This window comes from Tildeniella sp. (assembly GCF_059505325.1).
Map to the genome: position 1 here is coordinate 1 of NZ_JCACKI010000013.1, position 102,130 is coordinate 102,130.

Annotated in this window: 98 protein-coding genes, 1 tRNA gene and 3 pseudogenes; 48 read left to right on the forward strand and 54 right to left on the reverse strand. The window is 51.6% G+C overall.

Annotation, left to right across the window (positions count from 1 at the left end; all coding sequences use genetic code 11):
• Positions 1-223: 223 nt before the first annotated feature.
• Positions 224-493: a GlsB/YeaQ/YmgE family stress response membrane protein gene (locus AC5JO6_RS05610; RefSeq protein WP_496080067.1), complete on the forward strand. Its 270-nt coding sequence runs from the start codon at positions 224-226 to the stop codon at positions 491-493.
• 353 nt (positions 494-846) lie between these two features.
• On the opposite strand, the gene AC5JO6_RS05615 is transcribed toward AC5JO6_RS05610, so the two are convergent.
• A complete protein-coding gene (locus tag AC5JO6_RS05615) occupies positions 847-1,041 on the reverse strand; it encodes a hypothetical protein (protein WP_496080068.1) in 195 nt (64 codons plus the stop codon).
• 488 nt (positions 1,042-1,529) lie between these two features.
• Between AC5JO6_RS05615 and AC5JO6_RS05620 the strand changes: the two genes are divergently transcribed.
• The 8 genes and pseudogenes from AC5JO6_RS05620 to AC5JO6_RS05655 form a co-directional block, all read left to right on the forward strand.
• On the forward strand, positions 1,530-2,477 hold the full coding sequence (locus AC5JO6_RS05620) for a GDSL-type esterase/lipase family protein (RefSeq protein WP_496080069.1): 948 nt from the start codon (positions 1,530-1,532) through the stop codon (positions 2,475-2,477).
• 101 nt (positions 2,478-2,578) lie between these two features.
• Positions 2,579-3,241, forward strand: coding sequence for a chromophore lyase CpcT/CpeT (locus AC5JO6_RS05625; protein ID WP_496080157.1), 663 nt, complete (start codon positions 2,579-2,581; stop codon positions 3,239-3,241).
• Between the two features lie 195 nt (positions 3,242-3,436).
• On the forward strand, positions 3,437-5,146 hold the full coding sequence (locus tag AC5JO6_RS05630; protein WP_496080070.1) for a SpoIIE family protein phosphatase: 1,710 nt from the start codon (positions 3,437-3,439) through the stop codon (positions 5,144-5,146).
• A gap of 3 nt (positions 5,147-5,149) precedes the next feature.
• Positions 5,150-5,593, forward strand: a complete 444-nt coding sequence (locus AC5JO6_RS05635; RefSeq protein ID WP_496080071.1) for an ATP-binding protein — start codon at positions 5,150-5,152, stop codon at positions 5,591-5,593.
• A 708-nt stretch (positions 5,594-6,301) separates the two neighbouring features.
• A complete protein-coding gene (dnaA, locus tag AC5JO6_RS05640) occupies positions 6,302-7,702 on the forward strand; it encodes a chromosomal replication initiator protein DnaA (RefSeq protein ID WP_496080072.1) in 1,401 nt (466 codons plus the stop codon).
• A gap of 160 nt (positions 7,703-7,862) precedes the next feature.
• Positions 7,863-8,678: an ATP-dependent sacrificial sulfur transferase LarE gene (gene larE / locus AC5JO6_RS05645; protein WP_496080073.1), complete on the forward strand. Its 816-nt coding sequence runs from the start codon at positions 7,863-7,865 to the stop codon at positions 8,676-8,678.
• A gap of 12 nt (positions 8,679-8,690) precedes the next feature.
• A pseudogene (locus AC5JO6_RS05650) lies at positions 8,691-8,984 on the forward strand (Uma2 family endonuclease); the annotation flags it as partial.
• A gap of 155 nt (positions 8,985-9,139) precedes the next feature.
• A pseudogene (locus AC5JO6_RS05655) lies at positions 9,140-9,532 on the forward strand (Uma2 family endonuclease); the annotation flags it as partial.
• Positions 9,533-9,558: 26 nt separating this feature from the next.
• Here AC5JO6_RS05655 and AC5JO6_RS05660 read toward each other — a convergent pair.
• Positions 9,559-9,885, reverse strand: a complete 327-nt coding sequence (locus AC5JO6_RS05660) for a TMEM14 family protein (RefSeq protein ID WP_496080074.1) — start codon at positions 9,883-9,885, stop codon at positions 9,559-9,561.
• A 70-nt stretch (positions 9,886-9,955) separates the two neighbouring features.
• On the opposite strand from AC5JO6_RS05660, the gene AC5JO6_RS05665 reads away from it, so the two are divergent.
• The 4 genes from AC5JO6_RS05665 to AC5JO6_RS05680 all read left to right on the forward strand — a co-directional run bounded on the left by AC5JO6_RS05665 (position 9,956) and on the right by AC5JO6_RS05680 (position 15,138).
• The gene (locus AC5JO6_RS05665; protein ID WP_496080075.1) at positions 9,956-10,915 is read left to right on the forward strand and encodes an isopenicillin N synthase family dioxygenase; all 960 of its coding nucleotides are present in this window, start codon (positions 9,956-9,958) and stop codon (positions 10,913-10,915) included.
• A 523-nt stretch (positions 10,916-11,438) separates the two neighbouring features.
• On the forward strand, positions 11,439-11,792 hold the full coding sequence (locus AC5JO6_RS05670) for a hypothetical protein (protein ID WP_496080076.1): 354 nt from the start codon (positions 11,439-11,441) through the stop codon (positions 11,790-11,792).
• An 83-nt stretch (positions 11,793-11,875) separates the two neighbouring features.
• On the forward strand, positions 11,876-12,475 hold the full coding sequence (locus AC5JO6_RS05675; protein ID WP_496080077.1) for a DUF1802 family protein: 600 nt from the start codon (positions 11,876-11,878) through the stop codon (positions 12,473-12,475).
• A gap of 335 nt (positions 12,476-12,810) precedes the next feature.
• A complete protein-coding gene (locus tag AC5JO6_RS05680; RefSeq protein ID WP_496080078.1) occupies positions 12,811-15,138 on the forward strand; it encodes an AMIN domain-containing protein in 2,328 nt (775 codons plus the stop codon).
• Between the two features lie 74 nt (positions 15,139-15,212).
• Here the strand turns inward: AC5JO6_RS05680 and AC5JO6_RS05685 are convergent, their stop codons facing one another.
• Together AC5JO6_RS05685 and AC5JO6_RS05690 are read right to left on the reverse strand one after the other, a co-directional pair.
• Positions 15,213-15,818 (reverse strand): DUF3172 domain-containing protein, encoded by a 606-nt coding sequence (locus AC5JO6_RS05685; RefSeq protein WP_496080079.1) that lies wholly within the window; start codon positions 15,816-15,818, stop codon positions 15,213-15,215.
• Between the two features lie 107 nt (positions 15,819-15,925).
• Positions 15,926-16,054: a hypothetical protein gene (locus AC5JO6_RS05690; protein ID WP_496080080.1), complete on the reverse strand. Its 129-nt coding sequence runs from the start codon at positions 16,052-16,054 to the stop codon at positions 15,926-15,928.
• Between the two features lie 63 nt (positions 16,055-16,117).
• Here AC5JO6_RS05690 and AC5JO6_RS05695 point away from each other — a divergent pair, with 63 nt between their 5' ends.
• The gene (locus AC5JO6_RS05695; protein WP_496080081.1) at positions 16,118-16,897 is read left to right on the forward strand and encodes an ABC transporter permease; all 780 of its coding nucleotides are present in this window, start codon (positions 16,118-16,120) and stop codon (positions 16,895-16,897) included.
• A 90-nt stretch (positions 16,898-16,987) separates the two neighbouring features.
• Here the strand turns inward: AC5JO6_RS05695 and sat are convergent, their stop codons facing one another.
• The 5 genes from sat to AC5JO6_RS05720 all read right to left on the reverse strand — a co-directional run bounded on the left by sat (position 16,988) and on the right by AC5JO6_RS05720 (position 20,390).
• On the reverse strand, positions 16,988-18,172 hold the full coding sequence (gene sat / locus AC5JO6_RS05700) for a sulfate adenylyltransferase (protein ID WP_496080158.1): 1,185 nt from the start codon (positions 18,170-18,172) through the stop codon (positions 16,988-16,990).
• Positions 18,173-18,260: 88 nt separating this feature from the next.
• Positions 18,261-19,343, reverse strand: a complete 1,083-nt coding sequence (locus tag AC5JO6_RS05705; protein ID WP_496080082.1) for a DUF6745 domain-containing protein — start codon at positions 19,341-19,343, stop codon at positions 18,261-18,263.
• 21 nt (positions 19,344-19,364) lie between these two features.
• On the reverse strand, positions 19,365-19,751 hold the full coding sequence (locus tag AC5JO6_RS05710) for a type II toxin-antitoxin system VapC family toxin (protein WP_496080083.1): 387 nt from the start codon (positions 19,749-19,751) through the stop codon (positions 19,365-19,367).
• A complete protein-coding gene (locus AC5JO6_RS05715; protein WP_496080084.1) occupies positions 19,748-19,972 on the reverse strand; it encodes a hypothetical protein in 225 nt (74 codons plus the stop codon). Before AC5JO6_RS05715 ends, AC5JO6_RS05710 begins: the two co-directional genes overlap by 4 nt.
• A 124-nt stretch (positions 19,973-20,096) precedes the next feature.
• Positions 20,097-20,390, reverse strand: coding sequence for a DUF8820 family protein (locus tag AC5JO6_RS05720; RefSeq protein ID WP_496080085.1), 294 nt, complete (start codon positions 20,388-20,390; stop codon positions 20,097-20,099).
• A gap of 237 nt (positions 20,391-20,627) precedes the next feature.
• Here AC5JO6_RS05720 and AC5JO6_RS05725 point away from each other — a divergent pair, with 237 nt between their 5' ends.
• Positions 20,628-22,049, forward strand: coding sequence for an amidohydrolase (locus AC5JO6_RS05725; protein ID WP_496080086.1), 1,422 nt, complete (start codon positions 20,628-20,630; stop codon positions 22,047-22,049).
• A gap of 122 nt (positions 22,050-22,171) precedes the next feature.
• Complete coding sequence (locus AC5JO6_RS05730; protein WP_496080087.1) at positions 22,172-23,032, forward strand: alpha/beta fold hydrolase; 861 nt, start codon at positions 22,172-22,174, stop codon at positions 23,030-23,032.
• Between the two features lie 132 nt (positions 23,033-23,164).
• On the opposite strand, the gene AC5JO6_RS05735 is transcribed toward AC5JO6_RS05730, so the two are convergent.
• Both AC5JO6_RS05735 and AC5JO6_RS05740 read right to left on the reverse strand, forming a co-directional pair.
• A complete protein-coding gene (locus tag AC5JO6_RS05735; protein ID WP_496080088.1) occupies positions 23,165-23,587 on the reverse strand; it encodes a hypothetical protein in 423 nt (140 codons plus the stop codon).
• A gap of 178 nt (positions 23,588-23,765) precedes the next feature.
• Positions 23,766-26,309: an EAL domain-containing protein gene (locus AC5JO6_RS05740; protein ID WP_496080089.1), complete on the reverse strand. Its 2,544-nt coding sequence runs from the start codon at positions 26,307-26,309 to the stop codon at positions 23,766-23,768.
• 986 nt (positions 26,310-27,295) lie between these two features.
• Between AC5JO6_RS05740 and AC5JO6_RS05745 the strand changes: the two genes are divergently transcribed.
• Positions 27,296-27,835, forward strand: a complete 540-nt coding sequence (locus AC5JO6_RS05745) for a hypothetical protein (protein ID WP_496080090.1) — start codon at positions 27,296-27,298, stop codon at positions 27,833-27,835.
• 76 nt (positions 27,836-27,911) lie between these two features.
• Here AC5JO6_RS05745 and AC5JO6_RS05750 read toward each other — a convergent pair whose 3' ends face one another.
• A complete protein-coding gene (locus AC5JO6_RS05750; RefSeq protein WP_496080091.1) occupies positions 27,912-30,671 on the reverse strand; it encodes an AAA family ATPase in 2,760 nt (919 codons plus the stop codon).
• Positions 30,672-31,253: 582 nt separating this feature from the next.
• Positions 31,254-31,335, reverse strand: a tRNA-Leu gene (locus AC5JO6_RS05755).
• 478 nt (positions 31,336-31,813) lie between these two features.
• Between AC5JO6_RS05755 and ahcY the strand changes: the two genes are divergently transcribed.
• Positions 31,814-33,100, forward strand: a complete 1,287-nt coding sequence (ahcY, locus tag AC5JO6_RS05760; RefSeq protein ID WP_496080092.1) for an adenosylhomocysteinase — start codon at positions 31,814-31,816, stop codon at positions 33,098-33,100.
• A gap of 256 nt (positions 33,101-33,356) precedes the next feature.
• On the opposite strand, the gene AC5JO6_RS05765 is transcribed toward ahcY, so the two are convergent.
• The 4 genes from AC5JO6_RS05765 to AC5JO6_RS05780 form a co-directional block, all read right to left on the reverse strand.
• Complete coding sequence (locus AC5JO6_RS05765; protein WP_496080093.1) at positions 33,357-34,022, reverse strand: FHA domain-containing protein; 666 nt, start codon at positions 34,020-34,022, stop codon at positions 33,357-33,359.
• A 190-nt stretch (positions 34,023-34,212) separates the two neighbouring features.
• Complete coding sequence (mltA, locus tag AC5JO6_RS05770) at positions 34,213-35,433, reverse strand: murein transglycosylase A (RefSeq protein ID WP_496080094.1); 1,221 nt, start codon at positions 35,431-35,433, stop codon at positions 34,213-34,215.
• 22 nt (positions 35,434-35,455) lie between these two features.
• Entirely contained in the window at positions 35,456-35,674 is a 219-nt protein-coding gene (locus tag AC5JO6_RS05775; RefSeq protein ID WP_496080159.1) for a hypothetical protein, read from the reverse strand.
• 431 nt (positions 35,675-36,105) lie between these two features.
• The gene (locus AC5JO6_RS05780; RefSeq protein ID WP_496080095.1) at positions 36,106-36,873 is read right to left on the reverse strand and encodes a hypothetical protein; all 768 of its coding nucleotides are present in this window, start codon (positions 36,871-36,873) and stop codon (positions 36,106-36,108) included.
• Positions 36,874-37,162: 289 nt separating this feature from the next.
• Here AC5JO6_RS05780 and AC5JO6_RS05785 point away from each other — a divergent pair, with 289 nt between their 5' ends.
• On the forward strand, positions 37,163-38,137 hold the full coding sequence (locus tag AC5JO6_RS05785) for an extracellular catalytic domain type 1 short-chain-length polyhydroxyalkanoate depolymerase (protein WP_496080096.1): 975 nt from the start codon (positions 37,163-37,165) through the stop codon (positions 38,135-38,137).
• Between the two features lie 175 nt (positions 38,138-38,312).
• Here AC5JO6_RS05785 and AC5JO6_RS05790 read toward each other — a convergent pair whose 3' ends face one another.
• The 6 genes from AC5JO6_RS05790 to AC5JO6_RS05815 form a co-directional block, all read right to left on the reverse strand.
• Complete coding sequence (locus AC5JO6_RS05790) at positions 38,313-39,095, reverse strand: SDR family NAD(P)-dependent oxidoreductase (protein ID WP_496080097.1); 783 nt, start codon at positions 39,093-39,095, stop codon at positions 38,313-38,315.
• Positions 39,096-39,181: 86 nt separating this feature from the next.
• On the reverse strand, positions 39,182-39,631 hold the full coding sequence (locus AC5JO6_RS05795; RefSeq protein WP_496080098.1) for a MarR family winged helix-turn-helix transcriptional regulator: 450 nt from the start codon (positions 39,629-39,631) through the stop codon (positions 39,182-39,184).
• 153 nt (positions 39,632-39,784) lie between these two features.
• Positions 39,785-40,627 carry a prephenate/arogenate dehydrogenase gene (locus tag AC5JO6_RS05800; protein ID WP_496080099.1) on the reverse strand — a complete coding sequence of 281 codons (843 nt, stop codon included), beginning with the start codon at positions 40,625-40,627 and terminating at the stop codon, positions 39,785-39,787.
• A 478-nt stretch (positions 40,628-41,105) separates the two neighbouring features.
• On the reverse strand, positions 41,106-42,251 hold the full coding sequence (locus tag AC5JO6_RS05805) for a CO2 hydration protein (RefSeq protein WP_496080100.1): 1,146 nt from the start codon (positions 42,249-42,251) through the stop codon (positions 41,106-41,108).
• A 47-nt stretch (positions 42,252-42,298) separates the two neighbouring features.
• Complete coding sequence (locus AC5JO6_RS05810; RefSeq protein WP_496080101.1) at positions 42,299-43,813, reverse strand: NADH-quinone oxidoreductase subunit M; 1,515 nt, start codon at positions 43,811-43,813, stop codon at positions 42,299-42,301.
• A gap of 16 nt (positions 43,814-43,829) precedes the next feature.
• Positions 43,830-45,665 carry an NAD(P)H-quinone oxidoreductase subunit F gene (locus AC5JO6_RS05815; protein ID WP_496080102.1) on the reverse strand — a complete coding sequence of 612 codons (1,836 nt, stop codon included), beginning with the start codon at positions 45,663-45,665 and terminating at the stop codon, positions 43,830-43,832.
• A gap of 396 nt (positions 45,666-46,061) precedes the next feature.
• On the opposite strand from AC5JO6_RS05815, the gene AC5JO6_RS05820 reads away from it, so the two are divergent.
• The 7 genes from AC5JO6_RS05820 (at position 46,062) to ccmO (ending at position 51,846) form a co-directional block, all read left to right on the forward strand.
• Entirely contained in the window at positions 46,062-46,220 is a 159-nt protein-coding gene (locus AC5JO6_RS05820; protein ID WP_496080103.1) for a hypothetical protein, read from the forward strand.
• Between the two features lie 220 nt (positions 46,221-46,440).
• A complete protein-coding gene (locus AC5JO6_RS05825) occupies positions 46,441-46,749 on the forward strand; it encodes a carbon dioxide-concentrating mechanism protein CcmK (RefSeq protein WP_106256502.1) in 309 nt (102 codons plus the stop codon).
• Positions 46,750-46,936: 187 nt separating this feature from the next.
• Positions 46,937-47,290 (forward strand): carbon dioxide-concentrating mechanism protein CcmK, encoded by a 354-nt coding sequence (locus AC5JO6_RS05830; RefSeq protein WP_106256501.1) that lies wholly within the window; start codon positions 46,937-46,939, stop codon positions 47,288-47,290.
• Positions 47,291-47,296: 6 nt separating this feature from the next.
• Positions 47,297-47,599: a beta-carboxysome shell vertex protein CcmL gene (gene ccmL / locus AC5JO6_RS05835; RefSeq protein WP_496080104.1), complete on the forward strand. Its 303-nt coding sequence runs from the start codon at positions 47,297-47,299 to the stop codon at positions 47,597-47,599.
• 264 nt (positions 47,600-47,863) lie between these two features.
• A complete protein-coding gene (ccmM, locus tag AC5JO6_RS05840; RefSeq protein WP_496080105.1) occupies positions 47,864-50,218 on the forward strand; it encodes a beta-carboxysome scaffolding protein CcmM in 2,355 nt (784 codons plus the stop codon).
• A 153-nt stretch (positions 50,219-50,371) separates the two neighbouring features.
• Positions 50,372-50,962: a beta-carboxysome scaffolding protein CcmN gene (ccmN, locus tag AC5JO6_RS05845; RefSeq protein ID WP_496080106.1), complete on the forward strand. Its 591-nt coding sequence runs from the start codon at positions 50,372-50,374 to the stop codon at positions 50,960-50,962.
• Positions 50,963-51,090: 128 nt separating this feature from the next.
• Complete coding sequence (ccmO, locus tag AC5JO6_RS05850; RefSeq protein ID WP_496080107.1) at positions 51,091-51,846, forward strand: beta-carboxysome assembly protein CcmO; 756 nt, start codon at positions 51,091-51,093, stop codon at positions 51,844-51,846.
• Between the two features lie 330 nt (positions 51,847-52,176).
• On the opposite strand, the gene AC5JO6_RS05855 is transcribed toward ccmO, so the two are convergent.
• Positions 52,177-53,088 (reverse strand): GlcNAc-transferase family protein, encoded by a 912-nt coding sequence (locus AC5JO6_RS05855; protein ID WP_496080108.1) that lies wholly within the window; start codon positions 53,086-53,088, stop codon positions 52,177-52,179.
• A 392-nt stretch (positions 53,089-53,480) separates the two neighbouring features.
• Positions 53,481-53,774: a hypothetical protein gene (locus tag AC5JO6_RS05860; RefSeq protein ID WP_496080109.1), complete on the reverse strand. Its 294-nt coding sequence runs from the start codon at positions 53,772-53,774 to the stop codon at positions 53,481-53,483.
• A 231-nt stretch (positions 53,775-54,005) separates the two neighbouring features.
• Between AC5JO6_RS05860 and AC5JO6_RS05865 the strand changes: the two genes are divergently transcribed.
• The 4 genes from AC5JO6_RS05865 (at position 54,006) to AC5JO6_RS05880 (ending at position 57,720) form a co-directional block, all read left to right on the forward strand.
• Positions 54,006-55,112 (forward strand): glycosyltransferase, encoded by a 1,107-nt coding sequence (locus AC5JO6_RS05865; RefSeq protein ID WP_496080110.1) that lies wholly within the window; start codon positions 54,006-54,008, stop codon positions 55,110-55,112.
• 430 nt (positions 55,113-55,542) lie between these two features.
• Positions 55,543-55,779 (forward strand): hypothetical protein, encoded by a 237-nt coding sequence (locus tag AC5JO6_RS05870; RefSeq protein WP_496080111.1) that lies wholly within the window; start codon positions 55,543-55,545, stop codon positions 55,777-55,779.
• Between the two features lie 470 nt (positions 55,780-56,249).
• Entirely contained in the window at positions 56,250-56,936 is a 687-nt protein-coding gene (locus AC5JO6_RS05875; protein ID WP_496080112.1) for a pentapeptide repeat-containing protein, read from the forward strand.
• A 160-nt stretch (positions 56,937-57,096) separates the two neighbouring features.
• Positions 57,097-57,720, forward strand: a complete 624-nt coding sequence (locus AC5JO6_RS05880) for a zinc ribbon domain-containing protein (protein ID WP_496080113.1) — start codon at positions 57,097-57,099, stop codon at positions 57,718-57,720.
• A 28-nt stretch (positions 57,721-57,748) separates the two neighbouring features.
• On the opposite strand, the gene AC5JO6_RS05885 is transcribed toward AC5JO6_RS05880, so the two are convergent.
• Positions 57,749-60,046 (reverse strand): MASE1 domain-containing protein, encoded by a 2,298-nt coding sequence (locus AC5JO6_RS05885; protein ID WP_496080114.1) that lies wholly within the window; start codon positions 60,044-60,046, stop codon positions 57,749-57,751.
• Positions 60,047-60,106: 60 nt separating this feature from the next.
• Between AC5JO6_RS05885 and AC5JO6_RS05890 the strand changes: the two genes are divergently transcribed.
• The 3 genes from AC5JO6_RS05890 to AC5JO6_RS05900 all read left to right on the forward strand — a co-directional run bounded on the left by AC5JO6_RS05890 (position 60,107) and on the right by AC5JO6_RS05900 (position 61,984).
• Positions 60,107-60,307 (forward strand): hypothetical protein, encoded by a 201-nt coding sequence (locus AC5JO6_RS05890; protein ID WP_496080115.1) that lies wholly within the window; start codon positions 60,107-60,109, stop codon positions 60,305-60,307.
• Between the two features lie 231 nt (positions 60,308-60,538).
• On the forward strand, positions 60,539-61,330 hold the full coding sequence (locus tag AC5JO6_RS05895; RefSeq protein WP_496080116.1) for a glutathione S-transferase family protein: 792 nt from the start codon (positions 60,539-60,541) through the stop codon (positions 61,328-61,330).
• A gap of 105 nt (positions 61,331-61,435) precedes the next feature.
• A complete protein-coding gene (locus AC5JO6_RS05900) occupies positions 61,436-61,984 on the forward strand; it encodes a peroxiredoxin (protein ID WP_496080117.1) in 549 nt (182 codons plus the stop codon).
• Between the two features lie 24 nt (positions 61,985-62,008).
• Here AC5JO6_RS05900 and metH read toward each other — a convergent pair whose 3' ends face one another.
• Together metH and AC5JO6_RS05910 are read right to left on the reverse strand one after the other, a co-directional pair.
• On the reverse strand, positions 62,009-65,716 hold the full coding sequence (metH, locus tag AC5JO6_RS05905) for a methionine synthase (RefSeq protein ID WP_496080118.1): 3,708 nt from the start codon (positions 65,714-65,716) through the stop codon (positions 62,009-62,011).
• A 371-nt stretch (positions 65,717-66,087) separates the two neighbouring features.
• On the reverse strand, positions 66,088-67,812 hold the full coding sequence (locus tag AC5JO6_RS05910; protein ID WP_496080119.1) for a hypothetical protein: 1,725 nt from the start codon (positions 67,810-67,812) through the stop codon (positions 66,088-66,090).
• 409 nt (positions 67,813-68,221) lie between these two features.
• Here AC5JO6_RS05910 and lysS point away from each other — a divergent pair, with 409 nt between their 5' ends.
• Positions 68,222-69,772, forward strand: a complete 1,551-nt coding sequence (lysS, locus tag AC5JO6_RS05915) for a lysine--tRNA ligase (RefSeq protein ID WP_496080120.1) — start codon at positions 68,222-68,224, stop codon at positions 69,770-69,772.
• Between the two features lie 106 nt (positions 69,773-69,878).
• Positions 69,879-70,109, forward strand: coding sequence for a hypothetical protein (locus AC5JO6_RS05920; RefSeq protein WP_496080121.1), 231 nt, complete (start codon positions 69,879-69,881; stop codon positions 70,107-70,109).
• 1 nt (position 70,110) lies between these two features.
• Here the strand turns inward: AC5JO6_RS05920 and AC5JO6_RS05925 are convergent, their stop codons facing one another.
• From AC5JO6_RS05925 to AC5JO6_RS05940, 4 genes are all read right to left on the reverse strand, one after another.
• Entirely contained in the window at positions 70,111-70,773 is a 663-nt protein-coding gene (locus AC5JO6_RS05925) for an NADPH-dependent F420 reductase (RefSeq protein ID WP_496080160.1), read from the reverse strand.
• A gap of 15 nt (positions 70,774-70,788) precedes the next feature.
• The gene (locus AC5JO6_RS05930; protein ID WP_496080122.1) at positions 70,789-71,247 is read right to left on the reverse strand and encodes a hypothetical protein; all 459 of its coding nucleotides are present in this window, start codon (positions 71,245-71,247) and stop codon (positions 70,789-70,791) included.
• Positions 71,248-71,448: 201 nt separating this feature from the next.
• Positions 71,449-72,300, reverse strand: coding sequence for a helix-turn-helix domain-containing protein (locus tag AC5JO6_RS05935; RefSeq protein ID WP_496080123.1), 852 nt, complete (start codon positions 72,298-72,300; stop codon positions 71,449-71,451).
• Between the two features lie 110 nt (positions 72,301-72,410).
• Positions 72,411-73,232: a tetratricopeptide repeat protein gene (locus AC5JO6_RS05940; protein WP_496080124.1), complete on the reverse strand. Its 822-nt coding sequence runs from the start codon at positions 73,230-73,232 to the stop codon at positions 72,411-72,413.
• A gap of 301 nt (positions 73,233-73,533) precedes the next feature.
• On the opposite strand from AC5JO6_RS05940, the gene AC5JO6_RS05945 reads away from it, so the two are divergent.
• The gene (locus AC5JO6_RS05945) at positions 73,534-73,719 is read left to right on the forward strand and encodes a hypothetical protein (RefSeq protein ID WP_496080125.1); all 186 of its coding nucleotides are present in this window, start codon (positions 73,534-73,536) and stop codon (positions 73,717-73,719) included.
• Between the two features lie 4 nt (positions 73,720-73,723).
• On the opposite strand, the gene AC5JO6_RS05950 is transcribed toward AC5JO6_RS05945, so the two are convergent.
• Both AC5JO6_RS05950 and AC5JO6_RS05955 read right to left on the reverse strand, forming a co-directional pair.
• The gene (locus tag AC5JO6_RS05950; RefSeq protein ID WP_496080126.1) at positions 73,724-74,152 is read right to left on the reverse strand and encodes a hypothetical protein; all 429 of its coding nucleotides are present in this window, start codon (positions 74,150-74,152) and stop codon (positions 73,724-73,726) included.
• Between the two features lie 29 nt (positions 74,153-74,181).
• Positions 74,182-75,321 carry a tetratricopeptide repeat protein gene (locus AC5JO6_RS05955; RefSeq protein WP_496080127.1) on the reverse strand — a complete coding sequence of 380 codons (1,140 nt, stop codon included), beginning with the start codon at positions 75,319-75,321 and terminating at the stop codon, positions 74,182-74,184.
• Positions 75,322-75,422: 101 nt separating this feature from the next.
• Between AC5JO6_RS05955 and AC5JO6_RS05960 the strand changes: the two genes are divergently transcribed.
• Positions 75,423-75,596, forward strand: a complete 174-nt coding sequence (locus AC5JO6_RS05960; RefSeq protein WP_496080128.1) for a hypothetical protein — start codon at positions 75,423-75,425, stop codon at positions 75,594-75,596.
• A 68-nt stretch (positions 75,597-75,664) separates the two neighbouring features.
• The gene (locus AC5JO6_RS05965; protein ID WP_496080129.1) at positions 75,665-76,690 is read left to right on the forward strand and encodes a class I SAM-dependent methyltransferase; all 1,026 of its coding nucleotides are present in this window, start codon (positions 75,665-75,667) and stop codon (positions 76,688-76,690) included.
• Here AC5JO6_RS05965 and AC5JO6_RS05970 read toward each other — a convergent pair whose 3' ends face one another.
• The 9 genes from AC5JO6_RS05970 to AC5JO6_RS06010 form a co-directional block, all read right to left on the reverse strand.
• Positions 76,691-78,670 carry an FAD-dependent oxidoreductase gene (locus AC5JO6_RS05970; RefSeq protein WP_496080161.1) on the reverse strand — a complete coding sequence of 660 codons (1,980 nt, stop codon included), beginning with the start codon at positions 78,668-78,670 and terminating at the stop codon, positions 76,691-76,693. It abuts the gene before it with no gap.
• A 266-nt stretch (positions 78,671-78,936) separates the two neighbouring features.
• Positions 78,937-79,158, reverse strand: coding sequence for an acetyltransferase (locus tag AC5JO6_RS05975; protein WP_496080130.1), 222 nt, complete (start codon positions 79,156-79,158; stop codon positions 78,937-78,939).
• A gap of 202 nt (positions 79,159-79,360) precedes the next feature.
• Entirely contained in the window at positions 79,361-79,744 is a 384-nt protein-coding gene (locus AC5JO6_RS05980; protein WP_496080131.1) for a VanZ family protein, read from the reverse strand.
• 64 nt (positions 79,745-79,808) lie between these two features.
• Positions 79,809-80,171, reverse strand: a complete 363-nt coding sequence (locus AC5JO6_RS05985; protein ID WP_496080132.1) for a hypothetical protein — start codon at positions 80,169-80,171, stop codon at positions 79,809-79,811.
• On the reverse strand, positions 80,123-80,647 hold the full coding sequence (locus tag AC5JO6_RS05990) for an REP-associated tyrosine transposase (protein WP_496080162.1): 525 nt from the start codon (positions 80,645-80,647) through the stop codon (positions 80,123-80,125). The genes AC5JO6_RS05985 and AC5JO6_RS05990 overlap by 49 nt, the downstream gene beginning before the upstream one ends.
• A 411-nt stretch (positions 80,648-81,058) precedes the next feature.
• Entirely contained in the window at positions 81,059-82,348 is a 1,290-nt protein-coding gene (locus AC5JO6_RS05995) for a hypothetical protein (RefSeq protein ID WP_496080133.1), read from the reverse strand.
• The gene (locus AC5JO6_RS06000) at positions 82,336-83,085 is read right to left on the reverse strand and encodes a FlgD immunoglobulin-like domain containing protein (protein ID WP_496080134.1); all 750 of its coding nucleotides are present in this window, start codon (positions 83,083-83,085) and stop codon (positions 82,336-82,338) included. The genes AC5JO6_RS05995 and AC5JO6_RS06000 overlap by 13 nt, the downstream gene beginning before the upstream one ends.
• A complete protein-coding gene (locus tag AC5JO6_RS06005) occupies positions 83,082-85,283 on the reverse strand; it encodes a tetratricopeptide repeat protein (protein ID WP_496080135.1) in 2,202 nt (733 codons plus the stop codon). The genes AC5JO6_RS06000 and AC5JO6_RS06005 overlap by 4 nt, the downstream gene beginning before the upstream one ends.
• A 74-nt stretch (positions 85,284-85,357) precedes the next feature.
• A complete protein-coding gene (locus AC5JO6_RS06010; RefSeq protein WP_496080136.1) occupies positions 85,358-85,573 on the reverse strand; it encodes a hypothetical protein in 216 nt (71 codons plus the stop codon).
• 322 nt (positions 85,574-85,895) lie between these two features.
• Here AC5JO6_RS06010 and AC5JO6_RS06015 point away from each other — a divergent pair, with 322 nt between their 5' ends.
• The 4 genes from AC5JO6_RS06015 (at position 85,896) to AC5JO6_RS06030 (ending at position 87,337) form a co-directional block, all read left to right on the forward strand.
• Positions 85,896-86,222 (forward strand): hypothetical protein, encoded by a 327-nt coding sequence (locus AC5JO6_RS06015; RefSeq protein WP_496080137.1) that lies wholly within the window; start codon positions 85,896-85,898, stop codon positions 86,220-86,222.
• Positions 86,215-86,439 carry a hypothetical protein gene (locus AC5JO6_RS06020; protein WP_496080138.1) on the forward strand — a complete coding sequence of 75 codons (225 nt, stop codon included), beginning with the start codon at positions 86,215-86,217 and terminating at the stop codon, positions 86,437-86,439. Before AC5JO6_RS06015 ends, AC5JO6_RS06020 begins: the two co-directional genes overlap by 8 nt.
• A 190-nt stretch (positions 86,440-86,629) precedes the next feature.
• A complete protein-coding gene (locus AC5JO6_RS06025; RefSeq protein ID WP_496080139.1) occupies positions 86,630-87,085 on the forward strand; it encodes a hypothetical protein in 456 nt (151 codons plus the stop codon).
• Between the two features lie 93 nt (positions 87,086-87,178).
• Positions 87,179-87,337 carry a hypothetical protein gene (locus AC5JO6_RS06030; RefSeq protein WP_496080140.1) on the forward strand — a complete coding sequence of 53 codons (159 nt, stop codon included), beginning with the start codon at positions 87,179-87,181 and terminating at the stop codon, positions 87,335-87,337.
• 57 nt (positions 87,338-87,394) lie between these two features.
• Here the strand turns inward: AC5JO6_RS06030 and gltB are convergent, their stop codons facing one another.
• Together gltB and AC5JO6_RS06040 are read right to left on the reverse strand one after the other, a co-directional pair.
• On the reverse strand, positions 87,395-92,059 hold the full coding sequence (gltB, locus tag AC5JO6_RS06035) for a glutamate synthase large subunit (protein WP_496080141.1): 4,665 nt from the start codon (positions 92,057-92,059) through the stop codon (positions 87,395-87,397).
• A gap of 264 nt (positions 92,060-92,323) precedes the next feature.
• Entirely contained in the window at positions 92,324-92,461 is a 138-nt protein-coding gene (locus tag AC5JO6_RS06040; RefSeq protein ID WP_496080142.1) for a hypothetical protein, read from the reverse strand.
• Positions 92,462-92,699: 238 nt separating this feature from the next.
• Here AC5JO6_RS06040 and AC5JO6_RS06045 point away from each other — a divergent pair.
• Positions 92,700-93,044 (forward strand): annotated as a pseudogene (locus AC5JO6_RS06045) (type II toxin-antitoxin system VapC family toxin); the annotation flags it as partial.
• A gap of 75 nt (positions 93,045-93,119) precedes the next feature.
• On the opposite strand, the gene AC5JO6_RS06050 reads toward AC5JO6_RS06045, so the two are convergent.
• From AC5JO6_RS06050 to AC5JO6_RS06065, 4 genes are all read right to left on the reverse strand, one after another.
• The gene (locus tag AC5JO6_RS06050; protein ID WP_496080143.1) at positions 93,120-93,356 is read right to left on the reverse strand and encodes a hypothetical protein; all 237 of its coding nucleotides are present in this window, start codon (positions 93,354-93,356) and stop codon (positions 93,120-93,122) included.
• Between the two features lie 5 nt (positions 93,357-93,361).
• Positions 93,362-93,601 (reverse strand): hypothetical protein, encoded by a 240-nt coding sequence (locus tag AC5JO6_RS06055; RefSeq protein ID WP_496080144.1) that lies wholly within the window; start codon positions 93,599-93,601, stop codon positions 93,362-93,364.
• A gap of 167 nt (positions 93,602-93,768) precedes the next feature.
• A complete protein-coding gene (locus tag AC5JO6_RS06060) occupies positions 93,769-93,978 on the reverse strand; it encodes a type II toxin-antitoxin system HicA family toxin (protein ID WP_496080145.1) in 210 nt (69 codons plus the stop codon).
• Complete coding sequence (locus AC5JO6_RS06065) at positions 93,975-94,175, reverse strand: type II toxin-antitoxin system HicB family antitoxin (RefSeq protein WP_496080146.1); 201 nt, start codon at positions 94,173-94,175, stop codon at positions 93,975-93,977. Before AC5JO6_RS06065 ends, AC5JO6_RS06060 begins: the two co-directional genes overlap by 4 nt.
• A 69-nt stretch (positions 94,176-94,244) precedes the next feature.
• Here AC5JO6_RS06065 and AC5JO6_RS06070 point away from each other — a divergent pair, with 69 nt between their 5' ends.
• Positions 94,245-94,373: a hypothetical protein gene (locus AC5JO6_RS06070; protein ID WP_496080147.1), complete on the forward strand. Its 129-nt coding sequence runs from the start codon at positions 94,245-94,247 to the stop codon at positions 94,371-94,373.
• A gap of 49 nt (positions 94,374-94,422) precedes the next feature.
• Here the strand turns inward: AC5JO6_RS06070 and AC5JO6_RS06075 are convergent, their stop codons facing one another.
• The 3 genes from AC5JO6_RS06075 to AC5JO6_RS06085 form a co-directional block, all read right to left on the reverse strand.
• Entirely contained in the window at positions 94,423-94,653 is a 231-nt protein-coding gene (locus AC5JO6_RS06075; protein ID WP_496080148.1) for a type II toxin-antitoxin system Phd/YefM family antitoxin, read from the reverse strand.
• A 138-nt stretch (positions 94,654-94,791) separates the two neighbouring features.
• The gene (locus AC5JO6_RS06080) at positions 94,792-95,118 is read right to left on the reverse strand and encodes a PIN-like domain-containing protein (protein WP_496080149.1); all 327 of its coding nucleotides are present in this window, start codon (positions 95,116-95,118) and stop codon (positions 94,792-94,794) included.
• Positions 95,102-95,326, reverse strand: coding sequence for a DUF433 domain-containing protein (locus tag AC5JO6_RS06085; protein WP_496080150.1), 225 nt, complete (start codon positions 95,324-95,326; stop codon positions 95,102-95,104). The genes AC5JO6_RS06080 and AC5JO6_RS06085 overlap by 17 nt, the downstream gene beginning before the upstream one ends.
• Positions 95,327-95,441: 115 nt before the next feature.
• Here AC5JO6_RS06085 and AC5JO6_RS06090 point away from each other — a divergent pair, with 115 nt between their 5' ends.
• A complete protein-coding gene (locus AC5JO6_RS06090; RefSeq protein ID WP_496080151.1) occupies positions 95,442-95,588 on the forward strand; it encodes a hypothetical protein in 147 nt (48 codons plus the stop codon).
• A 4-nt stretch (positions 95,589-95,592) separates the two neighbouring features.
• Here the strand turns inward: AC5JO6_RS06090 and AC5JO6_RS06095 are convergent, their stop codons facing one another.
• On the reverse strand, positions 95,593-96,069 hold the full coding sequence (locus AC5JO6_RS06095) for a GNAT family N-acetyltransferase (protein WP_496080152.1): 477 nt from the start codon (positions 96,067-96,069) through the stop codon (positions 95,593-95,595).
• A gap of 326 nt (positions 96,070-96,395) precedes the next feature.
• On the opposite strand from AC5JO6_RS06095, the gene AC5JO6_RS06100 reads away from it, so the two are divergent.
• A complete protein-coding gene (locus AC5JO6_RS06100; RefSeq protein WP_496080153.1) occupies positions 96,396-96,587 on the forward strand; it encodes a hypothetical protein in 192 nt (63 codons plus the stop codon).
• A 66-nt stretch (positions 96,588-96,653) separates the two neighbouring features.
• Complete coding sequence (locus AC5JO6_RS06105; RefSeq protein ID WP_496080154.1) at positions 96,654-97,097, forward strand: ATP-binding protein; 444 nt, start codon at positions 96,654-96,656, stop codon at positions 97,095-97,097.
• Between the two features lie 151 nt (positions 97,098-97,248).
• On the opposite strand, the gene AC5JO6_RS06110 is transcribed toward AC5JO6_RS06105, so the two are convergent.
• Entirely contained in the window at positions 97,249-101,484 is a 4,236-nt protein-coding gene (locus AC5JO6_RS06110) for a response regulator (protein ID WP_496080155.1), read from the reverse strand.
• 353 nt (positions 101,485-101,837) lie between these two features.
• Here AC5JO6_RS06110 and AC5JO6_RS06115 point away from each other — a divergent pair, with 353 nt between their 5' ends.
• Positions 101,838-102,077: a hypothetical protein gene (locus AC5JO6_RS06115; protein ID WP_496080156.1), complete on the forward strand. Its 240-nt coding sequence runs from the start codon at positions 101,838-101,840 to the stop codon at positions 102,075-102,077.
• Positions 102,078-102,130 lie beyond the last annotated feature (53 nt).

The following is a 102,130-nucleotide window of genomic DNA, read 5'->3' on the forward strand; positions in this document are numbered from 1 at the left end:
TTTGTCTACGTAGTCGCGGTTTTAACCGCCAGACACTTTTAAAACATCCTCTAAGAGCTTGTACCGTACTAAAACGAGAAGCGCTATACAGAGCGGGGGGCTTTCGTATCCATGCCAGTCTCTACCTTGTGGATACCAGGAGTTATCTCCTTCGGCAGATTAGTCAAGGCTGAACCACCTGATAGATTGGTTATGTCAACATTAGAGGCTTAGGTAAGAGATTATGAATATCATTGCTTGGATTGTTTTGGGCTTAATCGCGGGTGCGATCGCTAAGGCGATTTATCCAGGTCCTCAGGGCGGCGGCATCCTTGGCACGATCGTCTTAGGTATCATCGGTGCTTTTGTGGGTGGTTCATTGTTTAGCTTGATCAATACTGGTACGCTTCAGTTGGCAGCTACAAGCTTGAGTATTCCTGGCGTTTTGGTTGCTGTGCTAGGCGCGATCGTTGCCATCTTTCTTTGGGGTCTTCTCACTCGCCGCACTGTCTAAGAGCTTGCCTTTTGAATGATGGTGCAGTTTAATTCGGTGCTAGGGACTGAGAATCAAATAACGCCGATTTTCGTAGGTTGGGTTGAGACGCGAAACCTAATATCGTCGGGGCGTTGGGTTCGCAAAGCTCAACCCAACCTACACAGATTATTTAATCCACGCTCCTAAGCAACTTTGTCACATTGACTGTCTTGTTCAAGCTTGGTTGATTAGTCCGTTTCAAATTTGAATGGCTCTTAGCCATCTATTTGCATACTCTCGTCCATTAATAGCGCCGCAAAATTTCAGGTTCGGTAAGAATGCTATGCGCTCTTACCGAACTTTTCAATCTGAAAATTTGCCTATCTTTGCTGCTATTGATCTTCGGGCAAAATCCACTGGGGCGGCTCCATACGCTTTTTCCTCACAGCGTTTTCTGCCATCTCCAGCATTTGATCTAATGAGGTTTCGCTAATAAACTTAGCTGCTTTAGCTTTATATTCCAGGTTTGGGCATTGGTCTCCCAATACACACCCTTTTACACAGGCTTCAGCACAATTAATCGTCATTTTTCGCTCCAGTATCGAAATAAAACGTCATTAAGCGACAACTATTGGGTTAAGAAAGATTGACAAGGCAGCTTTTGTGCCAATTGTTGTGGACAAACTTTTCTAACTTTTATTTTACCTCTGCGGCTTGCAGCAATAGTTGAGACGTAAAAAAGTGGTGCAGCAGTCTCTAAACAAGTGAAGAGGGCAGAGGGCAGAGGGCAGAGGGCAGTTTTCCTTTTGCCTTAAGACTTAAAGGCTTTCACCACACTCAAGCAAGAATCGCTGTAGTTGCCAAGGACGGCTTCTGGATGAGCAACAGCTTCTTGTGAAGAAAGTCTCTCTGCGTCGGCTCTCAATCTGAGACAGTTTCCCCGAAGCGCTCGATCGTTCCACAAAAGTGGCGTTATGGAAGCAGAAAGTGCCTTGGCGATGCAAATCTTGCCAAAAACTTTCCTGATTCGGTCGGACGATCGTGACTAGGAAAGCATAAGTTTCTTGCAGCGACAATGACTGATCTTTCTCTGTTGGCGACCGTGTTGGCTAAAGGCTTAGCCCAGCCAACTTCGATCAATGCACCACCATCAGCAGCGTTCGTAGCGTTTGACCGCAAGTCGACACGCTCTCGTCGGAAGCATTCGTCAAAGAACGCATCTCAGCCTAAAGCACTCTTGCAGCCAAATGTGCAACCGGACTCCAGACAGGATGCCACCGAATTTTCTCAGCCCAAGTTTGGCTTGCCCAGTTCGTGTAGTCAGTTTTACTGGCAGCGCTTTGCCGCTCTGCGATCGGGCAGGCTTTACACGCGCTTACCGATCGACAGTTTCCGCGATATCTGGCTGCGGGCAACTGGAGAGCCAACCTATAACCAGTGGCGAACCCTGCTTGCGTTAGAGGCGAAAGCGGCAACTGGCGGACAAGGCAACCGTCGCCTGTCGGTGATGGTAGGCGATTCGCTGAGCCTGTGGTTTCCAAGCGATCGTCTCCCAACGGGGCAACTCTGGCTCAACCAGGCGATTTCTGGCGAAAACACCAGCGCGATCCTTCAGCGGTTACCTGCGTTTGCCAATGCTCGTCCTCAAGCAATTTACGTGATGGCTGGTATTAATGACCTGAAGCAAGGCGCAACCGATAACGACATTTTGTGGAATCTCCGCCAGATTGTGCGCCGCTTACAGCAGTCACATCCACATGCCCGTATTGTTGTGCAATCCATTCTACCCACTCGAACAGCGATTGTTCCTGGTAACCGCATTGGCTGGCTTAATGAACAACTCGCCGCGATCGCCAAACAGGATGGTGCAATCTTCCTGGATCTCTACTCCCAATTTACTGATGCAGACGGTAGCTTGCGTCGTGAGCTAACCACAGATGGGTTGCATTTGAATGCAAACGGCTATGCCACCTGGCAAGCGCAATTAGCGCAAGCAGATACGTGGCTTGCCAGAGGAGGCTGAAGGAAAAAGCGTTGCGTGATGCAGAAACCGGGTTTTTACCTTGGAGCGCGATACCATCTTGAAAAGAACAAACATTTTTGATGATGCGGTAGTGTGCTGTGATGTATCGATCCACGATCGCGCTGACAACTTTTTGCCTCATGACAACGGTTCAGCTTGCGTGTGCCGATGCTCCGATGCCATTGGAGCAGCAGGTCAAAGTGGTTGCTGCTCGGTTGGAAGGTGTCATGTCTACTGCGGCACAGGCGAGTGTCAATCCCAAAATCTCCGATGTTCGCATGACAACGTGCCAGGTCACTTTGACAGGCAGAGACGGAGTGCAGCGTCAGGCGATCGTGCTCTATCAGGAGCAAGCGCTTGCTAACGCTTTAGCCAAACCATATCGACAGCGTTTTTTGCAGCTTAGCGCCAGTCCTGTCAGTCAGAGCGTGCAATCGCGTTCCTTCAAACCTGCTCAGGCTACGGCATGGATTAATTTCTGCAACAAAGCTGCGGTCGATCGCGTAGTAAAACCTGAAGCGATGGGTACCGCTATTTGCAGTGTCTTTCTCCGCCGCTCCGGTGACAACTATGTGGGCAATACACCAGTTGATGGTTGTCCTGCTAACGTCAGAGGCGCGGTGAGAATCAAGAACCATATTGTGCTGCGCTCCATTGGTATGGATACCTGGGATCGCGGTTTCGACGCGACAGGTAAGCAAGTTTGGGGCGCAAAAGCAGAATCGTATCAATTTCGCCGCACACAAGAGAGGAGTGAGGAGTGAGGAGTGTTATGTTCGGAATTGCTTTCCGACTCTTTTTTGAGTACCGCCTCCTACCTTCGCGTACGGTTGGTAACGCTCGCATTGATCAAGCTCAAACTAAACAGGGTACTTTATGCTAGTGAATCGGTATCGCTAGTAGCGTGTTGGTGAGGCTTTGCGGCAGGGTACCCTTGTGCTTAATAGTGGAGTATTGGCATGACTCACGGAACGAGGACGAAGCTTAAGCTGCTGGTGGTTGATGATGAGCCAGACAACCTGGATCTGCTTTATCGCACGTTTCGGCGTGACTTTGAGGTGATTGCTGCCGAGAGCGCGATCGCGGCACTGCAAATCTTGGAGCAGCAGGGAGAAATGGCGATCATCATTTCAGACCAGCGGATGCCCGAAATGCTGGGGACAGAATTTCTCAGCAAAACGGTCGATCGCTATCCCGATACGATTCGGATCGTGCTCACTGGCTATACCGATGTTGAAGATCTCGTAGAAGCCATCAACTCTGGCAAAGTCTTCAAGTACATCACCAAGCCATGGAACCCTGAGCAACTGAAAAGTATTGTCCAGCAAGCGGCTGAAACGTATCAGGTGCTTAAGCAGCGTACGAATGAACTCAGACGGGCACTCCGACGCGAATCGCTGTTTAACGCCATGACTACTGCGATTCGAGAATCCCTTGACTATGATAGTATCCTGCATACTGTAGCCAGGACAGTGGGACAAACATTTGGGGCAAGCCGTTGTGTGCTGCGTCCCGTTGAGGACGATTGCCTGGTACCAGAAGCCTTTATCTACCAGGAAGGTGCTCAGGAATGTCAGGATAGGCAGCAAACTCTAAGTGACACAACTGACGATCCCCTTATGCAAATGACGTTGCAAACGCGTCAGATTCAAACAGCGCAAGGGCACGCCGGAAAGGGCTTTCAGTTCGTTGTACCCTTCATCTATCAACAAGAGTTTCTGGCGGTGCTGTCGCTCGATCGGGGGGCGATCGAGCCACCCTGGTCAACTGAAGACATTGAACTCATTCAGGGTGTTGCCGACCAGGCAGCATTAGCTCTATCGCAAGCAAAGCTCTATCAGCGTACCCAAGAGCAAGCAGAACAGATGCGGGCAGAACTCGCGGTTGCCCGTCAGATTCAAGGCAATCTGTTACGCCAAAGCCTGCCTGACCTGGATGGCATGAAAGTTCAGGCGTGCTGCTTCCCAGCGCGTGAAGTGGGTGGCGACTTTTTTGAGGTGTACGCCCATCCTCAAGGCGACATTTGGTTAGCCGTCGGCGATGTCTCTGGCAAGGGGGTGCCTGCCGCCCTGTTTATGGCAAGTGCCATTTCAGTTTTGCGGCGAGAGCTTTCTCAGGAAGTACCACCCGAACCGCATCTGGTCATGCAAAACTTAAACCGCAGCCTTTCTGAGGACTTGGTGAGCACCAATTGCTTTATTACCATGGTACTGGCGCGCTACAGCCCGTCTACTCGCCAGCTCGTTTATGCCAATGCTGGACACATCTACCCTCTGGTATGGTCAAGCCGCAACGTCGCCGCGCAGGTTGCCGCGCAAGGATCATCCCTCGTCGAGCCGCATTATCTGAAAGTGCGCGGCGTACCGTTGGGCATTCTACCCATCTGGAAAGCTGCGGCTGGCAGTATGGAGCTGAATTCAGGTGAAGTACTGCTGCTGACCAGTGACGGTATTACGGAAGCGACCGTTGCAACCGCTGGTAATGGCGCTGGTAATGGTGGTACAGGCACCCTTCCAACAGTGACTGCCATGCTGCAACAGGCTGGTTTATGGCAAATGCTGATGCAAGAACATGCACCGCTTGACTTGAGCCACTTACTTTCGCGGATTCGATCGCACAATACAATCCAAGAAGACGACCAGACCATACTCTCTCTGGAGGTTCTGTAGTTAATGAGAACTGAGCTTCACGTACCCAGCGATCTAAAGTTTTTGGCAGTGGTCGAAAATTGGCTCTTGGACAGCTTAGAGGTTGAACTGGGCGATCGCGTTGACTGGACTCGACAATCCAATCGTCTGCGGCTGGTGCTGGTTGAGGCATACTCCAACGTCGTCCGTCATGCTCACAAAGACCAACCTGCCTTACCTGTGCTCATTCGACTCGAATTGCAAGAGCGGGATATCGCCCTCGAAATTTGGGATCACGGCACTGGCTATGATGTGGCTACCTACGCGGAGCCGACCCCGGAATTAATGCAAGAAGGTGGCTACGGCTGGCTCATCTTGAATCGCCTGATGGATCGCGTCGAGTATCAACTTCAAGTCGATGGCTTAAACTGCCTCAAAATGGAAGCCAACCTGCCAGAAGCAGCACAGCCTGCAGAAGCGGGGAAGTAAGTGAGTAGGAGAGGCAGAAGGCAGGAGGCAGGAGGCAGGAGGCAGGAGGCAGGAGGCAGAAGCTAATACTCCTCACACCTCACTTCCGCGAAGAGGCAGGAGGCAGGAGGCAGCAATCTCAAGGCTTAAAAGCTGCTGTTGAATGCTGACCCTGAACTCAAACCTTCCCTTCTGCCCTCTGCCCTCTGCCCTTTGCCCTCTGCCCTTTGCCCTCTGCCTTCTATCCCCTCAAATTCTAAAGATGGTCTAAGTGCAGTCGTTTGCCTGTGGAAAATCAGGTAGACTGCTCTTCTGCAAATCTATTGAGGGACTGGTTTCGTCTTCGCTCCTTTTGTCCACGATCGCGCTGCCCTAACGCGTTGAGTGCTGAACCACAGCGCCTCTACGTCTCTTGACGTAGACAGAACTCAATTAGGGTAAAGCTGCTTGGCAGTAAAGCCCAACTGCTAAACCGAGCACGATCGTCCCCAGCAGGATCTGATACGCTACTACTAAACTAACTAAGCAAATCGAACGCTATATATGGAGCCAGATGTTTAGCGTTGCTTACCTAAGCTGATTGTCAATTTGCTCACTCTAGACTTGCAATTAAGCTAATTTCGGTGCATCTTTTGAGGGCAGTGCCATGATGGCAGCCCCAGTAGGGGAGTCGGGTTTTCCGGTTCACTCGGTTTCAAGTCGCCATTTATTGGTAAGGGGTAACGGTTCGTGGTCGAAATTACGCTCGAAAATCTTTGGACGCAGGTGCTGGAACGGTTACAGATCCAGCTCAGTCGCCCCACCTTTGAAACCTGGATTAAAACGGCAGTGGCAGAACAGCTAGACGATAACTGTCTGGTCATTCGTACGCCCAATCCCTTTGCCCGTAACTGGCTCCAAAAGTACTACATCAAGACGATCGCCGAAGTCGTCCAGGAAGTGATGGGGCACCCGATCGACATCCACATCACGATCGCTCAAGGGGATGATGCCACAACCGATAACGCCGATATGTTTTGGCCCCTCCCATCTCAGGCAAACCTGTCTGATGCACCGCCAGCCAGCCCCACGGCAGCTACCTCCAATGGCAACGGTGCGCGGAGTGATTTAAATTCTAAATATGTGTTCTCGCGCCTGGTCGTTGGCTCTAACAACCGCATGGCGCACGCAGCTTCGTTAGCAGTTGCCGAGTCGCCCGGACGCGAGTTTAATCCCCTCTTTTTATGTGGCGGAGTCGGACTGGGCAAAACGCATCTGATGCAGGCGATCGGGCACTATCGGCTCGAAATTTGCTCGACCTCACGCATTGTTTATGTTTCTACCGAACAGTTCACCAATGATCTGATTACCGCGATTCGCAAGGACAGTCGGCAGAGCTTTCAGGAACGGTATCGCGCGGTGGATGTGCTGCTGGTCGATGATATTCAGTTTATTGAAGGCAAGGAATACACTCAAGAAGAGTTTTTTCACACCTTCAACACGCTACATGAGACGGGTAAACAGGTCGTACTGGCATCCGATCGCCCCCCTAACCAGATCCCACGCCTCCAGGAACGACTGTGTTCGCGCTTCTCAATGGGCTTAATTGCGGACATTCAGCCCCCTGACCTGGAAACACGCATGGCAATTCTGCAAAAGAAAGCCGAATACGAAAACATGCGCCTGCCCCGCGAGGTAATTGAATACATCGCCTCTAGCTACACCAACAACATTCGTGAACTGGAAGGGGCTTTGATTCGAGCGGTTGCCTACATCTCCATCTCAGGGCTGCCGATGACGGTAGAGAATATTGCTCCAGTTCTCAATCCACCTGTGGAGAAAGTCGAAGCATCGCCAGAAGCGGTCATCTTAGCGATCGCCGAAGTCTTTGATGTGTCGGTCGATGACCTGAAAGGAAGTTCCCGCCGCCGCGAAATCAGCGTTGCCCGTCAAATTGGCATGTACCTGATGCGGCACCACACTGATCTGAGCTTGCCCAAAATCGGCGAAGAGTTTGGTGGCAAAGACCACACCACTGTCATGTATAGCTGCGACAAAATCGCTCAGCTCAAAGAGAACGATCCCAGCATGGCGCAAACCTTACGGCAATTGGGCGATCGCATCAACCTTGCCTGCCAAACGCGTAAGTAAGAACGGTTGGAGTCACCAGTCCATTCAGGAACGTTGTCTATGGCGTGGCACAACGTTTCTATCGAGCACCCACTGCTGTTAGCCACTAGCACACCAACAGAAACGTTAAGGTTGTAAGGGAGGGACTTTCCTTTTGACGATCGCTGGGGGCGTTTGAGCAATGCTGACAAAAAAGCTGACACAACTAAAAACACTGTTTGCCGAGATGGAACGGGCGCTAATTGCCTATTCTGGTGGCATTGATAGCACCTTGGTTGCCAAAGTTGCCTACGATGTGTTGGGCGATCGTGCCCTTGCTGTCACCGCCGTTTCACCCTCTCTCTTGCCAGAAGATTTGGAAGAGGCGGGCATTCAGGCAGTAGACATTGGTATTGCTCACGAGTTGGTACGCACCCACGAAATGGACAATCCCAACTACACGGCAAACCCGGTGAATCGCTGCTATTTTTGCAAAAGTGAACTGCACGATACGCTGAAACCGCTGGCGCTAGAGCGCGGCTACCCCTACGTGGTGGATGGCGTGAACGCAGATGATCTATCCGACTACCGACCGGGCATTCAGGCAGCAAAAGAACGCGGTGCCCGATCGCCGCTTGCAGAACTTGGCATTACCAAAGCAGAAGTCCGCGAACTTGCAAGGCACTTAGGGCTTGACTGCTGGGATAAGCCTGCTCAACCATGCCTTAGTTCGCGGTTTCCCTACGGCGAGGAAATTACGATCGCCAAATTGCAGCGCGTTGGTAGAGCCGAAGCCTCGCTCCGGCGGATGGGGATGAGAACCTTTCGAGTCCGTTCTGAAGGTGATACCGCTCGGATTGAACTTCCCGCTGAGGAGCTTAAAGAATTCGTCTTAACGACAGATTTGCCCGCTCTGGTCGAGACCTTTCAATCCTTCGGCTTTCTCTACGTCACCCTCGACCTGGAAGGATTTCGTAGTGGTAAGTTGAATCAGGTGCTTCAGTTTGCTGCTAAGTGAGGATAAGCTGACATGACGCGATCGCCTGCTTTGGACCAGGTCACTTATCCTGACAGCGATGGACAACCGCTGTCTGATCATACGAAGCAGTTTAACTGGATTGTCACCGTCAAGCTGGGCTGCGAAGCGCTGTTTAAGTATGATCCCAACGTTTTTGTCGCTGGCGATTTGCTCTGGTATCCCGTCGAGGGCAGCAACACGATGAAAGCCGCTCCCGATACGATGGTGATTTTTGGTCGTCCAAAAGGCGATCGTGGCTCTTACCAGCAATGGCAAGAAGATCACATTCCACCTCAAGTCGCTTTTGAAATTCTGGCGTTGCTGAATGCAAGTATGATTTTCCCTCATCCCCAGCCCTTCTCCCTGGGGAGAAGGGAGCTAGAATTCTTGTCCCCTCGCCCTTTGGGAGAGGGTTAGGGTGAGGGCGGATTTTGCGGTTCATACCTCGATTCAGCAACGCCGAAATTCTCTCTCCTGGAAACACGCTCGTAAAAATGGCGAAGAAGTTCCGCTTCTATGAACGTTATGGAGTCGAGGAATATTATCTCTACGATCCAGACAAAGGAGACTTCAGCGGTTGGCTGCGCTCTGGCGATTTCTTGGAGGTGATTGAAAACCCGATCGGATGGGTTAGTCCCCGTTTAACCGTTCGCTTTGAGCTGGTCAATGGAGAGTTAGAAATCTATCGCTCTGATGGCGAGAAGTTTGCAACCTATCTAGAACTGATAGAGCAGAACTTAGAATTGGCAGAGCAGAATCAGCAAGCCCAACAGCAGTTAGAACAGGAACGGCAGCGATCGGATAAACTGGCAGCCAAACTCAGAGAACTGGGCATCAATCCAGAGGCATTGTGAAATGAAACCACTGACTGGGTCGCGCCTTAAGCCTGCTGAAACATCGACCACCCGATCGCAAACAAAACCGTAGCTGCCAAACTCAAAAGCGCCAATAAACCAGCAGGCATAAATTTGCTTGTTGACCGAAAGCGAAGGGCAAAAACAACTAGCAAGGCTAAGGCAATCAGGGCAGCTAGTGCCAATCCAAGCATAGGATTTTGTATACTAACATACCAGGCGATCGCCAATGCAGCCCCGCTGCCCAAACCTGAAATGAGCGATTGGTTGCTCTTCGCTTTGACGTAGCCGATAATGCCGCCGATCGTGACAAGCAGTGCATAGACTAAGATCAACCAGATAATAGTTGCCAAGGTGTGCCTCCTTTTTTCCTACGTTTCACACCCTACACCCAATTCTGGTCGTTCGTTTCTTGTCGTCACAATGCTTCTTACACAGACTATTCCCGTGCTGGATTTGCGCGATTTTCAGGCAAGCGATCAGGCAAGCGATCGTCGCCAAGCCTTTGTCACTCAACTGGGCAAAGCGCTAGAAGACATTGGCTTCTTTGCCGTAACGCATCATGGGGTTGACTTAACGCTGATTCAGTCTGCCTACGAGGTAGCTGAAGCGTTTTTTACGCTACCAGAAGCTGTGAAACGGCGCTACGAGGAGCCAACACTAAACGGTCAGCGCGGCTTTACAGCGTTTGGGCGTGAACACGCGAAAGATCATCCTGTCTCTGATCTCAAGGAGTTTTGGCACGTCGGTCGAGAACTTTCACCTGAACAGACTCTCGCTGCTCCCTATCTGCCAAACGTCTCGCCCGTAGAAGTGCCTGCGTTTGCCACAGTGATGAATCAGCTATACGCACAACTAGATGCGTGTGCAACCGAGCTGCTGAGAGCCTGCGCCCTTTATTTAGGCGAACCAGAAAATTTGCTCAGTGACATGACGCACGATAGCGATACGATTCTTCGAGTGCTGCACTACCCACCGATCGCGCCTGATGCCCATCCCGCGAGTCTTCGTGCTGCCGCCCATGAAGACATTAACTTACTCACACTTTTATGCGAAGCCACAGATGATGGGCTGGAATTGCTGCAACGGGATGGCACCTGGCGATCGATTCGAGCGCTACCCGGTCAGATCATCGTCGATAGTGGCGATATGCTCCAACAACTCACGAATGGGCTACTCAAAAGCACTACTCATCGTGTAATCAACCCTGCTGATAGTAGAGCACGACGGTTTTCGATACCGTTCTTTGTACACCCTCGTGCTGAAGTCGATCTCACGCCTCTCCTAAACTGCATCGCCAGAAGCGAGGCACAAAAGTTTCCCAGCATCACCGCTGGTGAGTATCTTCAACAACGCCTGCGAGAGATTGGCTTAGCGGTGTAGGAACAGAAGGCTAAGGGATGAGTGCTAAAGGCTAAAAGAGGAGGGCTGAAGGAAGCGGTAGCAGGAACTCAGAAATCTAACTCAAAACCTTCTCGATCGCTACGTTCCCACGCTCTACCTTTAGCCGCCTGCGGCAAAGGTTGCCATAATTGCGACTGAAAGGACGATGCCAGGAGATAGCATCAGCACTAGCATCAGGAGATCGTGGGTTGTCATCGTTGCCTCTTAAGATGAGAATGCTGCGGTGTTCAGCGTTGTGTACTGGCGCGAGTTCGATCGTAGCTTGTTTTCATCCTAGTCAACGATGCTCATCGCTTAGCTCTAAAAGCATTGAGAAATGCTGAAGATTGCGTCGATCGCTAGACGGCTTTTGGACGTAAGGTAATGAGAGCAGCGGCATTGGATAATGCACACATAGCCAGTCTGCACAATGCTGTCCTAAAGACGGCACACTGAGCATCAGGAGTCGTATTAACGCTGAAAGTATTTTGCTTCAGCGATTGAGTCTAACCTTAAGTCAACTATGAGCAACTTTTCTTTCGACGACCTCTGGCGAAAAGATTTTCTCAAGGGAATACTCTTGTGGATCGTCATTGAGATCGTCAGTTTTTTGGTGCTGCCAGGTTTAGGAGCGATTCGACCGAGTGATCGCCTGAAGTTTTGGTTTGGTCTTAGCATTCCACTAGGGATCGGTGGAGCACTGATTTTAGGCGGCAGTTCTCGCTTTATTGCCATGACGAATGAGCGGGCGGCGAGTGGTAGCAAAACGTTACTGAGTTTGCTAGGACAGTTTAGCGGCTCGATCGGTCTTGCAGGGATTCTTTTTCCTTTTGTGATGGTGGTGGGAGAGTTCTTTGCCAAGATTTTTGATCGGTGAGGGATAGGGAGTAGGGAGTAGGGAGTGGGGATAGGCAGCACTGAATTTGCACGTTAGGTAGGGAGATTGTTGAGGGTAGCGAAATGGCAATCGAACCGACGCAGACGCTAATTCATGCCTTGAAAGAGTGGCAGGTGGCGGTCAAGGCGCTGGAGCAGGGTGAGACGATCGTACTGCTGCGGAAGGGCGGTATTCGTGAAACTGGCGGTAGGTTCACGATCGCGCACGATCGTGTCTTGCTGTATCCCACATATGAGCATCAGCGATCGCATCTGGTTAAACCGTACTATGCCGCTACCATCACACCTGTAGAGTCGGGTTGGCACCCTGAAACGGTTCGCATTGGCTCATGGGCAACGATCGGCGATCGGTTTCAGATCAGCGATGCAGCAGCGTTGGCGGCACTACTCCCTTTTCACATCTGGAATGAAGCGTTTGTGTCAGAACGGCTACAGTGGAAGCCGACTAAACCAATCGATGTGTTGCTGCTGCGAGTCTACACGCTGCCTCAACCGCAGATTATTGCTTATGACCAGTCGTATGGTGGCTGCACGTCGTGGCTTGAATTAACGCACACGATCGCGCTGGATGACAGTCAGCCAGTGCTAGAAGACGCGGACTATCGTGAGCGACGTGAACAGATTGAGGCGATCGCATCACAGGAGCGCCTCAATTTTTTGTGAACCAAGATAAAGCGCAATAAAATTTAACGAACAAAGCATTCAAACTCCACATCTGGTGCCATTATGGGATGGAGTAGGGGTGCTGTCCCTAAATAGGGTGAAGGTCAGTCGTGTGTTCCCGGTCAGTCGTGTTAACAACAGCCATCACAGTCAGCCATCAGCACAACGCAGTTTGAGCGCGTTTAGTTGAGCCTTGGACACGTTTTAGAAAGGCTTAAAGGCTGATGGCTTTGACTGGCGTTCCAAAGGGGTGCAGTAATGGCTAAATGTTCCAGTTGCGACTATCCTTAAAGCCAGCTCAAAACGCCAGATTTGTTGGACGCGGTTAGCACAAGATGATGCAAAGTCAGAAATTTGAATCAAGATCTCATCCCGAACGGCGATCGCTACCAATACAGTCAGCTTTTATAAGACGGCTGCTTGCGGCATCGATCGCGGCTCTCAATGCAGTGGCGACAGAAGCAACGGTTCTTTCTGTGCAGGCAGCGTCCTTAACCAATTGGAATTTTGATCCAGCGGTAAATCAGCTCGAAATTACCGTTAAGGATGGCACCACTCCACGCTATTTTTTGATGGCTCAACCTGCCCGCATTGTGGTTGACCTCCCTGATACCGCTGTCGGTGCTGTCAGCGCTCAGAAAACGTATGCTGGTGCCGTGCGCCAGATTCGAGTTTCTCAGTTTGAGCCAGGGCTGACCCGCATTGTCATGGAGATTTCACCGGGCGTTTCGCTCGCGCCCGGTCAAGTCAAGCTCCAAAAGATAGGAAATGATGCGGCTCGATCGGGCAATTCCCGCTGGCTGCTGCAACCCCTGATCACCAAGTCATTCTCTGCTAATGCGGTAGCAGTCAAACCGTTAGCACCTAATCAATCGCGTACACGTGCCATTGTTCCGATCGTGCCAGCAACTAAACCGCTGACAACGCCATCGGCTACCAGTGCATCAACCGCTGCGGCAGCCGCTAACACAAAGACACCGATCGCGCAGCCCCAGCCGCTAAAACCAACAAGCAATGTACCTTCGCCACCCGTAGCGAGCAGTAGTCAAACACCCGCCTCAGCCATCCCTGCGACAGAAGCTAGAAACGATGAAAAGCCCTCTGTTGTCGTTCCTAGCGCCACTGCAGCTCCGTCTGTAGCACTTGCGCCTGTTCTGCCCTCCGCGCCGAATCCTAATACGCCGACGGTTACACCTCTACCCCCTGTAGGAGCGCCTCCGGTTGATCCAAACGTCGCGGTAGATACTCGCAGTGGAGTGGCGATCGCGGTACCAACGCCCACCGCGCTTTCTTCTAGTAGAGCATCGCTTCAGCCGACCTTAGCTTCTCCGCCTCAGTCTGCCGAGCCAACACCACGATCGGTTGCTAATCCAACGCCACGATCAACAACCAAGCCAACGCCACAAGCAACCGTTAGCCTCAATAGTGCGCCTGCAACTGCCAAACCAACCCCGGCTACAGTTGCCAGCCGTGCGACACAGGCTTCTGTCGCACCAAACCTGCCAGCGTTGGACATTCCAACAACATTAGCAGCCGCGTCCTTAGCACCGACACCAAGCGTTACGGTGCCTCCATTAAGTACTCCTGGTTCGTCGCTCAATACGGCTCCAGCCAAACCTGGGCAACCCGACGCTGCTTTAGACGCTCCACCGGATGGAATCTCTACCAGTTCCACTTCCCAGCCAAGCGTCAGTGTGCCGCCGCCCATTCGGGTTGGTACGCCTAGCTTAGCGCCAACGATCGCACCACCAGTTATTGAAGCGGCACCGCCAACCTCTATCTTCTCTCCCAGTGGGACGGTGGTTCCACCTGTTGACGTACCGCCTCTGCAACAGACTCCTGCACCGACAACCGTACAGCCAGGAGCCGCACAAACGTTTTACGATGCCAACACGGTGAAACAGCCCTCCTCGAACGTAAACCTTGCTCCACCGCTAAATAGCGTGCCATTGCAAGCACCGCTACAGCCCGCAGCGACTGCGGTGCCATTGACCACTCCAGGCTATGATGCCACGACCATCAAACAGCCTCCAAGAAGCCCTGCCTCTGTGTCGAGCGTAGAGTTTGGTCAACCGCTGCCTGCAGGATCTCTTGCCGCTGGAGTTGGTCAACCGTTCAATGGTTTGCCAAAGGCGACCGATGGCGTTCGCCAAGCCTTTAAGCCTGCTGCTCCCAATGTTTTGTTGCCTGCTGGTACAACGCTTAACCTGCGTTATCCCGGCAACTCTACCTTGATGCTGAGCGCCGATCGCCCGCAGCAAGAAATACTCGTGCTACTGACAGAGCTGCGTGATGGCTCTGGAAACCTGCTGGCACCCGCAGGCAGTACGGTTACGGGACGGTTTGAGACCACAGCGGCAGGCAGTCAGTTTGTCACGCAGGCGATCGTCGTCGCAGGGCGTACCGTGCCGTTAGTGGCACAGTCTGAGACGATCGATGGTTCTCGCAAGGTTGAAGGTAATAATCTGGCACTCAATTCTGGCATTGGCGTACTGGCAGGTGGTGTGCTGGGTGCGATCGGCGGTTCGGTCGGCTTGGGTGCACTTGGCGGAGCCGCTGCTGGCGCTGCAACTACGCTTCTGACTGCACCTAAACCTGCCACGATCCAACCAGATCAGGTAGTTCAGGTTCGGTTGACGCAGGATCTTCGTGGTGCAGAATAGCTAACCGTGCGGCATCAAAAAGCACAGAGGCAGAATTCGTGTGAACCCTGCCTCTGTGTTGAGTCGATTTGAATTTAATACTTCTCGTTCTCTGGCTTTGGCGCTCCGCCTGTACCGGGATCAGTGAGAAAGAAGTTCTTGGCAGCGTCGTTCTGGTAGATGCAGTCGATTTTGGGCGATCGCTCCAGAGCATCCGTAAAGCCGAAGGTGTTCATGCGGTTTTTACAGTCGCGTACTTGCTCAGACTTGACCAAACCTTTTTGCTCCAGTATTGACCAGTTGTTGGTACGGAGAACGCATCCGGGCTGAGTGCTGGGTTGAGAGACGTAGACGTTCAGCGGGTTCAGGGTGACAAAAACACGCGTATCCATCGTAATGGCGGCAGAACCAAACTGAGCGCAGAGTTCGGCGTTGGGCGCTCGCTGGCTCAGGTCAAAGTCGGTCACAATCTTACCCGCGCCAGAGCTGGAAACAGAGCTAAAGCCCAGACCAACCCCAATCCCTAAGATGAAAATACCAGCGAGTACCGCTAGAGCCGTGGCGTTGAACAGAGACGCGATCGAGCCTTTCGCTGGTTTTTGCTTTGAAGCATCTGAAGCGGGGTAGCTGTCGTAATCACGCTCATCGCGATCGATATCACGGTCATAGCTGGAGCCTGAGTTCCTGGATTTACGTTTCATAGTCATCTGACCCGGTTTGGAAAGCGTTAGAAGGTGCCCTTCTGTTCTCAGTATGCCGCGAATGGGGAGCAGCCTGCACAGGAAGAATGGCTATTGTCATCTGCGAGTCACCTTAGCGTATTCTCATCCTCAGCAGCAACAAAAAGTTCATGGGTGTGCCATCCCAAGCCAAATTTACCATCCAGGGTCGAAGTCGTTGCAGGAGCAGGCAAGATGTCACAATAGTCGAGCGCCATCAATTGGTTAAGCCTGTGAGCCTTCAAACACGACTGCCGTTCAGTAAACCTGCTTCAAGCTCTATGCTTCAGACCCTTTGGAGCGATTGTCTCACTGTCTTTTGGGGCGATTGGCTTGATCTCCGCGTCCGACTCGTGCAGGTCATCGCTTCTGGGTTGGTGTCGCCATTGATCTACATTGTGGGTTTTGGTTTGGGGCTGGGGAGTGCGCTCGACTCTGCGATGAAGCCCTCGGCTGGGGATAATTATTTGCAGTTTATTTTGCCCGGTATGGTGGCGCTGTCATCAATGGTGATTAGCTTTGGCGGCACGACCTTTTCAATCTGCGGCGATCGTCTTTTCACCAAAACCTTTGAAGAAATGCTGTTGATGCCCGTGCACCCTCTGGCGCTGCATATTGGCAAGATGATGGCAGGCATTGTGCGTGGGATGCTAACCGCAGCATCGGTGATTTTGGTCGCCATTCTCTGTACTGGCAAAGTATGGAGCTTTCTGAATCCGCTGTTTCTGCTGGTGCTGCTGCTGAACTGTGCTGTCTTTTCAGCTCTGGGTGTGATCGTGGGGCTGAATGTCAAATCACTGGAAAGTGTGGGCATTTACAACAACTTCGTCATTGTGCCCATGTCGTTCCTGGGTGCAACCTTTTTTGATCCGGTGACGCTGCCGATCGCGCTCAAAGTTATTGTGTATCTTTTGCCCCTTACTTACACCAGTTTGGGGCTACGAGCGGCTGCCTACCTATCGCTCTCGCAGTTTCCCTGGTATGTCATTCCAGTGCTGCTCTTAGCCGCGATCGTGCTTTCAGCGATCGGAGCGCGTCAGTTTTCTCATCAGCAGGATTAAGTGAGGAGTGAGGAGGGAAGGATAAAGGATGAAGGATAAAGTATAAAAACTTAGCCTTTAGCCTTTAGCCTTCTGCCCTCTGCCTTCTACCTAAATCTCATACGAAATTTCTGGAGCCTGCATCGCTCTCAATAGCTCAGCCGCAACTTCGGGGCGAGAAAATTCTGGTGGCGGCAGTTCCCCTTTACGGAGGAGTTCGCGCACTTTGGTTCCCGACAGGTGAATGCGCTCTTCGCGGGTGCTGGGGCTGGTTTTCGTGGTTGCCATTGACTGCGTTCGCAGGCAGTAGAAGGCGTGCTCAAACTTCATCGGCGTGATGCCCAGTTCGCCGGGTTCAAATTCATCAAAGATGTACTGCGCGTCGTAAGTGCCGTAGTAGTCGCCTACGCCAGCATGATCGCGCCCAACGATGAAATGAGTACAGCCGTAGTTTTTGCGGACGAGGGCGTGGAAAATTGCCTCACGCGGTCCGGCATAGCGCATGGCAGCGGGATTAATCGCTAGAATGACCCGCTCTCTAGGAAAGTAGTGCTCCAGCATGATTTCGTAGCAGCGCATCCGCACATCGGCGGGAATGTCGTCTTCCTTCGTGGCACCGACCAATGGGTGCAAAAACAGCCCATCAACCGTTTCGAGCGCACACTTGATGATGTATTCGTGAGCGCGATGGATGGGATTGCGCGTTTGGAAACCCACGATCGACCTCCACCCTTTGCCCCGAAAGAGCGATCGCGACTCCAGCGGATCGATTTGATACGTGGGAAAGAGCGTATGAGGATTGCGCTGAAGCAGCCAGATATCGCCTGCCAGATTCACCGCACCCTGCTTGTAAACAACCGACACGCCGGGATGCTTCTCTTCGTTCGTGCGGTAGACCAGTAATGCTTCGTGTCGCTTGTCGTAGCGATATTTTTGGGTCAACTGCAAAACGCCAACAAACGTACCGTAGGGATTGTCTAAGCGGATCAGGCTCCCTTCCTTAAGCGGTGCCGCCTCTTCTTCTGACACAGGTAGCGTGATGGGGATCGACCAGGGCAAGCCGTTTGCCAGGTGCATATCGTTGACGACCCCGTTATAGTCCGCCTCATTCATAAAGCCCGTGAGGGGACTAAAGCCACCGATCGCAATCATTTCCAGATCTGAAACCGCCCGCGCTGCCAGCGTCACTCTAGGCAAAAAGTCGGCTTTATCGAGCAATTCGGCGCGCTGGTCTGGTGTGGCGATGCGGTTAATGAGTTGCCCACCGTGAGGCGCAATGCTGTCTGGCTGAGTCATGAGGATTGTAGATGGCAGGGTGTCGATCGCAGTTTTGCTCACCCATCCATCCTACTAGGCTGTGCGATCGTTTCATAAGCAATATTGCTCAGGTCTGCACCGCAAACGCTTCTGGATCGATATCCCAATTAACCCACCGGATGGCTTCTCTAGCAGTCGTCATGGCAGGCGGCACTCTCAGCGCATGAATGTGCCCCGTACTCGGACAGGTCATTTTGAGCAAATAAATCGGCTCGACATCAGCCTCCGCATCAATTTTGAGCAGCGCGTATTCTTGCCAGTCATCTAACTCAATCGCCTGTAATTCCTGACAGATTCTCGCGTAACCAATGCCTTGAATCAACACTCGCCTGAGTTCGGCATTACCTTCGGTTAACAACCATTCTGATTGCCACTGATGCGGATGCACAGTGCCATATTTTTCGGGCAACGTCACACCATGATGGGAATACAAGCTGTAGCCATCCGCAAATTGAATGGCAGGTTCGCCTTCAGCGTGGAGTCGGGTTTCAGAATCAAAGCGAAGAATGCGGGGGCGATCGCATATAATTGCTGTGCCTGAAAACGGAAATATCCAGGCACATTCCTGAATCAAAGGCAGAATAATTTCCCATCCTTTACGATCTGAATATCGATTCAACGCAGAAATGCAAAAATCTAACTCACTGGACTGTCGATAGTACACTTCCGGTTTGAAAAGCCCAGCCAACAAATTAGTTCGCTCTATAAGTTCTCTGTTTCGCAGAGAAGTTTGATCATCATTCTTGAAGATTTTTCCTGTTAAATTGTTCACTAGATGGCTTGATATTTCTTCTCCAATATTGTTCCCTAACGAATTAATTAATTTTTCACTCAATAAATTAGTTAAGTTATAGAAAATATTTTTGCTGATTTGAGATGCAAGATCTATTTGTTCTTGCCATGCTCCAAAAAGATTCTTATTTCCTTCTGCGATTGATATAGCAACCCTAAAAGCGGTGAAAGGGCTTTCAGAGAAAATAATTTTAGGTTTTGGTCTGTTAATGAACTTGTAAGCAGCTTCAACTGCTCTCGCCGCTTTCTCTCGATCGATCAGCTCCGTTGAAAGTGCAATCTTTCGCCACTTCTCCCGATACACCGGAATCAGCGCCTCTTGTTCCGGCGTGAGTTGAGTAATTTCTGGCTGTGTCATTTTAGCGATCGAAGCGTTAACTCACCAAATCAATTGCACAGAATATCTTGATAGAGTTTCATCCTGGCTAACTAAAGTAGCACTTTCAATATTCGCTTGGGCAACCATTAGACGATCGAACGGATCTTTGTGATGCAATGGCAAGTGATCGAGTGCAAGGACATGAGGTAGAGAAATGGGCAAAATCTCAATCATGTTTGCTTGTCTTTGGCTTTCTACCAATTCTGCCAAAGAGAGGCTGATTTGTAGTTTTTCTATCTGAATTTTGATTTGCATTTCCCAAATGCTGACGACGCTAAGAAGTAGAGTATTGTTTGGATCTTGAAGCAGCGATCGCACTCGTTCAGACAGTCGAGAGGGGTTACTATCTAGCCAAATAAAGGCATGAGTATCCAGTAATAGTTTCACTTGTCACCCAACCAAAACTCATCCGGCAGCGGTTCATCAAAATCATCACTCATTTGAATCGAACCAGCATGTAATCCCAGCACTCGCGGTTTTTGCAATGATTGAGTTGGCACCATTACCAGACAGCCATTTTCCTGGTGCACCTCAACTTCTTCGACACCTGCAAAAAACTCTTTTGGAATCGTTACACCTTGCTCAGTCACCTTGAGTTTCATAGACATCCTTTAAGAAAGGGACGATCGCACACCTCAAATCTACACAATCGATTGCTTAGAAACCGGGTTTCTTGACGAAGAACATAAGCAAACTAGAACTGTCTATAGAAACCCGGTTTCTTTCCACGCCTCAATCCGCCACAGACCGCCATCCCTCTGGTTCATATTCGCGCTGAATGCGGATTATCCAGATGCCTTGGGGAATGGCGATCGCGTTGTGTTCTTCGTGCGTTAGCGTTGCCATTTCTGAAAGCACTCGCAGATACAATGTGCCGTCCTTTTCGTACAGTTCTGCCTGCCCATCACTGATGCGGTGTTTGTGTCCCGTGACTTCGCCTTCTGCCAGCGTCAGGTGTGGCAATAGCTGTCCTTCTAATGTTGGAGTTGGGAGCAAAATGACATCTCCCTGTCGTAGAGGCTGCATGGTGCTCTCCGTTTTTAGTAGGATTACCCGTTGCGATCGCGCAAGCGCTGACTGGTCAGTTCGCGCAATATAACTCTAACCGCTGCAAAGACCTCAACCGCTTGACTTAGAGTTAATAAACACAATATCTACCGCTAAGATGGATGAATAGGCAAAAAGGCTGCCATCGGTAGTGTTTTTCTCATTGTTAGGAAAGATTCAGGTTAGGAAGGATTCAGGTTAGGAAGGCTTAGGGTTGTGAATTTCACTATTCAGAGTGCGTTGGTTCCGGTTGAGCAGGGGTATGAGACGGTTGATGTGCAAATTGTGGAGGGGCGCATTGCGGCGATCGCACCCAGCCTGGAACTTGTAGGAACCGCTGTGGATGGACGCGATAAGCTGCTGCTGCCCGGATTTGTAAATGCTCACACCCATTCGCCAGAAATGTGGCAACGGGGCATCATTCCGCCAGTCCCGCTGGAGTTGTGGATTGCCGAACTATATGAATTTGAGCCGCTTGACCCAGAGCAGTTATACCTGAGTGCGTTGCAAACAGCAGTCGAAACCTTGTTCTCAGGCGGCACCAGCGTTGTCGATCATCTGGTGATGATTCCGGGACGTGAACTGGAGTCGATCGCCGCTGTCGTGCGTGCCTATCGCGAAGTGGGCATCCGTGCGTTTGTGGGTCCGTTAATGCAGGATGAACCACTGACAGCCAGCATTCCATCGGGTGGAGTTGAGCGCGAACATGTGCCGTATCAACGATCGACGCAGGAATCGATCGCGGTGCTGCAAGAAGCCATTCTCCAGTTTCACAAGCCAGACGAAGGGGTTACGATTCTGCCTGCACCAACGGGATTGCAGTTGAGTTCCGATGCGCTGTTTGAGGGATTCATTGAGTTGAGCGATCGCTACATGCTGCCCCTTCATACCCATTTGCTGGAAACGAAAGCCCAACAAATGTTGGCGCACGAAAAGTATGGCTGTAGCGCGGTTGAGCATTTGAAGCAGTTGGGCTTTTTGAGCGATCGTACCTCTTTGGCACACTGCGTCTGGCTGGATGACGCAGACATTGCCATCCTTGCAGAAACTCAAGCGACCGTTGTGCACAATCCGCTGAGTAATCTGCGCCTCGGTAGTGGGATTGCGCCCATGCTCAAATATCTGCGGGCAGGCGTGAATGTTGCCTTTGGCTGCGATGGGTCTGCCAGCAACGATTCGCAAGACCTGCTGGAAGCGATCAAGATCGGCTCAATTTTGCACAACGTCACCGATTTTGACTATCGCCATTGGATGACACCCCGCGAAGCCGTTGAGGTAGCCGCGATCGGGGGTGCTACGGGGTTAGGCATGGCAGACGAGTTTGGCTCCCTCACCGTCGGCAAACAGGCAGATCTGGTGCTGTACGACCTGAAAAATCTGTCCCTGCTGCCGCGTACCGATCCGATCGGACTTCTAGTACTGGGTCGTCCCACGCAAGCAGTCGATAGCGTCTGGGTGCGGGGCGATCGCATTGTCGCCAACGGCAATGTCACCACCATCAATGTCGATGATCTGCGGCAAAATCTGTTCGATCGCAGCCAGTGGATCACAAACCGCCAATCGACCAAGATTGCTGAAGTGGAGGCACATTATCGATCGGTGATGAACCTGCCAGCGCAAATCATCGGCTACTCATAAGGGAGGCAGAAGGCAAGGGATGAAGGCTAAAGGCTAAAGGCTAAAAAGCTGACTGCTGATAGCTGATAGCTGACTGCTAATCACTGACCGCTAATCACTGCATCTTCAGGATTTATATCGCTATGCGAGCCAAGTTACGCGATACAGAGCTTTATTTTGATATTGAGGGCGCGGGACTGATACCGGATGGCAACCGAATGCGAGAGAAGCCTGTTGCTTTTCTGGTTCATGGTGGACCTGGAGCCGATCACACGTCTTTTAAGCCGACGCTCTCACCGCTGAGCAAGAAAATGCAACTGGTTTACTTTGACCATCGCGGGCAGGGGCGATCGGCACGGGGCGCAAAAGAAACCTACACGCTCGATAACAACGTCGAGGATATGGAGGCACTCCGCCAACATCTTGGCTTAGACGAGATTGTTGTAATTGGCGCGTCTTACGGTGGCATGGTGGCATTGACGTATGCGAGTCGCTATCCAGAGAATGTGTCCCATCTGATTGCGATCGTCACCGTCCCCGATTACCGCTTTCTGGCACGAGCAAAGGAACTTTTGGCAGAGCGAGGCACTGAGGAACAAAAAGCGATCGCCCAACGCCTCTGGGATGGCAACTTTGAGAATGAAGCGCAGTTGCAGGAGTACTTCACCGTCATGCGATCGCTCTACTCCATCACCTACGACCCAGACTCGCCCCAGAAAGCCTGGGATCGCGCGATCGTCTCACCTGATGCGATTAACGTGGCGTTTGGTGGCTTTCTACGCACCTACGATATTCGCAGCGAGTTACCCAAAATTACCGCTCCAACGTTAGTGATTGGTGCACGCCACGACTGGATTTGTGCGCCCGAATTTTCTGAAGAAATCGCCAGCGCTATCCCCAACGCCGATTTACGAATTTTTGAACACAGCGGTCATTCCATCCGCGCTGACGAACCGGAGGCACTGCTGGATGCGATCGCGGGCTTCATTGTCTATAAACGGTAGCAGGCGGTCAGCGGTCAGCAGATAGTATCTTCGTCGAAAGCTGATAGCTGATAGCTGATAGCTGATAGCTGATAGCTGATAGCTGATAGCTGATAGCTTTTCCAAAGATTTGTGGTCACCTTCAACAAGCCCTTACCGAAGGCGCTGTGTCACCCAAATTGGCTCACCATTTTCATCCGATTCTAAGTGCGCCAAGCGCCAGGTTTTGCCTTCTTTCTGACGTTGCAGATACACCTCAAACGGATTTTGCTGCTCTGTGATTTGCCGTGTCGGTAGCTTTGTAGTGACGTTGTAAGTGCCGCGCACCCGAAAGGCGTTCAAGTTTTCAATGATTAAAGGTTCTTGTTTCGCAATGACAACCCGCTTAATATTTAGATCAGTCGGTTGCATATTGAGCCGGAGCTGTTGATTGAGGTCTGCCTGCGTCTGGCGCATTTGTTGCTCGATCGCCCGTTCCACTAATTTGTGGCTAGGGGCGGCGATCGGCAAACCACAGGCAGTCAACAATACAACCAGAAGCATCGCTCCAACGCTCGTCCAAATTCTCTGCATCATCAACGTTCCTGCCGCAAAATCCCTCTCAGCGCTAGTATACGCCTGGAAGGGAATTGCTTTTGAGAAGAGAGGCAGGAGAGGAGGCGGAGGGGCAGAGGAGGCAAGGGGAGCAGAGGGAGCAAGAAGAACTCAAACCTTTAGCCTTTAGCCTTCATCCTTAGCTTTTCTCTCTTTCTCCTTACCACTGCGGATCAGTGTTCAGCAACGCTTCTGCTGCTTCTGCTACCAGGGGTTTGGAGAAGAAAAAGCCCTGACCATATTCGCATTTGAGTTCGCGTAGACTGGCGAGCTGTTCGGCGGTTTCTACGCCTTCTGCCACAATATCCATGCCTAAGTTGTGTCCCAGAATGATAATGGTCTGGACAATTTGGGCATCTTCGCTTTCATCACCCATGCGGCTGACAAAGGAGCGATCGACCTTAATCGTATTGGTTGGGAACCGATGCAGGTAGCTTAAGGATGAATAGCCTGTGCCAAAGTCATCAATGCTGAGTTGCAGATGGAGTGCTTTGAGGCGATGGAGGAGGGCGATCGTAGACTCCACATCCGTCATTGCCATGCTTTCGGTAATTTCTAGCTTCAGGCTGTGCCCGTCCAAGCCAGTCTCTTCCAATGCTTGCTCAATGCTTTCCACCAAATCTGGCTGTGAAAACTGCTTGCCTGAAAGGTTAACGCTTACTATTAGCGGTTGCTCTCTAGGGAACTTTTCTTGCCACAGTCGCAGTTGGCGGCACGCTTCGTGAGTAATCCACTGTCCCATTGGGATAATCAGATCGGTCTCTTCTGCCACTGGAATGAAATCGTTGGGAGGCACTAAACCCCTTTGAGGATGCTGCCAGCGCACCAATGCTTCAAAGCCAACGATTTTCCCTGTTTGCAGCGCAATGAGCGGTTGGTAGTGCAGCCGAAATTCCTGCCGTTCGATCGCGTGACGCAAATCGGTTTCAAGCTGGAGACGCGTCATCACCTGTACGCGCATGCCTGTGACAAACACCTCATGGCGTGCTTTACCCGATGCTTTTGCCCGATGCATAGCGGTGTGAGCATCGCGCAGAATATCTTCAGGTTCGTAGTCTGAGTTTGAGCGACCCAGCACAATGCCAATGCTGGCAGTACTAAACACCTCTTGCCCATTGAGCTTAATGGGTAGTGTCATCTGTCGCTGAAGCTGATCGGCTAGATAGGTGACTTCATCAGGATCTTGCACATTGTGTCGTAGAATAGCAAATTCGTCACCGCCCACTCGTGCCAGTTGATCGGTCGGATGCAGGCAGGTTTTGAGCCGATCGGTTGTAGCCACCAACAACTGATCACCCAGACGATGCCCAAAGCTGTCGTTGATCGCCTTGAAGCTATCCAAGCCCAGAAAGAGAACCGCGATCGTGGGTGCCTCCGATCGCTTTCTCCATGTACTAAACCGCTCATTGTGCTTGATGATCCACTCAAGCTGTTTCATAAACAGCGCGCGATTAGGAAGCCCCGTCAGCGCATCGTGAAAGGCATCGTGCAGCAGACGATAAACCACAACTCCAGCAGTAGCGGCGATGAGGGCGATCGCAGCGGGTACAACAGGTACCCAACCCGCCTGTAGCAAAATGCCAAAGCAGATGCAAAGGAGACCGCCTGCGGCGGCAGTAATCATGAACACCAGTGAGGCAGGGTGACGAAACCGCCATGCCAACACGCTGCCCAGCATCGCCCACAGCCATAGCCACAAAATTTCACCCGGTTCAGACCAATACCACAGCAAGGAGTTACCGTCCAGAACGTGACCGAGAATTTGGCTCGCCATCTGAGCATGAATCAAAACGCCGGGTGTTTTGGGGTCTTGCTGTCTGGCAGACAAATTGTAAGGCGTTAAAAATAAATCTTTGCCGCTGGGGGCAGTGGTGCCAATCAGCACTAGCTTGTCTTTCACCCACTCTGGCTGTAGCTCCCCTTGCAGCACCTGTGTGAGCGTCACTTGTCGTGCGACGTTGTTGGAAGAGCGGTAGTTGAGCAGCACCTGGTAGCCTCGATCGTCGAGCGCTTGATAGCTGCCAGCATGGGGATTGAGTGCTGGAAAAACCGCTTTACCAATTTGCAGAGCGTTTTGGTTCGCGCGAAACGGTCGCTTTTGGTCAGCCAGGTATTGCAGACTTAAGCGGAGCGCAAACGAATAGTATTGATCGCTCTCCGTGGTGGCAAACAGGAGATTTCGGCGCACAACCGCATCAGGGTCAACCACAAAATCGCTGAAACCAACGCGATCGCTGGCAATTCCGGGTGGTGGCGGCACACTGCCATTATCAGCATCACCCAGCAGCATTACAGTGGTCACATTGCTAGACTGCAATTGCTTGAGCAAGGTTTCATGTCCCGGTTGCTGCGGCACGTCACGATAAAGGTCTAGCCCGATGACTTTTGGTTTGTACTGGTTGAGCTTTGCCAGCAGTTGAGCAACGACTTGGTCGGAAATGGGCCAGCGGTTTTGCGATCGAATATCGTCCTCGGTAATAGCGACGACCAGCAAGCGAGAATCAACGCCAGCATCGGGGCGCAGCCGCACCATCTGGTCAAATGCCAGTAGCTCTAGTGATTGGAGACCACCTGCTTGACGAACGCCGAGCACTAAGCCAGTAGCCAGGACGCTAGAGAGTAAGGCAGGATGCTTGAGAGCCAGTGTCAGCCAACGGCGACCGTTTCTGACCATCCGTTGAGGATTAACGCGGAAATCCGTCATGTAGGCTACAAGAACTGGGTTGGGGCAGGAAGAGACGGTAGAGCAACGTAACGAAACTGACCACTGCCTAAGATGTCTTCTTGAGCATCCTTGCTATGAGACTAACAGGAGGACTTTCAGGGCTGGAGGCTTGCCTGATTGCAGTGGCGATCGTCCTGAGAGCAGCAATGACGCTTAGAAGCTGGGCAAATCAACTAGCTCCGTGGAGACGCGAAGCGTCTCTTAGATGTCAAGGGCTTGACGCAGCTAAAAAAGCGAAGTCTACCTGTACGGATTAACAGACAGTCGAGGCTTTGAGAATCTGCGCTGGCAGAGCCAGTCCTTTGGACTCAAGCAGCTTATAGCCCCTTGGGCATGGCTACGCTAGTGTCTCTGTAGCTGCAACATTCAGTCGCCAGGAGAAGAAGTCATGCCTTACAGACATTCGCTTCACCGCTAGCTGTGGCTTCATCCTAATCTATCTGAATGGTACCCACCTCAGACAAAGACTGCACAGTCAATTGCTGTCATTAAATGTAACTATAGAAGCCCGTCATCAATGATTTGATAGTTATACAGAGGTAAACGGCAGGTGCAGCCGTCTCTATCGTTCCCGTATCCCCTCTACTTGTTGAGCGATCGACCATCAGACTCTAGGCAGAACGCTTATGACTGATGATCAGCAACCGCACCCCTACCCATCAAGTTGCTGCAAGTAGACTATTCTGGGTTGTCTTGCAGCTCGCTTAAGCCTGCAACGCTCTAAACCTACCAAGCTTCAATCTGTCCACCTAAATCTGCCAAAAGTAGCGCTGACTCACCTAACTGGGTGAGTCACAGGGATGATGCTGAGTCTTTGAGTTCAGCGTAATCTGTTCATATCCTCCGGAATCGATGCAACGGCATTTGTATCTATTCTCGTTATTGCTTCTGGCGCTTACAGCCGCAGGAGTGCAAGGCAAAAAAGCCTTTTTAGTTCATCGTTTCAAATCCACAGGAGAAATACGATGCGAAACTTAATTTTCAACGCTATCTCACCGTGGTTCTCTCAGGTCGAACGCTCCCGCAGTCTCTTGGCAGGTCTCTCCTTGACCGTCGGTTTGCTTGGTGCAGGCTTGCTGCCTGCGATCGCCACTAGCGCCCAGTCAGCGCCCAGGGCACAAGCCACCAAGCAAGTATTGCCTGATGGTGTCTATTTGTATGGGCAATCTACGCAGCCCGATCAGGTGGGGCAGGGATATTTCGTGTTTGAAGCGAAGCAAGGCAATGTCGTTGGCGCACTCTACATGCCGCGATCGTCCTTTGATTGCACCTCTGGTAAGTTTCAAAATGAGCAATTGGCGCTGACGGTGGTCAATAGCTACGATCGCACTGCTAATCCGTTTGAAATCGCGCTAGAACGCACCTCCAATGTTGCGGCTGAGGGTAACCCAGCCTTTCAAAATATCGGACTACAAGGCTTTCAGCGTTTGAGTAAAGTGAGTGAAAACGACTACCGCATTCTGAACGTCTGCAAGGCGGATTTTCAGAAGCAAGCGAAAAAGTAACTGGGGCGATGCAACCCATTACAGCCATTGATAGAGGCGTTTCACCAAAGCGTCTCTTTTTTTGTGTAGTCGATGTCTACGTTTCGCGTTCGACCAGAATGATGTTTTCAGTCACTTTCTCAAACGTATCATCGTGACTGATGACGAAAAGTTGACGGAACGTTTTGATATTGGCGATCGCTTCTGCCAGATGATCTCGTCGCGGTTTGTCCATATTGGTTGTTGGCTCGTCAAAGAACGCCACATCAATATCTGCCAGCACTTTGAGCAATGCCAGCCGTACCGCTAACGCGGCACACATTTGCTCCCCACCAGAAAGATTGATAAAACGACGGGTGTGTGCGCCTTCCTGCACCATAATTTCGTACTCTCGTGTCCATTCCAGCCCCACATTCGGACGGTTCAGCAATTCGCGGAAGAGCCGATCTGCCTCGCGGGAAATGTTTTGGACATAGCGCTCGGTGATGCGCGGTCCAGCCTTTTTGTAAGCATCACGAGCAAACTTGACAAAGCGCTGTGTTTTCCGTTTTTGCTCCAGTGCGACTTGAGCCTGCGATCGCTTTGTCTGAACCGTTTCCAAACGAGTCAACTGCTGGTTTAATGCATCCAGGTATTTCAACTTATCAGGCAGGCTAGCATTCAGCCCAATGCCACGTTCTTTCATTTGCTGATACGACAGTTGCACAGTTTGAAAATGGGCTGCGTCAAAGGTTTCACCCAGGCGATCGCGCGCTTCACTGACAGTTTTTGCGTCTTGCTCTAGCGTGTGGAGTTGCGCGATCGCGTCTTGCAATTGTTGATGTCGCTCTTTGCGGCTATTTGCCAGTTTTTGATGCTCTAGATACTCCTGATGCGCCTCCCGGTGCTGTTCGCGTAACGACTGCTGTGTCTGCAACGCCTCTGATAGCTCGGCAAACGCAAGCAACTGTTGATCGAGTGCGGCGATCGCCTGCTGATCGGTTGCCAGTGATGCCTGCAATGCCTGCAATGCAGCTCGAACGGTTGGCTCTTGCTGAAGTTCCTGCTGCTGCAAGCGACTGCGACCGCGAGGATCACCCAGGGCAGCGAGATCCTGAAGTAATCGCGTCTGCTGTTTTTGCAAAAATGGTTCGGCGGTTAGTTGGGTGTGCAGCTCTTTTAAACTGGCTTGGAGCGCGATCGCCTCTTCGTGACGCTCATCGCGATCGCTCAACAGTCGTTCCAAACTAGAGCATTCAAGCTGATGCTGGCGGGCGATTTTCAAATCTGCTTGCAGTTGCTGAAGTTGGTGTTCTAACCGGGCTTCTGACGTTTGCTCTGCTAGATCCTTGAGCATGTCTTGAAGCGCAGCCATTAACTGCTGTTGCCAATGAACGCCTTTTTGCAGGGTTGTTAGCGCCAACTCTAACGGCTCTGCCCAGAGCGGCACGGTTTGCTGCAAGTCTTTCAACGTCGCTTCGGCTGCCGCGACCTGTGTGAGATGGCGATCGCCCGTTGCCTCTGACTGTTCTAACAATTGCCGCAAGTCCGCTTCAAACTGAGCCGCCACTGCGACCCGGCTAAGCTGCTGCTGGTAGCGCTGCTGCTGCTGCTCCAGCAGCGGTATCTGCTGCACCAATGGTTCCAGCGATCGAACGCGGATGATATCCTGCTCGATTTGAGCGCTACGGGTTTGCACCTGGGCAAGTCGTTTTTCCTGTTCTTTTGCAGTGTGCTGCCAGTTCACACAGTTCTGAAGCTGCTGATTGAGAGCCTGTAGAGATTGGTCAAACTGCTGCTGCTGCTCGATTAACGGCTTCAGGTGCTCAATATCTGTTTTTGCCTGCTGGAGGCGATCGAGTTGATGGTTGAGCGTTGCCAGTTTGGTTTGGCGATCGCGCAACTGTTCCTGACTGTACTGGCGCGTTTGCTGGAGTTCTCGTTCCGATCGCTGCTGCTGTTCCAATTCTTTCAGCGTTTTTTCTGCGAGTCCAAAGGTCTGAAACGCCTCCCGCCTCGCCGTGCAGATTGTCACTGCCTGTTCGGCTTCTTGCAAGTCAACACGCAACCGTTCGACCAATGCTGTTTGCGATTGGCTGCGGACTGTCAACGTTTCTAACTGACTGTCAAGCTGTTGCATCTGCGTTGCCTGAGCGTTGAGTTGTTCCTGCTCATGCTGCAAGTGTGCCAGTGCCGTTTGTGTCTGCTCTAGCTCTGTTTGGACGCGCTCAATTTCCTCGCTCTGCTCCTGACGTTTTTGCAATAACGGTGTCAGTTCTGTTAAATCGTTGTCGTAGTGAGCAATTTCCTGCTCCAGGCTTTCTACCTGATTCTTCGCGTACTTTTCCAGGTCGCCCAATTTTTTCCAGCTTTGCTGATATTCTTCAACCTTGAGAATTTTGTCGAAAATCGGCTTGCGTTTCTCCTTCGTCAGCAGAAAATCGACGGTGAAGGTACCCTGTGGTACGCCGATCGTGCTGGAAAATAACTGACTCAGATCAGTCCCAGGTGCTACACCCAAATGCTCTCGCAGCCAGGGCATGACCTCTTCTTTGATGCGACTGTAGGGCAGGCGCTCGTCAAGCTGAGGATCGTAAAGGGTATAGCTTTTGCTGGTGCAACGCTGGACTTCGTAGGTACGTCCGTCGCGGCTGGAGATAAACGCAACCCGTACTTGAGCGCTGGCAGCACCGTTGCGGATCAAATCCTCTTTGTTGTAATCGCCAGCGTAGTCAAACAGTGTCCACGCGATCGCTTCCAAAAGGCTCGTCTTCCCCGCACCATTTTCGCCACAAATAGCGTTGGTTCCCGGTTGAAAGGTGAAATGGCGATCGCTATGCGACTTGAAGTTCTTGAGGCTAACCGAGAGAATTTCCATAGTGAAGGCGTTCAGTTAGCAGGAAGATTTTTAGAGACGATCGTGCCACATTTCTTCTATAGCCACAGCCATGTCTGTTAGGACGGGGTGCAGGGGTAAAACCCCTGACTGGGGGCAAAACCCCCACACCCCTTTTGATCCCAACATCCTAAGCGTCTTGGCGACAGCTATAAGCACAGCCTCTCTGAAGGAGAATCGCGCTCGAACAATTGTACTAACTATCCTGTAAAAGGAAAAGCAAGTTGCCCGTTCAGAAGCTGATCGTTGTCGTTTCACACTTCCAGGGTTTGCGCGATCGTCAGGGCAAGTTCGGGAGATGTTTTGGCAAACGCGATCGCTTCTCAACGACGTGTACTGATACTTCCCCGATTTATGTAGCAAGAAAACACGGACTGCTGTCTCTTTGCAATTGCCCAAGTTATTGCGGTTTGCCAAGCCTATGTCATTCACACGCTAGAACTCAGGCAGATCTAACCGCTCGTACTCGTCTAGTTGATCGATGTATGGCAGTCCTAAATCCTTCATGAATTGAAGTCATAGTTACAGTCGCGTTACGGACGACTACCGTGAGTGACAACACGATGCGGATGAAAGGACTTGAACCTTCACTTCTTACGAAACTAGAACCTAAATCTAGCGCGTCTACCAATTCCGCCACATCCGCTTATCTGGCTTAACTACTATAGCAAAGCTGTGTCGCACAATCGCTAATCACCTTCAGTATCAGAGCGATCGATGGTTGTCACTCACACTGCGATCGCTCAAGTAACCTTCCCTTAACCTTAGCCCGTGACAATTTTGGAGATGAATAGCCATAAAACTACTACAGGAGTACTGCATTTATGCTAAACGCCGCAGACACCGTGAAGGTGCTTCAAAGACAGACAGAGCCAGAATCGTTTGCTGACAGGACATCTAAGATCGCGTTATGCCCACCGCCACGCTGCGCCTCTGCTTACAAATTTGATGAATTCCAAATCATCGCTTAAGGTTGTAGTGTCCCTCTCTAATGGGATGCAGCGATGCTTGAGGCTCTGCAATCGCAGCGATCGCTTGCCCTATTGCATGAGCGATCATCCTGGTTGGAATGTTAGTCTTCGAGTAATCTCATCTGCTTTATTCAGTTTCAAGGAAATTCATCTATGACTGCTACTCCCGTTCGTCCGACAGAACAAAAATACGAAGTTAAAGACCTGTCCCTCGCGCCTCTGGGACGGCAGCGGATTGAATGGGCAGGGCGAGAGATGCCAGTGTTGCGGCAAATTCAGGAGCGCTTTGCAAAGGAAACGCCCCTCAAAGGAATTCGTCTGGTCGCATGCTGCCACATCACAACTGAAACGGCACATCTGGCGATCGCCCTCAAAAATGGCGGCGCGGATGCGGTCTTGATTGCCAGTAACCCGCTTTCCACTCAAGATGACGTAGCAGCGAGTCTGGTGGCAGATTATGGTATTCCTGTGTTTGCCCAACGCGGCGAAGATAGTGAAACCTACCTCCGTCATGTGCAAATTGCTCTCGATCATCGACCCAACATTATTGTGGATGATGGCTGCGATGTCGTAGCAACAATGGTGCAAGAGCGCCAGCAGCAGCTCTCTGAACTGATCGGCACCACTGAAGAAACGACCACCGGGATTGTCCGACTACGCGCCATGTTCAAAGCGGGTGTGCTGACCTTTCCAGCCGTGAATGTGAACGATGCTGACACCAAGCATTTCTTTGACAACCGTTACGGCACTGGGCAATCCACCTTAGATGGCATCATTCGAGCCACGAATATCTTGCTGGCAGGCAAGACGATCGTCGTCGCTGGCTATGGCTGGTGCGGTAAAGGGACAGCCCTACGAGCACGCGGCATGGGTGGCAACGTCATTGTCACTGAAATTGATCCAGTACGGGCGATCGAAGCCGTCATGGATGGTTTCCGCGTGGTGCCGATGGCAGAAGCGGCAAAATATGGCGATATCTTCATCACCGTCACAGGCAACAAGCATGTCATTCGCGGTGAACACTTCGAGTCCATGAAAGACGGCGCGATCGTCTGCAATTCGGGTCACTTCGACATCGAAATTGACCTCAAGGCGTTAGGCGCACAGGCAACGGAAGTCAAAGATGTGCGTAACTTTACCCAAGAGTATCGTCTGAAAAACGGTAAGTCGGTAGTCGTTTTGGGCGAAGGTCGCCTGATCAACCTGGCAGCCGCTGAAGGACATCCCAGCGCGGTCATGGATATGAGCTTTGCGAACCAGGCACTTGCCTGTGAGTATCTCGTCACCAACAAAGGCAAGCTAGAACCCGGCATCCACTCGATCCCAGTCGAAGCCGATAAAGAAATCGCTCGTCTCAAGCTTCAGGCAATGGGCATCGCGATCGACTCCCTCACCCCAGAGCAAATCGAGTACGGCAACTCCTGGACATCAGGCACCTGATTGTATTGAGACGCTGCACAAAGCGATTTGTAGGTCTCATCGAAGCGAATGTTAGTGTTCTGCTCTAGCGCTGTCTAGGGCAGGATTTATTTTTAGGGGGAGTGAGGAGCCGAGGAGCCAAGAGGGTTAGGAGGAAGAATTTTGAGTTGCTAGAGCCTTTTGCGTCAGATCTGACCGCTGACCGCTAATCGCTGACCGCTAATCGCTGACCGCTGACCGCTGACCGCTGACCGCTAATCGGCTGACCGCTCAACAGCTATTTCCGCGTCTTAAACAACACCTCTGGGTCTTCCAGTTCGGCGTAGTCGATGAACGATGCCGAGCGAGGTTCCGTCGTGTTGAAGCGGGCGAGTACTTCAGGATGAATTGGCTCGAGGGCACGCGATCGATGGCTCACGTAGAAGGTAAAGTTGATGCTGCCGACCCGGATACGATCGCCATCCTTCAGTACACGTCGCTGCTGGATCCGTTCGCCATTAACAAACGAGCCGTTCATGCTGTTCAGGTCAATCAACTGAAAGCCCACGTTTTGCATGTACAAAATCACCGCATGTCGGCGAGACATCGCACGGTCTTTCAGGGGGATCGCGGCTTCTCGATTACGCCCGATCGTCCAGACCATCTGAGGTTGAGCCAGGGTTTGCGATTCATCAGGCAAGTTAGTAATGAGAAATGCCTGTGTTCCCCGCACGACTCCCTGGATGTATTTTGGAGGCTCAGAGGGCGCTTCAGGAGTAACGGCTTCTGGTTTGCCTGCTGGCAGATCCATCATCAACGTGGCAGCTTTGGCAAACGACGCATCATCTCCGTCCGCAAAGGGATCAAACGCGTCTAACTGAACCTCTGGAGACGGATGATCGATCGAGGTTTGCGGTGCGATCGGTGGTCGTTGACTTTCAGGTGAGCTAAGTTTTGGGTTCATTCGCGCTTTCTAACCAAGGTGTGTGACGACTTTTGGGTGTAGACTAGAATGCCCTGGAAGCCACCAGACGCTAACGGAACCTTGCTGTGCAGTGGACAGAAGCTGAACTGGCACGAGTAAGTTGACCGTCTGTAGAAGCTTTAGCTGTAACGTCCCGACAAAAGAAAACAATCGCTTTGATGTCCGTCGTTCACTTGAGCAGCAAGTAATAGAGAGTTCCAGGAGCATTAATGAGTCCCGCTCGATCGCCTGCCAGTTTACCCGTGCCCATGAACAGATCGACGCGTCCTGCGCCTTTGATCGCACCGCCCGTATCTTGATCCAGCACATAGCGGTTAACTAAACGCTTTTCCAGTTGCCCCGTCGCCATAGGGTAGGGAATCTGCGTTTGTATCAACGCCAGCGCACCGGGTGGAAAGAGCGTTTTATCGGTAGCGATCGACCGTTCTGCCGTTACTGGTACGCCTAAGCTGCCTGTCGCTGCGGCACCGTTTGTTGGCTTAAAAAAGACAAAGCGATTGTTGCGGGGAAGGTAGACATTGCGATCGGCAGGATTGTCATTGAGGTATTGAATCAGCAAAGGTAGAGTAAGGTCTTCCAGCTTAAACTTACCCGCCTTCACCAGTTCTCGACCGATCCCCGTGTAGGGATAGTCTGTCGTGCCAGCAGTACCAACCGTCATCACGCTGCCATCGGTCAGTTGGAGTCGTGCTGAGCCTTGCACCTGAATAAGAAACGCTTCCAGACGATCGCGCAGCCACACGATTTCCAAGCCCTTCAGCCACTGATTCTGAAACTGCAAACCGTCAGCGCCTTCTAACTGGAGTCGCGTAGGGTGTGGTTTCGACCAGCTTGCAAGCTCAGGCGGCAACCGAAAAAGGGGATAGCGAAACGCTGCGGTAGGACGACGACTGGCAGCATAAACAGGTTCAAAGTAGCCAGTGAACGCCACGGTGCCCTGACCATCTTTGCCTGTAGCCTGATAAAAAACAAACTCACGTTCGATCGCGTCCTGCAAGGTTTTGGCAGAAGCCGTTGTGAGCAGCAATTGTCGAAAGCGCCTCAAACTGCGATCGACCCGCTTACGAGTAATGCCCGCAGCGAGCGGTTGACGGTACGCAGCGATCGCTCGTTCTGTTTGCAGATAGCGCAAGCTTTGATCGATTGCCAGCAGCAGCGATCGGCGGTCTGCGGGTGTGTGGAAGTCACCTGAAAGCTGGCTGGCTGCTGACTGACCGAGAGGAGCCTCTGGTAGTCTCAATAGAGGGCTAGTAGACCTGATCGGTGTTGAAATTGGAGGCTTGAAAGGGCGATCGGCGGCTTGCGATCGTGCTGGCAACATCGCAGCCGCCATAACGATACCGATGCAAAGCATCAGCCAATGGCTAGTCGCTACTGTCCGTCTGATCATGCCTTCATCTTGATGCCTTTATTTAGAACCGTTCCATGCTAGAGCTGAAAACTGGTTCCACGCGAATGCCCAGTACTCGTGAGGGGCGCACCACCATATACTCGCCCTGGACATTCTTAATCGGCACCGTAATGAAATCGTCAGAGCTTGCTTTGGGCACCAGTTCACTGCTGTACCACTTCTGAAATTCTTGAATCGTGGCAAACCGCACTTCTTCGCGGTGCCCACCGTCAATCAAGATGTGAACCGCATATTCGGTGGGTGTGCGAGCATATTTGCTTCGTCGATCGCCTGAAGCAGCGCCCTGATTCGGTGTACCCGCAGCACCTGCTACGGCATCACCCGGTCGTGGTTGGTTAAAGTTACCTGTCATAAGTCCGTTCCCTTAAGCGTGTGAGAACCTTTCCAATTATCGATGCAGTGAGGCTAATTACACTAACATTGCCCAGAAATAGCGATTAGCTATCAGCAAGTAGGGAAGCAAGGGGGCTGGGGAAGCAAGGGGGGCTGGGGAAGCAAGGGGAGCAGAATTAATTCAAAACTCAAATTTCTTCTCCTTAGTCTCCCCTGCTCCCTCCGCCTCCCCTGCTCCCTCTGCCTCCCCTGCTTCCTCCGCCTCCCCTGCTCCCTCCGCCTCCCCTGCTCCCTCCGCCTCCCCTGCTCCTCACCAACTCACGGCAATAAATTAAACCGCTGGAGCTGGGTTTGCACCAGTGCGGGCAGGCTTTTGTGGAGTTGAGGTTTGTCTTTGAAGACGAGGCGATGTTGGCTGGGGAGATCGAACGGGAACTGTCCGGGCAGGTCGGAGCGTTCCATTTGAGTGAGGATGATTTGTTCGGCGCGTTTGCACTGCAAGGCATAACCCACTTCAACGCACACTTTTGGGCTAGGGATGAGCTGTGGAGGAGAGGTGTCAATTTGGGCGATCGACGTACCATCGGCAATAAACAGCAGGCTTTGACGAATTGATCGCATCATCTTGCTGCTCAAGCGTGTAGGACCATCCGTGAGGCGATGCGATTCGACCAGCGTGAGGGGCAAGCGCGATCGTGGGTTGAGTTTCTCGACTAAGGTCTGTAGCTCTTCGCGCAGTAAATCGCTGGACTCAGGATATTCGGTCTGGTAGCAGAGGAAGATGGTTGGCTCTAAATGCGTCAGGGCATCTTGCTTGGTGAAGTAGATCTCATGGCTTTGCAGATCAATGTTGGCGATCGCATAGCCACCGCTCCCTTCGATGTAAAACTCGACGGCTTCACCCTCCAGATAGCGCTGAAACCAAACAGCTTGTTTGACTTCCGCACTGTCTTCCAAAAAGTCTGCCCGCAACCCCGACTTCAGCAGACTATTTTTGCTTAGACGCAGATCGTGAGGACGTTTTTCTAATTCTTTAATCGGCTCATATTCCTGGAGGTACCAGGCTTTGAGGGCGATAATAGCCATTCTGCGCTCTGCCTCATGGGTTTAAACCAACCGTGCCACTAGAGCCTCTACGTTCTGAGTGACCGTCCGTTGGCACATTGTATCTAGAGATGAACGGCTTGCATACCCTTTTCGAGGCGGCTGCGTGTCCTACGCTTGAGCCTGATAAGAATCACCCCAGAGACAGACTTCCTTTCTGTAAATTCTTGTTACGCTCTTTCGCTAGAACAGAATAGGAACAACGTAAGGCTATAAATCGCGTCTATGCTGCCTGACAACAGTCAGACCCTCATGCTTAATGGAGCTTGCGATGAATTTACTTATGGGTTGGCAGTACCTTATCCGGTTTCCATGGTCGGGCACGCTGGCAATGCTGGCGCTGACGACCGGATTAACCGCCTGTCAGTTAGCACAACGCGATCGTGATGCGCCCTCACAGTTAGATTCTGCTGCTTCAGCAGCTCAACCACTGAAGCTAGGTGAGACATCGGGCGAGCTGGTCTTTGAAGGGCAACAGCGAACGTATCGAGTGTACACGCCGAAAACATACCGACCCGATCGCCCTCTACCGCTGGTGCTGGCATTTCACGGTTATGGATCGCAGGGCAAAGATTTAGCGACTGGCTCTGGTTTGAATGAAGTAGCGGAGCAAAAGGGGTTTGTGGCGGTTTATCCTGACGGGATCGATCGCCGCTGGAATCCGCTCAACAAGATGCTGACGGGCGTGGATGATGTTGGCTTTGTCCCTGCTTTGATCGCTCACATGAAGCGCAATCGGGCGATCGACCCAGCTCGTGTGTATGCGGCTGGAGTCTCAAATGGTGGCTTTCTGGTGCAACGGCTGGCGTGCGAAACATCGTCTCCGATCGCGGCTTTTGCCTCTGTGGTTGCGACGTTGCCAAGCCAATTAAAAGGCTCCTGCAATCCCCAAGCGCCTGTACCTATGCTGATGATCAATGGCACAGACGATCAAAAGGTGCCTTGGCAGGGCGGGGACTTGGGCTACGGCTCGATTCTGTCGGTACCAGGTACGATCGACTTCTGGCAGCGTTACAACAACTGTCCATCCTCTGTACCAGTCAAACGCGCAGTGGGCGATCGAGTTGAAATTGCCCGCTATCCAAACTGTCAGGGCGGCTCAGAAGTCGAGCTGGTGACGCTTAAGGGGATTGGGCACGTGTGGCCCAGAGGCGGCTCAGGGTCATCATCCTTGCTGAATGGCAGCGAGGAAATTTGGAGCTTTTTTCAGAGGCATCGTTTGGGGCAGGAGAGGAGAGAGGGGTGAGGAGAGAGGGGTATTCTTGCAAGCTTAAGGGGTAGAGCGACTACCTTCAGAGTTGAACCCTTGAGTATCAACGATAAACGTTGCCGTTCACCCGCCACAGACAGCTTTTCGGACTCAACAAAGAGACTCGAATAGACGGCTGCAAGGGGCTTGTTATACTGCCTTTGTCGATAACTCATTTAAAAGCACGTTGACTTACAGTTCCAACTAGAGCTGCCATAGCAGCACGAGGCAGTAAACGCGGCAAAATGTTCGACTCAAAGGAGTTTTTGAAACCGGGAATGACATAATGCCGATTGTGTTCCAACGCTGACAGTCCAACGCGAACAACTTTCTGTGGTGAATGCTTTCCAGCTACAACATCACGCCCCATTGCGTTAAAAAACTCTGTGTTTGTTGCACCTGGGCACAAAGCTAACACCTTTATTCCTCGCTTTCGGTACTCAGTCCACAATGCTTCGCTGAATGAAAGGACAAATGCTTTGGTTGCTGCGTACACGGCTTGACGGGGCAACGGGTAGAAACTTGTTGTTGAACCAATATTGATAATGCTGCCTTCACCCTTTGCCAACATTCCTGGAATGAATGCATGAGTTAAATCGACGACAGAAACCACATTCAGCATGACTTGCTGATGGTCTTTATCAGGCAAGATCGACTCAAACGCTCCGTGGGTACTGAAGCCAGCATTATTAATGAGCACATCAACACTCAATTGTCTCGATCGCGTCTCTCTGTAAACCCGTAAGCCTTCTCCTTCACGGCTGAGATCGGCTGTAATGACTTGGACACTGATACTATAACTATCCTGAAGTTGGGTTGCTAAAGCCTGTAGCTTGTCTTCTGAGCGTGCTACAAGAACAAGGTTCATTTTTCGTTTTGCTAATTCATGAGCAAACGATTCTCCAATGCCGCTGGACGCGCCAGTAATCAGAGCAGTTTTTCCAACATAGTGCATGGTTTTTCTCCTGTGTAGATTTGAAGACTATAAAGTTCACACCTTGAAAGATTCATTTTCTGAACTTAACAGTTAAAAAATAATGGTTACAAGTTCTTCAGTAGGTCAGCTTTCTGGTGATTGAGATGCACTGCTACTTTTCGCATCATCCGCAGCATCTCCTGTTGCTCTGGCTCATCTAAACCATTGAGAATTGCTCGACTGACCTTCCTATAATTCTCGATTTCCATTGCATAGATGTTCTCTCCTTCGGGTGTGAGACAAATTCTGACAATTCGCCTGTCTTCGTCAGAGCGATCGCGGCACAGACACGTTCTTCTGACTAACCTGTCCACAATTCCAGTCGTGTTGGTGATACTGAGTTTCGCTCTTTCAGCAATCTCCCGCATCATGAGCGGCTGGAACTGCCCTACTACGTTGATGACACGGCATTCCTGCTTATTCAGGTTGACCGCTTCACCTGAACTCTCCTGCGCCACCTCAAAAAGGTCGGCAAGGATGGCAATGTATTTCGTTAACTCGTCTGCTTTGTCCACACTACTTCAAAACCTAGAAAGTTCAAAAAATGAATAATTCGATTATAGGTATAGGAGTTTTTGTTGTCAACCTCGCACTGCAACTTCTTGGAGCATAACCTCTGGACATAAAATTCAACGCTTTAACCCTGCCTCACCTCACCCCCTTACTCCTTACCCCTCCAAAAACTCCGATCGCGCCTGCTGAGTCTCTATCAGTGAGGTTTCTAGAGACTGCCAGTCAGCTTGTTCGATCTGGGTGATGATCTGGTTGAGATGGTTGCGGTAGGCATGGAGCGATCGGGTGAGTGCGGCTTGGTTGTACCGTGCCATCATGACTCCGAGTTCGGGGTTACCACCGCCCACACGACTCGTATCCCGAAAGCCAGAACTGGCGAGTGCGTACGCTAAGCCCAAAACGGCTGGATCAGCTTCCCCAATGCAGGCGGCGATGAGGCTGGCGCTGGTCATCACAGGTAGATGAGAAATCCAGGCAACAGCGCGATCGTGGTCGTTTGGGGTGCAGTGGTAGAGGCGAGTTTGCAACGGTCGTACCAGGTCTTCGATGAGTTGTATTGCCCGCGCTGGGGTAGCGTCAGTCGGTGTTAAAACATAGGCAGCATTGATGAATAAATCCTGCTGTGCCGCTTCAATGCCACTTTCAGCCGTGCCTGCCATTGGGTGCCCACCGACAAAATTAGACCACAGCGGCGCGATCGTCTCCACCACCCAGCCCTTTACCGACCCAACATCCGTGAGTACAGTATCAGTTGCTAAGTAAGGCACTAGCTCAACGACAGTTGCCTCCATCGCCGCCAGAGGCGTACAGAGAAAAATGGCATCGACGGTTTGCATCAAGGCAAGGCTAACGCTGGCATCATCAACGGCTCCTCGCGCGATCGCCCGCTGACACGTTTGCGCCTGACGACTCACGCCCAAAACCGTATGACCGAGCGATCGCAACCCCAGCCCTAGCGAACCGCCAATTAAGCCCAACCCGATAATGCCAATCTTCATGCTGTTCTACCTTGTTCAGCCATCAGCCAACCGTATGCCAGAATTTCCTCGCTCAGCCTTAGGAGCGTGAATTTAACGACCTGAACGTTGCGTAGGATACCGTATAACCATGCCAGCATCCCAGAAAAGCGTAGCGTCACGCATCAACTTTCAGGCTTTGACGCGTTATGACTCACGCCTTTAGCGAAGCCATGCCGTAGCTTGCTTCTCGAAGAGTAGGCTATACGCATCCTTGCATTTTAGAGATGGACGGGAGTGACTCTGAACGCATCCTCAAGCTCAAAGCTTGCTTTGTAGATCAAAGAGCCTCCTTGCCCCTAGTTTAGGTTGCCCTTGCCACCTACCTGCACAGGCAGGGACACAAGGTCAGCATCGTCAACCCCGGCTGGGTCATACCATTTCACTAAACTGTGGCTACGCAGGCAAGCTTCGGCTGACGACTGACCGCGACAAAAGATCGCGTTATCCTCTAGAGCTTCTACGCGATCGCCTGCACGTCTGCCAACCGTGAATGCTGAAGGCGATCCATCCAGCCTTCTAAATAGACCTGGTTTTGGCGCTGCTGCTCTGGATCGTCTGTATCTAACGGATGCGGCGCTAAACCCAAAATGGTTGCTGTTGTAACGCAGAACATCGATTTCTGAAACGTTTCGCAGATTCTCACCCGCAAGTCGTCTTCGCCGCGCTGCCCACGACGATAGATGTCGTGCAAGTAGTCGGGTAGATAGTGCCGCATATCTTGCATCAGCAACGTGGGCGGAATGCCAGCACCACCGATCGGCAATGGGTCAGCATACAACGCACCGTAGTTAAAGCGGCTCTGGTCGGGCGAAATTTGGTGCGACTGTGCGTTGTACGAAACCGTGCCCGAAAACGGCGTACCGCGAAAGAAAACCGCTTCCACGTAAGGCACTGCCGTATCAGCGAGAAACGTCAAGCCTGCTGCTGCGGGAATGATTTCATGCTTTTGGTCGTGCAATGTCACTGTGTAAGTAATCGGGTTACTCGCGGCAGCAACCAGCCCTGCCTTAATATGAGCAACGATCTGTGGAATGGATTGAATCTCGCCTTGATCGTAGCGATCGGACAGCGTTAGAAACATTGCACTCATCACGTTCCAAAATTGACCAAGCCCACTGTAGTAGGCAAGTTGCCGCACGTGCTCTGGCAGAAACTCAGGAAACAAGCGGTTCAAACCCAGCAGCACCGGATTGTGCTTTATACGTGCCTGAATAGCAGGTTGCGATTGCGCTCTAAACTCCGGCGTATCCAGGTAGGCATCCAAACCGCCGCCACCGTGCCAAAACATTGCCTTCATGCAATATTCGGCGTATTCAAAATTGATGCGATCGTGTCGCCAATGACGCAGGAGCTTTGCCAGCGAAACATCGCCATTGAAATATTTGAAAAACGGAAAAAACACCAGAAATTGATGCTCGGAAATGTAGAGCAGGTTGCGGTAATAGGCATCCAGCACAATGCCATAGCTTTTGAGAATACCAACGACCTCCATCACATTTTGGTGTGTATCCGGCAGCAGCGCACCGCCCGCCTTCAGGCGATCGATATACGGCGCTAACGGATGTGATGAAGCGGGGGGAAGTGCTTTGAGAGTGTCGGTCATACTGTGCAAAAAGGACGAAATTGGGGGATTGGCTCGCGGACAAGCGCCTACTCCATTGTCTCTGCTTTGAGCGTCGCTTTTGTCACTATTGCTGCCTGAGCGATCGCCCGTCCGTTGACTAAAGCAGTCATTGTGGTTTCGCTGTAGTGAATCAACCAGTTCGGCTGTAAACCGAACACGACAATCAGAACGGCTAAAAGGATTGCTGGTGCACGATCGCTCCAATACACAGGCGGCAGATCTTTCGCGGATTCTGACAAGCGCCCAAAGAAAACACGGTTGACGAGCAGCAAAAAGTAGACGGCTGTTAACCCCGTGCCGACCATACACAGCAGCGTTTGCGCCGGGAAGATGGGAAAACTGCCCCGAAATACCAAAAATTCTGAGATGAAGCCCACCAAGCCAGGAATACCAGAGCTTGCCATGACTCCCATAATCATCAGGCTGCCAACGAGCGGCAGACCACGCTCCGGATTCAACAACCCTCGCAGCATCGTTAAATCGCGGGTACCTGTTTTTTGATACACCACGCCTACCAGCAAAAAGAGCATCGCTGCAATAAGCCCATGACTCACCATTTGACAGACGGCTGCGAGAAGACTCAGGGGCGTTGCGGCGGCAGCAGCTAAAAGGACATAGCCCATATGCCCGATCGAGCTATACGCCACCATTTTTTTCATATCTGTTTGAGCGATCGCCATAAACGCGCCGTACAGCACACTCACCGCTGCCCATGTTGCCAGCCAGGGAGCCAGAACTGCCCAAGCCTCAGGAAACAACCCCAGCCCAAACCGGAGAAGTCCATAGGTGCCCAGTTTGAGCAATACGCCTGCTAAGAGGACTGAAATAGGCGTTGACGCTTCGACGTGGGCATCGGGTAGCCAGGTATGAAACGGTACCAGCGGGATCTTAATGCCAAACCCGATGAGCAGTGCCCCTAGCAAAACAAACTGCTGTCCTAACGGCAAAACCTGTGTGAGCAGAGGCTCATAAGCAAAACTGGATGCGCCTGTCAGTAAGGTGAAGCCTAGAAACGCCGCCAGAATCAAAATGCCTGAAATGGCAGTGTAGATCAGAAACTTTGTAGCGGCATAGCCCCGGTTCGCGCCGCCCCAAATGGCAATCAGCAGATAGAGCGGAATCAGCTCGATCTCGTAGAACAGAAAAAACAGCAGCAAATTCTGCGCTAGAAAAGCGGCTGTCACACTTGCATTCAGCAATAACAGCAGGATGAAATAGAGACGAGGGCGACTGACCAATGGTGTGCCGCTGGCGATCGCAATCGCAGTCAGCAACCCATTGAGTGCGACCAACGGCAGCGACAGCCCATCCATACCCAGGTCATACGTCAAACCTAGCGGCTCAATCCACGCAAGATGCTCGCTAAACTGCATTGCCGTCTGCCCTGCATCAAACTGAGTGCCCAGCACGATCGTCCACACAAAGGCGCTACCAATGGCAATCAAAGCGATCAACCGCGCTCGTGTCGGTATTAACGGTTCTCGTCCAAAGCCAATGAGCACCGCACCCAAAAGCGGTATCCAGATCAAAGCACTGAGCATCGTACCAACTCCAGAATCACCATGCGAACCAGATCAAAACCCCACCCAGGAGGCTTACTGCCACCAAAATTGTGAGCATATATGCCTGCGATTGCCCAGTGATGCTGTACTTCAGGCTTTCGCCGCTGAAGATCGACGCAATGCCCATAAAGTTGACTAGCCCATCCACAATATAGCGATCGCACCAATTGCTAAAGCGTGCCATCAGCACCACGCCATTCACCACACTCACTTCGTACAGCCGCTCAATATAAAAGTCATAGGACAGCAGATCTTGTAGCACCCGCCAGGGCAACTGCACCGATCGCGACCACGCTTTGTGCAGATAGAGCGTGGCTCCGACACTGCACCCGGCAATGCCCGACAGCACTAACAACAGCGCCGCCGTGTGGTTAAAATACGCCCAATCAGGTAGGACGGACAACCGCTGCATCATCAACGGCGTGAGTAACGTCACGATCGTTAACGAGACCATCGGTACTGCCATCGCCCAGCCAACCTCAGGTGCGCGACGCGTTTTCGGCTGTGGAGCACCCAAAAAGACCAGGCGAAAGACTCGCGTCAGGTTCAAGGCAGTCAAAGCATTCACCAGAAGCACAACACCGACCAGCAACGGGTCAGCCGTCCAGAAGTCGTCCAATCCTAACCGCAGCGCCCAAAAACCACCCAGCGGTAAAATACCGATCAAACCAGCAGACGCAACGATGAATGCAGTCGTGGTGACTGGCATTCGTGACCAAAGACCGCCCATCTCCGTTAAATCCTGGTTTTGCGTGGTTGTGATGATTGAACCAACGCTCATAAACATCAGCGCTTTTGAAACCGCGTGAGCAAACAGTAGCATGAGCGCAAAGCCCGTCCATTGGGTGCCCACTGCCACAAACACCAAGCCCAGGTACGCGCTGGTGGAATGAGACAATGCCCGTTTAATGTCGATTTGCGCGATCGCCACCAACGAGGCACCGATCGCCGTCACCGAACCAATAACCACCAGCGCGGTCAATGCTACAGGTGAAAGATTTAAGATCGGTTGCAGTTTGATCAGCACATAGGCACCGCAAGCGACCACAACGGAATTTCGCAGAATGGAAGCCGGATTAGGACCTTCCATCGCCTCATCCAGCCACAGATGCAGTGGGAACTGAGCACACTTGCCCGTCGGTCCAGCAATCAACGCAAACCCCAGCAGCGTCGCGGTTGTGGGAGACAGCGTTGCCGTCTCTGCCCATTCGTAGAGTTCAGGAAAACTCAAGCTCCCACTCAACGTTGACAGCGCCACAACGCCCATCAGCAGCAAAATATCGCCAACTCGCTTCGTCAAAAAGGCATCCCGTGCGGCTGTTACGACCAGCGGTTGCGCGTACCAAAAGCCAACCAGCAAGTAGGTGGAAAGGGTCAGCATTTCTAGTAGGCAATAGGTCAGCAGCAGCGAATTGCTGATAGCCAGTCCGCTCATGGCTCCTTCAAAGAACCCCATCAAAGCAAAAAACCGTGCCAGCGCCCAGTCTTTCTCCATGTAGCCCAACGCAAACAACTGCGCCAGCAAGCTCAAAGCTGTCACCACCTCCATCGCACCCACGCTAACGGCTGAGATATCGAGGACAAATGTCAAATCCAGGTCTACGGTGTGCAGCCAGTGAAAGACCAATGCTTGCGGTGGCTGATTCCAGGTCGATCGAAAAAGAACGGTGCCATGTACAAACGCCACCACCGTCATCAATAAATTGAAGTAAGCGGCAGGGCGAGGACCTGTACGGCGAACGATGCCGATCGACCAGGGCAGCGTCAGGATTGCGCCTATCAAACCGTAGCAAGGTATCCACCAACTGCTTTGGAGGAGAAATTGAGTCATCTACAATACCGTGATACTAAAACCTCAGCAATCGTTCGACATTACCAAGCAATTTTTCTAGTTTCTAAAAACTCGCATTAAACACTAGGAACTCACATTAAATAATCTCAATAAAACCAAAGAGATTTATAAACTTCAGTTAATTATCAATGCGTTAGGTTAACTAGCGTCTCTTTAGCTTAAGCCTGTTGCCCTCAAAAAGCAAAACTTCAAACAACAAAATTGCTCATGGTCTCATTAATTTCTACTTATTAATTCCTACTTATAGTTATAGGTTAACCAGGGCTACTATAGGTGTATAGATAAAAATCTATAGATAGTATTATTTCAGTCTATGTACACAAGCGTGGTATTCTTTTGTTTCGTGTCGTTTCCAGAAGCTGCTTCTCATAATCAATGCAAGCCCTAGCAGAGTGTCATTTCCGGCAACGTGCAGATGATCAGAAGCAACTGCCGCGATCGCGTGACAAACCGCTGGGGAGCCAAAAAGCGGCTTTAGCAAGAAAAAACGTGACGAAGCTGGATGGCAAGCTCGTTAGAAATCAGCTTTCCTAATAGCTAAAATCCGAAAATATTATTTACAGTTATATTGCCAAACGTCAAACAATCGTTCTATTCTTAGATTAAGGCACTCAAAGCTTCAAAAAAGCTTAAATAATGGCAGTTTTCGTCATCAATTTAAAGAGTACGCTTTACGAAAACCATGACTACCAAATGTTTGCATATTTATTGCTAAATGTTTGCACGGTGACTTTTGACTCTGTAGGAGAGGGGTATGCCAATTGCGGTCGGAATGATTGAAACGAAGGGCTTTCCTGCGGTTGTGGAAGCTGCGGATGCGATGGTGAAAGCTGCCCGCGTGACCCTGGTAGGCTATGAAAAAATCGGTAGTGCACGTGTCACAGTAATTGTGCGTGGTGATGTTTCTGAAGTACAGGCATCGATCGCGGCAGGCGTTGCGTCAGCAGAACGAGTGAATGGTGGTGAGGTCTTATCCACTCACATCATTGCTCGCCCTCACGAAAACTTGGAGTACGTTCTGCCGATTCGCTACACCGAAGCGATCGAGCAATTCCGGGTGTAGTTAGGAGCAGGATGTTTCATCCTCAAGTTGCTACAGACGGACATTTGTCTCTCGTTTGAAACTGCACGCTGTGGTCTGTTCCCGCTGTTCAATCGACTCGGCGGAGCAAATCCTGACGCTGTCTCAAACAGTTGTTTAATGTCCGAACACTGACCTTTTCAGCTATTTAATTTAGGGAGTACGACTCATGGCAATTGCTGTTGGAATGATCGAAACGCTTGGCTTTCCTGCTGTTGTAGAAGCTGCTGACGCGATGGTGAAAGCTGCTCGTGTAACGCTGGTCGGTTACGAAAAGATTGGTAGCGGTCGCGTTACGGTGATCGTGCGCGGTGACGTTTCGGAAGTGCAAGCTTCAGTAGCGGCGGGCGTTGACAATGTGAAGCGAGTCAGCGGCGGACAGGTGCTCTCCACTCACATCATTGCGCGTCCTCACGAGAACCTGGAGTACGTTCTGCCCATCCGCTACACCGATGAAGTGGAGCAGTTCCGGGATAGCGTCAGCGGCAGAGCGATTCATGCCGGTCCTTACACCAGACCATAAAGCAGCATGCAGATCGCAAAAGTCCGCGGCACGGTTGTCAGCACTCAGAAAGAGCCCAGCTTGAGCGGCGTGAAGTTCCTCCTCTTACAGTTTATGGATGAGGAGGGCGTTCCACTACCGCGCTATGAAGTGGCTGCCGATCAGGTGGGTGCTGGGCTGGATGAGTGGGTATTGGTGAGTTGCGGCAGTGCTGCTCGCCAGGTGGCGGGCAGTGAACATCGCCCAATTGATGCCGTAGTGGTGGGGATTATCGACACGGTCAGCGTTGACGATCGCCGCCTTTACAGCAAGAGGGATGATTACCGCTAGTGCTCAAGCCTGAGGCTCTGGACTGCAACTCTACCAGGTTAGCTGGCAACGCTGGATAAGGCTTACCTTGAGGAATTTTCGACTGAGCAAGATTCAGTTGCTGTGGTGAATCTCTCTTCACTTGCAGCAGGCGAGAACAGGTTGCACAGACGCAAGCTCTTGTTCGTAGTCCAGCGTTCTTAGCTTGAGTTTGCATGGCTCTCTACGCAAGATAGCGTTGTTCATAGCTGAGCTTTGGCTGAGTTTTTCACAGGAGAATTTTTTATGGTAGCTCGTAGCTCTGCAGCTCCCCCGACCCCTTGGTCAAAAAGTCTGACCACACCAAGAATTGATAAAACCGCTTACGTACACTCGTTTTCCAATATCATTGGGGATGTTCGCATTGGTGCAAATGTACTCATTGCACCTGGCACATCAATCCGTGCCGATGAAGGTAGTCCCTTTTACATTGGTAAAGGCACGAATGTACAAGACGGCGTAGTGGTTCATGGTCTGGAGCGTGGGCGTGTCATTGGTGATGACAACAATTCCTACTCTGTTTGGATTGGAGATAACGCCTCCATCACCCATATGGCGTTAATTCACGGTCCTGCCTATGTGGGCAATGACTGCTTCATCGGCTTCCGCTCCACTGTTTTTAATGCGCGGGTTGGTCAAGGCAGTATTGTGATGATGCATGCTCTGATTCAAGACGTTGAGATTCCACCTGGAAAATATGTGGCATCCGGGTCGATAATTACCAGTCAGCAGCAAGCTGATCGCCTGCCTGAGGTGCAAGCAGACGATATTAAGTTTGCAACCCATGTATTAGGTATTAATGATGCGCTGCGATCGGGTTATCACTGCGCTGATAACGTTAGCTGTATAGCCTCTGTGAGGGATCAAATGACACGGGCGTATGAATCAAGTGAATCGATAAATTCAACGGGCGCACATCTAAGTGCAGACGTTGTGCAGCAGGTGCGGCAGTTGCTCGCTCAAAACCTGCGAATTGGCACTGAACACGCAGATGCACGGCGGTTTCAATCGGCATCATGGACAAGCTGTGAGCCGATTCAGGCAACACGAGAGTCAGAGGTTTTGGCTGCGTTAGAGGCATGTTTGGACGAGCATAGTCAGGAATACGTCCGCTTGATTGGCATTGATCCGACAGCGAAGCGGCGAGTTGTAGAAACGATTATCCAGCGACCGAATACACGGACGGGTGATCAAACACGGTCGGCGCCCGCAAATTATACAAAGAATGCGGATCGTGCGACTGCTACAGGTCCCTCCAGTCCTTTGCACGGTAACAATGTGAGCCACAGTGCGATCGCACAGGTACGGCAATGGCTCACTCAGGGTTACCAAATTGGGGCAGAACATGCAGACAAGCGCCGTTTCCAAACCAGTTCCTGGCAAAGCTGTGGTGCGATCGAGTCTAAGCGCGAAGCTGATGTGATTGCAGCGGTTGAACGCTGTACGTCAGAGCATAGCAGCGATTATGTGCGCTTAGTGGGCATTGACCCTCAAGCCAAACGCCGGGTTGGTGAGCTGATCATTCAACGACCCGGCGCTCCCTTCACGGCTTCCGCTCAGCCAGCGACTAGCAGCAGTGTGGCAGGGTATGGTGCTACTGGTAATGGTTACAGTTCTGCGTCTGCTGGTGCGAGTCTCAGTCAGGAGGCGATCGCGCAGGTACGGCAATTGCTTGCCCAGGGGCACCAGATTGGAGTCGAACATGCGGACAAGCGCCGTTTCCAAACCAGTTCCTGGCAAAGCTGTGGAGCGATCGAGTCTAAGCGCGAAGCCGATGTGATTGCAGCACTCGAACGCTGTATCGCTGACCACCAGGGCGAGTATGTACGCCTGATTGGGGTTGATTCGCAGGCAAAACGGCGTATCGCAGAGCTGATTATTCAGCGACCCGGCACTGCCACGACTGCACCTGGGCAACCGTCCGGTGCGGCGAGATCGGGTAGCACTGGCGGTCAGGTTGGCTCTGTGGCAACGACCAATGGTCTTGGTTCGGAGGCGATCGCGCAAGTACGGCAATTGCTTGCCCAGGGGCACCAGATTGGAGTCGAACATGCGGACAAGCGCCGTTTCCAAACCAGTTCCTGGCAAAGCTGTGGAGCGATCGAGTCTAAGCGCGAAGCCGATGTGATTGCAGCACTCGAACGCTGTATCGCTGACCACCAGGGCGAGTATGTACGCCTGATTGGGGTTGATTCGCAGGCAAAACGGCGTATCGTAGAGCTGATTATTCAGCGACCCGGCGCAACTCCTGTCAGTCATGCCAGCGCGGAGAGTGGTACCAATTCCAGGTCTACCAATCCTGGCAGCAGTCACAGTTATGCATCCGCTGCTACGAGTTTGAGCCAAGAGGCGGTAGAGCAAGTGCGAAAGGCACTGGCTCAGGGCTATCAGCTCAGCATTGAGTATGCTGACGAACGTCGCTTCAAAACTAGTTCCTGGCAGACTGGTAGTGTCATTCAAGCGAAACGCGAAGCCGAGGTGCTGGCAGCTTTAGAAACTGCTGTTGCAGAACCTAGTCGAGCCTACGTGCGTTTGGTTGGTACTGACCCCCATGCTAAGCGACGAGTGCTCGAAGCGACGATCAAGCGACCTGCTAAGTGATCGCCTTGTTGGCTGAATCGCCCTGAGGCTTTTTGGTCAGGGTGAAATGGGTGGATCAGCAAGTTGTTAGTTGTTAGTTTCAAACAGCGATGTACTCTAGCAACTATCAGCTCGTTAGCTGCTTTCTGGTTTTCAAACGAGGTTCTCCTTCTCATGCATGTGCCGTCGCTACAACCTGTTAGCAGTTCTCACTTCTGTGTCAGTGGCGATGTTACGATTCATCCAACTGCTGTCATTGCATCCGGTGTCTTGCTACAAGCAGACCCAGAAAGCCGCATTATGATTGGCGCTGGTGTCTGTCTTGGCATGGGTACGGTTCTGCATGCTCATCAGGGTACGCTTGAGGTGGAGGCGGAAGTTACCATTGGTGCAGGAGTGCTGATCATCGGCGAAGGCAAGATTGGAACCAGCGCTTGCATTGGAGCAGCCTCAACGCTGTGGAATCATTCGATCGATCGTGGTGCGATCGTGCCACCCTTGTCGCTACTAGGCACACCCGATCACCAAACAACTGCAACCAAGTCAGCGGTAGCTCCCGAACCTACGTCTGACTCGCTTGTGAACGTGCAAGACTTACCCAATGGGGCGGTTGATCCGACTTCAAGCCAACCAGCGGCAGAGATCCAGCTTAGTTTTAGCACCCCTGTCTATGGTCAGGCAAATTTAAACCGCCTGCTATCAACCTTGCTGCCGCACAGACAAACTTTTCTCAACAGCAGTGGGGCTGATAACAGCAAAGCTTAAGGATTGACCGAACAGGGACACTAAAGCTTCAACCTGGAACTTGGACAGGTCTCCTTGCCTTTGATCGTCTGCTGACTTGCAATCTGAGAGCCGACGTTACAATTTAGGAAGCAGTATCGAGGTTCAAGATGGAGGGAGGTCAATACGATCCAGGCGATTTTACCGATACCGCTTTGGGTTTGGTGTCTACTCAGAGCTTCCCGGCGATCGTCGGCACGGCTGACATGATGTTGAAGTCAGCTGAGGTTGCTTTAGTTGGCTATGAAAAAATTGGTAGCGGACACTGCACAGCGATCGTGCGTGGTGGTATCGCTAACGTTCGCATTGCTGTGGCAGCTGGTGTAGAAGCAGCAGAGCAATTTGGTCAAAAGGTATCTAGCCTAGTAATCGCTCGTCCGCTACCAAATTTAGAGGCAGTGCTGCCGATTGGCAAGTTATTAGCTGATGTTGCACAAGGATCTCAGTCCAGTAGGTTAAGCAATCAAGCGATCGGGCTACTTGAAACACGCGGTTTCCCAGCGATGGTGGGTGCGGCTGATGTCATGCTCAAGTCCGCCGATGTCCAGCTATCGGCACATGAAACGATCGGTGCAGGTTTGTGTACTGTCATTATTCGCGGTGCTGTAGCAGACGTTGCTGTGGCAGTCGAAGCCGGAATGCATGAGGCAGAACGCATTGGTGAACTGCACGCAGTGATGGTCATTCCACGACCGTTGGATGATTTGGAGCAAACGTTGCCCCTTGCAAGCTGCTGGATCGAACAACCGAAACCGTTGCGCCTGCCGATCGTCACAAAACAGACAGCAGAAGCCGACCTGATGGTATTGCCAACCTTAGAATCACTGCCCTCACCGCTTGAAGTACAGCAATTTGAGGAATCGTAAAGCATCTTTGCGTAGCAGAAGCGCTACTTGTTATGCTTTTACAAACGACAGACAAATCCAATAAGTGGAGTAAAGCATCCATCCCGTGTCGATCGTTTGATTAGAAACAATCAGGTTTGAGACATCTGGTGCGGATACCCAATTTTTCGAAGCTGGAAGAACACCTGAGGAATATCTTTGCTCAACACACAGATACAAACTTTTGGCGTTGCTGAATAGAGGTATGAATGGTCAAAGCCGTTCGCACCCTCGCCCTCGCCCGTTGGGAGAAGAGCTGGGGATGAGGGAAATCATCCTTGCATTCAGCAACGCCCGGTTTTTTTCTAACCGTTATTGGCAATGCAATGGCATTGGCAAACCACTTCTTGCGCCAGCAGTTAGCTCATAACGCTTAAAGTCAACACCACTGAACCGTTCATAACTGCTCAAGCTACGCTGTGTTCCTAGACCATAACGATCGAGGTCAAGCCCACTTGATTCCATTTCTAGGAGCTGTTTGAGCCGCTGATAAGCTACCTGGTCTAGCTGCCACCAGTTGTGGTGGTCTTCCCAGTGCCGAGGCTTGCCAAGACGCGTGTACTCGTGATAGCAAGCAATCTGATTAGGGTGAAAAATATCCCAACCGTGAGTCCAAGCTCTTACCGCTAGATTGATCTCTTCGCCCTGGAAATAAAGCAGCGGGTCGTAGGGAATGTCGCTCAGTATTTGTGAGGATGCGAACCAAAACCCCGCTGCTACAAACATGCCCAACTGGGGCTTAGTGTAACTACTCAAGCTTATACCGCTAACCAGGCTTAAGATGCCCTGCTCGGTAAAATGGGATGCTGCTAACCGCGCTGGTGTGCCAGAGTGTAAGGCATCAGGTGGCGTATAAGCAGGAGGGTAGGCGGTGAGCAACGGCTTAGGGCTAGAACAATGTGCCAGCATGTGCAGCAAAAGCTCGTCCCAACCGGGCACAAACCGCATGTGGCTATCAATTTGCAGTGTGTAAGGTTCGCCGTCCCAAAGCAGTTGGGTTTTTGATCGCGCCCAGCACACACCACGACTGCGATCGGCATCGACTAACAAGAGGCGACAGTAGCGTAGATACTCGATTGGAAGCGGATCGAGACCCGCTTTGCCTTGCCAGACAATGCCAAACGACAAGTTCTGTGGATTGGCGGCTTTTTCGACTGCATCCCGCACCGTCGCAATCAGTTCAGAGTCACGGTAGCTAGCAATCTGGACAAAAATTTGACACACGGTGCAGATACTACAACGAAATCAGGTTTTGAATCACGCCTTGCACCGCTGCGTTGAAAACATAGGTCTTTGATTGCCCTGGAAAACTAGAGCCTTGAGCCAGCACAAGGCAGAGTTAAACGTAATTCATCATTACTATAATGGCTAATTTGATAGCAACGGTAAGCCGTTTTTGTATTCTTAGCCTGTCTCTTATCTACAATCCGAAATCTGCTTGCTGTGTACGTACGCTAGAGAAAAGGATAGAAGACTCTATCTCTTACAGGAGTTCTATCAAGGGGGAAAGGCAAGACTGTAGCGAGGTGAGAATCTAGAGCTACTGTGCTTCAGAAAGAAGTCAATCTGACTAACATCACACGCTACGTAAGCGTTAACCCCCAAGTGTCGTTCAACTAAATGATACCGGGACCTTGACCTTCCTTAGGCTCTTCTTCAACGTCATTTTTTCGTGCGTCACCGGGAGTTTCATAGTACATTTCCGGTTCGACAGCATAGTTGTTTAGTAAACCCTCTTTGTCTACGGTGTAGCCGCCTTCGGTTTGTACACTGTCAGAGCCATCGTCAGTTGGATGAGTTTTGAAATCCCCACCTTCTCGCTCTTTACGTGCAGCGGTTTCAGCGGGAATGATGCCTCTATCGTAAGAGTCTGACTCTACGCGATCGGACGTATCCTTAGGGTTACTCATATGCGTTTCCTCAAATATTAAAGAACTGACACTCAAACTAACTCTCTCATAAGTGTATAACCCACTACCGTTAGTATTGGATCGGCAAACAAAAATTTGCCTCTTATGGGAGATGCTGTTGTCCAGAATCAACGTATTCTTTCATGTACTGGAGCCAGGAACTGACTGAGCTAGGGCAGTGCGGTAGGCTTCAGAAGTGATCAGGTCATTCGCTATCAGCCTAGACCCCCTATGAAAATTGCCCTCGTTCATGACTACCTGCGCGAATATGGCGAGGCAGAGCGAGTCTTGAGAGTGCTCCATCAGATGTACCCTGAAGCTCCTATTTACACTGCTTTTATTGACCATAAGCGACTGGGCGACGCGATCGCCACTTTTGCAGATTGGGATATTCGTACCACCCCATTGCAGCAGTTACCGGGCATCAACAGTCACTATCAGGCGTTTAGACCGCTTTTACCTTACTGCTGGGAAGCCTTGGACTTATCTGCTTATGATCTGGTACTGTCATCGTCAGGGCAGTACCTCAGCAAAGCTGTCCTGACTCGTTCCGAAACGCTGCATGTCAGCTATTGCCACACACCACCCCGCGAGCTTTGGGATTTTCCTCAAACCAATGGCGATCGCAGTTGGTATCGGCGATGGATAGAAACGCATCTACGGCAGTACGATTTTTATGCTTCACAACGAGTCGATCGCTTTGTGACGAATTCTGACGTTGTGGCGCGGCGCATTCGCAAGTTCTATCGCCGATCGGCAGCAGTCATTCCGCCACCCGTCAAAATCCAGGGCAGTGGTGAAGCTGGCAATGGCTACTATTTATACATTGGTTCATTGACCCAGGAGCAGCAGGTAGATCTAGCGATAGCAGCTTGTAATCGGCTCGATCGTCCCCTTTGGGTCGCTGGCTCTGGTAGCGATAGAGAACGACTCCAGCACCTCGCAGGCACGCAGGTTCGGTTTCTGGGCGATGTCTCCGAAGAAGCAATGGTCGAGCTTTATGCTCATGCGAAGGCAGTGATTGTTCCTTGCCAGAATGCCGATTTTGGGTTCGTTCCCGTCGAAGCAATGGGACACGGCATTCCTGTCATTGCCTCGGCATTAAGCGGCATACGCGAGGTAATCTTGAACGATCGCACAGGCTTGTTGTTTGGTCAGCCCACAGTAGAAAGCTTGTGCCATGCGATCGTTCAGTTTGAAGGGCGGCGCTTTTCTTCTCAGGCGTGCATCGAGCGGGCACGTGAATTTGCCGAACCCGTTTTCATCTCGAAGCTAGAATGGTTCATTGCTCAGGCGATCGACGACCATAAAGCCCACTCTACTCAAGAGCCTCTCTAAACATTCAGCGTTGAAACTACAATAATGGCGCTCTCAAAATCTTTGTAAGTAAAGACCCAAGCCTTTAGAAGTCGGCGATCGACAGTTGGCTAATCACTAACCGCTAAACACTGTATGAAGATTCCATGTCTGTAGGTTCATCCCTCATCGGGTGATGTTATCTTCAGACAGTCCGGGGCATACTATAAGTCATAGGCATCTCAAGAGCAACCTTGCGATACCCAAGCTTGAAATGAGTTTTTCTTGACATCGTGTTGACTACTGCCTCTGAGGCGCTAATATGCATTAGGGATGATTCTCTGACTTTAGTTCCAGGAATGAGTCGCCAGCAGTGATTGACTAAGAGAGATACATTTAGCTTACGACTTACAGTTATTTGTCCTGAGAGAGTTAGTTACTCTCCATTTGAAACGCAAGCCCTTGTACAACCATGCTACGACCAGAACCCCGCCAGCTTGATAGCCTGAACCGTCTATCCGCTCATGCAGAGCGAAATACGAAGCCCTCAGGTAATCAAGGTAATCAGAACCGCTTCTCTGCTGAGCCTTCTGATACCGCTGCTTTGGTGGAAAGTTTGATGCCTCAAGGTATTAGCTCTAGCAAGCAGGCTGTAATTGAGCGTCTGATTGAGATGTGGGTTGCCAAAGCTGAGCTTGACGTTGCTTAGCTAAGGGCGGTGTTCAGCGCAGCCTATTCCAGCCACGCTTGTAGAGCTGTATTGGTTTTGAGAGCCAGCGCAGTCTACATTATGCTTTAGCCTTAGCGACTTTTGACTTACGCCAGCGCTTTTTAGGTGTTCAGCGCAGCCTATTCCAGCCACGCTTATAGAGCTGTATTGGTTTTGAGAGCAAGCGCAGTCTGCATTATGCTTTAGCCTTAGCGACTTTTGACTTACGCCAGCGCTTTTTAACTGACGGCAATTTATTTCCAGTAGACCTCATCTACAATAGAGTATGAGGTTTTTTCAGTGTTCACGTTTTAGACTGAGGACTTGCGGTCGTAAGAATGATGCGTCGGCAGTAAGGGTAGCCTTGAAGACATCATTGAGGACATTGCGAAACCAGCTGAGATTGCACTGTAGTTTTAGCTGTATGTGTTCCTTGAGCAACACCCTGCATTTGTGGGGCGGTTTACAACATGATGAGTGAACGATCGCTGCAGCGGCTTCGAGACCTGATTCAGCGAATTGTCGAGGCAGAGACTGACGACTTCTTTGAACTCGCTAAGATTGCGGGACTTAACCCCTCTAAAGACTTTTCTACAGCAAACTTAAGTGGTCTTGATCTCCGCTCTGCCCAACTGGAAAGAGCGAACTTCATAGCTACTAATCTTTCGCAAGCAAACCTAGCCAACGCAAACTTAGCAGAAGCCAGCCTCATTAACGCGAACTTAGCAGGCGCGACGCTCATTAATGCCAATTTGAACGGTGCTAACCTCGTAAGCGCTGACATGATGAACGCTAACCTGGTAAGAGCACAATTGCTGAGTGCCAACCTCACAGGCGCAAACTTGACCAAAGCGAACCTGAACCACGTTGATTTAAGGCGTGCTGTGTTAATTGGGTGCAAGCTCGACTATGCCACCTTACATTTAGCGTCCTTAAACCATGTGGATTTGCGCCGCTCTAGCCTGACCAGCGCTGACTTCACAGGTGCCAATCTTTATGGCACGAACCTCAGCAATGCTGATCTGCGCTGGGCAAATTTGATTGATGTCAATCTAGCGGGTGCAACCTTCGAGAAGACGTTTCTGGGTGGCAATCAAGGGTTGACTAAGGATGTTGTAGCAGATTTAAAGCGACGTGGTGCGATCTTCGAGAGTTAGCTGACAGCCGCTTAGGTTTTGCAAAAACATCTTGGGTGGAGGGGGCTTAAGCCCCTTGTTGGAGAGATGGAGCCTTAAAGTCTTCTGACGCAGGGCATCTCTGGCACAATCATCTCTGGCACAATGGAGTTGAGGCAAATGATGTTAAGAGGCTGCGAACATGAGGTATCTGTTTGAACTGAGTGCGGAGCAGTATGTCTACCTTGAAAATTTGGGCGACCAAGCGCGTGTGACAACTAGCAGCAGCAGCTCAGGACAGCAGCAGCAGTCAAGTAGTAGTTTACAAACAGGAACCTGGACTGTACCACCAGAAGCCTTTCGAGCGGCGATCGGGGTTGTGGTTAGGCTGCACACCGCTCAGGGCGAACGTTTTTTACACATTCAGGGTGGTCGCTTGAGCCTTTTGTCTGACGCTTCTCCTTTGGCTGAGGCTCAATCCATCCCAGTACAAGCGGTTGCTCATGTGCCTGAAACCTCACTGCCCTCAATGCCACCGATGCAGCCGATGGCACCAATGACGATGGACAATATGCAGATGGGGCAAAACGCGATGTCGATGCAAATGGGCAATATGCGATTGAGCATGACCCCGATCGCACGATCGCAAGACAATCGATCGCAAGACAATCGATCGCAAGACAATCGATCGCAAGACAATTCACCAGCCAGTCAATCAGGCGCATCTGGAGCACCCGCTGTGCAGCGAAAATTTTGTAGCCAGTGTGGTGTGGGGTTTCAGCCGAGCGATCGTTTTTGTGCAAACTGCGGACATCGGCTTGACTAAACGATAGCGACCGGGTAAGTCGCGTTAGTCAAACAGGGTATGCTTCACTGTCGGCTAACGGCAACGTAAACCAAAATTGAGAGCCTTTGCCGGGGCAACTAGTGACACCGACTTGTCCACCGTGCGCCGTGATGATTTGCTTGCAGCGATGTAACCCTAGCCCAATGCCAGTCAGATGCTGGTTGTCGATGCCCCGAATGTAGAGATGGAAGAGGCGATCGCGTTGGTCTTGACTCATGCCCCTGCCGTTATCGGCGATTGTGCAATGGATCATACTCGATGGGTTTAGGGATGCTGATCCGGCGATCGCGGCGCTCACCGTCAGCGTTAAACCGGGTGCATTGTGCTTCACAGCGTTGAGCAGCAGGTGCTCAAACACCTCCTGCAGTTGAGATGAGTCTGCATAAATGGGTGGCAGATCTGACGATATTTGATCGTTGAAAGTGATCTGGTTTTCGGTCAGCAGCGAGTCTAGTTTTGCGCGCGCGCGGTTCATCACCGTGTGGAGGTGAAGCGGCTGGCGTTGCAGCACGGTAGTGGACGTATCATTGGAATGTCCTTCTAGCAGTGCATGCAGTAGATTGAGCTGGTGATCACAGCTTTGAATCATGCGATCGACTTTCACGCAAGGCACAGGCATCGCTGAGCAATCATTGTTTTTACTTCTTAAACTTTTCAGCACCATCAACATCCCTTGCACTGGGGTTCGCAAATCGTGAGCGACCGCGTGCAGCAGCACATCTTTGACTTGATTGAGGCTTTGCAACTCTTGCATTCGCTGTTGTAGCTCAGCAGTGCGCTCCTGCACTTGTCCTTCTAAGCTGGCAGTCAGGGTTTGAAGGTGCTGATAGAGTTGTCCCTGCTGAAGCGCAATTTCAACCTGAATAGCGAGTTGTTCGAGAAGATTGATTTCTAGAGGCTGCCAGTGACGCGGTTCAGAGCACTGATTGACTATAAGGATGCCGAACATTTGACCGCACACCATGATGGGTATGCAGATGCTTGCCTTGACCTGGCAATAACGGTGGTATTCAGCGATTAGGGGCGGGTGTTCTACCTGGTCAATGTCGTCGATCGCGCGAATTGGCTTTGCACCACAGGGGCGATCGGACGACTCTTGCTTAAAGAGCAACTCTACTTCTTGAGCGACCCTCTGATCCGACATCCAGCCCCGTACAGAAGTCCAGTGAGGATCGACGGATTCTGCCACTGACAGACTGTGCCCGGACATATCCAGGCGCGTGATGAACACCCGATCGGCTTGCAATAGCTGCCTAACTTCAGCCACTGCGGTATTGAGAATCTCTTCTAAATCGAGCGATCGCCGAATCCGCTGTGCCGTTTGAGCCAGTAAGCGTTCACGTTCCGCTGCAAACCCCAGTTGTATTTCTGCCTGCCGCTGCTCGGCAATGCTTGCTGTCAGCATCAGCGCGATGCCCATCGTGACACCAACAAATGCCTGGAGCAGAAAAATTGCCTGCTCTACGTTGCCATTGGCATCCATCAAGAGCGGACCTTTGGACTGCGCTAAGCCCCAAAACGCGAAACAAGAAACGACAAAGCCACTCAGCACCGTACCTTGTTGCCCAAACCGTAACGCTGCCCAAACCATCAGGGCAATGGGCAAGTATTCTAGCGGATAGCGAGCTACACCTGGCTCCATTGGAGCAAAGAACACAAACCCACTCAACGTCAACAGCAACGCGACCCACAACAATGCCTCAAGGATGCGCCAATGAGCGCTTTGGTTCTGCTGCCCTTGCTGCCTTAAAACGGTTGAGGCGCGTGTCCGCAGCGAAAGATTGCTGAATGAAGCGTGACTGAGCCAAACCAGTAGAAGTGGAGTGGTAATCAGAATGCCAATACCATCACCAAGCTCGATCGACCACCAATGAAAGCCAAATTCACGCCAGGGACGAAGACCTGTAATACACGCATTCAGAGTACTGATGGTAGCGTTGGGCATTGGAGACAGAACAACTGCCAGTGCCAGAAAGCTCAAGGTATCCCGAAGACTATTGAAAGCTGGAGACCAGCCTGCCCGTTGGAGTAGCGCTTTGCCCACGATCGCGCTGAGCGTAGTACCGATCGCCGCGACGATCGCCACAAGCCACCCGGCACCAATCGATAGAGCAAACAAAAAACTTCCCAGGCTCACGCCTACCCAGGCAGTCTTGTTGCTCAACAGCAACACACTCAAAGCAACGCCCGCTGGAAACCAGATCGGTGATGCTTCCAAACTCGGGTGCATCACCAAAACCGTTAACCTGCCCGATAGGAAGCAGGCTAATGTAATGAAAGCAAGCTTGAGCAAGGATGTGCCCATTTGCACTAAACTAAGCTCCACACGCAGAGCAGCGATCGCGACATTGACAGCAGGCTTGCTTTGCGTCTCATCATTCTCCTCACTCTCTTCGGACAGTATCCAGCTTTAGATTGGCGCGTCAGACCATTGGGTGGCTTCCCCCATGTGGATGAGCAAACTGAGAAGGAAGAGAGGGGAACCATTATTTTCCTGTTTCTGCTGTTGGTTCAACGTGAACACCGTAAAGGAGTGAGGGGCGATCGTTGTGGCGAGTGGACGTAGCGGGGAAACCTACGGCAGTGTAGAGCTACGAACAGACTGCCAGAAACGGAGCATTCTAGCAAGCTAAGGCTCTTGCGTGGAATCAATAGTTTGCCTATAACGCTGCTAGATGCGTCTTTCAACAGATTGCATTGTGTTTGTGTTTGGCAGAGGATTACAGTAGCTTACGAAGTCGTCTTGCACCTGAAACCGTTAGATACCACGTTCCAAGCGCCCCACAGGAGATCCACGATGTTAGAGCTATACCAGTTTGAGCTATCCCATTACTGTGAGAAAGTGCGGTTTATCCTTGATTACAAAGGGCTGGCATACCGCAAGTTTGAGGTTACACCTGGCATGGGTCAGATTGATTTGTATCGGATGTCTGGGCAACGACAGGTGCCTGTTCTAAAGGATGGTAGCGAGATCATCGCCGACTCCACTGCGATCGCCGAATACCTGGAACGACAGTATCCGGATAAACCGTTGATACCGACCGATCCCAAGCTGCGTGGTTTGACGCTACTGATTGAGCAGTGGGCAGATGAGTCGATCGGCTTAAATGCCCGCAAAGTCATGATTGATGCTCTAAACCATAGCCAGAACTTTCGCACAGCGTTTTTGCCAAGCTCAGTGCCCGATGTTGTCAAGAATTTGATTGGTGCGGTTCCCAATGAACTGCTCAGCGCGTTGGGGCAAGGTGTTGGACTTGGATCAGACACGATCAAAACGGCAACTGAAGCGGTGAAACGCGATCTAGCATCGCTTTGCTTCTTGCTGTATGACCAACCCTACCTGGTGACTGACCACCCCACACTGGCAGATTTTGCGGTGGCTGGGTTAAGCATGTACCTGAAGTTTCCCGCTGGCAACTACCTCGAAATTCCAGATGCGCTGAAAGACAGGGGCGTTCCCGGCATTGGGGATGTGGGCATTTTCGAGCCGTTCTTTAGCTGGCGCGATCGCCTTTACGCTGATTATCGCAAGCCACTTGTAGGTTCTCCTAGTGGTAGCGGCTCACCCAACACGATCAATATTGATTGAGGCTACTTTGACTGTAGGGACGTTACCTGCACGTCCCTACGACGTTCAGCGAGAGCAAGCGGATAATGTTAACTTACATTAAGCAGTTATTTAAGTTGATTGGTTATGTCTCGTCGCTTTTTGCTTAAGCTTCTGGTTACGGTTTGCCTTTCTCTGTTTACGGTTTTCAGTCCCGCGATCGCAGCCAACGCCCTCGGTGGAGCACAACTGCCCCTTAATCAAGTCGCTCCTGCTTTTACGCTGCCCACCAACACAGGAGCTGGCACGGTTTCACTGGCTGACTACCGGGGAAAGTGGGTGGTGGTCTACTTCTATCCCAAAGATTTTACGTCTGGTTGCACATTGGAGGCACGGCGTTTTCAGCAAGATTTGCCCAAGTACAGCGATCGCAACACGCAGATTCTAGGCGTTAGCGTTGATTCAGTTGCATCCCATGCTGAATTTTGCGATTCCGAAGGGCTAAAATTTCCGCTGCTGGCAGATACAGACGGTTCTGTTAGTAAAGCTTATGGCTCGTGGATGGGTGTTGTTGCCCTCCGTCATACCTACATTGTTGACCCTGACGGTGTGCTTCGAGCGACATTTACTGGCGTTAACCCTGCCATCCACAGTACAGAAGTACTTGCTAAACTGAGCGAACTTCAAGCAGCGTAACGCCAGCGTCAAATCTGAACGCTATCAGGCACTAAAGTAAGCAGCGGCGGGATGATACGCCACGATCGCGGTGGTAGATTGCTCTGGATACAACTGTTCGCTTTCGTCCATGTGGAGATTGATGCGTTTGGCATCCAGCAAATCCAGCAGCGTGTATTGATCTTGCATATTGGGGCAGGCAGGATAGCCGAAGCTGTAGCGTGACCCTCGATAGCGTTGCGCCAACACATCGCGGATATTGTCCGGCTCTTCGCTACCAAAACCTAACTCACGACGAATGCGGGCATGAACCCATTCTGCCAATGCTTCTGCCATTTGCACCGCGATGCCGTGGAAGTAGAGATAGTCAGTATAGCTGTTGCCGTCAAAGAGCTTTTTGGCGTACTCCGTTGCCACTTCGCCCATTGTGACTGCCTGCATGGGGAAAACGTCGAAGGAGTGGGGAGTGGGGAGTGGGGAGTCGGGAGTCGGGAGGTCTTTTGGTAGGTAGTAGTCGGCAATGCAGTAGCGGCGGAGGGATTTTTGGCGGGGGAAGGTGAAGGTGGCGAGGGGGGATAGGGAGTGGGGAGTGGGGAGTGGGGAGTGGGGAGTGTAGAGGTGAACGCTATTACCATCTGCCTGCGCGGGGAAGTAGCCGTAGATGGCTTGAGGATGGAGCAGGTTCTCATTGACAATGCGGTGTTTCCATTGCTCCAGGATGGGGTAGACCGTTTCTTGCAGGAATTGGTCGTACTCTTCGCGGGATTGATCGCGGGGTTTGCGGAACTGCCACTGTCCCGCGATCAATGCCTGTAAATCCAAATACCAGAAGAGTTCGTCCCAGGGAATATCGGCTGGCTGGATCACCTTCGTGCCCCAGAAGGGGGGTGTGGGACGAGGGATGTCGGGGGCGATCGCGTCGGAACGAAGAGTGTCTTCGATGGAGGGAGTAGAGAGTAGGGAGTGGGGAGTGGGGTCAGAGTTTTGAATTGCTTCCCCTGCTTCCCCTGCTTCCCCTGCTCCCTCTGCTCCCTCTGCCTTCTGCCCTCTGCCTTCTGCCTCTTCTCCCAAAAAGCCTTTCACATCGTCCCACACCCCTGCTGCCTTCGCGGGCATGAGTTTGTCCATGAAGTGCAGGTCGGAGAAAGCATCTTTGCCGTAGATGACCTGACCGTTATAGGCATTCTGGCAGTCTTCGTAGACGAACTTGGGCGTGAGGGCGGCACCGCCGAGAATGACGGGCACGGTAATGCCGCGATCGTTGAAGACCTGGAGATTCTCTTTCATGAAGGCAGTCGATTTGACCAGCAGACCGCTCATGGCGATGCAGTCGGGCTTGTGCTGCTCGTATGCCTCAATGATGGCATCCACAGACTGTTTGATGCCCAGGTTAACTACGCGGTAGCCGTTGTTGGACAGGATGATATCGACCAAATTTTTGCCGATGTCGTGTACGTCGCCTTTGACGGTGGCAATCACGAAGATGCCTTTTGCCTGCCCGGAGTCCTCTTTTTCCATGAAGGGTTCCAGGAAAGCAACGGCAGCTTTCATCGTTTCGGCGGATTGCAGCACGAACGGTAGCTGCATTTGCCCAGAGCCGAAGAGTTCGCCGACAACCTTCATGCCATCCAGCAAAAAGGTGTTGATGATTTGGAGCGGTGGATATTGCGCGATCGCCTGCTTGAGCAGGTCTTCTAGCCCCATGCGTTCGCCGTCAATGATGTGCTGTTTCAGGCGTTCTTCGAGGGGCAGATCGGCGATCGCGGTACGAGACGATCGCGCTTCCTTTGCCGATACGCCTTCAAACAGCTTGGTCAGTTCTGCCAGCGGATCGTAGACGCACACATCGCCGTCAAACCGTCGGCGATCGTAAATCAGATCCAGGCAAACGGTTTGATGTGCGGCATCGATCTTCGCTAAGGGGAGAATTTTGCTGGCGCTGACGATCGCACCATCCATACCCGCCTCGGTGGCTTCATGCAGAAACACTGAGTTCAACACAATGCGCGTTGCTGGACTCAAGCCAAAGGAAATGTTAGAAACCCCCAGCAGTATGTGACAACCGGGAAGTTGAGACCACATTTGGCGGATCGATTCGATCGTGGCGCGTCCGTTTGCCCGATCTTCTTCAATCCCGGTGGAAATAGGCAGTGCCAGCGGATCGAAGAAAATTTCGTGGGCAGGAATGCCAAATTCCAGAGCGTGACGATAGGCGCGTTGGGCGATCGCGAACTTTTTCTCGGCGGTGCGTGCCATGCCATCTTCATCGATCGTGCCGACGACCACACCCGCACCATACTGTTTCGCTAACTCCAGCACTTTCAGAAAGCGTTCTTCACCATCTTCATAGTTTGTGGAGTTGAGCAGACACTTGCCGCCTGCCACTTTCAGCCCTGCCTCCATCTTTTCCCATTCAGTGGAATCCAGCATCAGGGGCAACGTCACGTTCGTCACTAGGCGCGATACCACTTCACGCATATCCCGCACACCATCGCGCCCGACATAATCCACGTTCACATCAAGAATATGTGCCCCTTCCCGCACCTGCTCTTTCGCCAGCGACACCAGCCCATCCCAGTCTTCGGCGTTCAGCAGATCGCGGCACTTCTTGGAGCCACTGGCATTCAACCGTTCCCCGATGATGAGAAAGGAGTTGTCCTGGTCGTAGGGCTGAGCGCTGTAGATGGACGCGGCGGAGGGAGTATAGCTCAGGAGGGGACGGGGTGTAGGGTGTAGGGTGTAGGGTGTAGAGGTTCTTTCCCGACTCCCAACTCCCGACTCCCGACTCCCTTGTCTTACAGGACGCTCTTTCGGCTTCAACGTCGGCGCAATCTCCGCCAATTGTTGAATGTGATCGGGACGGGTGCCACAGCAGCCACCGATGACCTGCACGCCCAGATCTTCGACGAAGTGCATGAGTGCCATGCGGAGTTCCATCGGGGTCAGCTTGTAGTGAGCGTGACCACCGACGTTTTCAGGGATGCCTGCGTTGGGGATGCAGGAGATGACGAAGGGTGAGTTGGCAGAAAGATAGCGGATATGGTCTGCCATGCGATCGGGTCCCGTCGCACAGTTCAAGCCCAGGATATCGATAGGAAACGGTTCCAGGATGCTCAACATGGCGGTGACATCGGAGCCGACGAGCATGGTGCCCTGAAGTTCCATCGTCACAGAAACCATCAAAGGACGACGATCGCCCTTTTTCTTAAAGACTTCTTCAATGCCATTCAGCGCGGCTTTGATCTGCAACACGTCCTGCGCGGTTTCGACCAGGAACAGATCCACGCCACCGTCGTACAAGCCTTCTGCCTGTTCTGCAAACGTGGCTTTCATCGTGTCGTAGTCGATATGCCCCAATGTGGGTAGTTTGGTGGTGGGACCGATCGAGCCAGCGACGAAGCGAGGTTTTTCAGGGGTCGAAAATTCACTGGCGACTTGTTTTGCCAGCTCTGCGGCGGCTTTGTTGAGCGCATACGCCTGATCTGCCAGATCGTATTCTGCCAGGACGATCGACATTGCCCCAAACGTATCGGTTTCAATGACATCGGCTCCGGCTGCCAGAAACTCGCGATGCACCTGGGCAACGGCTTCGGGTTTAGTGAACACCAGATATTCGTTACAGCCTTCGTAGTCTGCGCCGCCAAAGTCTTCTGCCGTCAGGTTTTGCGTTTGCAGAGACGTACCCATCGCGCCATCAAAGACGATAACGGGGCGATCGGGATGATGCAGGCGTTCCAGAAAGGCGCTTTTCATTGGACGTTTAGACTCAACACTTAACATCGGCTGTGCTATCAACCAATTGTGACATTACAAACGGCTGCGATGAGCTTACCAGCTTAATTTCTCAGCGTCATCTCTAGCGTCTCAGCTTCATCTAAGTTGCTGGGAGTAATTAAACTAAAGATGATTTGGGGGATGGAGAGGGTGGAACCCCCTTCGGCTTGAGCGCTGTTCGGCTGAGCGCTCACGTTGAAGCTCAGGTCGCAAGCTGCCTGGGGGCAACGCCCCCAAACTCCCTCACAATTAATTGTGGCTACCTACTTATTGTGCAAAATTTCCGTCAAGACGGGGGCGATCGCCTCGACAGAAGAGCCGTCTGCTGGGTTAAACACCATTCATTACGGCTACTGAGCAGTCGGATTAGCGCTGATGTAACGAGTCAATGCCTGGTATTTGGGAGCTGCTTTTGGATCTTGTCCAACATACTCCAGGGCACCCCACATGCCAAATTTGCTGGGCATACCGACATCATAGTACTGACTAAAAAGTCCACCGCCGACTGCCTTCCAGTTGTTGAGATACTCTGTATACAGGTCGCCCATCCGAGGGTTACGGTTGACATCGGAGTACAACTTGGTAATTTGAGGCTCGTAACTCCCGAACTGAAAGCTCGTTAAATGTTGCCCTCCTTCATACGACTGAAGCTTGAGTTTGTATTTACGAGCCAAGTTAGCGGAGGTGACGATCGCGTCTTTGTTCGCACCTTTAATATCTGCTTGCAAAATGTCAAGTACCTGATCCTGCGACATTTGAGCAATTTGAGCAGACTTCTCAGCGTTAGACAATATATCCCTACCGTCAAAATAGGGGGCGATCGCATACGAATCGGCGTGCTTATAAGCATCTTTCCAGGCAAGCATTTGATCGCCAGACCAGGTGTTGACCGATTGCCCCGCCAACACGCGATCGAGCCGCTTTGTGCCGCCCATAACGGTTTCAAAAAGCTTGAAAATTTCCACCGATCGCTGCGAGTAGTACTTCGTTCCAGCGAGATATTGGTCGTTGTCTAGCTTTAGCCGAACCCCTTGATCTCTGGCATAGCCTGCCTGTTCAAACCCGTAATTCCAGACTTCGTTTGAATATTCAACATGGACTTTGAGCGACGGATCAAGTTTGTCGCGCACCAGCGTCGCAAACTGACGTACGAAATCATCACTCGCTCTAATGGGAATGCAAAACCAGGGTTCAGCATGTAGGGTGTTGGCAAGCTGAATCATATACTCCAGGGCAATCCCGCCTTCCACTGCCTGAGTTGCAGAAGCGAGGGTCGTGCGCTCCGACCAGTTGGCAAGCTGAGATCCATTCATCCCCTGCCAATCCATAAAGCGGATGGCTTTGAACTTAGATAGAGCAGCCAGAAACTGTGGGTTGAACGGCTGTGTTTGATAAGTTTTTTCGTGTCCCGGCATGATGAACCGGATGTTGCGAAGTGGGTTCGCCGGGTTGGTTGCACGCAGGTTGAGAAAAACGCCTTCAGCCTCAGTGGTGACCTTAACCACCATACGACCAGCCGTTTGGCTGACGATCGTGAGTCCCTTGCTGCTCATTGCGCTTACGTCCAACTGTCCCTCTCCGTCGTACAGCAGCGTATAGTTTCCAGTTGGATAGTGCCGATCGACATCCAGTAGCCCAGTCGTCGCATATTGACCCGATCGGAGAGAGGCAACCCAGCCCTCAGGCGTGAGGTTCAATGGACCTCCCTGTGACCAACTTGCACCCTCCGCATTGGAAAACCAGGGATGAGCGGTCTTAAAGACATCCACGAACGGTCGTTCCGGACTGTAGCTGGTCAGTTGAGCAAGGTTGATGCCCAAGGGTGAGCGATCGTTTTGCTTGCTGCCACGGGCATTCTTAGAGTCACTAGCAGCAATCGTCGCATTATTAGCAAACAGTTGAGGCACGACAGAACCACCGTTGCCCTGAGCCACGGCACTGACACGATCGGTAGCACCGCTTTGATGGTTAAATCTGGCTGAGTCAGCCAGGTTCGCGTTGATCTGCAATAGTGCGCCAATAAGAAGGATAAGGACGCTGATGATGGCAGTTTTGTAAATATTTGCTCGTTTCACGCCGCTGTTACGTTCCTAATTACTGCAAGGGTGGCACAGACGCTCCGTCCAGGCTAATAGCTGTATCGGCGTTGGTGGTTTCATACCCACGATCGACCGCTTCGCATGAGAGCATGAGACTGATAGTCTGTCGTGTGACCTCAAACCCGATGGCACTATAATAGCTGGCTCATCATGGGCAGTCATTGAGCAACGTCGACGGATCGATCGTGCCAGCCGTGACCGTGGCATCGGTCAATTCGTCTCTATAATTAAGTTTCAGTGTGAAGCTGCGTTTCAATTGTGGTGTTAGTTAAACGCGATCGCGATCGCGCAACCCATAACAATTTGTTCCAGCTTTACATTCGCTCAAGTTCGCTTTATCTCGACTTCACAGCGTCAGCGCTACATCCATTTCAAACGATTCACCATGTCTTCCGATCGCTCACAACCCGACGACCAAAGCAAATCCAGCCTGTCAGACATTCGCGCTACCCGCTTGGAAAAGGCAGAGCAGTTGAAGCAAGCAGGGCAAAATCCCTACGCCTATCGGTGGGACGTGACGCACCATACGGCTGATTTGCAGTCCAAGTATGCTGAGCTGCCCAGTGGCGAAGAAGTGCAGGTTGAGGTGGCGATCGCGGGACGCATTCTGGCGCGACGTGTCTTTGGTAAACTAGCGTTCTTCAACTTGCAGGATGAAACGGGCACCATTCAGCTCTATCTCGAAAAAAGCCGCATTCAAGAGCGCATGGCAGACACGCCCAATGCATTTGATCATTTGAAGCAGCTTGTAGATGTGGGCGACATTATCGGCGCAAAAGGCACCATCAAGCGCACCGAGAAAGGCGAACTGTCCGTCTACGTCAACGCATACGCCATGCTGACGAAATCTCTGTTGCCTCTGCCCGATAAGTGGCACGGCTTAACGGATGTGGCAAAGCGTTATCGTCAGCGCTACGTCGATCTGATTGTCAATCCCGATGTGCGAGAAACCTTCCGCCGTCGAGCGCTCATCACTGCTGCCATCCGTCGCTACCTCGATCAGCAAGGCTTTATCGAAATCGAAACGCCTGTTCTGCAAACCGAAGCCGGAGGAGCCGATGCGCGTCCCTTCACGACCTATCACAACACGCTGGAAATGCCGCTCTATCTGCGGATTGCGACTGAACTCCACCTCAAGCGGCTCATCGTTGGTGGCTTTGAGAAGGTTTTTGAACTGGGTCGGATTTTCCGCAATGAAGGCGTTTCAACTCGGCATAACCCCGAATTCACCACGATCGAACTCTACCAGGCATACGCTGACTACCACGACATGATGGCGCTGACCGAAGCGATCGTCGCCTATGCCGCACAAGAAGTGTTGGGAACGCTGCAAATTACCTATCAGGGCACCGCGATCGACCTGACTCCGCCCTGGCGCAGAGTGACCATGAATGATGCTGTCCAGGAGCAGACAGGTGTGGATTTCAGTCAGTTCACTGCACTTGAAGACGCAAAAGCAGCGGCAACAAAAGCGGGGATTACGGATATTGCTAGCGTAACGTCGATCGGTAAGCTCCTTAACGAAGCCTTTGAGCAGAAAGTCGAAACAACGCTCACTCAGCCCACCTTTGTGATGGATTATCCGGTGGAAATTTCGCCCTTAGCAAAACCCCATCGGTCTAAGCCCGGTTTAGTGGAACGGTTTGAGCTGTTCGCGGTCGGACGTGAACTTGCTAACAGTTTCTCTGAGTTAACCGATCCGGTAGAACAGCGCGATCGCCTGGAAGCTCAGGCTACCCGTAAAGCCGCTGGCGATCTGGAGGCGCATGGCGTGGACGAAGATTTTCTCACCGCATTGGAATATGGAATGCCTCCCACGGGCGGTTTGGGCATTGGCATCGATCGCCTGGTGATGCTGCTCACCGATTGCGCCAGTATTCGAGACGCGATCGCCTTCCCGCTCCTCAAGCCAGAAAAAGCGGATGCAGAGGAATAACCTGCCTCCAAAGTAGAGTCTTTAGCAACCTCGGATTCGTCCTTGCGGTAGTCACTGGCGGCATAACGGCATCCTAATCTAGGAGTAACGTTCTCAGGTACTTCAGATGAGCGACTCCGCAGAAAAGCTTCCAGCCAAAGAAAAAACGCAAGCTGAAAAGCTCAAAGATGAGGGGATGTTCGATCCGTTAGATCTCGTTTCCAAAGGTGGCTACACAGGCAACTCTAGAGAAATCATTGAAAACCCTGCCGTTGCCCCCGAAATGCTCGATCTACCAGAAGACTTGCGTGATGACCTGCTAGCGCACCCCGACGACAGTCATAAGGCGCTATCATGACTCAGCGTCGCAGGGCTTTCAGCCCCAGATTAGGAAAGAGCTGGCTTGAAACAGCAAATTGTACCCAGGCAGTTGCCAGCGTTTCTAGAGTGCGAGCGACCATTAAATTGCCTGCATCCACGGATTCGTAGCCGCATTCTTCGATCAGACCTGCAACAACTTGCTTTGCCTCGCTGTCATCGCCGCAGTAGAAAACATTGGGCATATCAGAGCCAAATTGCCTTGAGTCTGAAGCAAGGATTTCAGCAAAGGTTGTGTTGAATGCCTCCACAACCTTTGCACCGGGTGCAAGCTGTTGAATGATTTCCGCAACAGAAGTCTTTAAGTCAGTCGCGATACCGATTGTCTGCCCGGTGAAATCTGGTTGCAGTCCGCTGACACAGGTGATGATGATTTTTCCATCCAGGGAGCCAGCAGTTTGAATTACCGCTTCTAACGTTGGTAGCCAAACTGCCAATAGAACGACATCGCTGTCTGCTACTGCCGCTTGAACAGTACCAGCTTTTGCCGTTTTCCCTGCTTCTATCGCCAGTTCACGCAGTTTTGCTTCGTCCCGCGAGTAAGAAAAAATGACGTGATGACCCGCGTTTGCCCAAAGCTTTCCCAGTGCAGCACCCATGTTGCCAGCACCAATAATACCAATTTTCATTCGTTTCTCTTGAATCGTTACTTATGACTACTATCGTTCAACCAATTTTTCTTTTCCAGTCAACCAATAGCCGACTACTGCGATCGCGATAGTGACGATCGCTGCGATGACATTAGGGTAAATCGAGATGCCCCCGATTTGCGGTTCTTGAACATTGCCCAAAACCGGGTCATTGAGGAAGCCATAAGATGTGCCGGGCCAAAAACCAGCCGCAATCAGCCCTAGCCAAAAGGCAGAGCCGAGAAAGGCGGCTAACCCCATCGAAAAGCGATCGCTCGTTGGACGCACGTTCAAAATGGCTAAGGCTGCACTTCCTAGCGACGCAGCCGCAAAGAACGACATGGCACAGTGAAGCTTGGCATGAGGCAGCCAGGCAGGATTATTCATATGACCATTTGCCAATAGAACAGCGTCAACTCCGATTGGAACCGTCAGAGTTGAAATCGCAGCGGCAACCAGCAGACCTTTAGCAAGTTTTTCTCGACGCATAGTGGTAGCTTTCGATGGAATATCAGGTGGAGGCACTGAAGTAGAGCTGACCAAAACTCTAGAACGTACCAAAAAGATACGTTGGCTGCGGGATGAAAGATAGGCGTTTCTTGCGAAAGTGGCGGTTACTTTAGGTCATTCTTGCTATCGTGCGATCACGACCAGCCCCTTAGAGCGCGAAAGCGATCGCAAACTGACGCACTACGGCAATGTTTTACCAAGCAACTCTCTGGGTGTTACCCCAAAATGCTTCCTGAAATGTTTTGCAAAACGGCTTTGATCAGTGCAGCCAACCAGCAGAGAGATTTCTACAAGTGTATGATTCCCCTGATGCAAGAGAACTTTTGCTTTTTCCATACGCTGTTTAAGCACATATTGATAGGGCGCAAGACCGATCGTTTGCTTAAATACGCGACAAAAATGATACTGGCTCAAGCCTGACACTGCCGCTAGTTCAGCTAGTTGAAGTGGTTGGTCGAGACGACTGTGAATGTAGTCCTGCACCGTCTGAAGTCGATGAGCAGGCAAACTTGCTGTGGTCGGTTGAATTTTGGGTTGCAACGCACAGTGATGTCTCAGCAGGTGGATAAGCAACACTTGCATCAGCGATTCAGCGTAAAGTGAACTGCCCACGCCGCCTGTGTCAAGCTCTGCCTGAAATAAACGCGCGATCGCTTCAAGCTGTGGATCATGCGCCCCAATTGTACTAAGCAACTCAACAGTGCTTGTATCGCATCCACTCACGTCTTTCGCTGTTTGATTCAGAAGCACTGGGTTAATCACAAACATCAGCGATTCATCAGTACTAGCCCAATCCCAAAGCCCTGATGTCTTTGCCGGGCAAATCCAGAAGTCTCCTTTGCTTTGAGCTTTTTCAGATGACTGTTCACCAATACGCGTTAGCTTTTGTTGATTGCTGTCGCTTAACAGAAGGCAAAGCAGATGATCGTTGCATCCAGGAAAATCGAGCGCATTTGGTTCTGAGACATGGCAATCGATCGTTAGTCCAGATAAGCAAAGAGTGCGGCGCTTAGAAATCCAAGATTCCTTCATACAGGTTCAATGAGTTTATCGACATCAAAGATGCGTCGAATAGAAAGTCTATTATCGTAGGCGTTAGCACTGCACAATACAAAAAGCGATGCAGAGGGTAGCATAGCAGCCTAGTACAGCGCAATCACTAATCGTTTGCGATAGCTCTTTGTTAAAGGATGATCGTCGCCAAGCAAATCGAAGATTGCCAGCATCGCTTTTCTAGCACCATCATCCCGAAAGCGCCGATCGCTCCTAAGAATAGTCAAAAAACTCTCCAAAGCGGCTTCGTAGTTTTCCTCAAGCACGAGACTGGCTGCCTGTTGGAAGGCACGATCAAGATCACTGTCGCCTTCTGGCTGTAAGGTAATTTTTTTGAACTGAACGATCGCCCTTAGCGTTTTGACGTGAGGCGCATGTGTTTTGTCGTCGTTCTGAATCGTTGCTAACAGTTTCTCAGCCTCGTCAAGGCGATCGGCTTCGATGTAGAAATTGGCGGCTTCAAGAGTCAAACCGCGATTATCAGGATACTGCTGTAGCAATGCCGCAAGGCGGGACTCAGCTTGATCGACCTTACCGATCGCCGCATCCGCATAGATTGCTTCTAACGCCTCATCCAGAGTGGAGGTAATCTGTAGTTGTGCCAAAAACTCACGTAGCTTTGGCTCTGGTAACATGCCGACAAAGCCGTCTGTCAGGTTGCCATCAACGACCACTCTGACATCGGGAACGCCTTCCACGCCATACGTATGCGCCAGATCAGGATTCTGATCGATATCCACTTTTGCCAGCACAAAGTCATACTCTTGCGCCAGCGTTTCGAGCAGCGGCTTAAGCATCTGGCAGGGTCCACACCACTGGGCGAAGAAGTCTACCAGAACGGGCTGCTCGTGGGACTTTTCAAGCACTTCAGCGGCAAACGTTGCCTGATTAACCGAAATTGATGCGCCCATTACTTTGCTTTTGCCTTTTTAGCGGTTTTGGTTGCTGTTAATTCAGCAGAAGCACCATTGTCATCGGTATCGATCGCGACTGCTTGCCTCTGTGCTTCGAGGAACCACAGACGTTTGTCGAGTGTTCACGAAACTCCTGTCTAGTGTAGAGAAGAAAGTGCAAAAGCGTGCTGTTGCTTTAAAAAACAGGGGATAAATTGAACCACTAACGGTGCTTAAGCAGTCTTAAATGCAGAAGGTGATCCACTCCGGACGCTTTGAAGTTTGCGTGAAGAACGAACGGTAAGGACTTGCATTCACCATGAACACACCACTTTTCGATCGCGCCATGTTGCTCAAATTAGTTACCGTCTTTACATTGATTGGTGCGGCTGCGGCTATTTTACCCATTCCTCGGTTTGACACTCAATTCAATGACACTGGGTTTGAGTCGCCGCTTCAAAAAGAGGCTGCCGTCAAGTTTTCAGCGATCGAGCAGGACTGGTAGATAATCACTGTCCCGGTTCGGTCGCCTTCTCTTCAGCAGGCTTACGAGTTTTCGCTTCAATCTCCTCCAGCGTTTGCAAGACTAAGCGTTTTGCCTGTAGCTGCCAACCCCATTTCTGCACATTGAAGGCGATCGCACCGCCGACAAACGTGGCAATGAAATCTAAAGGCTGCATAAACGAAATGCCCAGCAGCAGCCCCAAACCAGCAATGCCCCAAAACGGCAGCGCTACGACCTGTCGCTGATTTTCCACAATCTGGCTAATCGGATCAGTGGGCAGTTCTGCCAGGAGTGTTTCTTTCACCTGTCGCTGCTCACCCGGAGGCACCGACAAGCCAATCTTTTGCCGCAGTTTTTCAATCTTGCGGGCATCAGTGCTATATTGCGTCAGTTCGTCCTCCGCCATGAGGATCAAGCGCTCGTATTGTCCCATCGACTTCCCCGAAACGTGACAGAGTTTTATTATCCCTTACTGGACTGCGATCGCCGCATGGCTACGCTACGATTCTGTTGTGCAAGGGCATCATCCGGATGGAGCGCCAACACTTTCTCGTAACAGGCGATCGCTTCTTCAAAGCGTCCGAGTTTGAGCAAAACCCCACCCAAATTGTTGCGGGCTTTGGGATCGTCAGGTTGTAAAGCAAGTGCCTGCTCGTAGCTGTCAACGGCTTCTGGAAAGCAGCCCAGGCGATTGAGCGCAACGCCCCGGTTGAACCAGCTTTGGTAGTGCGTTGGTTGCAGCACTAAGGCACGATCGTAGCTGGCGATCGCGCCCTCATAGTCGCCCAGTTTCAACAAACAACAGCCACAGCCATACGCCGCAGTATGGCTTGGTTGAAAGGCGATCGCTTTGTTGTAGCCCAGGATGGCATCTTGATACCGACCGGACTGCTTCAGGCACACTGCCCACTGATACCAAGATTCAGCATCTTCAGGGTTGAGTCCCAATGCCTTGTCATAGCTGGCGATCGCGGCTGCATAATCCCCCAACCCCATCAGCGCTGCCCCACGACTGCTAAATGCTGCCTGATAATCGGGCTGTAGCTGTAGCGCCTGGTTAAAATGCTTGATCGCGCTTTCGTATCCCTTGGTGGCATACAGCGCCAACCCCTGGCTGTACCAGGCATCCGCAGAATCCGGTTGCCGTTCCAGAGCATGATGGAGAGACGCGATCGCTGCTTTGTACTGTCCCGTCATGTAGAAGGCAAGTCCCAAACCATAGTGCGCGTTAGGAAAGTCTGACTGAAGGGCTAATGCCTGCTGGAAGCTTGCGATCGCACGTTCGTGCTGCCCACTGACCGATGCAGCCCAGCCCAGGCTGTAGTGTATCGACGGCAATGCGGGATTACGGACGATCGCCTGCTCAAAACTGGTGATGGCTTCGGCATAGCGATCGAGGCTAATCAAGGCATTACCTTTTTCTGCCCAGGCATTGCTGTGATCAGGCTGAAATTGCATGACGTGGTCAAAATGGGCAATCGCGGCTTCGTAATCGCCCTGCTGACTCAACGCTAACCCGCGCTGAAAAATGCGTTCAGTTTCAAGGGCTTCAGTCTTAATCGTCTCAGTCTTAATCGTCTTAGTCTCGGTAATCTGGCTCATAGGATGTCAATGCGCCCTTTTGGCAATCAAAAGCAACCCGGATGCTTCATTGTTAGCATTCCCCAAATGACTCTAATCTCTGCAACATTTGAGCAGAGTGCTTGAAAGCAGCGACGCAAACAGCACAAAATGGAGAGCAACTTTCATCACGAGGAACGATTGCCCCTCTATCAGCGCGATCGCACAGCCCACCTGCTGTCAAAATCATCACACCTCAAGCGATCGCCTGCTTCAATCTGCCGCGCTTCGCTCAACCGTCCCGACACCTGAGATAATACAGCTACAGTCATGTTGGTTAGAACGTGGCTATGGCTCCATCTCAATCTTTAGTGCGATCGTACTCATGACAGCTACACGTTTTGCGCCCAAGCTCGCCTCTCATTTGATTAATGGCATCCTTGCGGTTAAACCACTGGCAAACCTGGCAAAGCAGCAGGCGCGTCAGATGATGATCAAGCGTGCAGAGTCAGTGGGTGTTTACTGGACAAAAGAGGTAGAAGCCTTACGGACACGCACCTGGGATAGTGATTTGGCACAGGTGCACAACCCCGACCTGATCTATCCGGCTTACTACGTCACATCCTTCCATGCCTATGAAGAAGGTAACTTGGGCTGGAATCCGGCGTTGGAAGTCGAAGTTGCCGCTCACGCTGCTCATGCCCGTATCTGGCAAGACGCTGGCGCACAAGGCGATGCTCGGCTGCGGCAAAGCTATCACACGGCTCTCACAGCCCAACTAACCACCGTTCCAACTGACATTCTAGACATCGGCTGTAGCGTTGGCATGAGTACCCTTGCGCTTCAAGAGACGTTCCCCAACGCACAGATTACGGGCTTGGATTTGTCGCCATACTTTCTGGCAGTGGCGAAGTATCGAGGGGAGGGAAGGCAGAAGGCAGGAGGCAGAAGGCAGGAGGCAGGAGAACAAGAAGATCAGTTACCAAAAACTAACAACCAACAGCCAACAACTTCCTCTTCTCACCCCTCACCCCTTACACCTCTCCCCTCTCCCACATGGCTTCACGCTGCTGCGGAGTCTACAGGCTTACCGGATGCGTCGTTTGATCTGGTCTCCGCGTGTTTGTTGTTTCATGAATTGCCTCAAAGCGCGGCGATCGCCATTCTCAAGGAAGCACGTCGTCTGCTACGTCCCGGCGGACATTTCGCCATTATGGACATGAACCCACAATCCGAGATCTTTGCGAAGATGCCGCCTTACGTGAAGACGTTGCTGAAAAGCACGGAACCCTATTTGGATGAGTACTTTTCACTGGATCTGGAGGGAGCGATCGCATCTGCTGGGTTCACGCAACCAACCGTGACGTTTAATAGCCCACGCCATCGGTCGATCGTGGCTCAAGTGAAATAACTACCAAACCGTCCAGTCTTCCCACTTCTCGTTGAAGATCGACGTATTGGGAAACGCGATGGGATTGCCGTTTTGGTTCAGTCGCTTTTGCAACGTTTGGAGCCTGGGCGTAGTACCTGAAAGGTCGTCAACAAGTTGATATGGGTAAACGCCTTCTGACAGCACAAAGTCGGCTGTAGTTCCGGCGGCAGCACCAACTGACCATTCAAAGGAATGAACTCGATAATCGGCAGCGGCGACGAAACTGGTCGCAATGCTTTTGCTGGCAACCAAGAGATTGTCGAGCTTCTGCGGAATCATCGATCGCAATGGAATCTGTCCTGGATAGGATTGTCCATGCGCCTGTCGGACACCCGGACGCTCAATATTTCCCGGTTTTTCGGGTGGTGAGTCTTGCATACAGGGATGAAAATCGATCGCATACTGAGCAATGCCAACTGAATCGGGATAAATGGTGGAGCGCGATCGGCGGGTTACCTGATCCGGTGGGATGTCGTTCACAATCACCTTGCCTGTTTCCAACCCGGCTAAGGCAATCCAGAGCGATCGATACAGCGGTGCAGGTAGATTGCGGTAATAGTCTTGGCGATAATCAGCGCGGGAGATATCGATTTCATTCACGCTAAAGCCGTTGGGATAACCTGTGGACGATCGACCAATCAATCGTCGCCCTTCGCGCATGTAGGGATACTTCGACAAGCCGTGAGCCGTGCCCATTGGCGTGTCGAAGCCAGTCAGCAGGCGATGATTGAGCGCTGGTTTCTTGAAGCCTGCACCCAACTGCGAATCGGTGGTGCCTGCGACCAGCCAGTAGTAGAAGCCGAGTGCCAACTCTTCGCCTTTACGCAACGCATCAGTACGCAAGCCGCCCATCCAGTTGCCAGGAGAGAGCTGTCCCGTTTGTTGAAGCTGCGATCGGTCGTACACCAGATTGTCTGCTGCTGTGCCGGGACGGTAATCGTTGCCCCACACCCAGTTCTGCATGGAAATATCGCCAGGAGTGGGCGCTGTCACTGTCAACGGTCCCGCTTTGATGCGAGGTCCAGGCTTAGGACTCCAGATGCGACGGTAGGTAAAGACAAAGTTGAAGTCGGCTTTAACAGGGTCAGTATCGTACCCGTAGTACGGCTCGTATTGCTCGTAAAACGGTGGCTTTTGCTGCGGCTGATCACCCGCCATTTGCTCCATTGCAAACGTGTAGGTAAAGCCTTGAAGACAATAGGGATCGCCTGCATCTGTTGGCGAGGACGGATTGAGATAGGTGCGCGGATCAAGCCCGACGCGATAGGGCACGTCTGCCAGCGCGATTAATTCGCCTGTTTCAGTGGCATCGACCACAATCCAGCGTTGTCCACGTGGCACAAAGCGAATGATTTGTTTGGTCAACCGAGACGAGTTTTCGTAGCGATAAGCATCGTCGATCGTTCGTGAAAGTGGTTCAGTATTGAGTGCAGGCGTGTTGGGCGCGGGGCTGTGCTGGATGGCGATCGTTGAGTTGATCAGCTTGCCATCGGCGCTCACATCCACATCCTTGATCACTGTAGATGGAAACCACTGGAGCGTGCCTTTGCCTTTTTTCGCTGCCTCTTGCAGCATGGTCATCAGAATTTGCTCGGCATCATTGGGCAAAAAGCAAGAGACACTCACCCAGCATTGACCAGGGTTAAGCTTGCCGTACTTGCGTTCGATCCGCTGACGTAGCTCATTGTAACCACGCGCATAGAAGAGCAGCGCCCGCTGCTTTTTTGCCTCATCCAAGGCAGACGTACCCTGGGATGTAAGCTGTCCGCCCACCCAATCGGTGATGTCCGTCAAGCAAACGGTGCGTCCAGCCAGCAGAGCTTCATACGCAGTTGCCACGCCTGCAATACCACCGCCTGCGACGAGAAGTTCACAGTTGACGGTGCGATCGGGTACACGTGGCAAAGTCGTTGGAGTAACCACATCTCCCTGTGCAACGGTGCGAAGCGCCAGACTCATCACACTCATGGCAATCAGCAGAACAGAAACCAACCTGTTAGCACCACGCCAGCGAAACCGTTTAATCATACAAACTGCTACCAAGCAACTAGGCGTTAGACTTTCAACTCTGGACTATAGCTCACTTCTGGGAGCGAAAAGCCAGCATTCGTACGCCTTCTTATTAGACGCTGGTTAACACATAAGCTCTTGCTTAGAAATGCAGTCAGCAATCAGCGACCAGTACTTTAAAGAAGCTGATCGCTGACGGCTGATAGCTCTCAAGACTACTTTCCTGGTGCATCAGCCCGATAGTCAGCATCAACCCAGCAGAGCGGCAGGTTTTCGCCTGAAGGAAAAATGAGGGCATCTTTGGCGATCGATTCCGGGTCTTGCTCTTCCTCACCTTTCTGCACTCGTACTGAGATGGTAGACTTTGCGGGATTAATCAGATCAACAATCTCTAAGATTTCGACTAAAGCGCTGGTTCGTTTGTCTTGCAGAAACATAGTAATCCTTTCGTAAACTCGTAAATAAAAACGTTGGACAGTCACACTCAACCACGTTTGATTGAGTCGGTGAGTGATCTGCACCGTTAGTAGAGATGACTAAATTAAAGGTCAAGAGACCACGATCTAGCCCCACCCTGTAGGCAGAGAAACACGACCAGCCGATCGTTCTCTGCTGTAGCAATGGCGACAGTTGCGTTCATCATCGCCCCTTTTCAGCCAATCTATAGCCAATCGCAATCCCAGAAAAACTGGCAACGAGGTCGATCGCGTCCAATGTACGATTAGGCGAAAGAGACTGTAGCAGTTCCTCAATGACTGTACCAAGCCCAAACAGCAGGGGAAAGAGCGGCACCGCGATCGCCAGTAATGTCATTCGGCGATACCCAAAGACTCGATGCCCTAGATAAGCGGCAATACCATAGAGTACGACGTGCCCAATCTTGTCGTAAAACGGAATCTGACTCAGTTGTGAGGGCACATTGCCTGTGTAAGCGAGGTACAGAATTACTAACAATGCAGCAGCATAAAGGGCTGCCAGGACTCTCCACTCAAAACGTGCTGCTTTGAACTGTTGCCGTTTCATGGGGTTGCGTCTCCGTTCTACCTTTGCTGTGTCTACCTGATGGGTGCGATCGCTTTCGCAGGCTTTACAAAGACTTGATGCAACCGTTTATGCTGACTCCCGTTGCAACAACCGAAATATCAACGGCTTTGTAATAGTCTGTAGGATGGGCAAAGGCAACAGCCCATGCCCGTTTACTTTCGGTGGGCACGCGTTGCTTTACCCGCCCTACAGAGATGGAAACATTGGCTACTCCAAAGTAATACGATCGACTTCGGGGATGAATTGGCTCCCAGCCTGTAACCCGTCTGTAGGATGGGCTACAGGCAACAGCCCATGCCCATTTACTTTCGGTGGGTACGCGTTGCTTTACCCACCCTACAGAGATGGAAACATTGGCTACTCCAAAGCCATGCGATCGACTTCTGGAGGTAAATTGGCTCCCCAATCTTCGGTGTATAAGCCTTGTTTTACCGAACGATCGAAAGAGCTATAACGCCACTCTGCAGGGGTTAGACAATAGCCATGTTTGACTGGGTTGTAGTGGATGTAATCCATATGTCGATGCCAATCGTCCGCATCACGAATGCAGTGTTCCCAAAAGCGTCGTTGCCATATTCCTTTCTCTCGTTTTGCTTGTTTCGATGGATTCACATTTTTTGCTTTGAGTCCGGCAGAGAATTTGCGCTTAATGACCATCCACCGAATTGAAAAGTTGTCGTCACCTTCAGGTAACCGCCATAGGGTGTGTAAGTGATCGGGCAGAATCACAATACCTTCAATCGTGAATGGATATCGTTCCATACCGTGTCGAAAAGCTGCCCGAAGCCGATCGATGTGCTCAATCAGCAGTGGTTGCCGTTCTTCGGTGACAACTGTAAAGAAGTAAGTTCCGCCCGGTTGGTAATAGCGTCGGTATTCCATAGATTTAGAAATACCCAGTCGGATTGCCAAAATTGCTATGGGATTGTGTTGATGATTAGACGGGCACGCGTTGCTTTGCCCATCCTACGAAGGAAACGTTATGGAATTATGTGGATGATTGGACGGGCACGCGTTGCTTTGCTCATCCTACGAAGGAAACGCTATGGGATTATGTGGATGATTAGACGGGCACGCGTTGCTTTGCCCATCCTACGAAGGAAACGCTATGGGATTATGTTGATGCTTGGACGGGCACGCGTTGCTTTGCTCATCCTACGAAGGAAACGCTATGGGATTATGTTGATGCTTGGACGGGCACGCGTTGCTTTGCCCATCCCACGAAGGAAACACTTATCTGTAGGGTGGGCAAAGGGCAGCAGCCCGTGCCCGCCAAAAGTTAGACAGAAAAATTTATGTCTTCTCAGAGTTTGTTTTGGAGAGACTGTTTACTAACCACATCAACAGTGAGGCAACTAAGCCACCGCAAAACGATAGCAGTGCGACGATCGCATCACCAGGTAAAAAGCGAGACAGGAGATTTCCCTGTAGTCTGGGGGGAACGGGTAATTTCTTGTTCAGACCTGCCTGAATGCGAGACGTTTCACCTGATATGGCGACAGACAACCCATCGGTTGGTTCATCGATTTGAATCGCTTGATTAGAAAGCTGGAGTGCCAGATTTTTGGAGGTATTAGGGTAGAGGATTTGGATGTACCCCAGGTTTTGGGTCGCTGGAGGATCAATCAGTAGAAACTGTCCCTTTTTGAGGCTCAGTTGGCGTTCTACCATGCTGACGGTGCCTGAGATAATAGTCGACTGGGGCACATTAGCAGTAGAGCCGTCTCCCCTTTGCGCCTGTCTCTCCAGCTTTACGTCTGTAACGTCAATGTCTCTCCAAAACGGTTGGATGGTATTGTCAGCGGCTGCACTCAGTGGCTTAGGGAGTTGAATCGTGAGCGTCAGTGATTCGGTAATCGGTAACTCAAACTCGCTGGTACTGAAGGTAAACGTCAGATCACGACGGTCACTCTGAGGCTTCAGATCTGGAAGTTGATAGCCTTCCAGAGTGACTGTTAAGGGGTCAAAGCCCGGTTGAATTTTGAGAAAGCTACGATCGCCTGCCACTGGCTTATCTGCCGGAATGAGCCTAAGCGAAAGGGTGCGATTAAAGGGGCTGTACCGCAAATCTCGAATGCGCGTTCCACTTGCCAGCGTTAGCCCCGACAAAGCGATCTCAGAGGCTTGGGGGCTAGTCGATGAGAGTGTCCACTGACCGCCTTCATCATCTAATTCAATGTTGCGCCTACCGTCACCATTCAGGCGGGGTTCATCTTTGCTGCTAAAGCCTGTCCCTTCTAAGGGAATAGTCTGGCGACCGGAGAGAGTGATCTGCTGAATGCCACGGATATCTTTCAGGAGTAATTGTGCCGATCGGGTGGTGGTAAACCCAATTTCGCTAACGGTCAGGACTCCTTCAAACGGAACAGCGAAGGGGAGAAAATTTAGCAGGGAAACGCTGACTAAAACCAGAGTGAGAAACGTCACGGCTGTAAACACTGGATCGCGCACCAGTTGTCGTCGCAGTGACTGGACACTGTTGGTCAGTCCTCGCAAGCAGGGCAAAACCAAAGCGCTCCAAAACCACTGCGGTATGTGGAGGAGCCATTGCCAGCGAATGCGCCCTGGTTTTACTTTAGCCATTTGGGATCATGTTCAAAGGCAACACTCACTGAAGCGGGTTGGGGTGGAGCGTTGTCTTGCTCCAGGTCTGCCTTGACCCGTAATTCATATCGACCTGCCGGAAGAGGGTTCCCAGCCCGATCGCGTCCCTGCCAGGTAAATTTGATCTGCCCTTTGGGCTGGAAGGTGTTGCGAGCATCACTGTAAACGACAGTACCGTTGCGGAGAATCTGAAAAATCGGAATTTTGGCAGGTCGTTCGTTCGACAGAACAATCTGATATTGCCCTGCCCCTGGACTCAGGATGACAGGTAGATAAACTTTTTGAACACCGGAACGGACAGAAGCAATAGCACGTAAACTATCGAGGGAAATGCCCGCTGCTCTGATTACGCCATCCGACCACTGCACCTGAAACACCCCGCCACTGTAACGAAACTCTAGTGGGTCGAGCTGGTAGTTCTTCTTTTTAGACGTGACCAGCACTTTCGGCTCCTGACCATTGGCGCGATCGGGTACTTGTAGCTTCAAAATGCTGGACGGCTGAATCTTGCCCAGCGTGAGAGAGATCAGGCTAAAGTCGCCGCTAATGTCTTCTGCTCGAATGCCCTCACAGCGTCTATCCTGTTCTCGCAGACCGTAGGCAGTGGATTGAGCGTTATTAATTTTTTGGCAGGGCTGTGCTTGAGCCGGAATGGTACTGAGGCTGAGACTAATCAAGCTGATCAAAAAGCTGGAGTAGAAAACCAGGCGTTTCATGGTAAAACAAATCCCCATTCAGTAAGTTTCCGAACAATACGACGGACGGGATAGGCATAGCTAATGCCGCGTGGCTGCTGCGAACCTTTAACTGTGTTAGCACTGTAGGTTAAGCCCACCATTTGCTGATTAATCAGTACTGGGCTGCCGGAGCTACCATCATCCAGTTTGATCTTCAACGTCAGGATTTCTTCATCCGCATCAATCATCGTTGCCTCATTGGGCAAGCCCTCATCATGATTGCTAATGATCTTGGTGAGTGTACGATTCTTGATACCAGCCGCAATGGGCAAGGCTACAATCTCTGGTGGCAGTCCAGTAACTTCCAGCAATGCCAGATCAAGGGGATCGTCAGGATCAGTCATGTGCAAAATGCGAACGCTGCCTAAGCCTTTCTCGCCCACACGGGGACGGGTTACTTCCTTTGATACGTTGCCAAAGTAGAGTTCAATCTGGAGATTTTCTCCTCTTTGGCGAGTATCTGGCTCAAACACCACATGACGATTGGTTAAAATCCAGGCTTTACCGTTTTGATGCTTGATGATGCAGCCTGTGCCAATACCCGTCCCTTTGCTGGTACCAGGGAAAGAGGCTACTATCTTAACGACTGCCCGCCGCAACGGGGTTTCGGCATTATTAGGCAGACCGCTGGTATCGGTCAGGGCGATGATTTTGGGGTTGCGCCGTAGTGCCAGTTGCCGTCTAGTTTCCTTCAAGTTGTTTTGAGCAAATCTGAAGTTTGGGTCAAGCGCCTTTGCCCGCTCAAATTCCCGGATAGCATCTTGCAGTTTGCCTTGCTCCTGGAACACCAACCCCAGCCCGTTGTGTGCGGTTGTATGAGCCGTGGCTAGATAGGCAGAAGTATCTTCTGGCAAACTCAGAGCTTTGCGGTAAGCGGCGATCGCCCCCTCGAATTTCTTTTGGTCTGCTAGCGCATTGCCCAGCCCGTTGTAGGCATAGGCAAAGCTTGGGTTGAGTTTGATCGCGCTGCGATAGGCGACGACTGCCTCCTCAAACTTTTTCTGGTCAGCCAGCGCATTGCCCAAATTGTAGTAAGCCAATGTATGAGCACTGGCAGGTGTTCCGGCTTGGTCTGGTAAGCTCAGTGCCTTACGGTAGACGACGATCGCTTCCTCGAGCTTCTTCTGGTCTGTCAGCGTATTGCCCAGCCCGTTGTAGGCATAGACAAAGCTGGGGTTGAGTTTGATCGCTGTACGATAGGCAGTGATTGCCTCCTCGAACTTCCTTTGGTCTCCTAACACATTACCCAGCCCGTTATAGGCATAGGCACGGCTGGGGTTGAGTTTGATCGCGGCGCGATAGGCAGTGCTCGCTTCCTCGAGTTTCTTCTGGTCTCTCAGCGCATTACCCAACCCCTCGTAGGCATAGATATACTTAGGGTCGAGCTTGATCGCGGCGCGATAGGCAATGCTCGCCTCCTCAAGTTTCTTCTGTCCTCTCAGCGCATTGCCCAGGTTATAATAAGCCAATGTATGAGCACTGGTGGGTGTTCCGGACTGGTCTGGTAAGCTCAGTGCCTTACGATAGACGGCGATCGCCTCCCCAAGCTTTTTCTGCTTATACAGCACACTGCCCAGTCCGTTGTAGGCATAGGTAAAGTTGGGGTTGAGCTTGATCGCGGCGCGATACGCAGTGATCGCCTCCTCGAACTTCCCCTGGTTTTTCAGTGAGTGACCCAATTCGTTGTAAGCATCAGCAAAGTTGGGGTCGAGTTTGATCGCGGCGCGATAGGCAGCGATCGCCTCCTCCAGCTTCCCCTGGTCTTGCAGTGCAGTGCCCAGATTGTTGTAACGATTTGCGGTGGGCTGAATCTCAATTGCTTTGCGATAGGCGGCGATCGCCTCCTCCAGCTTCCCCTGGTCTTGCAGTGCAGTGCCCAGATTGTTGTAACGATTTGCGGTGGGCTGAATCTCAATTGCTTTGCGATAGGCGGCGATCGCTTCCTCAAGCTTTTTCTGGTTTTGCAGTGCAGTGCCCAGATTGTTGTAGGCAGGCGCATTCTGAGGTTCGCGCTGAACGACCTGCCGCCAAATTGCCTCTGCCTCGGTAAACCGTTTAGCAGTCTGAGCCGCATTCGCCTGCTGAATCAACTGCTCAGTACTCTGGGCAACAGCAACGAAAGGGGTCGCACTCAGCGCCACTGTCAACAATAAGGTCCAGACCTTCGTTACACTCACGCTTCCCTACCCATTACACTTCTGCCATCAACATAATGTCACAATTCTCAGCTTGCCAGCCAGTCCTTACACTCTCATGATTTTGATTGCAGAGAGAAGCTCAACACCTTTCTCTGCACCACCGTCACCTGACTCAGCGCGATCGACATATGACTCAAAAATGTTGCAGCGTTAGTTAGCACGATCGCAATCATGCAAAGCAACATCGTCACATTACAAAGCAACACCGCGATCATGCAAAGCAACATCGTCACGTTATAAAGCAACACCGCGATCATGCAAAGCAACATCGTCACATTACAAAGCAAGATCCGCGTGTTGCTTAGTTACCTCGTCACATTACAAAGCAACACCGCGATCGTACAAAGCAGCATCGTCATCGTCTAAAGCACGATCCGCATATTGCTTGGTTGCATCACAGAGTTGCAAAGCGCGATCGGGATCGTCTAAAGCACCATCGCCGGTTTATGAAGTGCGATCGGCGTGTTACTCAAGAACATCGTTTAGCTATGAAGGGGCGATCGCGGGATGAGCAAAATTTTGTCTGTGCCCATCGCCATGATCTATCACTGTATTCTAAACAAGATAGCTTTTTAGACAGGAAAGCATTCAGTGTCAGATATCTATGTCGTCATTCGGAATCAATCAGATACCGCAATGCCGTCTGTAGAAGGCGAACTTTTAGTTGTAATGTTGACGACTGAAGGCATCGTCTATCGGCAGACAACCGCCTCACTGCGTGTTGCTGCTGCTTTCTTTCGGAATATTCCAGGAGGGCAATACTCAATCCTCGTCAGGCACTCAGTACTGAATCCAACCGAAGCTCGTTACGACGTGAACTTGCCTGAACGGGCTATCTTTGGGGTGCGATTCGTTTATGATGAACCTAGCCATCAACTGCTGAAAATCGAATCTGAAACGAGGTTCCTAGATGACTAACAGCCCTCCAGACGAACACATTGGCGATGCCGAATCTCTGCAAGGGTATCGCTATCTGGTGTGGATGGAATCTGAAACACTCTGGAAAGAACAAGACCCTATCCGTCGCGCTAACCTTGCACTTTCCCTGGCAGAATACACAGCAACCCTGGCTCGATTGGAAGTGGAAGCAGTCAATCAATTTATGACTCAACCGGAGCCATCACCAGCGGCATGAAAAACACGCAGGCTGATGATGGCATTATGGGTATTAACGCTTCGGCAGTGCGATCGAGAAGAGAATATCTACGCAAAAATAAATCCCTAATTCTGCTAATTTTCTACTCGATTTCCTCAATTTCTCTCAGGTTAATGGGTTACTCCAATGGCTAGATTGCAGAAATCTATTTATTTAAGGAGCCTTTACCGTGGTACGTCCAAAACGATCGTCTGCAACGTTGCAAAGCGCCGAAAAACGCGAAGCGGGCTTGCAATCCATCAGCCCTACGCTGGATTTGGGCAATCAACTGACGTTAGAAGGGTATTCCACGCTGATTCAAACGCTGCGATCGCAGATTACGACTTACAACAGTGATCTTTCAAGCCTGGATAACCTTTCCCGCAAAATCAAGGACACCGAGCAGCAACTGCGGAATCTGTCCGAACAAATGCTGTTAGGAGTTGCCGCCAAGTATGGCAAAGGCAGCGGCGAATATGGCAAAGCGGGTGGAATTCCCAAAGGTGAGCGTCGTCGTCCAACCCGAAAGAAAGCAACAGAGAGTAGTGACGACCCCCTGCAACCACTGGTCATAGCTGCACCAACGAATGCGAAAATAGCTGAACCCATCAATGGGAATGGGAATGGGAAAGTACTCGTTTCTTGACTCTGTAAGTAAGGTGAATTTGCTCACATTGACGTAGAGAAGACGGCTTACAATCTTGACGGAAAAGTAGACACGCCAGACACAAAAGCGGTAATGGCTTTGGTACAGCAAGCAGAGCTTCGAGAACCGTCATCCATACAGACCCTCTGGCGCGTGTTAGGCAGTTTGCGCGGCTATTCGGGCATACAGGAAAAGGGGGTAGAAGCGATCGGCAACAAAACGATGGGAGTTTTAAAACACCGCCTATGGTGAGGGCAGTCTCAGCAGGTGTTTCAGGAGAGTCTCACATGGCGTAACACGACGACTGAGCTATTGCGCTGGGGTCAGGACTTTTTTTTTAGTTTCTGCTTCGGGGTTTGCTTCGGGTGAGTCTTTTTCAGACGGGGGTACGAGCTGCCAGAACTTGGGCAGGTAGTCTGACCAGTTTGCCAGGATGGTTTTTGCCTTTTGGCTGCCTGTGCGATCGCCCTGTAGCTCAATCAACTCTTTCAACTGCTGCTCTCCCGCAGGCGCAAGCACTCGCTGGAGTTTCACAATTTCTGGGTTGACTTTGGTAGGGAAAGTGCCGTCTTCGTCCAGAAAGTATGCCAAGCCGCCCGTCATCCCGGCACCAACATTACGTCCGGTGTTGCCCAGCACGACAATGACACCGCCCGTCATATATTCGCAGCAGTGATCCCCAGCGCCTTCAACGACTGCCTGTGCACTTGAGTTGCGGACAGCAAAGCGTTCGCCCGCCTGACCGTAGGCAAGCAGCGTACCACCAGTTGCGCCGTAGAGACAGGTGTTGCCGATGATGACGTTTTGGGACGGGTCATAGGTCGCGGCGGCGGGTGGCACGATGACGATCGCGCCACCGTGTAAACCTTTGCCCACGTAATCGTTTGCTTCGCCTTCTAAGTTAAGCGTCATACCGGGAAGGTTGAACGCGCCGAAGCTTTGACCCACACTGCCTTTGACGTTGAGCGTGATGTGTCCACCAAAGCCGCTGTTGCCGTATTGACGGGCGATCGCCCCTGCAATGCGCGCGCCGATCGTCCGATCGGTATTCACCACGTCAATGGTTTTGCTGACGCTGGATTGATTGGCGATCGCCGCTTGCATGTCGGGATCGCTCAGGAGTTGGTCATCCAGAACATAGCCGTTGCTGTGGACGGTTTCATGCACCAACCAGGCGCGATCGTCCCGCGTGTCGGGGAGTTGGGTCAGGCAGTTAAGATTCAGGCTCTGGGTTTTGGGCAGCGTCACGCCTTCGCGCACTTTCAACAGGTCAGCGCGACCAATGATGTCGTTGAGGGAGCGATAGCCGAATTTTGCCAGGAGCGATCGGGCTTCTTCGGCAACAAATAAGAAGAAGTTGACCACCTGTTCGGGCAGTCCGGGGAAGCGCTTGCGGAGGTCTTCACGCTGGCTGGTGACTCCTACGGGGCAGTTGTTGGTGTGACAAATTCGCGCCATGATGCAGCCTTCCGCAATCATCGCAATGGAGCCGAAACCAAACTCTTCGCCACCCATCAGCGCTGCCATCAGCACATCCCAGCCTGTTTTGATGCCACCATCCACCCGCAAAAGGACGCGATCGCGCAATTGGTTTTGCATCAGGGCGCGATGCACTTCCGTCAAGCCCAATTCCCACGGACTACCCGCGTGTTTGATGGAACTCAGCGGTGAGGCACCTGTGCCGCCATCGTGACCCGAAATTTGGATAATGTCGGCGTTTGCCTTTGCCACACCCGCCGCGATCGTGCCGATACCCACTTCCGCAACCAGTTTGACGGAAACTTGTGCATGGGGATTAATTTGGTGCAGGTCAAAAATAAGCTGTGCCAGATCTTCGATCGAGTAAATGTCGTGGTGTGGAGGTGGCGAAATCAAAGTGACACCAGGTTTCGATCGACGTAACAGCGCAATATAAGGACTCACCTTAGGTCCAGGAAGTTGTCCCCCTTCACCGGGCTTTGCACCTTGCGCCATCTTGATCTCAAGCTGTTTCGCGCTCATCAAGTACTCTGGTGTCACGCCAAAGCGACCCGATGCGACTTGCTTGATGGCAGAGTTTGCAGTGTCCCCGTTTTGCAGCCCTTTCAGGTGAGGAAACAGCGGTGAAAGACCTTTCTCATCCACGTCGTTGAGCGCCAGAAAGCGGGTGGAATCTTCGCCACCTTCGCCAGAGTTAGACTTGCCGCCGATACGATTCATGGCGATCGCCAGCGTTTCGTGTGCCTCCCGCGATAAGGCTCCTAGCGACATACCGCCTGTGCAAAAGCGCTGGACGATGGCGCTGGCAGGTTCGACTTCTTCTAACGGAATAGAGGGGCGATCGCTTTTCACGTCCAGCAAGTCGCGCAGCGCAGTCAGGGGACGCTCTTCCAGATATTTCTGATACAGCGCGTAATGGTCGTAGCTCTTAGTTGCGACAGCTTTATGCAGATACTTCGACATCTCCGGGCTGTTCATGTGGTACTCACCACCCGGACGGTAATTGACGAAACCGTAGTTTTCGAGCTTTTTGACGTGCAGTTCAGGAAACGCCCGCTGGTGAAAAGAGACCACTTCCTGCGCCAGATCAGCCACGCTTAAGCCGCCCAGTCGTGAGGCAGTGCCCGCGAAGCCGAGATGCAATAAATCGCCACCAATGCCGATCGCCTCAAAAATTTGGGCACCGTGATAACTGGTCAGCAGCGAAATGCCCATTTTGGAGAGAATTTTGAGCAACCCATCTTCGATCGCCTTGCGGTAGTTTCCCTGAGCGGCTGACAGCGTAATTTCCTTGAGTTTGCCTCGCTCCATAAAGCTCTGGGTTTTAGGATCAGTCCACCACTGACGCACGGTTTCCAGCGCCAGATAGGGACAAACCGCACTCGCGCCGTAGCCAATCAGACACGCAAAGTGATGCGTACTCCAGCATTGGGCAGTATCGGCAATCAGCGAGGCTTTCATCCGCAAGCCCTGACGGATCAGGTGATGATGCACCGCACCGATCGCCAGCATGGGTGGAATATACGTATAGTCTGCGCTCAGAGTCGGACTGTCGGTTTTGTGGGAGCGATCGCTCAAAATCAGAATTTTCTTGCCCGCGCGCACGGCTTCGGCGGCTTGCTGGCAAAGAGCGGTAACTGCCCGTTGGAGACCATCGGGACCTTGCGACAGCTCAAACAAGGTTGACAGATCAGCAGTTTCAAACCCAGATTGACGAATCTGATCCAGTTCTGCATCGCCCAGGACGGGGGATTCCAGCTTCAGCAAATGGGCATCCTTTGCGCCTGCTTCGAGCAAATTGCCGCGTTCGCCAAGCTGGATCGCCAGCGACATGACGAGCTTTTCGCGCAGTGGGTCGATCGGTGGGTTCGTCACCTGAGCAAAGCGCTGTTTGAAATAGTCATACAGCAGGCGTGGTTTAGTAGACAGCACTGCCAGCGGCACATCGTCGCCCATGCAGAACGTCGGCTCCTTACCCTGGGCACCCATTTCCTGGATGATCATCTCCACGTCTTCTGCCGTGTAGCCAAACGCCGTTTGATAGCGGAGCAGGTTGCCAGAAGGAATATAGGGCACATTCTCTGCAAACGGCTCGTGCTTGAGGTCGTAGCGATTTTGCTTGAGCCATTCGCCGTAGGGTTTGGCACTGGCAACGCGCTGCTTGATTTCCCAGTTTTTCTGAATCTCGTGGTTTTCCAAATCCACCGCAATCATTTGACCGGGACCCAGGCGACCTTTTTCGATAATGTCCGCTTCGGGCAAATCCACGACTCCAGCTTCGGATGCAACGACGATATAACCATCACGCGTGATGCTGTAACGGGCGGGGCGCAGACCGTTGCGATCAAGCGTCGCACCCACCACCTTACCGTCACTAAATACCAGCAGTGCGGGACCGTCCCAGGGTTCTTGAATGCCGCTGTAGTATTCGTAAAAGTCCGTAATTTCAGGATGGTCTGCGAGGTCAGGCTGGTTTTGATACGCTTCTGGCACCATGATCATCAGCGCTTCTTGGGGGCTACGACCCGATCGCACCAGCAGTTCAAAGACATTATCGAGATTGGCGGAATCGCTATTGTCAAGATTGACAGTAGGCTTGAGATCAGCCAGCCGATCGCTCCAGCAAGTATGTGCCAGATCAGCATCCCGCGCCACCATCCAGTTAACATTACCCAGCAGCGTATTGATTTCGCCATTGTGACCCAGCAACCGCATGGGTTGTGCCAGGGGCCAGCGCGGCAGCGTATTGGTGCTAAAGCGGCGATGGTAGAGCGCAAACGTACTCTTGTAGTCTGGGTTCTTCAAATCTGTGTAGAAGTCGCCTAATACTGCCGATCGCACCATGCCTTTGTAGACGATCGTCCGACTGGAAAAAGAGCAGATGTAAAAATCAGCAAATGCCTCTTGAAGGGTTGAGCCATTAACGTCTGCTAAAACAGCGTTGCTAGTACGCTTACGGGCAAGGTAAAGCTGTCGTTCTAGAGCGTCACCCTGCTGTGCTGACTGCACCAACACTTGCTCGATTTGAGGCAAATTTTCACGTGCCTGTCTACCCAGAACATTTGGCAGTGTCGGCACCGCTCGCCAACCAAGCACTGTCAGCCCTTCTTCGCCAGCAACCCGCTCAACGATTTGACGAGCAACGATCGCTGCCTCTGCTTCTGCTGGCAGAAAGACCATGCCAACCCCAATCTGCGCGTTAGTAGAGACCTGTATCCCTTCATTTGTCAGCCACTGGTGCAGCAAGTCCCAGGGAATTGCAGTCATCAAGCCAGCACCGTCGCCTGAGTCCTGATCGGCACTACAGCCACCCCGATGCTCTAAGCACGTCAGCGCCGAGAGAGCCTTGTCAATCAGATCGTGACTGATGCGACCTTGCTGATCGGCGATAAACCCAACACCACACGCGTCACGCTCTTCCACCAACCAACGCTGACCAGCATACCCACCTGTTGTGCCCTGATTTTGATCGTGATTCACAGTTGTTCTATCCATGAGATGGCTCGGTTCGTTTGTACTTAGAGGGGAGGTATTGTCGGGCAGCGTTGCTCTCGCTTCCATAGCTGTCAATAACAAGTTGTCAATCACACAATGGCTTAAAGAGGATAAAGCTTCAAAATCAAAGGGCGATCGCCCAAAGAAGCGGAAACTGACGGTTAGCGTTACTCCGATTCTACATAGAATCTGCGCTCTATGAAGATTCACCAACCGTCTCTTATACCGTCAGCACAGCCGCTGAGTTGCTTGCTTAGCACAATGCTAGTTAGAGCGACCGATCGCGTATTCGTCTGTGCTTTGTGCAACAGAATTGGTTACAGCACCGACCACGATCGCTGCTTTGAAATCAACAATAAGCATTCGTTCAAACATTGAGCAAGCGTTCTGTAGGGCAGGCATATGTGAAAATGCTCCTCCCTTACAATCCTTAATTAGCAGCACGTCTCTAAGTCTGAGAGGCTGTTTGAAAAGCCGTCTCGACCGTAAAAAAGCTCACACGGTAGGCTTGTCAGTCGTGAACTCCAGCTTCGTGAGAGCCATGGTTAAAATCCTACTCAAGCAACCTGACCCACGCCCAATTTGACTTCATCCAATCGCTGCTGCCCGCTGCCAAACCCGGTGGTCGCCTCCGAAGTAGCGTGTCGTTGAGTTCTTTGCTGGATGTTCCAGTCAATTGGTAACCACTGAAGGTTGCGTCACTGAAGTGATGTGGCTGTTAGCGTCTGACTGACAGGTACAAAATGAGTTTCTCTCTCATTTAGCAAAGCGCATCGATGAGCGTAACGCTCTCTTGCATCCAGTTTTCACTCGCATTGCTGAATTGAATGCTCGGTATGCTGACTTGCCAGCAGATTTTTCGGACTTATCCCTGGTGGTTATTTCTGAACGACTCAGTATTGCAGCGATCGCGACGTTAGATAAAGACTTGGATATCTATCGCCGCTATTGCAACCAGGCGTTTGAACGAGTTTTCTATCCTTAAACAACGGAGCGGCGATCGCACTACGGCAGGGGCGATCGTGCAGAGCACTAAGAGCGCCTCTAATGCTTGTATGCTTCACTCTTCAACCGATGCCAGTAATCGTTCCCGAATGTCTTCAGGCAAGTCAACAATGACAAACCGACTGTGTGGATAGAGATAGTCTTCACCAGACTCATCAATCACCCGTAAAGAGCCTACTTCATCTGCTTTTGAATCTGGGAGCACTCGATAGACTTTCCAGGCTTCAAGATCTCCGTCTTCTTCGCCTGCGATGCAAATGGCAAATTGAACATTTAACTCTGTTATGTGCATCGGTTTTAATCCAAGACACGCTTGACTTTCATTTTACGCCGACCGACCCCGTGTGCTTCATACCAATGCAGTTCGGCTTGACGAACCTCACCATTCGGGAATTGCACTAAGCCAATGCCCTTAAGCTTTCGCCAGCGCCGACCGCCAAATTCATCCTTCAGTCGTTTCAACTCGCGAATCGACAGATTGACGGCAATCACTTCAATGTCTGTCGGATCACCAGTTATCTCGAAACCACTCTCCATAAACTAAGGATAGAGGATTCTCGGAATGCTGGTTCGTTCCTTAATCCCAGCCCACGCGAGAAGGGCGATCGCACGACAGGAGAGTGGCGATCGCGCTAGAGCATCAGTGTTGGGTTTTGAGGTCTCGATTCAACAATGGTGAGGAGCGATCGTACTAAAAACTGCTGCTATTGAAGATCGTCCTGTGTCATTCCAGCGTCCTTGAGAATACTTCTTAAGGTTCCAGTCGGTAAATCCCGATTACCATGCACAGGAATACAGAGAATCACTGTGTTCGCCTCTTTTGCGTAGATATGATGGCTACCCGTGATTCTTTTTAGCTCCCAACCGTAGCGCTCAACGATTTTGCAGAGTGCTTTGCCAGAAACAGATTTCATAGAGATAACTCAATTAACTGTTTCTCAGGCGCAAGTTCCTCTTGCTGACTGGCGACTTCAAGCCAACCTTGAACAGCCTCTTCAAGCATCTCCAATAACTGTTCATAGCTCTCTCCCCAGGTATGGCAACCTGGCAAGGCTGGAACGGAACCACACCACACGCCATCTTCTTGCCAGATAATCGCCTTGATCTTCATGAGCAGTTGCCTAACAGCTATCTGCTATGGATTTTAGCGCGATCGCCCTCACGCACGTAAACTGGATGGATGCTGAGTAAAACCAAGACTTACGACAGGAAAGCAGTGATTGCGCTAGAGCATCAGTGTTGGTTGCGCGGACTCAGTGCAACCTATGGCGAGGGGCGATTTTACTACCAGCAACGAGTCACTGAATAACTATCGTTGAGTACAAACCAGAGAAATGCCTGAGTATCGAGGAGAAACTTCATGGCATGTAGTCGCGAAAGTCTTTCAAATGAGTTTCGTCTTCGGACACGATGGTGAGGGTGTCGATCGCACTACCAGGCTGACGAGGTTTGCGAGCTGGCTGAAGTTCGGCAATGAGCCTAGCGACGGTGCGATCGCCAGAAAAAATCTGCACTTCTTCACCAGGTTGAAGACTAGCAATCAGTTCGGGTAGCCGAAGCTGAGCTTCTGTGAGTGGAATCCGCGTCATTGTTTTGTGCTTCCATGCGATCGCGCTTGCTTAATTTTACAGGTATCTAGAATGAAGGCGATCGCACTACGGCAACGGGCGATCGCTCTCAACGAGCGGATGCATCAGCGTTGTTGTACCGCACCGCCTACCCAACGTTCAGGAAACTCCCACTTCCATTACGTCTCCCGGAGCAATGGTATTCAACACGTTACGAACATCTGGCATCAGAGGCAATAAATCAGGAAGTCTATTGCTACACGCTACAAGAACAACGACTGCGACTCCTGCTTGTTGCAGGTTTTGTTGATAGCGCAGATTTTGATCTGTGGTGAGCAAAATTGTGAAGCCTTCTTGACTCATCAGTCGTAGCAATTCACCATTCTTTTTCCCTGACCATCCCATCTCGACGACTGTGCGTATTTCGTAATCAGTAAGCTCATGCTTTAGAGGTCGTGGAGCACATTCATCAAGCAGGATTCGCATAGGCTGTCAGCATTTCTTTGGCTAATTCAAGCGCTGCGATCGCTTGCTCACGTCTAACGCTTGGAAAATGACCTAAGAATTCATCCAACGGATCGCCTGCTTCGAGATAGTCGAGCAACGTTTTCATTGGCACACGCGTTCCAACAAAAACAGGCGTTCCCCCTAAAATATCGGGGTCACTATGAATAACACGCGCTGTGGTTGTCATACCTGTTGTCTGATAGCAGGAGTCTCTTTGATGTTAGCCTACAACGAATTGCCGAGAATGCCTCTTAGAAGCGATCGCACGGGAGGAACGCAGCGATCGCGCTAGAGCATAAGTGTTGGGTTTCGCGGACTTAGCTCAATGTAAGCAAGGGGAGATCGCACTACAGCAACGGACGATCGCGCTAGAGCATAAGTGTTGGGTTTCGCGGACTCAGCCTAATTTATGGCGAGAGGCGATCGTGCTACCAGCAACGAGTCACTGAATAACTATGCAACACCTGCCAATGATTTACGGAAGACCACTTTATCGACCCCATCAATGTAGAAGTCTCGAATTCTAGCTTCTTCTTCGTAGCCGCTATCGTGATAGAACTTCCGGACGTATTCGAAGTCTTCTGTTCCAGAAGTTTCTACCAGCAGCACTCGCTCACCACGTTCAGTTAGCATCTGCTCAATGTATCGCAGCAACGCAGTTCCACGCCCTTGCTTCTGATGTGCAGGATGAATCGCGATCAGATAGAGATTCCAGGTTCCATGAGTCATTCGTTCTGGTGCGACATGGGCAATACCGACTGGTTTACCGTTATAGTCAGTAAGCCACATACCCGGACTGGCTATTTCGCTATTAAAGTGCTGTTCAAGCATTTGGGCAAGGTCTTTAATTTGGTCTGCCTCAAAAAGTCCGGTTGCTTCTGCCAAAGCAAGTAGTGCATCGGTATCTTCAGGTGTGGTAAATCGAATCATTATCAGTTCGAGTAAAGGCTTTTAGACTTGCTTACATTGTTCAGGCATCAACATTAAAATTTCCCGCCACCTCAATAAGAAATTGCTGAGACACTGGCAACTAAAAGAAAACCTTGCACTTACTACCCATGCTATAAATTGAGCCGCCCAACGGCACAAGTCAGCGGGTGCAGATCAACTCGAACGCCGCAGCGATCGCCCATCAATAACCTTTGTATCGTCTTCATCAATCTGATGTTCGATCGCGGCACACACTCCCTTCCGTGTCCCTCGCCTACCGCCTACAATGAGGCTACAGCGAAGGCTCTGATTCAGCTAACCGTGCAATGTCCAAAATCGTTGAGATTCCGATCGAACTAGCCCAATTCGAGCTTCCCCAGGCAGTTCAAGCACGCTCACAACTCCTGCTGGAGCGTCAGGATGAAGGCTATCTGCTGTCTCAGACAGAACGACAGGAAACCGAAGGACTTGTTGAGTTGGCAGAATTTCTCTCGCTACTGCGTTTGCGCTCAAATTGAGCATACTCACAGTAAAATCGCAAAAATGCTTGATGTCATAGCGGTGCTTTAGCAAATGGGTGAGCAGTGGTCAACGAGCGATGGTCAGTGAGCAAGAAAAGCCAACTTCAGGTGCGATCGACGCTCGACGAACTCAGTCTGGTGTTGGATTGGTTTAATCAACTGCATCAGCCAGCGATACCGAAAACAGTTTGGATGCAGTGCCAGACTGCTTTAGCGGAAGGGTTAACCAATGCGATTCGTCATGCTCACCGGGGTAAACCAACCGAAACGCCTATCGAAATCGAGGTGACAATGCAAGCACGATCGCTGGAGATTCGGATCTGGGATCAGGGAGCTGGTTTTGATCTGGCGCAACGGCTGGCAGCACTGCCGCAAACGGTGAGTCAAGACGAGATTGGCGGACGTGGGTTATTGCTTTTGCAGCGCCTTACCGATCGCCTCAGCTACAGGCGGACGGGCGATCGTAATTGCTTGCTGATTGTCAAAGATTATGTTGCGACGGACTAGGAGCTTTGCACCATCGAAACGACTCAGCACAGCGGTACAAGTTCTTGGGTTTTAAGGCAGAAGGCAGGAGGCAGAAGGCAGGAGGCAGGAGGCAGGAGGAAAACTCTAATCCTCTTTGCTTCTGCCCTCTGCCCTCTGCCTCTCCGTGATATTAGAAGTGTGTTTCGAGCATGTGTTGCAGGGCAATCTGCACCCGTTCGTACTCTCGCTTCAGTTGTCGAATGGTTGCTGCACTCGCCAGAATGCCGTCTCGACTGTCCGCTTCTAGCTGCGTACAGCAGTTTGCAACGGCGGTTGCACCAAGGTACGCACTGCTAGATTTGGGTGCATGTGCCGCCCGGTTGAGCGCGGCTGCGTCTTGCTGAGAGACCGCTGTATCGATGGCTTGCAATAGCTCCAGAGCCTCTGTCAGGTAGCAATCAATGAGTTCCACGATGCCAGCGTTGGCATCATCCCCCATCACTTCGCGTAGAGCTTGCAGCGCTTTGTGGTCGATCGCCCCTGTGCTGATTAAAGCGGGCTGACCAGCAGATATCATGTGATGTGGGTTGCATCGACTCAGTGCCCGCACTAACCCCTCAACCTGAATCGGTTTACTGACGTAGTCATCCATGCCAGCATCCAGGCATTGTTCGCGATCGCCTTGCATGGCGTTGGCAGTCATCGCCACAATCCAGGGGCGACGTGCCGTCTCCCAGGTTTTGCGGATATAGCGAGTGGCACTTAAGCCATCCATTTCAGGCATCTGCACGTCCATCAAAATCAGATCGTAGGTTTGACGGCGCAATGCCGCGATCGCCTCTAAGCCATTACCTGCAACATCGGCGCGATAGCCTAAGCGTGACAGTATCAGCAGCGCCATTTTTTGGTTCACGGCGTTGTCTTCTGCTAACAGAATGCGTAGGGGCAAGCGTTCTGCCATGTGAGGGTCAAACTTGCTGCAAGTTTGGTCAGGCTGTGCTGGCGATCGCGGTGCTGCAAAGAGATCGGCTAAGACGTTGTAAAATTGAGACTGCTTGACAGGGCGATTTAGGTACGCTGTGAAGGGGCTAACAGAGGTGGAGCGATCAGGCGCTTCGGCGATCGGGTTTAAGCGATCACACGTCAGCAGCACTAGAGGCAGAGTTTGACCATACACTTGCCGTCGGATCACGGTTGCCAGGGTTTGACCTTTGATGGTTGAACGTTGGTCGTCTAAAATTACGGCATCGACCGACTCACCCGATCGTAAATAATGCAAGACTTCTAGACTGGAAGCAGCCGTATGCACCTGTGCGCCCCAGCCTTGAGCCTGAAGCACCAGATTCTGCCGACTGGTCGGATTTTTGTCTAGAAGCAGTAGCCGTTTGCCAGCCAGATGAGAGGTTGTAGAAACGCTAGACGGCTCTGTGACTGCCGCTTGCATGACGATCGAGAAAAAGAACGTAGACCCTCGTCCAACGTCACTATCGACCCAAATGCTGCCACCCATGAGTTCGCACAGACGCTGGCTAATTGCTAAGCCCAGTCCCGTGCCACCGTGGGTGCGGCTGATGGATGAATCAACTTGACTAAAGGGTTGAAACAGACGATCGAGGCGATCGGGTGCAATGCCCGCGCCAGTATCTTGCACTGCAAACTGAATGGTGTAAGTGGCTGCGTCGGGAGCCGTTGGGCTAGGAAGACGCTTCGGTTGCGGAGCCAGCACTGAAACACTCACTGAACCAGCGCTGGTGAACTTAATCGCGTTACCCACGAGATTCACTAAAACCTGGCGTAACCGGGTGCCATCGCCAAAAAGTGCCTCTGGCATCAGCGGGTCAATGACATAGGCAATGTCGAGTCCTTTGGCGATCGCTTGGGGTGCCAGTAGATCTAGCGTTTCCTCTATACAGGTGCGGAGCCTGAAGGGGTGTGGCTCTAGTTCCAGCTTACCTGACTCGATTTTAGAGAAGTCCAGAATGTCGTTAATGACCGTTAGTAGAGCATCGCCGCTCGTACGCACCGTTTCGACAAAATCCCGCTGTTGAGGGTCAAGCGCTGTCTCTAGCAACAGCCCGGTCATGCCAATCACCGCATTCATCGGTGTGCGAATTTCGTGGCTCATGGTGGCTAAGAAGTCGCTCTTCGCCCGATTTGCCCGATCGGCTGTACGATTCGCTTGCTCTAGCGCAAAATTTTGTTCGCTGAGTGTCTGCCGCTGCTGCACTTCTTGCTCTAACAAGCGAGCCTGTTCTAGCGCAATCCCCACTTGCAGCGCGATCGCCTCCAGCAGTTCCACCTCATCGGTTGTCCAGTCGCGGTAGGTGTCAGAGTGATGCAGCGCAATGAAGCCGTTCACCTGTTCCTGGTAGGAGGTACGGACTGCCAGGATCGACTTCAGCCCCATCTCCCAGGGAATGCATTCCTGGCATCGCGCCATGGTGGTCTGGAGCAATGGCTCTGTCTGGACATTGGCAGCGGCGATCGCCTGATCTTGGCTCAGAAGCTGCTCAACATAAAGATTTCCCAGTACTGGAATCTCGATCGTCAAGAGTGAGTTCAAGACAGAGAGGCTGTTTGCGTCTCGGTACTCCGCCATGATGGGAATTTTGGGCATCGGCGCGTCAATATAGGTATGAATCACACACCGATTGACGCGAAACGCCTCACCGATTTGAGTCGCCGTTGTTTGAAAAATTTGCGCGGCATCTAGACTTTGACGGATCTCTTCTGTAATGTGCCTCAGCAGTGCAGCCCGTTCTACCTGCCGTTCGAGTGCCCTGGCTACCTGCCGTCGTTCAATTTCGCCACCACTCCACTGTGCCATGAGCTTCAGCAGTTCTTGATCAACGGCGCTCAAAGACGTTTGCGCTGGGTGTTGGCTACAGAAGCAAAGCACGCCGTAGATGGTGGAAGCGACCATCACTCGCACGCCCGCATAGCTTTCCATGTGAAACCCTTCGTAGCCGGGATGATGCCTCCATTCAGACTGGCTGGCGTGCTGAATGTAGATGGGTTCTGACGCTTTGAGCGCTTCCAAACAGTAGGTCTGTGTTAGGTCAAAGACTGCGCCTGCAACGACTGAGCCGTCCGGCGTTTGGGCACTGATCACCTCATAGCGGTTGTCTTCAATTTTTGCCAAAAAGCCAAATTCGAGCTTGAACTGCTGACAACCCATGGCTAAGAGCTGCTGGAGCCGTTGCTCAAAGGTCAGGTCGGGAGTCGTTGTAATTTTGTGGAGGGTACGTAGAGCAGCCTCGCTGGCAAGCAGTTCTTGCTCTGCCTGACGGCGAATGGTGATATCAACCGCGACCCCTCCAATTAAGCAGGGCTGGGACGAGCCATAAATGGGGAACTTGTAGACGAGAAATTCACCGACGGTACCATCTGGTCGGGGAGCGATCTCGATCGCCTCCAATGCCTGCTTGGTTGTAGCGACGATGCGAATATTATCCAGAAATTGCTGGGCGATCGCCGTTGGGTAAAGGTCAAAAATAGATTGACCAAGCACATCTGCTGCTGATCCCTGAAACGTGCGCTGATAGGGTTGGTTCAAGTAAACAAGGTGCCCTTCAACATCGGTAACCCAGGCAAGTGTTGGGCTGTGATCCATAAACGCCTGGAACCGCGCTTCACTCTCTCGTAAGGCATTCTCTACGCGTTTGCGTTCGGTAATATCGCGCACCATAATCAGCACTTCGTCTGCTCCGGTGACGACGATACGCACTTCTTCTTCATGCAGTTGGTCGTCTACCAGCAGTTGTTGCTCATAGATTTGCATGATCCCACTTTGCAGCGCTTGCTGAATCTGGTGCAGGCGCTGCTGCGCGATCGCAGGCGGTAGTGAGTCATACACGTTGGAGCCAGTCAAGAAATGTTGTGCTTGATGGATGGTCAGGCGATCCTGTCCGGCAATGTCTAAATAAGTGCCATCGCCTCTGGTGCGCATCAGCAAATCGGGAATAGCCGCGATCAGAGCACGGTTTGTTTTTTCGCTCTTTTGCAGTTCTGCCTCGACGCGTTTGCGCTCGGTGATGTCACGAATGATCGTCACGACTTCGTTTTCGCCGCTGACCGCAATCCGCACCTCTTCATAGGTTGTCTCTCCCTTCCAGGTCAATTCATAGTCATAGGTTTGGGTTTGACCTGTACGCAGCGCTGCTTCTACGTAGTGCATCCGTTGCTGCACAATGTCCAAGGGCAGGAAATCAGATAAATTTTCCCCGATCATGTCAGTGCTCGACATGACGGTTCTAAAGGCTTTAGCTGGCTTGAAGTCAAGGAAGGTGCCATCGCTGGACATACGAATGATCAAATCTGGAATCGCCTCCAGGAGCGCTCGATTTGTCGCTTCGCTTTTGTGTAACCCTGCCTCTACCTGCTGCCGATCGCCGTCCTGGTTCGGTTCTGGATGGGTTATTGACATGAAGGCTGCGCGAAGCAGCGTGAGCCATTTGCGGCAACCGTTTGTCATTGATCGGAACACAGGACTCCTTTGATTAGCGCCATGACGAAAAAGGTAACCCATTTAGCACGGACGGCGATCGCCTCACGCTGCTGAAGCTCATCGAGATCTCTGTTCCTAGGGTTCCCAGATGCTTAAAACTACAACTCGACACTGCTTTTGTTTATGAACCCCAAGAGTTGGAAACTGGTGTGTAGTCGCAGCCTGATTGCACTCCAAAACACGGTATTCCGAGCGTAGAACTCAGTGAATGGAGCGTAGAACTCGGTGAATGGAGCGTAGAACTCGGTAAATGGAGCTTTGCACTCGGACGGTTGAGCGTAGAACTCAGTGAATGGAGCTTAGAACTCGGTGGATGGAGCTTAGAACTCGGTCAATGGAGCTTAGAACTCGGTGGATGGAGCTTAGAACTCAGTGAATGGAGCTTAGAACTCGGACGGTCGAGCTTAGAACTCGGTCAATGGAGCTTAGAACTCGGTCAATGGAGCTTAGAACTCGGTGGATGGAGCTTAGAACTCGGACGGTCGAGCTTAGAGGATGTCTTAAAAGTCTAGATGCGTGTAGCTCTGGCGACTGAAGTCGCGGCTACACGCACAAAACCTGCCTA

Bases quoted from the DNA above. Each gene is read 5' to 3' on its own strand.
- AC5JO6_RS05885 (WP_496080114.1), bottom strand. From the start codon at position 60,046: ATGGGCACATCCTTGCTCAAGCTTGCTTTCATTACATTAGCCTGCTTC.
- AC5JO6_RS05865 (WP_496080110.1), top strand. From the start codon at position 54,006: ATGAAAATTGCCCTCGTTCATGACTACCTGCGCGAATATGGCGAGGCA.
- AC5JO6_RS05625 (WP_496080157.1), top strand. From the start codon at position 2,579: ATGTATCGATCCACGATCGCGCTGACAACTTTTTGCCTCATGACAACG.
- AC5JO6_RS06075 (WP_496080148.1), bottom strand. From the start codon at position 94,653: ATGACGCGGATTCCACTCACAGAAGCTCAGCTTCGGCTACCCGAACTG.
- ahcY (WP_496080092.1), top strand. From the start codon at position 31,814: ATGACTGCTACTCCCGTTCGTCCGACAGAACAAAAATACGAAGTTAAA.
- AC5JO6_RS05995 (WP_496080133.1), bottom strand. From the start codon at position 82,348: ATGGCTAAAGTAAAACCAGGGCGCATTCGCTGGCAATGGCTCCTCCAC.
- AC5JO6_RS05940 (WP_496080124.1), bottom strand. From the start codon at position 73,232: ATGGGCGCATCAATTTCGGTTAATCAGGCAACGTTTGCCGCTGAAGTG.
- ccmO (WP_496080107.1), top strand. From the start codon at position 51,091: ATGGAGGGAGGTCAATACGATCCAGGCGATTTTACCGATACCGCTTTG.
- AC5JO6_RS05685 (WP_496080079.1), bottom strand. From the start codon at position 15,818: ATGAAACGTAAATCCAGGAACTCAGGCTCCAGCTATGACCGTGATATC.
- AC5JO6_RS06010 (WP_496080136.1), bottom strand. From the start codon at position 85,573: ATGTTGCTTTGCATGATCGCGGTGTTGCTTTATAACGTGACGATGTTG.
- AC5JO6_RS05785 (WP_496080096.1), top strand. From the start codon at position 37,163: ATGAATTTACTTATGGGTTGGCAGTACCTTATCCGGTTTCCATGGTCG.
- metH (WP_496080118.1), bottom strand. From the start codon at position 65,716: ATGAAAAGCGCCTTTCTGGAACGCCTGCATCATCCCGATCGCCCCGTT.
- mltA (WP_496080094.1), bottom strand. From the start codon at position 35,433: ATGATCAGACGGACAGTAGCGACTAGCCATTGGCTGATGCTTTGCATC.
- AC5JO6_RS05780 (WP_496080095.1), bottom strand. From the start codon at position 36,873: ATGGCTATTATCGCCCTCAAAGCCTGGTACCTCCAGGAATATGAGCCG.
- AC5JO6_RS06110 (WP_496080155.1), bottom strand. From the start codon at position 101,484: ATGTCAATAACCCATCCAGAACCGAACCAGGACGGCGATCGGCAGCAG.
- AC5JO6_RS05720 (WP_496080085.1), bottom strand. From the start codon at position 20,390: ATGCAGCCTCTACGACAGGGAGATGTCATTTTGCTCCCAACTCCAACA.
- AC5JO6_RS05815 (WP_496080102.1), bottom strand. From the start codon at position 45,665: ATGACTCAATTTCTCCTCCAAAGCAGTTGGTGGATACCTTGCTACGGT.
- AC5JO6_RS06020 (WP_496080138.1), top strand. From the start codon at position 86,215: ATGACTAACAGCCCTCCAGACGAACACATTGGCGATGCCGAATCTCTG.
- AC5JO6_RS05730 (WP_496080087.1), top strand. From the start codon at position 22,172: ATGCGAGCCAAGTTACGCGATACAGAGCTTTATTTTGATATTGAGGGC.
- AC5JO6_RS05680 (WP_496080078.1), top strand. From the start codon at position 12,811: ATGATGCAAAGTCAGAAATTTGAATCAAGATCTCATCCCGAACGGCGA.
- AC5JO6_RS05740 (WP_496080089.1), bottom strand. From the start codon at position 26,309: ATGACGGATTTCCGCGTTAATCCTCAACGGATGGTCAGAAACGGTCGC.
- AC5JO6_RS06050 (WP_496080143.1), bottom strand. From the start codon at position 93,356: ATGCACATAACAGAGTTAAATGTTCAATTTGCCATTTGCATCGCAGGC.
- AC5JO6_RS05975 (WP_496080130.1), bottom strand. From the start codon at position 79,158: ATGTTTCTGCAAGACAAACGAACCAGCGCTTTAGTCGAAATCTTAGAG.
- AC5JO6_RS05950 (WP_496080126.1), bottom strand. From the start codon at position 74,152: ATGGGACAATACGAGCGCTTGATCCTCATGGCGGAGGACGAACTGACG.
- AC5JO6_RS05875 (WP_496080112.1), top strand. From the start codon at position 56,250: ATGATGAGTGAACGATCGCTGCAGCGGCTTCGAGACCTGATTCAGCGA.
- larE (WP_496080073.1), top strand. From the start codon at position 7,863: ATGCTGACAAAAAAGCTGACACAACTAAAAACACTGTTTGCCGAGATG.
- AC5JO6_RS05630 (WP_496080070.1), top strand. From the start codon at position 3,437: ATGACTCACGGAACGAGGACGAAGCTTAAGCTGCTGGTGGTTGATGAT.
- AC5JO6_RS05675 (WP_496080077.1), top strand. From the start codon at position 11,876: ATGGCAATCGAACCGACGCAGACGCTAATTCATGCCTTGAAAGAGTGG.
- AC5JO6_RS06085 (WP_496080150.1), bottom strand. From the start codon at position 95,326: ATGACAACCACAGCGCGTGTTATTCATAGTGACCCCGATATTTTAGGG.
- AC5JO6_RS06040 (WP_496080142.1), bottom strand. From the start codon at position 92,461: ATGCCTGCCCTACAGAACGCTTGCTCAATGTTTGAACGAATGCTTATT.
- AC5JO6_RS05670 (WP_496080076.1), top strand. From the start codon at position 11,439: ATGAGCAACTTTTCTTTCGACGACCTCTGGCGAAAAGATTTTCTCAAG.
- AC5JO6_RS05750 (WP_496080091.1), bottom strand. From the start codon at position 30,671: ATGGAAATTCTCTCGGTTAGCCTCAAGAACTTCAAGTCGCATAGCGAT.
- AC5JO6_RS05830 (WP_106256501.1), top strand. From the start codon at position 46,937: ATGGCAATTGCTGTTGGAATGATCGAAACGCTTGGCTTTCCTGCTGTT.
- AC5JO6_RS06055 (WP_496080144.1), bottom strand. From the start codon at position 93,601: ATGGAGAGTGGTTTCGAGATAACTGGTGATCCGACAGACATTGAAGTG.
- AC5JO6_RS05620 (WP_496080069.1), top strand. From the start codon at position 1,530: ATGACTGATCTTTCTCTGTTGGCGACCGTGTTGGCTAAAGGCTTAGCC.
- AC5JO6_RS06065 (WP_496080146.1), bottom strand. From the start codon at position 94,175: ATGAAGATCAAGGCGATTATCTGGCAAGAAGATGGCGTGTGGTGTGGT.
- AC5JO6_RS05945 (WP_496080125.1), top strand. From the start codon at position 73,534: ATGAACACACCACTTTTCGATCGCGCCATGTTGCTCAAATTAGTTACC.
- ccmN (WP_496080106.1), top strand. From the start codon at position 50,372: ATGCATGTGCCGTCGCTACAACCTGTTAGCAGTTCTCACTTCTGTGTC.
- AC5JO6_RS05695 (WP_496080081.1), top strand. From the start codon at position 16,118: ATGCTTCAGACCCTTTGGAGCGATTGTCTCACTGTCTTTTGGGGCGAT.
- AC5JO6_RS05930 (WP_496080122.1), bottom strand. From the start codon at position 71,247: ATGCGTCGAGAAAAACTTGCTAAAGGTCTGCTGGTTGCCGCTGCGATT.
- AC5JO6_RS05790 (WP_496080097.1), bottom strand. From the start codon at position 39,095: ATGCACTATGTTGGAAAAACTGCTCTGATTACTGGCGCGTCCAGCGGC.
- AC5JO6_RS05635 (WP_496080071.1), top strand. From the start codon at position 5,150: ATGAGAACTGAGCTTCACGTACCCAGCGATCTAAAGTTTTTGGCAGTG.
- AC5JO6_RS06095 (WP_496080152.1), bottom strand. From the start codon at position 96,069: ATGATTCGATTTACCACACCTGAAGATACCGATGCACTACTTGCTTTG.
- AC5JO6_RS06060 (WP_496080145.1), bottom strand. From the start codon at position 93,978: ATGAAATCTGTTTCTGGCAAAGCACTCTGCAAAATCGTTGAGCGCTAC.
- AC5JO6_RS06070 (WP_496080147.1), top strand. From the start codon at position 94,245: ATGCTGAGTAAAACCAAGACTTACGACAGGAAAGCAGTGATTGCGCTA.
- AC5JO6_RS05920 (WP_496080121.1), top strand. From the start codon at position 69,879: ATGAGCGACTCCGCAGAAAAGCTTCCAGCCAAAGAAAAAACGCAAGCT.
- AC5JO6_RS05745 (WP_496080090.1), top strand. From the start codon at position 27,296: ATGCGAAACTTAATTTTCAACGCTATCTCACCGTGGTTCTCTCAGGTC.
- gltB (WP_496080141.1), bottom strand. From the start codon at position 92,059: ATGGATAGAACAACTGTGAATCACGATCAAAATCAGGGCACAACAGGT.
- ccmM (WP_496080105.1), top strand. From the start codon at position 47,864: ATGGTAGCTCGTAGCTCTGCAGCTCCCCCGACCCCTTGGTCAAAAAGT.
- AC5JO6_RS05970 (WP_496080161.1), bottom strand. From the start codon at position 78,670: ATGAGTCTGGCGCTTCGCACCGTTGCACAGGGAGATGTGGTTACTCCA.
- lysS (WP_496080120.1), top strand. From the start codon at position 68,222: ATGTCTTCCGATCGCTCACAACCCGACGACCAAAGCAAATCCAGCCTG.
- AC5JO6_RS05955 (WP_496080127.1), bottom strand. From the start codon at position 75,321: ATGAGCCAGATTACCGAGACTAAGACGATTAAGACTGAGACGATTAAG.
- AC5JO6_RS05805 (WP_496080100.1), bottom strand. From the start codon at position 42,251: ATGACCGACACTCTCAAAGCACTTCCCCCCGCTTCATCACATCCGTTA.
- sat (WP_496080158.1), bottom strand. From the start codon at position 18,172: ATGACTCAGCCAGACAGCATTGCGCCTCACGGTGGGCAACTCATTAAC.
- AC5JO6_RS05900 (WP_496080117.1), top strand. From the start codon at position 61,436: ATGTCTCGTCGCTTTTTGCTTAAGCTTCTGGTTACGGTTTGCCTTTCT.
- AC5JO6_RS05980 (WP_496080131.1), bottom strand. From the start codon at position 79,744: ATGAAACGGCAACAGTTCAAAGCAGCACGTTTTGAGTGGAGAGTCCTG.
- AC5JO6_RS05895 (WP_496080116.1), top strand. From the start codon at position 60,539: ATGTTAGAGCTATACCAGTTTGAGCTATCCCATTACTGTGAGAAAGTG.
- AC5JO6_RS05735 (WP_496080088.1), bottom strand. From the start codon at position 23,587: ATGATGCAGAGAATTTGGACGAGCGTTGGAGCGATGCTTCTGGTTGTA.
- AC5JO6_RS06100 (WP_496080153.1), top strand. From the start codon at position 96,396: ATGTCCAAAATCGTTGAGATTCCGATCGAACTAGCCCAATTCGAGCTT.
- AC5JO6_RS05965 (WP_496080129.1), top strand. From the start codon at position 75,665: ATGACAGCTACACGTTTTGCGCCCAAGCTCGCCTCTCATTTGATTAAT.
- AC5JO6_RS05810 (WP_496080101.1), bottom strand. From the start codon at position 43,813: ATGCTCAGTGCTTTGATCTGGATACCGCTTTTGGGTGCGGTGCTCATT.
- AC5JO6_RS05610 (WP_496080067.1), top strand. From the start codon at position 224: ATGAATATCATTGCTTGGATTGTTTTGGGCTTAATCGCGGGTGCGATC.
- ccmL (WP_496080104.1), top strand. From the start codon at position 47,297: ATGCAGATCGCAAAAGTCCGCGGCACGGTTGTCAGCACTCAGAAAGAG.
- AC5JO6_RS05615 (WP_496080068.1), bottom strand. From the start codon at position 1,041: ATGACGATTAATTGTGCTGAAGCCTGTGTAAAAGGGTGTGTATTGGGA.
- AC5JO6_RS05665 (WP_496080075.1), top strand. From the start codon at position 9,956: ATGCTTCTTACACAGACTATTCCCGTGCTGGATTTGCGCGATTTTCAG.
- AC5JO6_RS05935 (WP_496080123.1), bottom strand. From the start codon at position 72,300: ATGAAGGAATCTTGGATTTCTAAGCGCCGCACTCTTTGCTTATCTGGA.
- AC5JO6_RS05870 (WP_496080111.1), top strand. From the start codon at position 55,543: ATGCTACGACCAGAACCCCGCCAGCTTGATAGCCTGAACCGTCTATCC.
- AC5JO6_RS05800 (WP_496080099.1), bottom strand. From the start codon at position 40,627: ATGAAGATTGGCATTATCGGGTTGGGCTTAATTGGCGGTTCGCTAGGG.
- AC5JO6_RS05690 (WP_496080080.1), bottom strand. From the start codon at position 16,054: ATGGCGCTCGACTATTGTGACATCTTGCCTGCTCCTGCAACGACTTCG.
- AC5JO6_RS05765 (WP_496080093.1), bottom strand. From the start codon at position 34,022: ATGAACCCAAAACTTAGCTCACCTGAAAGTCAACGACCACCGATCGCA.
- AC5JO6_RS05705 (WP_496080082.1), bottom strand. From the start codon at position 19,343: ATGACACAGCCAGAAATTACTCAACTCACGCCGGAACAAGAGGCGCTG.
- AC5JO6_RS05715 (WP_496080084.1), bottom strand. From the start codon at position 19,972: ATGTCTATGAAACTCAAGGTGACTGAGCAAGGTGTAACGATTCCAAAA.
- AC5JO6_RS05860 (WP_496080109.1), bottom strand. From the start codon at position 53,774: ATGAGTAACCCTAAGGATACGTCCGATCGCGTAGAGTCAGACTCTTAC.
- AC5JO6_RS06080 (WP_496080149.1), bottom strand. From the start codon at position 95,118: ATGCGAATCCTGCTTGATGAATGTGCTCCACGACCTCTAAAGCATGAG.
- AC5JO6_RS05990 (WP_496080162.1), bottom strand. From the start codon at position 80,647: ATGGAATACCGACGCTATTACCAACCGGGCGGAACTTACTTCTTTACA.
- AC5JO6_RS06000 (WP_496080134.1), bottom strand. From the start codon at position 83,085: ATGAAACGCCTGGTTTTCTACTCCAGCTTTTTGATCAGCTTGATTAGT.
- AC5JO6_RS05820 (WP_496080103.1), top strand. From the start codon at position 46,062: ATGCAAGCCCTAGCAGAGTGTCATTTCCGGCAACGTGCAGATGATCAG.
- AC5JO6_RS05880 (WP_496080113.1), top strand. From the start codon at position 57,097: ATGAGGTATCTGTTTGAACTGAGTGCGGAGCAGTATGTCTACCTTGAA.
- AC5JO6_RS05825 (WP_106256502.1), top strand. From the start codon at position 46,441: ATGCCAATTGCGGTCGGAATGATTGAAACGAAGGGCTTTCCTGCGGTT.
- AC5JO6_RS06030 (WP_496080140.1), top strand. From the start codon at position 87,179: ATGGCTTTGGTACAGCAAGCAGAGCTTCGAGAACCGTCATCCATACAG.